104 protein-coding genes, 1 pseudogene, 1 riboswitch and 1 other annotated feature (2 of these 107 cut by a window edge) are annotated in these 115,343 nt (G+C 37.2%); of the genes and pseudogenes, 32 read left to right on the top strand and 73 right to left on the bottom strand.

Translation table 11 applies throughout. The annotated features are described in order from the left end of the window. Positions 1 to 441: the 3' portion of an MFS transporter gene (locus ACIQ2D_RS05785; RefSeq protein WP_402860791.1), read on the top strand. It extends 756 nt beyond the left edge of the window; the window shows 441 of its 1,197 coding nt (coding positions 757-1,197); its start codon lies beyond the left edge, outside the window; it ends in the stop codon at positions 439 to 441. A gap of 63 nt (positions 442 to 504) precedes the next feature. Beyond that, positions 505 to 611, top strand: a riboswitch (TPP riboswitch). A gap of 80 nt (positions 612 to 691) precedes the next feature. Then, on the top strand, positions 692 to 1,192 hold the full coding sequence (thiW, locus tag ACIQ2D_RS05790) for an energy coupling factor transporter S component ThiW (protein WP_402860793.1): 501 nt from the start codon (positions 692 to 694) through the stop codon (positions 1,190 to 1,192). Positions 1,193 to 1,402: 210 nt separating this feature from the next. Here thiW and ACIQ2D_RS05795 read toward each other — a convergent pair whose 3' ends face one another. From ACIQ2D_RS05795 to ACIQ2D_RS05855, 13 genes and pseudogenes are all read right to left on the bottom strand, one after another. Then, positions 1,403 to 2,293, bottom strand: a complete 891-nt coding sequence (locus ACIQ2D_RS05795; protein WP_402860795.1) for a transcriptional regulator CcpC — start codon at positions 2,291 to 2,293, stop codon at positions 1,403 to 1,405. A gap of 309 nt (positions 2,294 to 2,602) precedes the next feature. Next, complete coding sequence (gene cbpB / locus ACIQ2D_RS05800; protein ID WP_402860798.1) at positions 2,603 to 3,046, bottom strand: cyclic-di-AMP-binding protein CbpB; 444 nt, start codon at positions 3,044 to 3,046, stop codon at positions 2,603 to 2,605. 273 nt (positions 3,047 to 3,319) lie between these two features. Next, the gene (locus ACIQ2D_RS05805; protein WP_402861669.1) at positions 3,320 to 3,553 is read right to left on the bottom strand and encodes a short-chain dehydrogenase; all 234 of its coding nucleotides are present in this window, start codon (positions 3,551 to 3,553) and stop codon (positions 3,320 to 3,322) included. Between the two features lie 73 nt (positions 3,554 to 3,626). Then, positions 3,627 to 4,394, bottom strand: a complete 768-nt coding sequence (gene fadH, locus ACIQ2D_RS05810) for a 2,4-dienoyl-CoA reductase (RefSeq protein WP_402860801.1) — start codon at positions 4,392 to 4,394, stop codon at positions 3,627 to 3,629. Continuing rightward, a pseudogene (locus ACIQ2D_RS05815) lies at positions 4,301 to 4,792 on the bottom strand (DUF2812 domain-containing protein); the annotation flags it as partial. The gene fadH and the pseudogene ACIQ2D_RS05815, both read right to left, overlap by 94 nt. 119 nt (positions 4,793 to 4,911) lie before the next feature. After that, on the bottom strand, positions 4,912 to 6,933 hold the full coding sequence (locus ACIQ2D_RS05820; protein WP_402860804.1) for an EAL domain-containing protein: 2,022 nt from the start codon (positions 6,931 to 6,933) through the stop codon (positions 4,912 to 4,914). A 51-nt stretch (positions 6,934 to 6,984) separates the two neighbouring features. Then, positions 6,985 to 9,141 (bottom strand): RNA degradosome polyphosphate kinase, encoded by a 2,157-nt coding sequence (locus ACIQ2D_RS05825; RefSeq protein WP_402860806.1) that lies wholly within the window; start codon positions 9,139 to 9,141, stop codon positions 6,985 to 6,987. Then, positions 9,122 to 10,684: a Ppx/GppA phosphatase family protein gene (locus tag ACIQ2D_RS05830; RefSeq protein WP_402860808.1), complete on the bottom strand. Its 1,563-nt coding sequence runs from the start codon at positions 10,682 to 10,684 to the stop codon at positions 9,122 to 9,124. Before ACIQ2D_RS05830 ends, ACIQ2D_RS05825 begins: the two co-directional genes overlap by 20 nt. 185 nt (positions 10,685 to 10,869) lie before the next feature. Beyond that, positions 10,870 to 11,772, bottom strand: coding sequence for a chemotaxis protein (locus ACIQ2D_RS05835; protein ID WP_402860811.1), 903 nt, complete (start codon positions 11,770 to 11,772; stop codon positions 10,870 to 10,872). A 69-nt stretch (positions 11,773 to 11,841) separates the two neighbouring features. Beyond that, a complete protein-coding gene (locus tag ACIQ2D_RS05840) occupies positions 11,842 to 13,164 on the bottom strand; it encodes an MFS transporter (RefSeq protein ID WP_402860814.1) in 1,323 nt (440 codons plus the stop codon). 501 nt (positions 13,165 to 13,665) lie between these two features. Then, on the bottom strand, positions 13,666 to 14,532 hold the full coding sequence (locus ACIQ2D_RS05845; protein ID WP_402860817.1) for an NAD(P)-dependent oxidoreductase: 867 nt from the start codon (positions 14,530 to 14,532) through the stop codon (positions 13,666 to 13,668). A gap of 194 nt (positions 14,533 to 14,726) precedes the next feature. After that, the gene (locus tag ACIQ2D_RS05850; protein ID WP_402860820.1) at positions 14,727 to 14,957 is read right to left on the bottom strand and encodes a Spo0E family sporulation regulatory protein-aspartic acid phosphatase; all 231 of its coding nucleotides are present in this window, start codon (positions 14,955 to 14,957) and stop codon (positions 14,727 to 14,729) included. 93 nt (positions 14,958 to 15,050) lie between these two features. Continuing rightward, complete coding sequence (locus ACIQ2D_RS05855) at positions 15,051 to 15,239, bottom strand: hypothetical protein (protein WP_402860823.1); 189 nt, start codon at positions 15,237 to 15,239, stop codon at positions 15,051 to 15,053. Between the two features lie 126 nt (positions 15,240 to 15,365). Here ACIQ2D_RS05855 and ACIQ2D_RS05860 point away from each other — a divergent pair, with 126 nt between their 5' ends. The 3 genes from ACIQ2D_RS05860 (at position 15,366) to ACIQ2D_RS05870 (ending at position 17,226) form a co-directional block, all read left to right on the top strand. Then, a complete protein-coding gene (locus tag ACIQ2D_RS05860) occupies positions 15,366 to 15,554 on the top strand; it encodes a YkvS family protein (protein WP_402860826.1) in 189 nt (62 codons plus the stop codon). A gap of 80 nt (positions 15,555 to 15,634) precedes the next feature. Beyond that, on the top strand, positions 15,635 to 16,249 hold the full coding sequence (locus ACIQ2D_RS05865; protein WP_402860829.1) for a CPBP family intramembrane glutamic endopeptidase: 615 nt from the start codon (positions 15,635 to 15,637) through the stop codon (positions 16,247 to 16,249). 299 nt (positions 16,250 to 16,548) lie between these two features. Continuing rightward, on the top strand, positions 16,549 to 17,226 hold the full coding sequence (locus ACIQ2D_RS05870; protein ID WP_402860832.1) for a hypothetical protein: 678 nt from the start codon (positions 16,549 to 16,551) through the stop codon (positions 17,224 to 17,226). 117 nt (positions 17,227 to 17,343) lie between these two features. Here the strand turns inward: ACIQ2D_RS05870 and ACIQ2D_RS05875 are convergent, their stop codons facing one another. Both ACIQ2D_RS05875 and ACIQ2D_RS05880 read right to left on the bottom strand, forming a co-directional pair. Next, a complete protein-coding gene (locus ACIQ2D_RS05875; RefSeq protein ID WP_402860835.1) occupies positions 17,344 to 17,790 on the bottom strand; it encodes a MarR family winged helix-turn-helix transcriptional regulator in 447 nt (148 codons plus the stop codon). A gap of 123 nt (positions 17,791 to 17,913) precedes the next feature. Further along, the gene (locus ACIQ2D_RS05880) at positions 17,914 to 19,323 is read right to left on the bottom strand and encodes an ATP-binding protein (protein ID WP_402860838.1); all 1,410 of its coding nucleotides are present in this window, start codon (positions 19,321 to 19,323) and stop codon (positions 17,914 to 17,916) included. A 272-nt stretch (positions 19,324 to 19,595) separates the two neighbouring features. Here ACIQ2D_RS05880 and ACIQ2D_RS05885 point away from each other — a divergent pair, with 272 nt between their 5' ends. Next, entirely contained in the window at positions 19,596 to 21,335 is a 1,740-nt protein-coding gene (locus ACIQ2D_RS05885; RefSeq protein ID WP_402860841.1) for a B12-binding domain-containing radical SAM protein, read from the top strand. A gap of 515 nt (positions 21,336 to 21,850) precedes the next feature. Here ACIQ2D_RS05885 and pflA read toward each other — a convergent pair. The 6 genes from pflA to ACIQ2D_RS05915 all read right to left on the bottom strand — a co-directional run bounded on the left by pflA (position 21,851) and on the right by ACIQ2D_RS05915 (position 33,260). Next, complete coding sequence (pflA, locus tag ACIQ2D_RS05890; protein ID WP_402860844.1) at positions 21,851 to 22,585, bottom strand: pyruvate formate-lyase-activating protein; 735 nt, start codon at positions 22,583 to 22,585, stop codon at positions 21,851 to 21,853. Between the two features lie 169 nt (positions 22,586 to 22,754). Next, positions 22,755 to 24,980: a formate C-acetyltransferase gene (gene pflB / locus ACIQ2D_RS05895; RefSeq protein ID WP_402860847.1), complete on the bottom strand. Its 2,226-nt coding sequence runs from the start codon at positions 24,978 to 24,980 to the stop codon at positions 22,755 to 22,757. A 706-nt stretch (positions 24,981 to 25,686) separates the two neighbouring features. Then, positions 25,687 to 27,042 carry a TrkH family potassium uptake protein gene (locus ACIQ2D_RS05900; RefSeq protein WP_402860850.1) on the bottom strand — a complete coding sequence of 452 codons (1,356 nt, stop codon included), beginning with the start codon at positions 27,040 to 27,042 and terminating at the stop codon, positions 25,687 to 25,689. Between the two features lie 321 nt (positions 27,043 to 27,363). Then, on the bottom strand, positions 27,364 to 28,449 hold the full coding sequence (locus ACIQ2D_RS05905; RefSeq protein WP_402860853.1) for an SDR family oxidoreductase: 1,086 nt from the start codon (positions 28,447 to 28,449) through the stop codon (positions 27,364 to 27,366). Positions 28,450 to 28,472: 23 nt separating this feature from the next. Further along, on the bottom strand, positions 28,473 to 31,526 hold the full coding sequence (locus ACIQ2D_RS05910; RefSeq protein ID WP_402860856.1) for an efflux RND transporter permease subunit: 3,054 nt from the start codon (positions 31,524 to 31,526) through the stop codon (positions 28,473 to 28,475). Positions 31,527 to 31,682: 156 nt separating this feature from the next. After that, entirely contained in the window at positions 31,683 to 33,260 is a 1,578-nt protein-coding gene (locus ACIQ2D_RS05915; RefSeq protein WP_402860859.1) for a peptide chain release factor 3, read from the bottom strand. A gap of 349 nt (positions 33,261 to 33,609) precedes the next feature. On the opposite strand from ACIQ2D_RS05915, the gene ACIQ2D_RS05920 reads away from it, so the two are divergent. From ACIQ2D_RS05920 to ACIQ2D_RS05930, 3 genes are read left to right on the top strand one after another with little or no spacing between them, the layout of a single operon-like run. Further along, positions 33,610 to 34,842 (top strand): tyrosine-type recombinase/integrase, encoded by a 1,233-nt coding sequence (locus ACIQ2D_RS05920; RefSeq protein WP_402860862.1) that lies wholly within the window; start codon positions 33,610 to 33,612, stop codon positions 34,840 to 34,842. Continuing rightward, positions 34,829 to 36,712: a tyrosine-type recombinase/integrase gene (locus ACIQ2D_RS05925; RefSeq protein WP_402860864.1), complete on the top strand. Its 1,884-nt coding sequence runs from the start codon at positions 34,829 to 34,831 to the stop codon at positions 36,710 to 36,712. The genes ACIQ2D_RS05920 and ACIQ2D_RS05925 overlap by 14 nt, the downstream gene beginning before the upstream one ends. Further along, positions 36,712 to 37,107, top strand: a complete 396-nt coding sequence (locus ACIQ2D_RS05930; RefSeq protein ID WP_402860867.1) for a DUF6262 family protein — start codon at positions 36,712 to 36,714, stop codon at positions 37,105 to 37,107. The genes ACIQ2D_RS05925 and ACIQ2D_RS05930 overlap by 1 nt, the downstream gene beginning before the upstream one ends. Positions 37,108 to 37,569: 462 nt before the next feature. Here the strand turns inward: ACIQ2D_RS05930 and ACIQ2D_RS05935 are convergent, their stop codons facing one another. Together ACIQ2D_RS05935 and ACIQ2D_RS05940 are read right to left on the bottom strand one after the other, a co-directional pair. After that, complete coding sequence (locus ACIQ2D_RS05935) at positions 37,570 to 38,592, bottom strand: NAD(P)H-dependent flavin oxidoreductase (protein WP_402860870.1); 1,023 nt, start codon at positions 38,590 to 38,592, stop codon at positions 37,570 to 37,572. Further along, positions 38,582 to 39,709, bottom strand: a complete 1,128-nt coding sequence (locus ACIQ2D_RS05940; protein ID WP_402860873.1) for a YbfB/YjiJ family MFS transporter — start codon at positions 39,707 to 39,709, stop codon at positions 38,582 to 38,584. Before ACIQ2D_RS05940 ends, ACIQ2D_RS05935 begins: the two co-directional genes overlap by 11 nt. A gap of 99 nt (positions 39,710 to 39,808) precedes the next feature. Between ACIQ2D_RS05940 and ACIQ2D_RS05945 the strand changes: the two genes are divergently transcribed. Beyond that, positions 39,809 to 40,669 (top strand): LysR family transcriptional regulator, encoded by an 861-nt coding sequence (locus tag ACIQ2D_RS05945; protein WP_402860876.1) that lies wholly within the window; start codon positions 39,809 to 39,811, stop codon positions 40,667 to 40,669. Positions 40,670 to 41,241: 572 nt separating this feature from the next. Here the strand turns inward: ACIQ2D_RS05945 and ACIQ2D_RS05950 are convergent. After that, positions 41,242 to 42,708, bottom strand: coding sequence for a UDP-N-acetylmuramoyl-L-alanyl-D-glutamate--2,6-diaminopimelate ligase (locus ACIQ2D_RS05950; protein WP_402860879.1), 1,467 nt, complete (start codon positions 42,706 to 42,708; stop codon positions 41,242 to 41,244). A gap of 290 nt (positions 42,709 to 42,998) precedes the next feature. Here ACIQ2D_RS05950 and ACIQ2D_RS05955 point away from each other — a divergent pair, with 290 nt between their 5' ends. Further along, positions 42,999 to 44,579, top strand: coding sequence for a two-component system sensor histidine kinase NtrB (locus ACIQ2D_RS05955; protein WP_402860881.1), 1,581 nt, complete (start codon positions 42,999 to 43,001; stop codon positions 44,577 to 44,579). A 43-nt stretch (positions 44,580 to 44,622) separates the two neighbouring features. Here the strand turns inward: ACIQ2D_RS05955 and ACIQ2D_RS05960 are convergent, their stop codons facing one another. Then, positions 44,623 to 46,011, bottom strand: coding sequence for an aldehyde dehydrogenase (locus ACIQ2D_RS05960; protein WP_402860884.1), 1,389 nt, complete (start codon positions 46,009 to 46,011; stop codon positions 44,623 to 44,625). A 214-nt stretch (positions 46,012 to 46,225) separates the two neighbouring features. Here ACIQ2D_RS05960 and ACIQ2D_RS05965 point away from each other — a divergent pair, with 214 nt between their 5' ends. After that, entirely contained in the window at positions 46,226 to 46,387 is a 162-nt protein-coding gene (locus ACIQ2D_RS05965; RefSeq protein ID WP_402860887.1) for a hypothetical protein, read from the top strand. A 46-nt stretch (positions 46,388 to 46,433) separates the two neighbouring features. Here the strand turns inward: ACIQ2D_RS05965 and ACIQ2D_RS05970 are convergent, their stop codons facing one another. Continuing rightward, a complete protein-coding gene (locus tag ACIQ2D_RS05970) occupies positions 46,434 to 47,813 on the bottom strand; it encodes a right-handed parallel beta-helix repeat-containing protein (protein ID WP_402860890.1) in 1,380 nt (459 codons plus the stop codon). Between the two features lie 479 nt (positions 47,814 to 48,292). Here ACIQ2D_RS05970 and ACIQ2D_RS05975 point away from each other — a divergent pair, with 479 nt between their 5' ends. Further along, entirely contained in the window at positions 48,293 to 48,700 is a 408-nt protein-coding gene (locus ACIQ2D_RS05975; protein WP_402860893.1) for a DUF5412 domain-containing protein, read from the top strand. 205 nt (positions 48,701 to 48,905) lie between these two features. On the opposite strand, the gene lpdA is transcribed toward ACIQ2D_RS05975, so the two are convergent. The 3 genes from lpdA to ACIQ2D_RS05990 all read right to left on the bottom strand — a co-directional run bounded on the left by lpdA (position 48,906) and on the right by ACIQ2D_RS05990 (position 54,387). Beyond that, positions 48,906 to 50,243: a dihydrolipoyl dehydrogenase gene (gene lpdA / locus ACIQ2D_RS05980; RefSeq protein WP_402860896.1), complete on the bottom strand. Its 1,338-nt coding sequence runs from the start codon at positions 50,241 to 50,243 to the stop codon at positions 48,906 to 48,908. Between the two features lie 703 nt (positions 50,244 to 50,946). Further along, complete coding sequence (locus tag ACIQ2D_RS05985; protein ID WP_402860899.1) at positions 50,947 to 52,143, bottom strand: polysaccharide deacetylase family protein; 1,197 nt, start codon at positions 52,141 to 52,143, stop codon at positions 50,947 to 50,949. Positions 52,144 to 52,305: 162 nt separating this feature from the next. Further along, complete coding sequence (locus tag ACIQ2D_RS05990; protein WP_402860903.1) at positions 52,306 to 54,387, bottom strand: catalase; 2,082 nt, start codon at positions 54,385 to 54,387, stop codon at positions 52,306 to 52,308. 157 nt (positions 54,388 to 54,544) lie between these two features. Between ACIQ2D_RS05990 and ACIQ2D_RS05995 the strand changes: the two genes are divergently transcribed. The 3 genes from ACIQ2D_RS05995 (at position 54,545) to ACIQ2D_RS06005 (ending at position 57,532) form a co-directional block, all read left to right on the top strand. Continuing rightward, positions 54,545 to 55,180: a TetR/AcrR family transcriptional regulator gene (locus tag ACIQ2D_RS05995; RefSeq protein ID WP_402860906.1), complete on the top strand. Its 636-nt coding sequence runs from the start codon at positions 54,545 to 54,547 to the stop codon at positions 55,178 to 55,180. An 80-nt stretch (positions 55,181 to 55,260) separates the two neighbouring features. Continuing rightward, complete coding sequence (locus ACIQ2D_RS06000; protein WP_402860909.1) at positions 55,261 to 56,019, top strand: VOC family protein; 759 nt, start codon at positions 55,261 to 55,263, stop codon at positions 56,017 to 56,019. A gap of 46 nt (positions 56,020 to 56,065) precedes the next feature. Continuing rightward, positions 56,066 to 57,532, top strand: a complete 1,467-nt coding sequence (locus ACIQ2D_RS06005; protein ID WP_402860912.1) for an MDR family MFS transporter — start codon at positions 56,066 to 56,068, stop codon at positions 57,530 to 57,532. 208 nt (positions 57,533 to 57,740) lie between these two features. On the opposite strand, the gene ACIQ2D_RS06010 is transcribed toward ACIQ2D_RS06005, so the two are convergent. The 13 genes from ACIQ2D_RS06010 to ACIQ2D_RS06070 form a co-directional block, all read right to left on the bottom strand. Beyond that, positions 57,741 to 58,316, bottom strand: coding sequence for an RloB family protein (locus ACIQ2D_RS06010; RefSeq protein ID WP_402860915.1), 576 nt, complete (start codon positions 58,314 to 58,316; stop codon positions 57,741 to 57,743). Further along, the gene (locus tag ACIQ2D_RS06015; protein ID WP_402860918.1) at positions 58,316 to 59,599 is read right to left on the bottom strand and encodes an AAA family ATPase; all 1,284 of its coding nucleotides are present in this window, start codon (positions 59,597 to 59,599) and stop codon (positions 58,316 to 58,318) included. The genes ACIQ2D_RS06010 and ACIQ2D_RS06015 overlap by 1 nt, the downstream gene beginning before the upstream one ends. Positions 59,600 to 59,707: 108 nt before the next feature. Then, positions 59,708 to 60,634, bottom strand: a complete 927-nt coding sequence (locus ACIQ2D_RS06020; RefSeq protein ID WP_402860921.1) for an NAD-dependent epimerase/dehydratase family protein — start codon at positions 60,632 to 60,634, stop codon at positions 59,708 to 59,710. A gap of 115 nt (positions 60,635 to 60,749) precedes the next feature. Continuing rightward, the gene (locus ACIQ2D_RS06025) at positions 60,750 to 61,277 is read right to left on the bottom strand and encodes a YceI family protein (RefSeq protein ID WP_402860924.1); all 528 of its coding nucleotides are present in this window, start codon (positions 61,275 to 61,277) and stop codon (positions 60,750 to 60,752) included. 267 nt (positions 61,278 to 61,544) lie between these two features. Then, entirely contained in the window at positions 61,545 to 62,321 is a 777-nt protein-coding gene (srtB, locus tag ACIQ2D_RS06030; protein WP_402860927.1) for a class B sortase, read from the bottom strand. 12 nt (positions 62,322 to 62,333) lie between these two features. Then, positions 62,334 to 63,104 carry an ABC transporter ATP-binding protein gene (locus tag ACIQ2D_RS06035; RefSeq protein ID WP_402860930.1) on the bottom strand — a complete coding sequence of 257 codons (771 nt, stop codon included), beginning with the start codon at positions 63,102 to 63,104 and terminating at the stop codon, positions 62,334 to 62,336. 6 nt (positions 63,105 to 63,110) lie between these two features. Then, complete coding sequence (locus ACIQ2D_RS06040) at positions 63,111 to 64,076, bottom strand: FecCD family ABC transporter permease (protein ID WP_402860933.1); 966 nt, start codon at positions 64,074 to 64,076, stop codon at positions 63,111 to 63,113. 103 nt (positions 64,077 to 64,179) lie between these two features. Continuing rightward, positions 64,180 to 65,085, bottom strand: coding sequence for a heme ABC transporter substrate-binding protein IsdE (gene isdE, locus ACIQ2D_RS06045; RefSeq protein WP_402860936.1), 906 nt, complete (start codon positions 65,083 to 65,085; stop codon positions 64,180 to 64,182). 21 nt (positions 65,086 to 65,106) lie between these two features. Beyond that, positions 65,107 to 66,381 (bottom strand): NEAT domain-containing protein, encoded by a 1,275-nt coding sequence (locus ACIQ2D_RS06050; protein WP_402860939.1) that lies wholly within the window; start codon positions 66,379 to 66,381, stop codon positions 65,107 to 65,109. An 80-nt stretch (positions 66,382 to 66,461) separates the two neighbouring features. Beyond that, a complete protein-coding gene (locus tag ACIQ2D_RS06055; RefSeq protein ID WP_402860942.1) occupies positions 66,462 to 68,018 on the bottom strand; it encodes an NEAT domain-containing protein in 1,557 nt (518 codons plus the stop codon). Further along, complete coding sequence (isdC, locus tag ACIQ2D_RS06060; protein ID WP_402860945.1) at positions 68,018 to 68,614, bottom strand: heme uptake protein IsdC; 597 nt, start codon at positions 68,612 to 68,614, stop codon at positions 68,018 to 68,020. The genes ACIQ2D_RS06055 and isdC overlap by 1 nt, the downstream gene beginning before the upstream one ends. Before the next feature lie 457 nt (positions 68,615 to 69,071). Continuing rightward, on the bottom strand, positions 69,072 to 69,689 hold the full coding sequence (locus ACIQ2D_RS06065) for a thermonuclease family protein (protein WP_402860948.1): 618 nt from the start codon (positions 69,687 to 69,689) through the stop codon (positions 69,072 to 69,074). Positions 69,690 to 69,821: 132 nt separating this feature from the next. Beyond that, positions 69,822 to 70,403, bottom strand: a complete 582-nt coding sequence (locus tag ACIQ2D_RS06070) for a phosphatidylglycerophosphatase A family protein (RefSeq protein WP_402860951.1) — start codon at positions 70,401 to 70,403, stop codon at positions 69,822 to 69,824. 126 nt (positions 70,404 to 70,529) lie between these two features. On the opposite strand from ACIQ2D_RS06070, the gene ACIQ2D_RS06075 reads away from it, so the two are divergent. The 3 genes from ACIQ2D_RS06075 to ACIQ2D_RS06085 all read left to right on the top strand — a co-directional run bounded on the left by ACIQ2D_RS06075 (position 70,530) and on the right by ACIQ2D_RS06085 (position 72,280). Continuing rightward, complete coding sequence (locus ACIQ2D_RS06075) at positions 70,530 to 71,249, top strand: alpha/beta hydrolase (RefSeq protein WP_402860954.1); 720 nt, start codon at positions 70,530 to 70,532, stop codon at positions 71,247 to 71,249. 83 nt (positions 71,250 to 71,332) lie between these two features. Continuing rightward, positions 71,333 to 71,848 (top strand): YjcG family protein, encoded by a 516-nt coding sequence (locus tag ACIQ2D_RS06080; protein WP_402860957.1) that lies wholly within the window; start codon positions 71,333 to 71,335, stop codon positions 71,846 to 71,848. Positions 71,849 to 71,851: 3 nt separating this feature from the next. Continuing rightward, on the top strand, positions 71,852 to 72,280 hold the full coding sequence (locus ACIQ2D_RS06085; protein ID WP_402860960.1) for a GNAT family N-acetyltransferase: 429 nt from the start codon (positions 71,852 to 71,854) through the stop codon (positions 72,278 to 72,280). Between the two features lie 50 nt (positions 72,281 to 72,330). On the opposite strand, the gene ACIQ2D_RS06090 is transcribed toward ACIQ2D_RS06085, so the two are convergent. The 6 genes from ACIQ2D_RS06090 to ACIQ2D_RS06115 form a co-directional block, all read right to left on the bottom strand. After that, positions 72,331 to 72,579, bottom strand: coding sequence for a stage VI sporulation protein F (locus tag ACIQ2D_RS06090; protein ID WP_402754075.1), 249 nt, complete (start codon positions 72,577 to 72,579; stop codon positions 72,331 to 72,333). Between the two features lie 11 nt (positions 72,580 to 72,590). Beyond that, on the bottom strand, positions 72,591 to 72,767 hold the full coding sequence (locus ACIQ2D_RS06095; protein WP_402860963.1) for a YjcZ family sporulation protein: 177 nt from the start codon (positions 72,765 to 72,767) through the stop codon (positions 72,591 to 72,593). Between the two features lie 64 nt (positions 72,768 to 72,831). Then, positions 72,832 to 73,191: a stage V sporulation protein AE gene (gene spoVAE / locus ACIQ2D_RS06100; RefSeq protein WP_402754073.1), complete on the bottom strand. Its 360-nt coding sequence runs from the start codon at positions 73,189 to 73,191 to the stop codon at positions 72,832 to 72,834. A 16-nt stretch (positions 73,192 to 73,207) separates the two neighbouring features. After that, positions 73,208 to 74,203: a stage V sporulation protein AD gene (locus tag ACIQ2D_RS06105; RefSeq protein ID WP_402860966.1), complete on the bottom strand. Its 996-nt coding sequence runs from the start codon at positions 74,201 to 74,203 to the stop codon at positions 73,208 to 73,210. Continuing rightward, the gene (gene spoVAC / locus ACIQ2D_RS06110; RefSeq protein WP_402860969.1) at positions 74,197 to 74,652 is read right to left on the bottom strand and encodes a stage V sporulation protein AC; all 456 of its coding nucleotides are present in this window, start codon (positions 74,650 to 74,652) and stop codon (positions 74,197 to 74,199) included. The genes ACIQ2D_RS06105 and spoVAC overlap by 7 nt, the downstream gene beginning before the upstream one ends. Next, on the bottom strand, positions 74,652 to 75,056 hold the full coding sequence (locus ACIQ2D_RS06115) for a YhcN/YlaJ family sporulation lipoprotein (RefSeq protein WP_402860972.1): 405 nt from the start codon (positions 75,054 to 75,056) through the stop codon (positions 74,652 to 74,654). The genes spoVAC and ACIQ2D_RS06115 overlap by 1 nt, the downstream gene beginning before the upstream one ends. 135 nt (positions 75,057 to 75,191) lie before the next feature. On the opposite strand from ACIQ2D_RS06115, the gene ACIQ2D_RS06120 reads away from it, so the two are divergent. Next, on the top strand, positions 75,192 to 75,758 hold the full coding sequence (locus tag ACIQ2D_RS06120) for a CotY/CotZ family spore coat protein (RefSeq protein ID WP_402860975.1): 567 nt from the start codon (positions 75,192 to 75,194) through the stop codon (positions 75,756 to 75,758). 69 nt (positions 75,759 to 75,827) lie between these two features. Here the strand turns inward: ACIQ2D_RS06120 and ACIQ2D_RS06125 are convergent, their stop codons facing one another. From ACIQ2D_RS06125 to ACIQ2D_RS06150, 6 genes are all read right to left on the bottom strand, one after another. Next, the gene (locus ACIQ2D_RS06125; protein WP_402860978.1) at positions 75,828 to 76,223 is read right to left on the bottom strand and encodes a hypothetical protein; all 396 of its coding nucleotides are present in this window, start codon (positions 76,221 to 76,223) and stop codon (positions 75,828 to 75,830) included. A gap of 52 nt (positions 76,224 to 76,275) precedes the next feature. After that, the gene (gene mgtE / locus ACIQ2D_RS06130) at positions 76,276 to 77,652 is read right to left on the bottom strand and encodes a magnesium transporter (protein WP_402860981.1); all 1,377 of its coding nucleotides are present in this window, start codon (positions 77,650 to 77,652) and stop codon (positions 76,276 to 76,278) included. Positions 77,653 to 77,864: 212 nt separating this feature from the next. Then, positions 77,865 to 78,764 (bottom strand): RluA family pseudouridine synthase, encoded by a 900-nt coding sequence (locus tag ACIQ2D_RS06135; protein WP_402861672.1) that lies wholly within the window; start codon positions 78,762 to 78,764, stop codon positions 77,865 to 77,867. A 1-nt stretch (position 78,765) separates the two neighbouring features. Continuing rightward, positions 78,766 to 79,560, bottom strand: a complete 795-nt coding sequence (locus ACIQ2D_RS06140; RefSeq protein WP_402860984.1) for an NAD kinase — start codon at positions 79,558 to 79,560, stop codon at positions 78,766 to 78,768. Further along, positions 79,560 to 80,228 carry a GTP diphosphokinase gene (yjbM, locus tag ACIQ2D_RS06145; protein ID WP_402860987.1) on the bottom strand — a complete coding sequence of 223 codons (669 nt, stop codon included), beginning with the start codon at positions 80,226 to 80,228 and terminating at the stop codon, positions 79,560 to 79,562. Before yjbM ends, ACIQ2D_RS06140 begins: the two co-directional genes overlap by 1 nt. A gap of 58 nt (positions 80,229 to 80,286) precedes the next feature. After that, complete coding sequence (locus ACIQ2D_RS06150) at positions 80,287 to 80,670, bottom strand: UPF0738 family protein (RefSeq protein WP_402860990.1); 384 nt, start codon at positions 80,668 to 80,670, stop codon at positions 80,287 to 80,289. A gap of 118 nt (positions 80,671 to 80,788) precedes the next feature. Between ACIQ2D_RS06150 and ACIQ2D_RS06155 the strand changes: the two genes are divergently transcribed. The 4 genes from ACIQ2D_RS06155 (at position 80,789) to ACIQ2D_RS06170 (ending at position 83,667) form a co-directional block, all read left to right on the top strand. Then, the gene (locus tag ACIQ2D_RS06155) at positions 80,789 to 81,376 is read left to right on the top strand and encodes a CYTH domain-containing protein (protein ID WP_402860993.1); all 588 of its coding nucleotides are present in this window, start codon (positions 80,789 to 80,791) and stop codon (positions 81,374 to 81,376) included. Positions 81,377 to 81,384: 8 nt separating this feature from the next. After that, complete coding sequence (locus ACIQ2D_RS06160; RefSeq protein WP_402860996.1) at positions 81,385 to 82,197, top strand: lytic transglycosylase domain-containing protein; 813 nt, start codon at positions 81,385 to 81,387, stop codon at positions 82,195 to 82,197. Between the two features lie 260 nt (positions 82,198 to 82,457). Next, positions 82,458 to 82,865 carry a globin domain-containing protein gene (locus ACIQ2D_RS06165; RefSeq protein WP_402860999.1) on the top strand — a complete coding sequence of 136 codons (408 nt, stop codon included), beginning with the start codon at positions 82,458 to 82,460 and terminating at the stop codon, positions 82,863 to 82,865. Then, entirely contained in the window at positions 82,858 to 83,667 is an 810-nt protein-coding gene (locus ACIQ2D_RS06170; protein WP_402861002.1) for a DsbA family protein, read from the top strand. Before ACIQ2D_RS06165 ends, ACIQ2D_RS06170 begins: the two co-directional genes overlap by 8 nt. A 520-nt stretch (positions 83,668 to 84,187) precedes the next feature. Here the strand turns inward: ACIQ2D_RS06170 and pepF are convergent. The 4 genes from pepF to spxA all read right to left on the bottom strand — a co-directional run bounded on the left by pepF (position 84,188) and on the right by spxA (position 88,983). Next, entirely contained in the window at positions 84,188 to 86,005 is a 1,818-nt protein-coding gene (pepF, locus tag ACIQ2D_RS06175) for an oligoendopeptidase F (RefSeq protein WP_402861004.1), read from the bottom strand. A 46-nt stretch (positions 86,006 to 86,051) separates the two neighbouring features. Continuing rightward, the gene (locus ACIQ2D_RS06180) at positions 86,052 to 87,164 is read right to left on the bottom strand and encodes a competence protein CoiA (protein ID WP_402861007.1); all 1,113 of its coding nucleotides are present in this window, start codon (positions 87,162 to 87,164) and stop codon (positions 86,052 to 86,054) included. A gap of 318 nt (positions 87,165 to 87,482) precedes the next feature. Then, positions 87,483 to 88,151 (bottom strand): adaptor protein MecA, encoded by a 669-nt coding sequence (gene mecA, locus ACIQ2D_RS06185; RefSeq protein WP_402861010.1) that lies wholly within the window; start codon positions 88,149 to 88,151, stop codon positions 87,483 to 87,485. A 433-nt stretch (positions 88,152 to 88,584) separates the two neighbouring features. Further along, entirely contained in the window at positions 88,585 to 88,983 is a 399-nt protein-coding gene (spxA, locus tag ACIQ2D_RS06190; RefSeq protein ID WP_053585422.1) for a transcriptional regulator SpxA, read from the bottom strand. Between the two features lie 742 nt (positions 88,984 to 89,725). Next, positions 89,726 to 89,957: a binding site (T-box leader), on the top strand. A 130-nt stretch (positions 89,958 to 90,087) separates the two neighbouring features. Between spxA and trpS the strand changes: the two genes are divergently transcribed. After that, positions 90,088 to 91,077, top strand: a complete 990-nt coding sequence (gene trpS, locus ACIQ2D_RS06195; RefSeq protein ID WP_402861013.1) for a tryptophan--tRNA ligase — start codon at positions 90,088 to 90,090, stop codon at positions 91,075 to 91,077. A gap of 10 nt (positions 91,078 to 91,087) precedes the next feature. Beyond that, a complete protein-coding gene (locus tag ACIQ2D_RS06200) occupies positions 91,088 to 91,408 on the top strand; it encodes a hypothetical protein (protein WP_402861016.1) in 321 nt (106 codons plus the stop codon). On the opposite strand, the gene ACIQ2D_RS22370 is transcribed toward ACIQ2D_RS06200, so the two are convergent. The 3 genes from ACIQ2D_RS22370 to ACIQ2D_RS06210 all read right to left on the bottom strand — a co-directional run bounded on the left by ACIQ2D_RS22370 (position 91,405) and on the right by ACIQ2D_RS06210 (position 93,924). Further along, a complete protein-coding gene (locus tag ACIQ2D_RS22370; RefSeq protein ID WP_483869744.1) occupies positions 91,405 to 91,617 on the bottom strand; it encodes a YuzI family membrane protein in 213 nt (70 codons plus the stop codon). The two genes, ACIQ2D_RS06200 and ACIQ2D_RS22370, sit on opposite strands and share 4 nt — an antisense overlap. A 95-nt stretch (positions 91,618 to 91,712) precedes the next feature. Beyond that, positions 91,713 to 92,954 carry a beta-ketoacyl-ACP synthase II gene (gene fabF / locus ACIQ2D_RS06205; protein ID WP_402861019.1) on the bottom strand — a complete coding sequence of 414 codons (1,242 nt, stop codon included), beginning with the start codon at positions 92,952 to 92,954 and terminating at the stop codon, positions 91,713 to 91,715. A gap of 31 nt (positions 92,955 to 92,985) precedes the next feature. Then, positions 92,986 to 93,924, bottom strand: coding sequence for a beta-ketoacyl-ACP synthase III (locus ACIQ2D_RS06210; protein ID WP_402861022.1), 939 nt, complete (start codon positions 93,922 to 93,924; stop codon positions 92,986 to 92,988). A 209-nt stretch (positions 93,925 to 94,133) separates the two neighbouring features. On the opposite strand from ACIQ2D_RS06210, the gene ACIQ2D_RS06215 reads away from it, so the two are divergent. Beyond that, positions 94,134 to 94,328 (top strand): YjzD family protein, encoded by a 195-nt coding sequence (locus ACIQ2D_RS06215; RefSeq protein WP_402861025.1) that lies wholly within the window; start codon positions 94,134 to 94,136, stop codon positions 94,326 to 94,328. A 69-nt stretch (positions 94,329 to 94,397) separates the two neighbouring features. Here the strand turns inward: ACIQ2D_RS06215 and ACIQ2D_RS06220 are convergent, their stop codons facing one another. Further along, positions 94,398 to 96,524 (bottom strand): ATP-dependent Clp protease ATP-binding subunit, encoded by a 2,127-nt coding sequence (locus tag ACIQ2D_RS06220; protein ID WP_402861028.1) that lies wholly within the window; start codon positions 96,522 to 96,524, stop codon positions 94,398 to 94,400. 231 nt (positions 96,525 to 96,755) lie between these two features. Here ACIQ2D_RS06220 and ACIQ2D_RS06225 point away from each other — a divergent pair, with 231 nt between their 5' ends. Then, positions 96,756 to 97,442 (top strand): Crp/Fnr family transcriptional regulator, encoded by a 687-nt coding sequence (locus tag ACIQ2D_RS06225; protein WP_402861031.1) that lies wholly within the window; start codon positions 96,756 to 96,758, stop codon positions 97,440 to 97,442. 83 nt (positions 97,443 to 97,525) lie between these two features. Here the strand turns inward: ACIQ2D_RS06225 and ACIQ2D_RS06230 are convergent, their stop codons facing one another. Both ACIQ2D_RS06230 and ACIQ2D_RS06235 read right to left on the bottom strand, forming a co-directional pair. Next, a complete protein-coding gene (locus tag ACIQ2D_RS06230) occupies positions 97,526 to 97,834 on the bottom strand; it encodes a metal-sulfur cluster assembly factor (RefSeq protein ID WP_402861034.1) in 309 nt (102 codons plus the stop codon). Positions 97,835 to 98,018: 184 nt separating this feature from the next. Beyond that, positions 98,019 to 98,783: a prolyl oligopeptidase family serine peptidase gene (locus ACIQ2D_RS06235; protein WP_402861037.1), complete on the bottom strand. Its 765-nt coding sequence runs from the start codon at positions 98,781 to 98,783 to the stop codon at positions 98,019 to 98,021. A gap of 124 nt (positions 98,784 to 98,907) precedes the next feature. Between ACIQ2D_RS06235 and ACIQ2D_RS06240 the strand changes: the two genes are divergently transcribed. Together ACIQ2D_RS06240 and ACIQ2D_RS06245 are read left to right on the top strand one after the other, a co-directional pair. Then, positions 98,908 to 99,717: a Cof-type HAD-IIB family hydrolase gene (locus tag ACIQ2D_RS06240; protein ID WP_402861040.1), complete on the top strand. Its 810-nt coding sequence runs from the start codon at positions 98,908 to 98,910 to the stop codon at positions 99,715 to 99,717. A gap of 83 nt (positions 99,718 to 99,800) precedes the next feature. Then, positions 99,801 to 100,658, top strand: coding sequence for a DegV family protein (locus ACIQ2D_RS06245; RefSeq protein WP_402861043.1), 858 nt, complete (start codon positions 99,801 to 99,803; stop codon positions 100,656 to 100,658). A gap of 48 nt (positions 100,659 to 100,706) precedes the next feature. Here the strand turns inward: ACIQ2D_RS06245 and ACIQ2D_RS06250 are convergent, their stop codons facing one another. The 8 genes from ACIQ2D_RS06250 to ACIQ2D_RS06285 all read right to left on the bottom strand — a co-directional run bounded on the left by ACIQ2D_RS06250 (position 100,707) and on the right by ACIQ2D_RS06285 (position 114,025). Beyond that, positions 100,707 to 102,176, bottom strand: a complete 1,470-nt coding sequence (locus ACIQ2D_RS06250) for an alpha-amylase family glycosyl hydrolase (RefSeq protein WP_402861046.1) — start codon at positions 102,174 to 102,176, stop codon at positions 100,707 to 100,709. 192 nt (positions 102,177 to 102,368) lie between these two features. Beyond that, on the bottom strand, positions 102,369 to 102,737 hold the full coding sequence (locus ACIQ2D_RS06255) for a YisL family protein (RefSeq protein ID WP_402861049.1): 369 nt from the start codon (positions 102,735 to 102,737) through the stop codon (positions 102,369 to 102,371). A gap of 78 nt (positions 102,738 to 102,815) precedes the next feature. Beyond that, a complete protein-coding gene (locus ACIQ2D_RS06260) occupies positions 102,816 to 103,718 on the bottom strand; it encodes a fumarylacetoacetate hydrolase family protein (RefSeq protein ID WP_402861052.1) in 903 nt (300 codons plus the stop codon). A gap of 55 nt (positions 103,719 to 103,773) precedes the next feature. Further along, positions 103,774 to 104,943: a DUF418 domain-containing protein gene (locus tag ACIQ2D_RS06265; RefSeq protein ID WP_402861055.1), complete on the bottom strand. Its 1,170-nt coding sequence runs from the start codon at positions 104,941 to 104,943 to the stop codon at positions 103,774 to 103,776. A 312-nt stretch (positions 104,944 to 105,255) separates the two neighbouring features. Next, complete coding sequence (gene addA / locus ACIQ2D_RS06270; RefSeq protein WP_402861058.1) at positions 105,256 to 108,978, bottom strand: helicase-exonuclease AddAB subunit AddA; 3,723 nt, start codon at positions 108,976 to 108,978, stop codon at positions 105,256 to 105,258. A gap of 1 nt (position 108,979) precedes the next feature. Beyond that, positions 108,980 to 112,492 (bottom strand): helicase-exonuclease AddAB subunit AddB, encoded by a 3,513-nt coding sequence (gene addB / locus ACIQ2D_RS06275; RefSeq protein ID WP_402861061.1) that lies wholly within the window; start codon positions 112,490 to 112,492, stop codon positions 108,980 to 108,982. Positions 112,493 to 112,837: 345 nt separating this feature from the next. Next, positions 112,838 to 113,461, bottom strand: a complete 624-nt coding sequence (locus ACIQ2D_RS06280) for a TVP38/TMEM64 family protein (RefSeq protein WP_402861064.1) — start codon at positions 113,459 to 113,461, stop codon at positions 112,838 to 112,840. Between the two features lie 12 nt (positions 113,462 to 113,473). Further along, positions 113,474 to 114,025 carry a helix-turn-helix domain-containing protein gene (locus tag ACIQ2D_RS06285; protein WP_402861067.1) on the bottom strand — a complete coding sequence of 184 codons (552 nt, stop codon included), beginning with the start codon at positions 114,023 to 114,025 and terminating at the stop codon, positions 113,474 to 113,476. Positions 114,026 to 114,150: 125 nt separating this feature from the next. On the opposite strand from ACIQ2D_RS06285, the gene ACIQ2D_RS06290 reads away from it, so the two are divergent. Both ACIQ2D_RS06290 and ACIQ2D_RS06295 read left to right on the top strand, forming a co-directional pair. After that, positions 114,151 to 114,882 carry an AzlC family ABC transporter permease gene (locus ACIQ2D_RS06290; RefSeq protein WP_402861070.1) on the top strand — a complete coding sequence of 244 codons (732 nt, stop codon included), beginning with the start codon at positions 114,151 to 114,153 and terminating at the stop codon, positions 114,880 to 114,882. Then, entirely contained in the window at positions 114,879 to 115,205 is a 327-nt protein-coding gene (locus ACIQ2D_RS06295; protein ID WP_402861073.1) for an AzlD domain-containing protein, read from the top strand. Before ACIQ2D_RS06290 ends, ACIQ2D_RS06295 begins: the two co-directional genes overlap by 4 nt. Before the next feature lie 37 nt (positions 115,206 to 115,242). Here the strand turns inward: ACIQ2D_RS06295 and ACIQ2D_RS06300 are convergent, their stop codons facing one another. Next, positions 115,243 to 115,343 carry the end of a DUF2198 family protein gene (locus ACIQ2D_RS06300; protein WP_402861076.1) on the bottom strand. Its footprint extends 133 nt past the window's final position, so only the last 101 of its 234 coding nucleotides appear in the window; its start codon lies off the right edge, out of view — the gene reads right to left on this strand; the stop codon is at positions 115,243 to 115,245.

A 115,343-nucleotide genomic window follows, 5' to 3' on the forward strand; every position in this document is an offset into this window, starting at 1 on the left:
ACAGTTGGTGGTGCTGTCGGTGTCGTTGTTCAAATGTTTATCATTACACCACTGTTTAAACGTTTTGGTGAAATGAAGGTTGTATTAGTCAATTTACTCGTTGCATCAATATCAATCTTCTTAATTTTATTTGTATCAGGCTTTGCATTAATATTAGTTGTTGCAACAATTTTCTCTACAGCAACAACGCTCATTCGTCCAGCCGTAAATACGCTGATTTCCAAGCTGGCTGGTAGTGAACAAGGCTTTGCCGCCGGACTCAACAATGCCTATATGAGTCTTGGCAATATGATTGGTCCTGCTTTAGCTGGCATATTATTCGACTGGAATATGGACAGCCCTTATATTTTCGGTGCTATCATTTTATTTGCCTGCTTCCTTCTTGCCCTCATTTGGACAATGAAAAAAGCACCTCATTTAATGAAGCCAGATTCTAATTAATCTGAAAGTTAATTGACTATTTTTAGCAGTATGGTACAGTATTAATGAAAAATTAAATCGCTTCATGACCACTAGGGGAGTCTTTTTAAGGCTGAGACGTGTATTGTATACACGGACCCTTTGAACCTGATCTAGTTCACACTAGCGTAGGAAAGTGGCGACACTTGCTTTTATAATGACTAAATGCAAGGCCGCTTCCTACATTTTTGGGAAGCGGCCTTTTTTTACGATTAATGAAGGAGTGAAAGATTTGTCTATTCGAAAATTAACCGTCATGGCATTATTAGTTGCTATTGCAGTAGCAGGCTCAACATTTATCTCTATTCCAACAGGTATTGCACGTGCCTATCCTGTACAACACGCCATTAATGTCATCAGTGCCATCTTACTGGGACCTTTACCTACTGTCATGATTGCCTTTGTAACAGCCATCATCCGTATCTTAACAGGTACAGGCTCACTCTTAGCGATTCCTGGCAGTGTCATCGGTGCACTATTTGCAGCCCTTGCCTACAAATACAGCGAAAAAACGTGGCTAGCTGGTGCCGGTGAAATGTTTGGTACAGGTATACTTGCTTCACTTGTCGCAGTACCCTATTCTCACCTACTAATGGGGACATCTGTGGCGGCCCTCTTTTTCATGCCTGCTTTTTTAACTTCTAGTGTCGTTGGCGCCACCTTGGGAGTAGTTATTGCTAAAAGTCTACAAAAAACTGTTTTTGTTAATGGACTTAACTCAACATTGCGATAAGACATTAAAGTATTTTTCACCGCTCGATTTCTATGACATTCCTCTAATAAAATTTAGGCTATTTTCTAAGGTTAGTTGCTATAATACATTGAGATAGAGTAAATCTACAACATGTTTAGATTTACTCTCTGTTTTTTTGTTTTGGTATCCTGCAAATCGAATAACGAAAAAAGGACTCTTTAGTTTGAATAAACTTTAGAGTCCTTTTTCTTATTTCGTATAATCAAATAAACAACGAGCATGATCCTGTACCACTTCCACAAATGCTTCTACCTGGCGCAGTTCAAATGAAGATTCATAACCAATTAACCAAGTATCCCGCGTTAAGCCAAATTCTTTTTCATTGTTCATTAGCGCTATTTTGTTGACACCATCATCCTCATTTAAAGTAATTGATGGTAAAATTGCATAGCCAATCCCATTCAATGCCATTTGCTTACACGTCTCAATTTGATCTACTAAAATTTGACGACTTGGATTGGATGCAAAGTGTCGCTGCCACCACTGTTGAATTTCCTGATAATAATTCGAATCACTTTTAAACTGAATAAATGGACGGTCTGTCGTAAGGACATCCTCCACTGTTTTCAACTCTTTGTCTACTAAATAAAGCGTATCTCGGAAAAGATGAATTTTCTCACCTTTCCAATCGACCTGTCCTCGTACAATCCCCACATGTGCCTCGCCCTCATACAGTGCTTTGACAATTTCAGAGCTCCAGCCTGTCATTAGTGAAATTTTCGCCTCAGGGTATTTCGTTACAAAATCCTTTAATACTTTTGGTAGCCAGTTTTGTCCAACAATCGAAGCACAAGCAATTTTCAGTGTGCCGTTCACTTTTGTTGTCAGTGCCTGAATCATTTCGAAAATTTCTTCTTTCTTCGCAATCATTTCATTAGCATAGGAAATAACAAGCTCTCCGGCAGGTGTTGCCGTCAATCCTTTTTGCGAGCGAATAAACAGCTGTGTTCCCCATTCTTTTTCTATGGTTTGTAGACGCTGTGAAAGAGCCGGCTGCGATAAGAATAATCGCTCTGCTGCCTTTCGCATATTGCGTTCTTCTGCTAATATTTTTAATATTTCTGCCTCTGTTACCGTCAAAAAAGTAACCTCCTACTCAAATCAATTACTCTTCGGCGTAATTACGCGCAAAAAACATCTGCTGCTGACGCTTCGCTTTCGCTCAAATAACATCTGTGACATCCGCCGGAGGCATCGGGCCAACAGGATGTTGGTCACTCAGGCGTTGCCTCAGGACGCGGCGATCTTAGCCTGGGTTCGACTATTCAGCCGGCTTTTGGGCAATCACTGAAAAAGGCTACAGCCGAATTCATCTCATCACTTATTGAGGTGGGATGAATGCTGAATAAAGATAAAAAGGGCTCAATAATTACTTTGAGCCCTCCTAAACTAGTTTTCTTTTTGATAAATATATTTTTTCAATTGTTTTAAAATAACGCGTCTCGTTAGGATGCCAGCAAATAAGCCTTCTTCATCGACCACACATAAAAAGGCATGGTTAATGACTAAATCTAACGCCCGCTGGAAATTATCTGTTGTTTTTAACACGGCCAAATTTTTATCCATAATCGTATCTACCTTAATGTCGGGTAGTTTTTCGTACTCAATATGTTCGAGCCCTAAAATCGCTTCAGTAATCATCTTCATACTTAGTAAGCCTTGAAGACGGTATTTCATATCTAATACGGGAATGGATGAATATCCTGTACGCGTTAGCACTAGTAATGCATGCTCTGCACTATTTCCACTTTGCACATGTGCAACTTTTTCGGATGAAATAATAAAATCACTAATTGGCATTGCTAATAAATCTTTGCTGTTAGTTGAAATCATGAACCTCTTCTCCTTTTCTGTCCTCAATATGCAGAACAGGATGCTTCCTCTTTATCATATCATAATTTTTCCTAAAATGACCATGACAAGACCGAGAAGAGTTTTTATGATATTCATGAATTATTTCAACCTTTCGAGAAAAAATAAACATGATAGTAACTTTCGCCAAAACCTATTTTATCCCTTACGACCGAAAAACATTCGTGATAATTGGTAGGTGCTTTACAGAATCCAGCAAGTGACTCTACACCTGCCGAATACTGTGAAGTTACTCTAATATCCTGCTTTACTCCAATAATAAAAAATCATGATACCACAAAACAATAAAAATAAAATGTAAACCCAAGGAATTGGATTCAAAATCGTTGCATGTTCTTTAACCGATTCTGAAATCGGTGTATCTTTTTCTGAGTTTCGCTCCGTTGTCATTTTTGCAATACGCATAGTAGAAACGAAGGCAATCACACAAATAATTGTAATCGTAATAAGAGCTGGTATTAACCACATACCCACAGGCAAAACTCCTTCCTTTGCCCATTAGTATGCGTCAAACCAGCTTCTCTTTATGCAAGGTATTTAATTAAAACGGGAACGGATTTAACCATTGCCCACCATCCAACGTGACACATTCTCCGTTCATATATCTTGCTTTATCTGACATCATAAATGTCGCTAAATCTGCAATTTCTTCCGGCGTACCAATACGACTTAACGGCACAGAGTCCAATGTTCTTGCAGCAGCTGCCTCTGATTCAAAAAGCTTTGATGCTCCACCTGTTCGTTCAATTGGTCCTGGAGCAATAGCGTTAACACGAATACCATACTGTTTTCCCCACTCAACAGCTAGTGTTCTTGTCACTGATAAAACGCCTGCTTTTGCTGCCGCCGAATGAATGACTCCTGCACCTGCATTCCAAGCATACGTTGCAACCATATTAATCATAGATCCTTTAATCTTGTGTTCTATCCAGTACTTTCCGACAGCTGACGAACAGTAAAACGTGCCATTCAACACGATATCAATAACCGCTTTCCAACCATTTGGAGACAAATCCTCTGCTCGCACAATAAAATTCCCTGCCGCGTTATTGACAAGTCCATCCACTTGTCCAAATTTCTCTACCGCAAAGGCAACCATCGCTTCTGCTTGCTCTGGTATACGAACATCCATCTGAAATGTTTCAATTGAATTACCCGCTTCAGAAATAAACGTTTTTGCCTCTGCTAATCGATCTTCATTGCGACCTGTAATGACTACGTTGGCTCCTTCAGCAACAAATTGCTTCGCCATATAAAGCCCCATCCCACTTGATCCACCTGTAATAATAATGGTTTTCCCCTGTAACATACCATTTCCCCCTTTGCGAAAGTCAAAAATGAATTACTATTCAGTATTTTACTACAAATCCTCGTTAATGTCTTAATATATCTATAAAAATCGATAATTCCATAGTTTTCTCCAATACCCCGGTAATCTTCAGACATAAAAGTCATCATTAACCAAAATATAATAGCAAGTGCAAATAGTATTGAGGAAATTAGTTTCACTGGTTGATCTAATCGATTTAACTTATCCAACATAGATTCTCTATCACTATAAATGGGTGTCGTATTAGGAAGTGCTTTGAAAATATGCATATCATAAGTAGAACAGGCATGTGTCCCGCCAGCAAAAGAAAATAATTCTAGGTATTCCTCTTTTTCGTCTGGTTTTAATCTGCGATAATCAATCCTATAAATAACGTCATCTGGCTCACCATGCTAAAGCCCGTATCCCAGTTGCTCTAATAATTTCAATTTTGCACTTCCATTATTTTTTGAGAACCAAAAAAGTGTGATGCATTAACAATGCGTCACACTTTCTTTCAACTAACAAAATATTGTTGTATTACTGCTTCTACTGTCAAAGGCTTATTGTATAAATACCCCTGCCCCTTCTGACAGCGATAACGTTTTAAAAAGGCCACCTGGAATTGCTCTTCAATACCTTCCGCCACTACCTCTAACCCTAAATTATGCGACATTGAAATAATCGCTTTAATAATGGCTTCATTTTTTTTATCTTTTGCTATATCTGCAATAAATGATTGATCAATCTTTATTGTATCAATAGGGTACTCCTTCAAATAACTTAAAGAAGAATACCCTGTGCCGAAATCATCGACAGAAACATGCACACCTAAACTTTTTAATTCCGATAAAATCGAATAGGTTTCATTCACATTCGTCATCGAACTTTCTGTAATTTCCACTTCCAATAAAGTAGGCTCTACATCATATTTATTCAGTGTATCATTTATTTTTCGTGCAAAATCTTCTTTTCTGAATTGCTTTGGTGAAATATTGACAGCAATACGAACCGGTCGATAGCCCAGTTCCTTCCACTCTTTTTGGTAACGACATACTTCCTCTATAACCCAATCGCCAATGCTAATAATTAAACCTGATGCCTCTGCTAACGGAATAAATTGTGCAGGAGACACAAATCCAAATTTTCTGTTATTCCAGCGTAGTAATGCCTCAAAACTGTCTATTCGATTCGTTACTAAGTCTATTTGTGGCTGCAAATGGATACTTAACTCATCAAATTCGATCGCACGACGTAAATGTGACTCCAACAATGCTTCATTTGGAAACGCAGTTGTCATGTCCTCCCGAAAATAACGGAAATGAGATCGTCCATGCTCTTTTACCGAAAATAAAGCTTGATCTGCTTTCCGCACGAGTGTTTCCAAATCATTCCCATCTGCTGGACTAAGTGAGATACCAATAGAAACACTGATGAAATATTCCTGTTCTTCAATAGTAAACGGTTGTTTCAAAGCTTCTAAAATATCACTAGCTACTTTTTCAATTTTATCTAATGTTGCTTCCTTTAACAGAAAAATAAATTCATCACTATTATAGCGATATACTGAACACGTTGAATGGCTTAACTCACGCAGTCTATTACTAAACATACGCATTAATTCATCCCCCTGACTTTCGCCGAGTGACTCATTAAACTTTTTGAAACGATCAATGTCGATTAATATAAGCGCTGTCTGTTGCTTATTCGTTTTAGTATCATTCAAATATTGTTGCCAGTGTTCCTTAAACGCTTTTCGATTCCACATACCTGTCAGCTCATCCATTAAAGCTAAATAATAAAAAGTCTCATGATCATCCATAAACGCTTTTGGTTCTTTTATAAATAAATGAACACCTACTATTTCACCATTAAAATATGTTGGATGGGTACGTAAGAAAAAAGGTTCTTCACTTAGTAGTTGATCCATAAATAAACACTTAGGCATACCAAATGCAGAACCTTCTAGTGTTTTTTCGAATAATAACTTAAATTCACTGACATATTTTTTTTCCAATAAAGAAAAAATATCTTGCCCAATAATATTTGCTTGTTGCTGCAACAATAAAGATGCTGCTGCTTCATTTTGATAAATTATATGCCCCTGCAAATCAGTCGTTAATACCGGATTAACATGTTGCTCGACAAATTGTAAATATGGATATCTATTTGATTTCACAGTATTATCTGATATTTCACGAAGGATAATAGCAAATATACTTACATCTAGTTGTTGAACACTGACAATAATTTTTTGCACTTTAAGATCTTTTAAAAGTTCAATCGTTTGAATACTACTCGACTCTTGCTCAAAAGTTTTCAACAATTCTTTCCAGCTTAAGTCTGTGAAAAAATGTTTTGCATCATTAGCGTGTACATCATTTAACTCTACTAAAGAAGCGACGTTTTCGTTATGGTAAACAACCTCATAATCCTTGGTACCTTTTTGTCTTAAAAAGACAATTGCATCAAATGGATTTAGCTTTGCCAGTTGATGATAATATACATCTTGCGCTACATTATCTTTTCTTTTATCCATCTTTTCCCCCATTAAGCAGACCTGTACAATATTCACCAACGTAAAAGACAGCTATTCTTCATCTATTGTTGGCTTTAGCGAATCTTTCAAGAATATTTCTTGACTATTAATCGGATCTTCACTACGATCAAACTCTTTATAATGATATTTTCCGTTCGAATCTTGAATACGTGCTTTAGCTGTATCCTCCAGTTGTTTATTCATAATGTCAATAATACGTTTTTTTGCTTCAATTGCATATACCGGGAATAAAATTTCTACACGTTTTATCATATTACGTGTCATCAAATCTGCAGACGATAAATATACTTTATTCTCACCATTATGATGGAACCAATAAATACGGGAATGCTCAAGGAAACGACCTACAATACTTGTTACCGTAATATTATCACTAATGCCCGGTATTCCTGGACGAATACAGCAAATACCTCGAATAATAAGTTCGACTTTTACCCCCGCAATAGACGCCTCATATAACTTCATCATTAAATCTTTATCTGTTAATGAATTCATTTTCGCGCGAATAAAGCCATTTCCATACTTTTTATGACAAGCAATCTCTTCGTCAATCAGAAGAATAAATTCATCACGAATATCAAACGGAGCAACAACTAAATGATTAAATTTCGGCTTTTCCGTATAGCCACTTAAAAAGTTGAAAAAGTTCGTGGCATCAATCCCAAATTCTTTATCAGACGTAATTATCCCCATATCCGTATATATTTTCGCTGTGGCATCATTATAATTCCCTGTGCCAAGATGTACAAAGCGTTCAATTTTGCCATGCCTGCGACTAACAACGAGTGTGATTTTGGAATGCGTTTTTAAATTATTCATACCATAAATAACAAGACAACCTGCTTGCTCAAGTTGCTTCGCCCAATGCACATTATTTTCCTCATCAAAACGGGCTTTTAGCTCCACTAATACAGTTACTTGCTTGCCATTTTCAGCTGCTAGCTTTAATGCCTGAATAATCGGTGAATTCCCACTAACTCGATATAGTGTTTGCTTGATTGCCAATACATTCGGATTGACTGCTGCCTCAGCGATAAAATCTACAATCGGTACAAATGATTCATAAGGGTGATGAAAGAAAATATCCTGTTGTAACGCTTTTTCAAAAATATTTTCATCAGACTGTAAATCTAAAGGTGGTTGTGGAATGAAGCTTTCATATTCTAAATGCTCACGACCAACTGAAATACCTTTGACAAAAGAAAACATAAAGGTTAAATCGAGTGGACCATCAATGTGGAAAACATCTGATTCCTCGATTTCAAATTCATCGAGTAAATACGCTAATACTTCATCATTCATTTCACCCACACGCACTTCAAGTCTACTGCCTACACCCCACTTGCGTTTCTTCAGCTCTTTTTCAATTTCTACTAGTAAGTCTCGGGCACCTTCTTCATGAATCGTTAAATCTGCATTACGTGTTAAACGGAAGGCTTGAGCCGATTTTACACTGTAACCCAAAAATAGTTTTTCTATATGAGCAACAATCACGTCTTCTAATAAAACGATGACTGTCTCGCCTTGTGCAGAAGGCACTCTAATATAACGATCAAGGACAGACGGCACTTGCACAATCGCTACCCTTTCACGATGTTCTAAATCATCTTCATCTTGTTCTAATAATACTAAGATATTTAATGTTTTCCCAAGGAGTGTTGGGAAGGGGCGATATGCATCAACAGCAACCGGTGTTAATACCGGATAAATAGTTTCTGCAAACATCTCATTGATAAATTCCTTTTGCTTACTGTTCAATTCTCTCATGTCTGCAATATGTACGTTATGTTGTGGCAATAAATCATATATTAAGTGGCGGTATACTTCTGTTTGACGTCGAACTAGGGCTTGCGTACGCTCTGCAATTTTCGCTAATTGTTCTTTTGGCGTTAATCCTGATTTGTTTTCAGCTTTATGGAAACCAGCACGTACTTGGTCTTGTAAACCAGCTACACGTACCATGAAAAATTCATCTAAATTCGAACTGAAAATCGCTAAAAACTTTAAGCGTTCTAGCAATGGATTATTAACATCCTCCGCTTCTTCTAATACGCGCTCATTAAAAGCAAGCCAACTTAGTTCACGGTTATTATAGTATTGTGGTTTCGCAATTTCCTCCAATAAATTTATTTGCTCCGCCGAATACCCTTCCGTATTTATACTATTCTTAGTTACTTCCGTTGTCATTTTGTTTCCACCCTTCTTCTATAAAATTTATTTTGATTGCTGTTTTTAAAGCACGCTCTAGATGCTTTTTATGGCGCTCTGCTTGATACCTTTCAGCAGCACCATTTCTCTTGATGAAAATATCTATCTGCATAAAGCCAGTCTCATTATGCATCTTGATAGCATGAACAATATTACGTTTGGAAACGTTTAAAGCATAAACAAATTTTAAAATAGCACCGAAATCACGAGTTTTACGATACTCCTCTCGACTCATCCACCCAGTAAAAGGAGAGGCAAAACGTTGATAATAATCTTTATTCTTATAAGAGGCCAGAAGAGCTAATTGCACACGTTCCTTATGGCTCAACCCTTCAATCGATTGGTTGGCAATTAAATAGAAAGTATGCTGGCTTGCCGAGCTCAGTTCAATATATTCACCAAGGTTAAACACCTTTGCAGCTTTACGAATAAGCTGTAAATCTCCTTCATTGAAAGTAAAGTAATTCAAACGACAGCATTCTCTATACAGCTGATCTGCCAAATGCATTAAATAATCGACTTCAGACTCTGAACGACCATATTGTCTTGCTATCCTCCTAACGTTTCCCTCAAAAACATTGTATTTATTAAAGGCATGCTCATCACCTTTTAAAATACGCTGTAGTATTATGCCCTCACGTAATCCTTTTTTTGTTAGCTGAAACACTTCACTTTGTACTACCTCCATAAGCACAAGAAAAACCTCTAAAGCGGGTACGATAATATCTGCACGATCCGTTGAGAGCCCGTCCAATTGCTTTAGGCCATCAAAAGACATATTACCTAAGTAGTTGCTAAGTTCTTCTAAGTCGCTCTTTGGAATCTCATATCCATGTATACTGGCAATTGGATACTTACATTGTTGCTGATGAATTTGCGCAACATTTCGCGCACTACCCCCGATCGCTATAATAGGTAATTGCACACCTTGAATCCAAGTGAGTGACAAAAACTGTTCTTTAACAAAGGCTATTAGTTCTTTTTTCTCGCTACTATTAAGGATATCGCCTTTCACAAAGTGCTGCTTTAAAGATACCGTTCCAAAAGGAAAGCTGTGTGTGTTTAGAAGTTGCTTGTCCTTAAATAAGGTGATTTCAGTACTGCCTCCACCAATATCTATCGTAATAGCAGAAGGTGTCCCCATTGAATAAGCTACTGCCATATAACCGAAGTATGCCTCTTCCTCACCTGATAATAACTCGATTTGGATACCTGTACGTTCCTTCATTTGCGCTATAATACTGTCTCGATTAGTCGCCTGACGTATAGCGGCTGTTGCAGCAGCTTTTACATCTACAATTTCAAAATCATCTAGCATTGCTTTAAAATTTAATAATGTATCTGTTAGCACCTGAATCCCTTCTTCAGACATCTCACCTGAAGGCAGGATATACGTTCGTAGTCGTGCCACTGTTTTAATATTTCCTAATTCCCGAAGCCCTTCTTCTTTATCATAATGATAAAGAACCAAGCGAATAGTATTTGAGCCAATATCGATAATGGCCGTTCTCAAATCATCCAAATAGTTCACTTCCTTTTAAGAGAAAATCATAGCAATTATTTTGCTATTAACTCACTTTATCTTTTACCATGTACTCTGGCTTTATACAAAAAAGCCGGAACCTAAAAGGCATCCGGCTTTTGTTCTTATTTACATTCTTTCAGGATACCAATTATTTAAATTAAGGAGTATCTTTTGAAAATTATTTATAAAATGAGTTGATCTGCACGTAAAATAAGTTCTGCGATTTCTGGTTTACTAATTTGATCTTCCGCTCCTACTTGATCACCTTTATGACGTAGGTCATCTGTAATTAAACTCGAGAAAATAATTACTGGTAGTTTTTGTAATAGTGGATGTTCTTTAATCTTACGTGTTAAATGGTGTCCATCCATTTGTGGCATTTCAATATCAGTGATGACCAACTGAACATGCTCACTTACTTCGTTACCATTTTTCACCAAAGATTCTAAGTATTCATAAGCATCTCGACCATTTTCGAAGAATTCTACATTCACATAGCCTGCTTCATTCATCGTATCAAATAATAGTTTACGTAGTAATGGTGAGTCCTCCGCGATTAAGATACGTTTCTCTGAACGGTCACGTTTACCTAATTTTTTCACAGACTCCACACTAATACCAGAATCAGGGTTAATATCTACCATGATTTTCTCGAAGTCTAGTAATAAAATCATTTGCTCATTTTGCTTAATAACACCGATTACTTGAGATGTACCACCTTGATACATATCTGAAGGTTTTTCAATTTGATCCCATGATATGCGATGGATTTGCGTTACATTATCCACATGGAATACAACTCGTTGTTTATTAAATTCCGCTACAATATATTTTTGTTGCGGATTACGTTCTACGTTTTGAATCCCTAATACTCGTAGCATATCAACTACCGGTAATACTTCACCTCGTAATTGAATAATTCCCTCTACATGCGGGTGCGCGTGTGGAATAAATGTCACTGGAATTGGTTGAATAATTTCTTTCACCTTAATTACGTTAATGCCAAATTTATTGTTGGCTACTTCAAATTCAACGATTTCTAGCTCATTTGTACCACTTTCTAATAAGATGCCCTTATGTTCCAAAGCAAGCCCGCTCCTTTCTATTTATCTTCTAATTTATTATTCAATTGTATCATAGCAGATACATTTCTCCTACTTGGTATTTCCATTTTTATCATGTACTTTTAAGTGAACAAACAAGCCAATAACTGTCATCAAAATTAATGTTGATAAAGCAACTCGACTGGCTAATGTACCGTAGTCTTTCATCCATAATGTCACCGTTCCATAAACAGCTGGACCGATTATAGAAGATACCTTTCCGGAAAATGCAAACAATCCAAAAAATTGCCCTCGTTTTTCATCTGGTGACAGTTCAATAATATAAGTTCTAGAAGTTACCCACATCGATCCAAGCGAAATACCAAACATACTACCAGCAATCCAAAACATCCATTGCTCTGTAGCAAAGACTGCAAAAGTTAATGCAATTATCATGATTAGTGCTACCATTGTAATCGCTCGCTTAGCTCCAACTGCTTTCGTGATATAGCCAAAAGCCAGCGATCCAATAATGGTTGATAAAGTTGACACTAAATAGAGAATAATAAATTGTCCTGAAGAAAAGCCTACAATTACCGTTGCATAAACCGCCATCATTGCAATCGTTGTGGCAATTGCATCATTTAAAAAGAAATACGCAATCATAAATGTGAAAATTGTTTTATGCTGCTTCATATCTTTAAAGGTTTTAATAATTTCCTTATAGCCATCAAAAAACTTAGTTGTCTTACGCTGTGCTTTTGGTATAGGTGTATCCTTATTAATGAAAAATAGTGGTAATGAAAATAATAAGTACAAAATCGCTGTTGGAATGAATGCTCGGTGGAAATCCGATTCACCAACATACAAATAAACTAGTAATCCAAAAATAGTCCCCAGATAACCAATTGCTACACCATAGCCAGAAATTAGCGGCATTTCCTCTTTTGTGCCCAAATCTCCCATCATAGAATCATAAAATACGAGACTAGAATTAAAGAAAAATTTTGCGATGACAAAGCTCGCCACTACTAAAAATAAACTGAGGGGCACACCAGAAAAAGTCATCGTTGATTCAATATTTGCTAATATCCCCATCATAAATGTAAAAAATATAGAAATCGATGCAAACCACACAATAAAACGTTTCTTATAACCTGTATTATCAATCCATACACCGAACAGCGGCGAAAAAACAACAAGGAAAAAGCTTGCTATCGCATTTGCATAAGAAATAAATGTACTAGCTACTTGTTGCATCACTTCATTCGCGCCTAAAACCTCATCCATGTAAAATGGAAAGAATACTGTATTAATGTTGGAAGAAAAAATTGTATTGGCAAAATCGTAAAAGGCCCAAGATAAAATCGGTAAAGATAAATACAACGCTAGCTGACTTCGATGTTGCATCTCACCTGCTTGCCTTTGTTTCATTGAATCCCCCCTTTTCTCCGGTTTATCACCATAACTTGGGGTTGATTTCCGTTCCGGCTGGGCGCTTTCCGGGGGGGCGTCTGATGAGCCGCTTCGGGGCAACAGGATGTTGGTTACGAAGGCGTTGTCACAGGACGTGACGCTTTTAGCCTTCGTTCCCCTACAAGCTCGCTCCAGGGTCTCGGGCCAACACGACGTTGGTCACGAAGGCGTTGTCACACGATGTGACGATTTTAGCCTTCGTTCCTTGACGCTTATCCCCCAGGAGTCGCCTAGCCTCCACTTCAATCAACGAGCATTCTAATAGTGTTATGCTCTTTTACCAAATGTCATCTCCAACTTTTGATGATGAACCTTTTCTCTCCTACACTACTAAATTAATTCCAGCTTGACGTAAAAAATACCTTTTGTTTAAAGAAAAACAACAATGTTTTACAGTCTATTTACTAAAAACAACTTGCCTCACAAATAAGATAAGACAAGTTGTTCTTCCGACACTAATTATTTATACGCTTTTATTAGAGCCTGTGTACCTTCTTCACCGTACCCCGCTTCAATGAGCTTGTCATACATTTCATAAGCAAGTGCTAATCCTGGTAAAGAGATGCCCATTTTTTCTGATTCATCTAAAGCAATTTTCAAATCCTTTACGATGTGCTTAATGTAAAAGCCAGGAGCATAATCTTCAGCTACCATACGAGGTGCTAAATTGCTCAATGCCCATGAACCCGCTGCACCTGATGAGATTGATTTTAGAACAGTTGGTAAATCTAACCCTGCTTTTAAACCATATCCTAGCGATTCACAAATACCAATCATGCCGGATGCAATGACAATTTGATTACACATTTTCGCATGCTGTCCTGCACCTGCATCACCTTGATAAACAATATTCTCTCCAAAATGTTGCAATACTGGTGATACTTTATTAAATATTTCTACATCGCCACCAATCATAATTGACAATGTCCCATTCTGTGCCCCAATATCACCACCAGAAACAGGTGCATCCAATGCATTTACGCCTATAGATTTCGCATGCGCATAAATTTTCTTCGCTAAAGAAGGTTCTGAAGTAGTCATATCAATGACAACACTTCCAGCCTTCGATGTTTGAAATAAGCCGTTTTCTCCAAAGTATACTTCTTCTACATCAGTAGGATAACCAACCATCGTAAAAGCAATATCTCTATCTGCAAACGCTTCTGCAGGAGAACTTGCCCAACTAGCGCCTAAAGCTACTAACGGTGCTGCTTTTTCTTTTGTACGTGTGTAGACAGTTACTTCATGTCCATTATTTAATAGATGCTTGACAATACTAGCGCCCATCACGCCAGTCCCTATGAAAGCAATTCGTTCTTTTTTCATATGTAAACAACTCCTTTTTCGATAAGTGTTTTAAGTGTAATTTAATAATTACAAAAATTCAAATCACCTGTGGTATTGTGCTAAAAAGGCTGATATTAGCATATATACCGAGTAAACAAAAAAAGAGAGCAGCAATATGAAATTGCTGCTCTAAAGGGGGAAATGAGAATGTTGCTGTGTTCAAACTAAGTATGTCACCCTTCTTTACTTTTTATACTACTTAAAGTTGTTTTATCATTCAAACTCTTAATGCATTTTAGCGGAACTGACTCTGTCAAAAGTTGTTCTTCATAATAAGTATTCATTAACTGATCTAATTGACGACTCAAACGTATTGTATTTGCATTTTGCAATCCATTTTCTACACCTGAGCGAATCATCATTTCACGGGTTTGCTCCATTTGTTTTAAGAGTAGATTAGCCATTCTACAACCCTCCTGAAGACAAATAACTCATACCATTATTATACATTTTTTCATACTTTTAAACAGCCCTTAACTTCCGACAATGTTCGACATTTAACTTCTAGGTACCTCTAAGTAGGTATAGATTACTCTTCCGTTTTGTTTAGCGTCTCCTCTAAAATGTTTAAATAGTGGATGTCTTACGAGTACCTCACGAAACTCATAAAACTGATCTTTATCAATTTCAATACTTTCAATTTCCCCTTCTTTTAATTGTTGAAGCATTTCTTCGTAGTTTGTCATTTTATTCTTCCTTTCTTTTGCGGACATTTTTGTGTGAAAAATTATGAATTATTCAAAAAAGACTTTACGTTTTCCAAATTTTATTGCAAACTGTATATTATTAGTCGATGAAGGAGCTGACTGTCTGTGAAAATAGCTGAAGTTGGAAATATTATCGAGTTTAAAGATGGTTTACAAGGTATTGTTGAAAAAGTAAATGAAAATTCGGTAATCGTTGATTTAACATACATGGAAAACTTCGATTCCCTGGAAGTTGAAGAAAAAACTGTCGTTAATCATAAACGATACAAAATTTTAAATAGTAGCGAAGCTTAATAGTCTGAATAGTCCCTATTTGTCTTTATAGATGATAAGGGACTTTTTTTTTGATAATATAGAAATTGGAGGTTGTATGAATGATTATAAATTCAAAACAAAATAGTATACTTCTTCTTTCTTTATTATTCACCTATGGCATGTTCGCATTTACTTTTGCTAATAAAGCTGTATTTTGGTATCTGTATACCTTTACGCTTCTAGTATGCATCGCTATCGCTATTCTTGCAGGTAAAATCGAGGATCAATTACCAACATGGAAATTTTTACTTTTCGGCATAGGATACGGTACCATAACTTATGGTTTTATACGTTTTGGCTATTGGCTTGCACCATTTATTGATGATAGCTTAGTGCGGTCTGTCCAGAAATTTTTAACAGCTTATGGCCCGCAAAACATTTGGCATTATGTGTTTCTTGTTTTTATAGTAGCCATTGGTGAAGAACTATTCTGGCGTGGTTACGTTCAACAGCAACTTAAGAATTTTATGCGTCCAACATTTGCCGTTCTTGTAACAGCAATTCTTTGTGCCATTGCCATTGCATTTAGTGGCTTTACACTAGGCATAATTGCAGCATTCGTAACAAGCGTCATTTGGGGCTTCTTATATGAATGGCGCAAAAGTATGCCACTTATTATTGTAGCCCATGTCGTATTTGTTTTATTATTATTTTTAGTATTGCCATTAACATAATAACATTCAAATACGACTTGGTGAATTTGAGACTTTTTTTAGAAAACATTACGCCCATTTTTTTATCCAGTATAGTCCACTAATTCCTCTAATAATTCGTGGCATTTGACGGAAGTTATAACCTGATTTAGTACCCACTAAATTAAATATGATAGCATTCTTCAGCCTATTACTTTAGGAAGTGGGAAATTTAGTGGCTGTGGCTTCGCTTTTGTCACTTAAAACATTACTGAATCGGGTTTATAGCTGGAAACATTTTATCACCTTAAATCGTTCTATATAGAAAAGGAGGGCTTTTCATGCAAAAGAAATTAATGTCTATGCTTGCATTACTACTAACAGCCATTTTAGTTGTAGGTTGTAATACAACCGATGTATCAGAGGATTCTGGCGCCTCAAAAAATGATCCATCAAACTCATCAACTCAACAAACACCAACAGAGAACGAATCTGAAGACGGTAAGCAAGAAACGCCTAACGAAACAGATACATCTACAAACACACCATCTAATCAAGAACAAGAAATAAAATATGTACAAAATGGTGTTGATAAAAAAGTAAACGCGACTGAATCTCAAAGTGTTAAACAAGACTATAAATTACATCAATTACCAGGATTTACACTTTCACAAGAAGAACCTGGCAAGGATATATTTGTATCCAATGAAGATGATAGCGTATTTATGCGTGTCGAAACCTTCTCTACCTCAGAAACTAGCTATGCAAATGTTAAAACTTCACTAGTAGAGTATATGAACGCTGTGGGCGATACGACTCCGTTAACTTCTGAAGAATTAGCTGTTTTCAAAGATGCAAAAAATATTGAAGGCTATGTAGTTAATTTTGATACTGATAAAGTAGTTGGGGTAGTTATTGAAAAAGATGGATTAGTTGTAAAGCTAACGATTAATGATAACAATACACAAGATTTAACAGCAGCGATGTTTGCAATGGCAGCAACAATTACACAAAAATAAGTAAGTATAGCTTAAATCCCCTCCTGGATCTCCTATAGGTAGTTCAACAAGAGGCACTTAAAGAAACTTATACAATATTAAAAACCTTACGATACACCACACATCGTAAGGTTTTTTTTAATAGGATAAATCCTTAATAGACAGCCCCAATTTTTTTAGGAGCTTAATAGCTTCATCTTTTTCTTCATTTGTTAACACACTCAAGAGTTCATGAAGGTGCTGTTCATGCTTTGGAAACACCTCTATCATAAATGCTTCTCCCTCTTCTGTAATTTCTGCATACGTTACACGACGATCTGACGGGCAGGAAACACGAAGTAAATATCCCCTTTTTTCTAATTTATCAATCACATAGGTAATTGAACCACTCGCAAGTAAAATTTTATTGCCAATTTGCTGCAATGGCTGACGTCCCTTATGATAAAGCAACTCCAACACTGCAAATTCTGTTGGATTTAACCCGTTCGTTTGGAAAAATTGATTTGTAGTTTCATTGATTGCTTTATGCGCACGAGAAAGTACGATATATAATTTTAATGATTGTTTAATATTCTCTGAAGTCATGGTCTTGTCCTTTCAATTCCTACGTTATCTTGTCATTATAGCGATTACGGAAAAGAATTGTCAAAAGCATCATACTAAAACATCTTATCTCCAAACAGCGTTCACTGTTTAAATCTGATTTTATTACGTTACTAGATAATTGGAATTCTTCATATCTGAGCTCAGAGAGTCCAGTGGATCGAACGAGTAAATAGGTAAATGCAAGCTAAAGCGCGTACCTTTTTTCAATTCGCTCTCTATAATAATTTCACCATCATGCTCCTCAATCACCTTTTTCACAAAAGGGAGTCCCAACCCTGTACCAGTTGTCTTCGTCGTATAGAAAGGTTGAAATAAATTTTCGATTGTTTCATTAGTCATACCTGAACCTTCATCAGTAATAGATAATTCCAAAAGTGAACCACTCTTAACATTCATTTCAACTTTTACCGTCCCACCGTTATACATAGATTCAATTGCATTTTTAATCAAATTTAGAATTACCTGTTTTAGGCGGTTTTCATTGCCTTCAATCAGAATATTCATAGGTGATGAGATGAATTGAATCATAACGTTTTTCATTAGTGCATCCGGCATCATAAAGTCGATTACATGCTGTACAACCTTATCAAATTCTAATATTTCCAAGTTGATATTTGCTGGCTTTGATAGCATCAATAATTCAGATAAAATCTGATCCATACGTTGGAGCTCACTATCTATCACCGATAAATACATTTGTGCATCTTCTGTAGCATCTATCTTTAATAGATCCGTAAAACCTTTTAATGATGTTAATGGATTACGAATTTCATGAGCAATACTTGCTGCCATTTGGCCTACTACATTTAAAGCCTGTTGGTGCTCTACCTTTTGCTGCAGTTCTATTTTTTCTGTTTCATCAAGTATCGTTGTTACGATTAAATTTTCCTTACAATCAAAAACACTAGAAATTTCATAATACAGTGGCCTATTCGGCTGTGATTGATCTACTACGTGAATAGTTGCAAACTTTTCTTCTGTAAGTTTACTAAAATAGTAAGAGAGTTCACTATTTTTCAATTTAAATGATTCAAAAATGCTTTTATGCGCATTGTCTAATAACTGTGCTTTTTCTGTTTTTAAATACATTGCTGCATGCTTATTTAAATCAAAAATCATATCATTTGCATTCGTTAAAATAATACCGTGAGGAATCTTCTCGTAGGTGCTAAATAAAGGGTATCGATTATCTTCTTGCGTAAAATATAAATCATAGGCTGTATCATCCAGATGATTTAGTATAGTGGCATGAGCAACGATTTCTTCATTTTTAACATTGTAGTGGCATTTAAACTGCACTAGCTTATATTCATTACAAGCCGTCCTAATGTAAAATGTTTCTTCTGCTTCTTTTTTATACTTTAAGTGTTTAACGAAACGTGTCCACTTCATATTAGAGGGCTCGTCCATCGCTAAAAAACGATTATAAGCTAGGTTGAGATTAAACTGCTGAATTGCTGTTTCATTTACTTGTAAAATTTTTCTTGAGCTACTTAGAATAAATATTGGCAATAATGAATTCTTCAATACGTTATCAAAACATTGAGTTAAATTATTCTGTTCCAAATTTTTCACCGAGCCTTTCAAGAGAGTAACTTAGTTATAATTTAAACTATAGCCTTCACTTTACTTTATGACAGCGCGCATCTTTTATTACAATATTTTGTAAATTTAAATAATTTTAATTATTTCACAGAACATTCACAATTAAAATAGGTAAAAGGGATTATATTGTTTATCAGCAATTTGACTGATACAATAAGAGTTGAAAAGGAGATTATTGCATGAACACTATATTAGCTACATTAAACGCAAAATATATCCACACAAATTTAGCATTACGCTATCTAAAGGGTGCTGCCCTTCCTGAGTTTAATCCGACCCTCGCTGAATATACCATTAAAGATCCAGCATTTAATATCGTGTCCGATCTATTCCAAAAAAAACCGGATGTAGTTGGATTCAGCTGTTACATTTGGAATATAGAAGAGACTATAAACGTCATTAAAATGTTAAAAATTGTTTGTCCTAAAGTCAAAATCTTATTAGGCGGACCTGAAGTTTCTTATGATGTCCATCATTGGCTACGTCGTATCGACGAAGTTGACTATATAATGATGGGTGAAGGTGAAGTTTCCTTTAAACAAATACTCCGCTATTTCAACGGTGAAATTCCACTTGAAGAAGTCCCTGGCATTTGTTATTTAGAGGATGGTAAAGTACGTATTCATCCACAAGCACCAAAAGTAGACTTACGTGAACTGCCTAGCCCATTCCGCTTTGAAGAAGATTTACCACATTTGAGTAAACGTATTCAATATATTGAAACAAGCCGTGGTTGTCCATTTAGTTGCCAATTCTGCCTTTCTTCTATTGAAGTAGGCGTGCGCTATTTTAATCGCGAAAAAATTAAAGAAGACATTCGTTATTTAATGGATAACGGTGCTCGCACGATTAAATTTGTCGATCGCACATTTAATATTAGCCGTAGTTATGCAATGGAAATGTTCCAATTCCTTATTGATGAACATAAGCCAGGTGTTGTATTCCAATTCGAAATTACAGCAGACATTATGCGTCCCGAAGTTATTCAATTTTTAAATGACAATGCACCTAAAGGGTTATTCCGCTTTGAAATCGGTGTCCAATCTACCAATGATTTAACCAATACCCTTGTTCAGCGACGTCAAAACTTTGAAAAACTAACACGTACGGTTACGATGGTTAAAGAAGGTGGTAAAATCGATCAGCACTTAGATTTAATCGCTGGCTTACCAGAAGAAGATTACGCAAGCTTCCGTCAAACCTTTAATGATGTTTTTGCAATGCGCCCGGAAGAATTACAACTTGGTTTCTTAAAGTTACTTCGCGGGACTGGCCTACGTTTAGAGGCTGAAAAATTCGGTTACACGTATGTTGACGTATCGCCTTATGAAATTTTCTCAAACAATGTACTGACATTCGATGACATCGTACGCATTAAACACGCAGAAGATGTATTAGAAAAATACTGGAATGATCACCGAATGGACAATACCATTGAATATTTGGTAACGGAAGTATTTGAAACACCTTTCGATTTCTTCCAAAACTTCGGTACGTATTGGGAAACAAAGGGATGGTCACGTATTGGACATCAACTTGAAGATTTATTCCAACGCTTACTTGAATTTTTAGCAACTATCGAAGGCGTCGATTTACAAGTCGTACAAAGCCTAATGCAGCTTGATTACTTAATGGCTCAGCAATTCCAACCACGTAAACTATGGTGGACAGAGCGTCCATCAGAAGAACAACAAAAGGCTATTTACAAAGCCTTACGAGAAAATCCTGCAATTGCTGGTGAGGAATTTGCCAACTTCAACCTTTCTGAAAAAGAATTGTTCAAGCATACACTCGTCATTCCTCATCATGTGGACTATCAAGACTTCACAAAAGGTAAAATCACACCAAAGAGTGGCTATCTATTGACTTATTTCCGTCATGGTCAATCTCCATATTTTGCAACATTTACCTCAATTTAATTTAAGAAACGCTATTCTTCCAAACTGATGGAGAATAGCGTTTTCATTTGATCATCGACTATCTTTTCTTTCTGTACTATGTATATATTCGTATATCTTTTATAATTTCATAAATAAGTGATCGTAAAACAGTTTCTGTTATGAATTTAGCACATGGAGAATTATATGAAGAGTCTTATGATTCCCTTATTCTCTCACCTGTTGCAAGAGCAATCCTTCCTCAGATTGAAAGATTATACTCTATTAATATTCCGCTATGCCAACTACGTGATCGAAGGGCGCATTACCAAAGGATCAATCGATATATGTATCTTGGTAAGTTGGTTTAGAGGTTATTTAGCTTGTGAGCAAAATGGCTTCGATGTGGTAAATGTAAGTAGAGGCTATAAAACATACGCAGCTGTGTATGGAAAATAAATAAAGAAGAAGCAGTGCATAATGATATGCACTGCTTCTTCTTTATTTTGTAATACTTCTCGGACAATATATTAGATTGTTCAGCGAGACTCGACAGTTTATTTCAAATGACGTGTTAGTCTTTCATATGCATTTTCTACACGATCTTCTGTTGGCGGCTCTGTATCTTCTAGAGGATATTTCAAGTTAAGTGCTTCCCATTTATATACGCCTAGTTTATGGTAAGGTAACACTTCGACTTTCTCTACATTGTTTAAAGTGCCGATAAATTCACCTAGTTGATCTAGGTATTCATCAAAATCTGTAATGCCAGGTACAAGTACGTGACGAACCCAAATTGGAATGTTTTTATCTGATAAATACTGTGCAAATTTAAGGATATGATCATTGTATTTTCCAGTTAGTCGTTTATGCTGTTCACGATTGATATGCTTTAAATCAACTAAAATAAGATCTGTATACTGTAGCAATTCATCTATTTGACTTAAATAATCAGGTCGTTCAGAGAAATTCCCACCTGAAGAATCAATTGTTGTATGGATACCTTTCGCTTTACATGCCCTGAACAGCTCTGTTACAAATGGCATTTGTAACAATGGTTCTCCACCACTAACCGTAATACCGCCACCTGATGCTTCCATAAATGGACGATAGCTTTCAAGATCTTGAACGATTTCATCCACAGTCATTATTTTACCTGTGCCAATTTCCCAAGTGTCTGCATTATGACAATATTGGCAGCGAAGCAAGCAGCCTTGTGTAAATACGATATATCTAATTCCTGGTCCATCAACTGTACCGCATGTTTCAATGGAATGAATATATCCTTTCATTTCAAAATTCTCCTCCTAGCTTCTATCCTTACAACTATGAAAAAGCGAACTTTAGTAAAATAAAAGACCAAAATGAATAACAACTATCATGAGCCTGTCATTCGAATTTGGTCTTTGTATAGCTACAGCGCCTAAGCTAGTTTCTCATTTCGAAATGGCGCTTTCTTCATTACATACTTCCGTGGAAAGTACGGTTGATTACATCGATTTGTTGTTCACGCGTTAATTTAATGAAGTTAACTGCGTAACCAGATACACGAATTGTTAATTGTGGATATTCTTCTGGATGCTCCATAGCGTCTAATAAAGTATCACGGTTAAATACGTTGATATTTAAGTGGTGACCTTCTTTAGTTGCGTATCCATCAAGAATTGCAGCTAAGTTTGCTACTTGGCTAGCTTCATCTTTACCTAGTGCTTTTGGTACCATTGAGAATGTGTTAGAGATACCATCTAAAGCATGTGCGTATGGAAGTTTAGCTACAGACGCTAATGAAGCCAATGCACCTTTAGTATCTCTTCCGTGCATTGGGTTAGCACCAGGAGCAAATGGTTCACCAGTACGACGTCCATCAGGAGTGTTACCCGTTTTCTTACCATAAACTACGTTAGAAGTAATTGTTAAGATTGACATAGTTGTTACAGAATCACGGTAAGTTGCATGTTTGCGAAGCTTAGTCATGAATGTTTCAACTAAGTTCACTGCCAATTGGTCTACACGATCATCGTTGTTACCGTATTTAGGGTAATCACCAGTCGTTTCAAAGTCAACAGCTACACCATTTTCGTCACGGATTACTTTAACTTGACCATATTTAATAGCACTTAAAGAGTCAGCTACAACACTTAATCCAGCGATACCAGTTGCCATTGTACGAAGGATTTTTGTATCGTGAAGTGCCATTTCAATTCTTTCATAAGCATACTTATCGTGCATGTAGTGAATCACATTTAATGTGTTGATATATAGTTCAGCAAGCCAATCCATCATTGTATCGAAACGCGCCATTACTTCTTCGTAATCTAAGATATCAGAAGTGATTGGAGCGAAACGTGGTGCAACTTGTATTTTAAGTTTTTCATCCATTCCACCGTTGATTGCATATAATAAAGTTTTGGCTAAGTTAGCACGAGCACCGAAGAATTGCATTTGTTTACCTACACGCATTGCAGATACACAGCAAGCAATTGCATAGTCATCACCGTATTCTAAACGCATAATGTCATCGTTTTCGTACTGAATCGCACTAGTTTGGATAGACATTTTCGCACAGAATTTTTTGAAGCCTTGTGGAAGCTTAGTAGACCAAAGAACTGTTAAGTTTGGCTCTGGAGCTGGTCCAAGGTTTGATAATGTGTGTAAGAAACGGAATGAGTTTTTAGTTACTAAAGGTGTTCCGTCTAATGATACACCGCCGATTGATTCAGTTACCCAAGTTGGATCTCCACTGAACAAATCGTTGTAATCAGGTGTACGAGCGAATTTAACAAGACGTAATTTCATTACGAAGTGGTCAACTAATTCTTGAGCTTCGCTTTCTGTTAATGTACCGTTTTGTAAATCTCTTTCAATGTAGATATCTAAGAAAGTAGATGTACGACCTAAGCTCATTGCAGCACCATTTTGCTCTTTAATAGCTGCAAGGTATCCGAAGTACAACCATTGGAATGCTTCACGAGCGTTAGCAGCTGGAGCTGAGATATCAAATCCGTGAGCAGCAGCCATTTCTTTTAATTCGCCTAAAGAACGAATTTGTTCAGCAAGTTCTTCGCGAAGACGAATTGTGTCTTCTGACATTACTTTACCTGTATTTTTAAGGTCTTTTTTCTTTTCGTTGATCAAGAAGTCTACACCATATAGAGCTACTCGACGATAGTCACCAATAATACGACCTCGACCATAAGCATCTGGAAGACCAGTAATGATACCAGCTTTACGAGCTAACATCATTTCATCAGTGTAAGCATCAAATACACCTTGGTTGTGAGTTTTTCGATATTTAGTGAAGATTTCTTTTACTTCTTCATCAACATGGAAACCATAGGATGCAGCAGCTTGTTCAGCCATACGAATTCCACCGAATGGTTGTAATGATCGCTTGAATGGAGCGTCAGTTTGGAAACCTACAACTGTTTCTAAATCTTTGTTTAAGTATCCTGGACCATGTGACGTAATAGTAGAAACGACTTTAGAATCTAAATCTAAAACGCCACCAGCTTCACGTTCTTGTTTATTTAAATCCATAACTTGAGCCCAGAGTTTTGTCGTTGCTTCTGTTGGCCCTTCTAAGAATGAATCATCTTGATCATAGACTGTAATGTTATTAATAATAAAATCACGTACGTTAATTTCCTTATTCCAATTACCAGATTGAAAGCCCTTCCATTGTTCCATGTTGTCTTCCGCCTCTCGTGTTGTTTGTATATAACAGAAAGTCAATTTCTTATATAACAGATTATACATTCATAACAAAACAGGTTAAAGTCTTCAAAATAAAAAAAATTGAACACTTTATGAAAAGTTGTATAAAAACGCTTGCAATGGTTTTTATAGTGTATAAATTGTGTTAAATTAACTAAAAACAGTATTATAATGAATATTTTGTACTATAACATACGAATTTACCCCATTGTATATCGAGTTTAATTTTTAGATTATTGCTAAAAAAGTAAAGCTGTACTACACAAAACTTAAAACTGTACTATAAAACCTTTTTTATTTTTCGCCCTGTTTTAAAACAGATAATTAGTTGAGTAGTAATTCAAATACTAACTATGACAAAAATTGTTTTTATCTTATTCTAGAAGATTCTAAAACGCTAAACTTTGATATAATCAGTTGCCCCTTGCGCCAAATAGACTTGTTCAATCGTAGCTTCATGGATTATCGTTCATTCAGCGCCTTCATAACTTGTTGGAAAAGAATCGGATCGAATGGAATATTTCTCATTTCCGCATATACCTAAGGAGATTATGGCATGGAACTCATTCTATTGGTAGGTGGGGACAGTTTGACGCTTACATTGATAATCACCTTATCCTTCAGTTCATTTTTCAAACAAAAAGAACTACCCTAAATTCTTTGGGGTAGTCCATTTTGTTTAGCCAATAATGACGCGTTCCTTAGGATAGTGAAAATTCGTTTTCTTGCCTCTCCCACCACCACCAAGGGTATAAAGGAAGGAAATTAAGCCGACACGTCCTATGAACATTAAAATCATAATAATCACTTTTCCAGCAACGGATAAATCTGAAGTGATTCCTAACGACATCCCACATGTTCCGAACGCCGAGGTAATTTCAAAAATAATTTGAGTAAGGGTAGCATCTGGCTCTGTTATAAGTAGAAGCATCGTTGCAATTAATACCATAAAACAAGCTAATAAAATCACAACAAACGAGCGGAACATATCAATTGGATGAATTTCACGTCCAAATATTTGAATATGCTCTTTACCCCGTGCAAATGTAATTAAAAACAAAATGGCAATGGCAAATGTCGTTGTCCGTATTCCCCCACCAACTGAACTTGGTGAAGAGCCAATAAACATTAAAAAACTCATAAAAATACTAGTCGCTTCACTAAACGTCGTTACATCATATGTTGTTAAACCGCCTGATCTTGTCGAGACCGATTGAAACATAGCAGAAAAAAGTGCCTCATGCCATGGCATATACTTAAATGATTGAAACGACTCAAGTAGTAAAATAACAAGTGCGCCAACGACAAATAAAATGGCATACGTTGACGTCGTGATTTTAGTAAATAAACTAAAGCGGAAATTAGTACTTCGATTACGTAGGAATGTTTTTACCTCGATTAATACTGGGAATCCAATGGCACCAAGCACAATTAATATCATCGTAATGAACTGTACAAAATAATCGTTATGGAACGGCAGCAAGCTCATGCCTGTAATATCAAATCCGCCATTCGTCGTAGCTGAGATTGATGCAAACACGCCATGAATAAGTGCTTTATCAAACGAATCAAAGTAGTTCATGAAATGGATTGTAAGAATAAATGCACCTGCTATTTCAATAATGAGCAGTATTTTCACGATTTCTCGAATAAGTTGGACCATGCCGGATAAATTGTATTGATTGTGATCAATCATAATTAGCTCTCGTTCACGCAAACTGATTTTTTTCCCAACAAGTAGCCAAACAAACGTACCAAGTGACATGATTCCTATTGCCCCAAGTTGTAAAATAAGAAGTAACATTATTAACCCAAATGTTGAGTATGTCTCTGAAATAGTAATCGTTGTTAAGCCAGTAACACTAACGGCACTGACCGCCGTAAATAAACTATCTAATAGAGATACCTCTACCCCAGGCTTGTGTACACCAGGGAGACGTAGTAATAGGAAAGAAATTGCGATTGCTATAAAGTAATAGGTGACGAGTAACTGAAACGGTGTTGCTAGTTTACTCGATGGTCTCTTCCATGGCACCTAATCAGCCCCTTCCTTCCTAAGATGTCAGACATGATAACAGTATAGAAAAAATGCGACAAAAAAGAAAGAAGAACAGTAAAAACTGCTCTTCGAATTACTATTTTTTGTTGCGTACACCTACTAGATAACCGACAAATGTAATGGCCAGAAGGACGTACCAGAATACTAATTCCTGAAGTTTGGAGTGTATGTAATAAAGCTTCCATAAAATCTCCTACTTCAAACTCTATATACCCGCGTTCACATCTGACAAAACGTCAATGGAAGCTACCATGTAATGCTATATTACTATTATTTTATGACGAAAATTTCTATGAACTATTTAATTTGAATTTGAAAACTTTCATTTTCTTTATGCGCATTATAAAACTCAACCATCTTTGGCATTGTTTGAATAAAGTCTGGACAAGTAATCCCGCCCTTTTGCAAAAGAGCTACCGCTTCTGTCGTATCAAACTTAGCATTCCACGTTAAATAATCTAGTGTTTCCTGCTCTACTCTTAATTTTTTACGTACAAACGGTACTTGTAAAGATTTTTTAGCAAGCGCTAATGGTAAACGCCCCTTTGGATAATGGTTTGTCAAAAGCTTTACCATCGTTCGATACACTTCTTGCACCGGATGTGGATTCGGATCAGTTAGATGTAATGTTTTCCCTTCTGCCCTTGGTTCATCAGCTAAAAATATCACAGCTTCCATAATATAATCGATAGGTACTACATTAATGGTTGACTTGGACTGTCCAACATACGGAACGAATGGCAAACACTTTAATCTGTCCACCATGTTTAAAAAGAAGTATGGACCATCAAATTTGATTGTTTCACCTGTCTCAGAATGCCCACGTACAATGCCTGGACGAATAATCGTCACAGGTACCTTAGCTTTCAAATCTTCGACACGATACTCAGCCTCGTACTTCGTTTCCTCGTAGTAATTTTTAAATGCACGTGGGCGAATCAGTTCATCCTCACGAAGCACGCCTTCACGTGTGCCTGCCACATAAGCTGTACTAAAATACATATATCGCTTCAAATTGGGCAACGTACAGACAAAGTCATTCACCATCGCTGTACCATGTACATTGACTTTCCACGCTATATCCCGTGGAACAGCTAAATCATAGATAGCAGCTAAATGCCATAAAACCTCAATTTGAGGAATGATTTCTTGTAACACTTGATCATCCAAACCTATATTAGGTAGTGTAATATCCCCTTCTACAATGTGAATCACACTTGCAGAAAACTCCCTTAATATCCTTTGTCTCTCCGCATTTGCTTTCAACAGTTCACCAGGTAAAACAACCACAATCACTTCTTGCGTATTATTCTTCCGAAATAGTTCTCGGATTAATTGACTCGTAATGAAACCCGGAAAACCAGTAAAAAAGTGAACACCCATCCTCATTTCCCCCTTGCATCAAATTACGATAATTTTCTCGATTCCTTATCAATTAAGCTATATACACTAGGCACGATATATAAAGTCAACAATGTTGATACTACTAATCCGCCAATCACGGCAATCCCCATTGGCTGATTCATCTCTGTTCCTTCACCAATGCCCAATGCAAGAGGAAGTAAGCCTAAAATCGTCGTAAATGCCGTCATTAAAATTGGTCGTAGTCGATCTTGCGTAGCCAATAAAATCGCATCATATGTCGTCATACCCGCTACTTTTTGTTGATTAATGTAATCGACAAGCACAATTCCATTATTGACAACAATACCGACGAGCACCAATATACCAATAACAGATGTCACACCTACAAGTGTATTTGTCGCAAATAGCGCAATCGCTACTCCTATTATCATAAGAGGTACTGTAAACATAATAACGAACGGATATTTAAAAGACTCGAATTGTGCAGCCATTACGATATATACAAGCACTACCGCGAGTGCTACAGCAAGCAACATATCATCAATTGCACTATCATATAGCTCCCTATCTCCACTAAAAACGATTTGTGTTTCTGCTGGTAATTCCGCTTTCTCAAGTGCTGCATCCACTAAATCTGAAATACCACCTAGCGATTCTTTTGTTTTATAATCAACAAAAAATGCTACCGCAGAAGCCTGATCTGAACGTCTTATCGATACGGGACCGTCCTGTACAGATACATCTGCAATATCTTTTAGCTTCACAAATAGACCCGCTGGTGAACGTAGTTGCATGTCTTTTAGGGATTCAATGCTTTCGTTAAATGCCTTTCCAAAGCCCGTAAATACTGATAATACAGCACCATCCTCAGCAATCATCTGCGTCGTCAGCTGACCTCTAGTCATTTGATTGACCGTTTGTGCAATTTGTGCAGGCACAAAGCCGTAATCCTTGGCTTTTTCACGATCAACTTCAATCTGAATTTCCTGTACAGTATTATCCAAATCATTCGAAACATCTGTTACCTGATCAATTTTCAGTAGCTCCTGTCGTACATTTTCAACCGATTCATGTAAACGTTGTTCGTTTGAATCAGTTAAACGGAATGTTAGCGTATTTGGTGCTGAACCTGATGACGTCGATACATTGAATGCAATATCAGCTTGTTCTCCAAGCTCTGATTGCAAATCTTGTTCAACTTCTTCTACAAATTCAAAAATCGAACGCTCACGATCCTCTAATGGCACTAATTTCACATACATTTCCGCTTGATTAGGGCTTGTTTGCCCACGCGACTGTGATTGCTGCGTACCACCAATTAAACTAACATAGACATCGACTTCTGCCTCATTTTTCAATCTATCTTCAATTTTTGCAACGACCTTTTCTGTCTCCGTCACAGAAGAGCCATTTTCGAGATTAACACTTACAGATGCAAATCCTTCATCCGTTGCGGGTAAAAATTCTGTTCCGATTTTCATTAGACCGAATAAGGATAACGCAAAGAGTACAGTAGCCGTTGTAAGTACAATGAATCGATGGTGTAGTACCCAAACAATCGACGACTGATAACCCTTATAGAAACGTGATTCTTTACGAATCTCATTAATATTTTCAGGCTTTGTTTTGAGTAATCGGCTTGCCAACATAGGTACAACAGTTAATGCAACCGATAAAGAAGCAAGTAAACTAAAAGAAATTGTTAGGGCAAATTCAGTAAATATTTTTCCTATCAACCCTTCTATAAACATCACTGGAATAAAGACAGCAATTGTCGTCATAGTTGACGCTGTAATCGCCATCGCTACTTCCTTTGTTCCCTGTTTTGCTGCCTCGATTGGATCCTTCCCAAGTCCTAAATGCCGTTCAATATTTTCAATAACAACGATGGCATTATCGACGAGCATACCTATTCCTAGCGCTAATGCACCAAGCGTCATAATGTTGAGTGTAAAATCTGCAAAAAACATCAATACAAACGTCACAATTACTGAGTATGGTATCGCGATACCGATAATAATTGGACTTTTCACGCCTCGTAAAAAGACGAATAAAATAATCATGGCAAACAGACCACCAAGAAGTAGTGAAGAACCAATATTATTGATCGCTAAATTCACATAATCACCTTGGTCTAGTAAAATATCAGCCGCAATTCCACTATATTGCTCCTTCTTCAGAAGCTCGTCTAATGCCTTTTGGAACGCTTCTGACACTTCTGCAGTATTTGCACCAGATTCTTGTAGTACTGACATTAATACAGCAGGATGTTCATTAGCGCGCGTCTCAGTGGTAGATGCTTGTTCTTTACGTTCTACCTCTGCAACATCACCAACGGTTAACACCTTGCCATCCAAAGGATTCACCGACACAATTAAATCTGCAATATCCTCTGGTGAAGTGAACGTGCTTAAAATACGTGTAGTCAGCATTTTCCCTTCTTCAATAGATACTGGATCACCCGGCATTGAAATATTATTAGTTTGAATAATTTGCACGACGTCAGCTTGCGTTAAGCCCTTTTCGATAAGTTTTGCTTCATCAAGTGTCACTTGTACTTCTTCGACAAGCTTACCAGAGACGTTGACACTAGCTACACCCTCTGTACGGCGGAGCTCTTTCTCCAAAGCTTCTGCTAAAACGCGCACATCAACATCATTATTTTCTGCCCGTAGTGAAAGTTGAATGATTGGAAATTGTGCAGGATCAAATTTTAAGAAACTCGGCTTTTCGGCATCACTTGGAAGCGGTGTCATATCTAGTCGCTGTAAAATATCAAGTTGTACATCCTCAATATTGGTCGACCAGTTGAACTCTAGAACGATTAAATTTGCACCTTCCTGTGAGGTCGATTGAACCTTTTTTATGCCTGGCAATGTAGCGAGGCTTGTTTCTAAAGGCTTGGTCACCTTCTCATTGACCTCTGTCGGACTTGCACCAGGGTAGCTAGTTACGACAACGCCAATCGGTGGATTTAACTCTGGAATGAGTGTGACGGGTATTTTCAATAACGAAACGCCACCTAAAATAATGACAAGCAACATCGTCACAATTGTAAATACTGGTCTCTTAATAGAAAAATCACTAATACGCATTTTAAATAAACTCCTTTTTCTTCTCTTCTTTTCATGATTGCCGAAAAGGAGGATTTTCTACAGATTATTTCTTGATACTGTATGTATTCAACATTATTATCACTTTTTCCTTGTAAAAAAACACGAATCGCGTAATTGTCGATTCGTGTTCCTTTTTTATAGTAAGCTATATAATTTAATATTTTCGTTTTTGTCAGCAAACCAGCGCATAGCGAACTCGTTTTCAAATAAGAATACATAATTGTCAAAGCGATCTTTTACAAGCATTGAACGGCTAGAAGACATCGATTCTTTAACATCATCTTCATTTTCAATCCAACGTGCAATTTTCGAACCGATTGGCTCCATTTTTACTTCAACATTGTATTCGTTTTTCATGCGGTGCTCGAATACTTCGAATTGTAATTGCCCAACTGCCCCGAGGATCACTTCTTCAGTGTGCAAAGTTTTATAGTACTGTATCGCACCCTCTTGCACTAACTGTAAAATCCCTTTATGGAATTGCTTCGATTTCATAACGTTTTTCGCTGTAACACGGACAAATAACTCTGGTGTGAACTGTGGTAATTTTTCAAATTGGAAGGTTTTCTTCCCACCTACAACTGTATCGCCAATTTGATATGTTCCTGTATCGTATAAGCCGATAATATCTCCAGCAACTGCTACATCAACAGTTTCACGATCATCTGCAAGGAATTGTGTAGATTGCGTTACTTTGAATGACTTACCTGTACGAGATAATGTCATATTCATCCCACGTTCGAATTTACCCGATACGATACGTACAAAGGCAATACGGTCACGGTGTGCAGGGTTCATATTCGCTTGAATCTTGAATATGAAACCAGAAAACTCATTGTGCTCAACAGGATCGATGTATTGCTCATCTTCTGTAATACGTGGTTGTGGTGTTGGTGCAAACTTCAAGTATGTTTCAAGGAATGTTTGTACTCCGAAGTTTGTTAATGCAGAACCGAAGAATACTGGCGTTAATTGGCCATGACGGATTTTTTCTTCTGAATACGCATTACCAGCTTCGTTCAGTAGCATGATGTCATCCATCGCTTGCGTGTAATAAGATGTTACTTTCATCGGATGATCAACTGCAAGCTCACCGTTTTCATCGATTGGTAAGTATCGTTCGTTTTCTTCGGTACGGAATTGTTCGATACGTTTATTATAACGGTCATAAATACCAAGGAATTCTTTCCCCATACCGATTGGCCAGTTCATTGGATACGCATTAATGCCAAGTACTTCTTCTAGTTCTTCAATTAGCTCAAGTGGCTCTTTCCCTTGACGGTCTAATTTGTTGATGAATGTGAAGATTGGAATACCTCGCATTTTACAAACTTTAAATAGCTTTAACGTTTGAGCCTCGATCCCTTTCGCAGCATCGACAACCATCACTGCACTATCAACCGCCATTAATGTACGGTACGTATCTTCTGAGAAATCTTGGTGCCCAGGTGTATCTAAAATATTCACACGAGAACCGTTATAGTCAAATTGCATAACCGAAGACGTTACTGAAATCCCACGTTGCTTTTCAATTTCCATCCAGTCAGACGTTGCAAATTTGCCTGATTTTTTTCCTTTTACTGTACCCGCGTCACGAATCGCACCGCCGAATAATAAAAGTTTTTCTGTAATCGTCGTTTTACCAGCATCCGGGTGACTGATGATAGCGAACGTACGACGTGATAATATATCTTGTTCTAAATTTGAAGTCATTTTCACATTCTCCTTTTTTCATACCTACTAATAATAAAAGAAGGCTTACCCTCTGCACAACCTTTTTACATAATAATTCAAAAAGAAAACCTTTTAGCCATGCATTAAATATATATAAAGAACAAGAGTAAAGATAGTAAGGGTTGATTATCCCTGCTATCTTTTTTTATCTTTAAGTCTAAATAAAACATATATAGTAATAATAGATAATTTATGGTAATATTAGAACACGAGTTCTATAATGTATATTTTTCCAATATAGGATGATATATCCCTCTGCAGGAGGCGTATCCGCAGAACGATAGTTCGAGGACCTTGACTTTAAGTATTTAAAGGAGTTAGTAGCTAAATGACAATACCTCATAAGGAAAAAGCAATAAAGGATAAGTGGCATGAGGTTGTATCCATTAGAGAAGCAAAAATAGATAATGGGACAATGTACTATCTTATGGATGAAAACTTAGATTTTATTCCATTAGTAAAAGAATATCTCGATATGATACAAGCTAGAGCAGAACGAGAAGTATCCCCTAATACAATAAGAACATACTGCTATAACTTATGGTATTTCATTGTGTATTTGAAGATGAAAGACTTGGATATTTTGGACCTAGATGGTAAACCAGATATTCTAACCAACTTCAAATTATGGCTCAAGAACCCGTATCGTTTTTATGAAAATGTAGAAACGTTAGATTATGAATATGTAGAAGATGACCTAAAGGTTTCTACTGTCAATGCCATCATAGATAGAGTAACCTCTTTATTTCTGTGGCTTAAAGCTAGTGGAAGGGTTAAAGACAATCCTGTTGTTTATCGTAATGTAATGGTTACAAATGCGATGAGAGATAAAGATATGTTATCCCATACTCGAAGAAGCAGGACTGTTCAGAAAAACACTCTAAAATCAAAAGTCCCCCATGTAATTCCTAAGACCATTGAACAAAAGGATTTTAAGACCTATCTAGAGAGGGTCAACCTCTTACGAGATAAAATCATTCTCTTAGTTCTTAAAGAAGGAGGATTGAGGTCTGGTGAGCTTCTTGGAGTAAAGCTTGAGGACATTGATTATGGCGAGCAAGGCATACATATTCGTTTCAGACCAGACAATGAAAATGGGTCAAGGGCAAAGGCGGGGTATGGCAGGGACAGGTTTGTACACCTCCCTCCTGACCTTATGGTTTTGATAGATAGGTATATTAGTAGCGATTGGGTGAATAGTGACCCCGTTACTGATTTCCTGTTCGTTGTGGTTAATAGTAATAACCCTATGGATAATGGAAAACCAATGAAGAAATCAACACTTACTTCTATCCTTAACTTTTACAACAAAAAAACGGGGATTAAGTTAAACACTCACAAATTGAGACATACCCACGTTACTGAACTAGCAAGAGAGTATATCAACAAAGGAGAACCTATCAATTGGAAATACATCCAAGAAAGGATTGGTCACAAAGGCGTAGCAACCACGATGCAGATTTACGCCCATTTAAATGCAGAAGACCATAAAAAAGAATACCAACGAATGAGTAAATATAGAGAAGAGAAACGTAAGGAGCAAGAAAATGGCAAAAAGTGAAGCAGCAAATTCCTCAAAAACAAATAACTCGAAGAGTTTGGGAACAAAGGCAACCATTTCTCCTTTTCCAGTTGCAGCTATTGATACATCTTGGATGACGAAGGCACAGAAGAGATTTTTGGAAGTCATACAGCAACCCGAAAATCGGGACAAAAAGTATGATGAGTTAACTACGTTAGCAGGATTTAAATCCATTAATACTTGGTATTTGGCAATTAAAGATGACAAGTTTGCAGAGCTTTTAAAAAACATGGGTGTTCAGGTAAGACACCAAGCAGATCCCTATCCTGCCCATCATGAAGTCAAATTTATTAAAAATCCTAAAGAACGAGAAGAATATCTGAATCAAGATCTTTGGGATATGAGGACACTGTTAAAAGTATATCCAAAACACAAAACCCCTGGGAGTTATATAGTTCAATTCGATAAAATAGAAAATATGTACTTTCGGGAAATTGTAAGAAGATATTTTAGAAATATGCTTGGGACGTGGAGTGCATATACATTTTATAAATACCTTAATAGTTTTAGCATATTTTTAAACATATTAAACAATCATTTTCCAGAATTACGTTCATTTAACGAATTGGATAGACTTGAACATATCGAAAAGGTCCTTCCACACATTCAATCTTTATCCAATAGAACAGCTATTGAAGCAATAAATGTTACCCGTAGTATGTTCTACTATATGTATGAGAATAAATGGAATGATGGTCCAAGGACACCCGGGTTATTAATTAGTTATGATGTACCTAAAAATGCAAAAGTACTTCCAAGACCAATACCTCCTCACATAAAGATAAAATTAGATGACTATTTAGAAAACACCATTATTCCAATATTGGAAAACGGTGAAGATACACCAATTATAGAATCTACCTACTGGGATTTTATCATTATATTGAGATATACAGGAAGACGTTTTGAGGATATATGTCATTTGATTTCAGACGGTAGTGACACCGACTGTTTGAAGTATGATTTAGATGGAGACCCTCAACTCTATTTAGACCACCGTATCGCTAAAATCCCAAAAGATTTGGTAATACCATTAGCACATCTAAAAGACTCGGATAATAGAAATATTGTAGAACGGGCTATTTTACGTCAGAAACAAAGAGTGAAAGATTTCCCTCCTACATCTGATGATGATAAGCAGAGATATTTATTTAGAGAGATTACTTCTTATAAGGGGAATACAGCCATTATTGGAAACTTGTCATATGATCACATTTATCGAAGTACATTACCTAAAATTTGCAATAAAATTCCACTATGTGAAATTGGTACTGAATCAGGAGATATTTATCATATTACACCACATCAGTTTAGGCACACAGTAGCCACTGAAATGATTGATGCTGGAGTTGATATTTACGCTGTCAAAAACTTTATGGGTCATTCTTCTATTACCATGACAGAACAATATATAGAAGTTTATCAACAAACCTTAAAGAGGGAGTTTAAAGATAAACTACTTAAATCTGATGCCACAGCGATCAAGGATAATCTTCCTGAACAGGAAGAAGTTTTCGGTGATAACAAATGGGTCAAGAACAAGATTATCGCCATCTTTGACCAAGGCGACGGTTGTTGCGAGCATCCCTATAAAATGCCCTCATGTCCCCATCAGGTGGCTTGTAAAACATGTATCAAGAAAAAGATACTCCCAAGGCATAAGAACGCTGTTGTAGATACCATAGACGCTTTCACAACCCACTTAAATCAAGCTAAACAAATCGGGCTTGAGGAAAAGGTTGAGGAATTTGATAAAGTTGTGCAGTTCTATCAAACTGCATTGGAAATCATCGATAAGGGTGAAACGTTCGACGCAGCGAAACATTTTTACACTGGAGGCGTTCATTGATGGCTAATATGAACCCAAATACTTCAAAAATGGTTGAAACAAAGAAAATGGAAAGTGACTTGAAGAAACAGGCTGTTTTAGCTGTTTTAAAGGAACTAACGCTCCTTGATGACCCTGTAAACAATCCCATCTCAAAAGCTGAAATATGCCGTAAGGCAGGCGTAAGTAAAACATTCTTATATTCTTATCGGAAAGAGCTTATAAAGCCAATTGACGAAGCAATAAAGAAACAAAATCAGAAGTTAAAGGTCATCACCAAAAAACAGACGTTCAGCGAAAGTTCAAAGGACAAGTTGATTGAGTCTCTAAAAAGAAGAATAGCCGAATTGGATGAAGAAAACAAAAAATTTAAAAGCGACAATGCCATTTTACTTGGAAAGTTGGCGAATAAATAAAAAGGCTATTTTCTCAAGGATTGTTGTTATTCAACTAATGGTGCAGGTTAGTTCATTAAGGGGTCTTGCCATAAAAATACGTATTTATAACGTTTTGAAATTGTCTGTATAAGCACGATTTTATACAGATAGTTCATATACAGTTTTTTTATGTAAAATCCCACAAAGACTTATATCAACTGCGTCCATACGCCTTTGCATAAAAAACTGTATTGACGCATCGCAAACAAAAATACTCAAAACGCTGTACTGTCAACGTTTTGAGTTTTTGTGTGTCCAAACTTTTCATTTGGAAATGTTATTACGTATGTGTTTGTATAACTTAAAGCCTTACTGCATTATAGTTTACAATTGCAGAAAATCATTCTTACGCTTTATTAAAGTAGAATATCGTCGTTTTATGAGTAATCTTCTTTTAAGATCGCAAAAATCTTAGTGTCATGGAATTCACCTTTTATAATTTCATTCTTTCTCAAAGAAATTCGCTTCTTCTACTAGTTTTTCTAGCAAATCCTTCACGGGTAATGCTTGTATCATCTTAAATCCTGTGCCTGCCCATAAAGACATAGCTTGTGGATTTTCATTTTCTAATGCCTGTTTCCGAATCGGCTGCGTCAGATAATGCAAAGCCGGATACACATTAGGTGCTTGAAGTTCATATTTTTTCATAAATTCATTTGATAAACCTCTTGCTAGCCTACCTGTAAATGTCTTTGTTAATACTGTTTCTTGAAAATGCCCCTCTATTAAAGATCGTTTGTATACTTCATTCGCACCACTTTCATTACAACAAATAAATGCAGTTCCTAATTGAACAGCACTTGCTCCAGCAATTAATAGAATTTTTATCTGTTGCCCTGTCATAATACCTCCAGCAGCAATGATAGGCATATTTACTGCATTTTTAACTTTGATAATTAATTCGTGTAAAGGCTCATAATTTAGTGAATTTGTATTTTGAAATGTTCCACGATGCCCACCTGCATTTATACCTTGTACACAAATGGCATTTGCTGATCTTTCATATGCGATTCTTGCCTCTTCTATATTTGTAACGGTCACAATAATTTTACATCCTATTTTATGTAACATTTCTATAATTTCCTTTTCCGGGCAGCCAAATGTGAAGCTTACAAACGGTACTTTATATTTTTCTACCAAAGCAAGCTTTTCAAACCATTCATCGTCCGACCATTCCTTTACAGGTAATGTCATTGAAAAATCTTTTTCTAATTGTTTTTTATATGATTTTAATGCTGCCTCATCGAGCATTTCATTTGAAGGTACAAAAAGATTAACCCCATATAATACATTTGCCTCTATACAGGCTTTCATCTCACTTTCTAATACATCTGACGTTTTATATCCTGCTGCTAAAAAACCGAGTCCCCCATTTTTAGAAACCTCGATTGCTAATTTAGATGTGGCTACTCCACCTGCCATTGGTGCTTGAATAATCGGATAACGTAATTCGCTAAACATCATATATCATTCTCCCTTCTTTATATAAATAAACCATTACAATGCAACTTGCTAAAACAATGCAACTTGCGGCAAAAATGAATGCTGCACTAAAATGCAGTTGATCTAGAAGCTTTCCGGCAATTATAGGACCAACCATTTGTCCAAGTGCATATACCGCTGTTAGTCGGCTAAGCGATTCCACTGCGTGTTCCCTTCCAATTGTATTTGCTAAGGTTGTAATGCCCATAAAGGTTAATCCAAATAAAATCGCACTTATTAAGAAACCTACTTTTGTAGCTACTACTGCTGGAATGATAATTCCAAAAGCCTGTACGAATAATGCAATAGCTAATATTTGTTTATAGCGATATTTCTCGGCTAAACGAATCCAAAACCAACAGGATGGTATAGCAGCAACCCCAACAATGAGCCAAATAATCGTTGCATCCCAGTGTAATGTCGGTATTTCTTGTGCAATGGCTACTATGAATGTACCTGTGATAATATACCCCAGTCCCTCAAGACCATAGGCACAAATGAGCCAATGAATAGGTCTTTTTAAAGTAGATGATTTCGTCGTTCTAATTTCTTCCTTTGGAATATGTATCATAAGAAGAATGCCAAGAATACTTAGTACAGTACTTACATATCCAAGTGTCTTCCATATACTTCTCCAAATTAAAAAATCCGAGCAGAACATTAAAATAAGACTTGAAATCATGATTCCCAATCCTACGCCACCATATAAAATACCAGACCACCAGCTTTTTTGTAGACGAGTAATATAGTTTAGGATAATTTGCGAACTTAAAATAAAGATGAACGCACTCGACACGCCTGATAAAAATCGAATAACACAGAACAGAACGAGTTCATGACAAAATCCCATCATAAAAGTTGTGAACACATTTAATAAAAGGACTATTATCAATATTTCCTTTTTTCTTCTTATAATTAGAAAACTTAATAATAATGCCCCAACAAAGTAGCCCGCATAATTACTCATCGCAATTAATCCAGCTTCACTACTTGACCAACCTAAAGATTGTTGCATGAATGGTAGCATTGGTGTATATGCAAAACGGCCAATGCCCATAGCGACAGCTAGTAGTAAAATGCCTCCACAAACTACTCTCATATTTCCACCCCCTGTTTCATCGTATCAACTTTTAGATATTAAATATAATTCAGATTTTGTATACTTAATATAAATAATATTGATATCAGAGGTGAGAGGATGGATATTGAGGCACTAAAAGCATTTCGATTCGTAGTAGAATTAGGAAGTATTTCAGTGGCTGCTGAAAGGCTAAATTATTCGCAATCAAACGTTACGATGAAAATCCATAAGTTAGAGGAGCAATTACAAACAAAACTCCTTTATCGTCATAATAGAGGATGCAGTGTCACGCCGAAAGGTGAAGAATTGTATCATTATGCGATACAAATATTCAAAACGATGGAACTAGCAGAAAATGCAATGCAAAATCAAGAAAATCCCACAGGTTCACTTCTAATAGGATCAATGGAAACGACAGCAGCGATACATTTATCTTCTATTCTATCTAATTACTGTACGATGTATCCAAATGTTAAATTGAATTTAAAAACGAATCCAACTGCGATTTTGATTGATAAAGTTTTAAATTATGAGCTTGATGGTGCCTTTATTTCAGGCCCTATTCAGCATAGTTTGTTACAAAGTAAAACAGTATTTGTTGAAGAGATGGTTTTGATTTATCCAGGACATACAAAGGATGTTTCTATAGAAAGTATGAACATTTTAGTTTTTCGAGCTGGATGCTCATATCGTTTTCAGTTAGAAAAATATTTACGGCATCAAAAGATTAAATCCTATCGCATAATGGAACTCGGCTCTTTAGAAGCCATTTTAGGTTGTGTAGCAGCAGGTTTAGGCATCACGCTATTACCCAGATCTGTTTATGAACGCTATGTTCGTTACTATGAGTTACAATTCGTAGCTTTACCAAAAGAATTTTCGTTTATTGAAACACAATTTATTTCGCATTTAGATAACCCTTCTATATCGTTGCTGCATTTTGAAAAAATGATACCAAAATTAAATGCAAACAATTAAAAATGATGGTGTTAGTTGAGGAAGAAAGGCAAAGGTCAATATACTTTCACTACTAGTAAATTACTAATATTCTAAGTAAAGCATTTAAGTTTGTGAATAAATGTACTTAAAAAACGGAGTGCGATTGTTAGCGCCCTCATGTACTTAAACTAACGAGGGCTTTAGTTGAAGAAGAACTTACGAAAGCTCAAACAATCTATACGAAAACAGCCAATAAAAAAGAGCCTGTATCTTCAATTACTTAGTAATTGAAGATACGGGCTTTTAATTTCAATGTTTAGTTGTTGTTATATATATTTAATTAGTTACTAAAAGGTTTTCACATTCTGTTGATAAAGTAATCTTGTCCATAGAAATTGACCGAATAAATCGTTCTTAAAAATGTCCTCTATACCAAAATCCGTACTTAAAAGCTCCTTTATCTACAGTAACGTGGGGTTGATTTCCGTTCCGGCTAGGCGCTTTCCTGGGGGCGTCCGCCTGTAACGGAAATCAACGGGTTCCGTGAATAAGTTCTTCAAAACATTCACGAAGAATTTATTGACGTAATTGTTTTTCAAACATTTTACTTCTTACACAAATTTCAAACGACCTGCCTCCATAGCAATTTCTGCATCGCTATGTGGATATTTCGTATTCTCAATAATTTGATAGTCCTCATGACCTTTACCAGCAAAAATAATCATATCGTCCGGTTCTGCTATCGAAATTGCATGACGGACCGCTTCTGCACGATCACCTATACAAGCATAGTTTTCATGTAGCATACCTTTCGCAAGATCACCTGTAATACTATCATATGGCTCATAGCGTGGGTCGTCTGTCGTTAAAATTACATAATCTGCTGCAGACGCTTTTTCCGCCATGGCCGGACGTTTCGATTTATCTCGATTACCACCCGTGCCCACTAAGAAAATTAGTTTCCCTTTTTTATACGGCTCAGCCGCTGCAATTGCTTTCTCTATAGCATCTGGTGTATGTGCATAATCGACAAAAATTTTCACAGGTAAATCCGTTGGAACTTTTTCCATTCGGCCTTTTACTGGTGGCAATTGCTCAACCTGCTCAATGATTGATTCCATCGAATAGCCACGTCCATAAAATGACACCATTGCCGCTAGAACATTGTATACATTAAACTCACCAAGTAAATGCATTTTCACAGGGAATGTCCCCTCTGCAGTGACAACATCAAAATGCGTCATATAATCATGATACTGGCAATTAATAGCACGGAAATCAGCCGTTTCACTTTGTAAACCATATGTCCACACCGGGAATGGCGTCATCGCAGCATAACGCTCAGACCAAGGATCATCAGCATTTAATACGACAAATTTATTTTTTTCTAAATCCTGTCCAAGTTGAGAAAATAGAAGACCTTTTGCATGTCCATATTCCTCCATCGTACCATGGAAATCAAGGTGGTCATGTGAGAGATTCGTAAAAATCGCTACATCATAATCGACACCAGCTAATCGACCTAATGCTAGACCATGCGAAGAAACTTCCATTGTCATTAAACGACAACCTTCCATTTTCGCACGGAAAATCATTTGTTGTGTTGAAAGTGCATCACTTGTCGTATTTGAAGATTCATATAGAATTCCATTTAAATTAAAACCAATTGTTCCTGTCAATGCAGATTTCTCGCCCATACCTTGCACGATGTTTTGAATAATACCAGTCACGGATGTCTTACCATTAGTCCCTGTAACACCGATCATCGTAATATCCTTCGACGGATAATCAAAGAACTTCGCTGCTAGTAAGCCAACTGCACGCTCCGTATCTTTCACAATAACTTGTGCAATTGAGTCAGGCAAAGGTAGTACTCGCTCCGTAACAACTATCGTTGCGCCACCCTCTACTGCCTTCTGTGCATAATCATGCCCATCTACCGTATAACCCTTTATACAAACAAACATGCTATTTGGTTGTACGCCACGTGAATCCACTACAATATCGCTCACTTGATCTGGTAATTCACCCACAATTTTTTTCAAAGGTAATGCACTCAACAATTCCTCTGCATACATTTCATAGTCCTCCAATCAATCTCTACATTCACTTTATCAAAACTAGTTGTTAAATCACCGATAACGATTTTTCGACAACATTTGACAGAATGAATACCCCCACTATCTATTGAACTTATTTTACTACTTATCGACTCATAAATGAAATGCCTCAATACATGTTTTCACAATGTAAACGCTGCCATTCCTAAAAAGTATATGATTTTGTTTATCATAACAAAATACGTCATTTATCGACACCATTAAATGATGTATCATATTTGTAACTATGGTAATTTGAGGTGTAAAAATTGCTACAAATTGACTTATTACGAATGCGCAATGAAATTATTTTTATTTTTTCAATGACCGCAATACTTATACAATGCTTTCTAGCTATGCTCGGTTTAAATGGTAACTTTTATGTTTTACTAGCGGCACTACTCCTATTATTAATTCCACTTATTATTGGAAAAATACTAAAAGTAAATCCAATTATCATGCAATGGATTATTATGATTTGCGGAAATCTAACCATCTTCTTTATAAATATTTTTTCAGTTTCTGTAATTAATTTATTGTGTTTTATCTTTTATCTATTATTAATTTCTATTTATCGCTCACTGAAAATTAACGCCATCTTTAGTATCGTCACTTTAATTGAAATTATTTTCATCATTAATCATCATCAAGTTCTTTCTGAATCCATGATCGAAAAACAGTTTTTACATGCCTTTATTTTTGTCGTCCTGCTTCTAACGACGATTTGCTGGATTCAAACACACAACATGAAGCGTTTTTGGCACAAACTCGATCAAACGAATTTACAAAAACAACAGGAACTATTATCACAAGAAGCATATCTACACTTGTTTTTTGAACATGCAAACGATAGCATTGCTGTACTTAGTCTGGATAACCGAATTATTGACATAAATCCAGCCTTTGAGGAGGTTTACGGGTGGAAACGATCTGAATGTATCGGTAAAGTAATCCCTGTGGTCCCCCCCGAAAATAGCATTGATGCGGAAAACCGTTATCATGATTTATTAGAAGGTAAGAGCGTTAAGATGCTAGAAACTAAAGATATGCGAAAAGATGGTACCGTATTTGACGCCGCAATTTCTTTATCACCTATTTATGATTTGGATGGAAAGATGATTGCAACATCAGTTATATCCCGTGACATCACACATGAGAAAGAAAATAAACAGCTGATACTGCAATCTGAAAAACTGAAATTAGCTGGGGAAATTGCAGCTGGTGTGGCTCATGAAATTCGTAATCCGCTAACCGTTATTTCTGGTTTCGTACAGATGATGAATAGCGATAAAGAATCTCCGTATCATTCCTATACAGAAATTATTCAATCGGAAATTGAACGCATTAATTTAATTATCAGTGAATTTTTAGTACTTTCGAAACCACAAGCCAATCAGCTAAAAGCAGTCTCCATTGCTGAAACGATAAACAATGTCAGTAATTTCTTTCACTTAGAATTTTTAAATCGAGGCATTACATTCTCGCTAAGTGTGAACAGTGTACAAAATATGGTCCTTGCCAATGAAAATCAACTAAAACAAGTATTTATAAATATTATTAAAAATGCCATTGAAGCAATTGATATGCATGATGTAGAGGGGAAAATCTGTTTTTCAATTAATAATGTCATGCCTAATACCATTCATATTGCTATTTCTGATAATGGTATTGGTATGTCCGAAAATCTTTTAGAACGTATTTTTGAGCCTTTTTATACAACAAAGGCAACAGGTACAGGTCTAGGTATGCTTATTACCAATAAAATTATTCAAGACCATGGAGGCACCATTGAAATCGAAAGTAAATTAGAAAATGGTACAACCATCAATATTAAATTACCTTCTATCTAAAAAGGCTGTCTCCGCCAAGTAATAGCGGAGATAGCCTTTTTCCTTATTTCATAATGGTACGGATTAACTTTACTTTTTGTTTATACGGAGGGAATAATACATTCGTCTCTAATTTCGATGATTTTTTTAGTATTGATTTAGCATGTGTGAAATTTTCAAAGCTTGCCTTGCCATGATAAGCTTTTGTCCCTGATGGCCCTACACCACCAAATGGCAAGTGCATATTCCCTACATGTGTAACTGTATCATTAATGCATCCGCCACCAAACGGTAATTCTTCTAAAAAGTAGTTAATCGCCTTTTCGTGTTCTGAGAAGAAATACGCGGCTAACGGCTTCGGTAATTGACGAATTTGATGGATAGCAATACGCAAATCATCATACATCATAATAGGTAATATTGGACCAAACAGTTCATCCTGCATGGATGGACTTGTCCAATTAGCATGCTCAATCACTGTTGGCTCAATATACAAATCATCGCGATCCGTGCGACCTCCATACGTAATCGAATCACGCTCTTCCACTAAGATTTTCTGTAATCGATCAAATTGTCTTACATTAATAATGCGACCGTAATCAGGACTTTTCAACGCATTTCTTCCGTAAAACGATCGAATTGTATCTTTTAATATTTTCACAAATGGCTCATACACATCTTTATGTACAAGTATATAATCAGGTGCAACACATGTTTGCCCTGTATTTGTGAATTTACCCCAAGACAATCGCTTAGCCGCTACTTCTAGGTTCGCTGTTTGGTCAACGATTGCTGGGCTTTTTCCACCAAGTTCAAGCGCAATCGGCGTTAAACGCTCTGCTGCTGCACGCGCGACCACTTTCCCTACAGCTACACTTCCCGTAAAGAATATATAATCAAACGATGCATGTATAAGTGCTGTAACCTCTTCTTTTTCGCCTTCCACAACACGTACGAAAGAGGCATCAAATGTTTCTTCGATAATTTTCCTCACAATCGCAGCAGTATGAACTGAAATTTCTGATGGCTTTACAATGGCTGTATTGCCACCAACAATTGCTCCAATCAGTGGCTCCATCACAAGTTGGAACGGATAATTAAAAGGACCGATAATCAGTGTTACACCATATGGTTCACGTACAATAAAGCTTTTCCCCATCTGCAAATGAATCGGTGTCTTCACCGCTTCAGGCTTCATCCACTCTTCTACATGCTTCACCATATAAGAAATGCTATCGAGAACGATACCTACCTCTGTCGCATATGCTTCAAATTCACTTTTGCGTAAATCTAAATGCAGAGCATCCAGAACCTCTTTTTCATATTTCAAAATGGTCGTTTTTAATTTTAATAATTGCTCTTTACGAAAATTAACGTCTTTTGTAGCACGCGAAAAATAAAATTGACGTTGTTGTGCAATCATATTTTCTACGTCTTGTGGAGTAAAATTCATAAATAAACACCTCTTTTTTTATAATGTCATACATAAAATTTAACTTTTGAAACAAACTATCTTTGTCTATAAGATTCAACATGACATGCAAAAAACCTCTTTTTGGACATGGTGGTGATAACTAAACACGATTCGTTATTCTCGAAAGGTTTACACGATTTACTTCAAGGGAAATGTGCAACTACATAAATACAATCGAATGGGGGAATTATTTATGATGATGACAGAAACTTGGTGGGAATCCATTTTTTCAGGCGACCTAGCTCACGGAATTAATGAAGATAAGTTGCATCTATTACAGGACGAGGCTTTCTTATATCTGTCAGTAGCACATTCAGAAGATCAAAAAGCGATTGAACCACATGAATTAAATTAAATATAGCGCATCGTAGGAAATGATTCCTATGATGCGCTTTCGTTGTTTATTTATACAATATATTTTTGGGCTCACATGTTTCAAATTTGCCAAAGCTTGTTTCATTTTCAAGTTTGGCACCCCCTAAAACGACAACTGCAGCATTAATAGCCGCTTTACATTTAGTAAATGTATTACCACTACCTTCAAATTTACAGTTTAGTGTATCTACTGCCGCACCTCCTGCTTGGGATGTACATGCTTCGAAACTTGTATCTTTTAACATAATTTCAGCATCATACATGTGTAGTGCGCCACTCATTTGCGAGCGACTCTCTTTAAAACTGCAGCCTTCCATAATTAACTTTACTTTCTTCACCTTACCACCAGAAATAAAGCCAAAGAAATTGCGGGATTTCATATGTGCCGCCTCTGTTCCAGCAATATACATACTACCACCTTTACCAAGTGATGAATTATGTTCAAATATACAATTGCGTAAAATAAAGCTTTCGCTATTGGTAAAATAGACAGCACCACCGCGTTCCTCATCGAAGCATTTTTCAAAAGAACAACTATCCATTTCAACATGTGCATTATTCATCTCCACTGCACGCACAATATTAGCACCAAAGAAATGAGCATTTTCTATTTTCAATTGAGAAATATTACGTAATGATAGCATTGTCTTATTTGCATCCATTGACGCCATAAATCTTGCACCATCTGCTTTTAATGTACCTCCATCGACGATAATCGATGCATTATTTGCAAATGTAACCTCCATACCATTTAAATCAAGTTCTGCTCCCTTACTAACAATAACATCGCCCGTAAAGACTGTCGCATAATTAAGTTTACGTTTTTGCCCCGTTAGCAATGTCATTTGTGCCATACGATCTTGGTATACAAAATTCGGCAGGAAGTAGCTGAGTGATGTTAATGGCACTTCCACATTTTGCTCTAGTGCAGCTTGTACAACTTTTAAACCCACCTCTACATCGTTACGTAGCATGGCTAATCGGAATCCACGAATAAAATGGATTTCTGCATAATTTAATTGCAAAAGCTCTTCAAATAGTACAAGCATCTCCTGCTCTTTTTCCGTAATTTTATGATCCTTTTGTGCTTGGCTATACAAGTCCAGCATAAAGAAATATTTATGAATCGGTTTACTTAAAACCTGCAATAATTTATGTATTGTTTCATCTTCTGCTTGTAGTGCAACTTGAATTGCCTGCTTTTTAAAGTCCATAGGCAAATCTAATAACGCCACTAGCTTTTTAAAATCATCTTTAGCCATCTCACTTGGATAGCCCTTAACACATAACAGTAAAGCATAACCGATTGCATATGTCTGTCGAAACTGCGTATCCTCTTGTGCAAATGGATGTTTTTGATCTAATAACTCTTTTTTCACGCGCTTCAAACTATCTAAAATGGACATATTATCTCCTCCGAACGATCTCGTATCATAATTTATATCGGCTTATTTGCAGAGAATTCCAGACTGTGTATTCAAAAACAACCTTTGTTGTACGGTTGATAGACGTAAGTGAGTTGGGAGGTTTTAGCACACATTGCTTTTTTCAGCGGTCACTGGGGGGATTTCAGCACTCGCTACTTTTTTTCAGCGGTCACCGAGCAGATTTCAGCACTCATTGCTTTTTTTCAGCGGCCATCGAGCAGATTTCAGCACTCATTGCTTTTTTTCAGCGGCCATCGAGCTCTTCAGCTATCTTCATACCTCAATTCTTTTGTTTTATCACTCATAAATTACCTGAAAAATTCTATTCACAACAAACTAGAAACTTTTTCCTTATCGAGAACGTTGCATTACTAGAATTACTATTTTTCATCTTAAAAAACAATTTTTGTAATACCTTGACATAATACTGATACTTTCATCTTATTGGGGGAAATCAAATGGATTTTGGTGCTGATACTAAAAAAGAGACGAGAAAAATTTATAAAAAAGTTCTTTTAATGTTTGTTGTTTGGGGATTATTGTTTATTGGGCTGATTGGCTATGGTGTATATTGGATTTTTTATGATACGAGCAGGTTCAAACAAAATTTAATTGGCGAATCTACTTCTCCAGACGGAACCTATACAATCAATGCATATCTATCTGATAGCGGAGCTACAACTTCCTATACTGTTTTAGGGGAATTAGTTTTTAATAAAGAAAATAAACGGCCTAAAAAAATCTACTGGCAATATAAAGAGAGTACTGCAAGAATAGAATGGATTGACGATGATACCGTTAAAATCAACACTGTCACATTGGAACTCCCACACGAAACCTACGATTATAGAAAAGAAATCAAGTAAGTAAAGATTTCTTAAAACTGCAAGCAACATTATTGTAATTAAGCGTTAATTCAATCGAAAAATACGATTTTATTGCACTTATTTATAGGTAAGTCGGGTAGAAAATTCATCGTTTTTTCAAATATGCCTTGTTAAAATTTCCGAGCAGTCTAGTTTATAGCATAAAAAATCACAGTTCAATTTAACGAACTGTGATTTTTTACATTTATAGATGAATCGCCTTGCCAAATACTGCTTTTGCTGCATCACCAATATGCTCTGATATAGTCGGATGCGGTAAAATCATTTGTGCCAATGTAGCCGCAGTTCCTCCTGCATTTTTCGTAGCCAAGATTGTATTTAATATTTCGGTTGCCCCATCACCAACTACACAAGCACCTAATATACGTCCATCCCCTTTTGTTGCCATTAACTTGACAAAGCCTTCCGTATTTCCTTCCATTAAAGCTTTTGGGTTTGTTCGAATTGGTAATTTCGTCACCGTATAGGCTTCATTGATTTGACTTTCTAACAAGCCAAATGTCGCTATTTCAGGATGCGTGTATACACAGCGAGGAATCGAATTTTGATCGACCGTTGCTGGTGCCTGTCCTAAAATATGCTCAACCACATGAATCCCTTCTGCACTTGCTGCGTGCGCTAGTTGATAGCCACCAATTAGATCACCAATCGCATAAATATGAGGTTGGCTCGTTTCTAAATGCTCATTTACAGCAATTAAACGACCATCAAAATTTAACTCAAGTCTTTCAGCAATTTCGGTATTTGGACGACGACCAGTCGCAAATAATAAGTTTTCGTATGTATAAACACCTTTAGACGTATGTATTTCGGTCCCATTGAAATGCTCAAATTTGAAGTCCGTTATAAGCTCAATACCCAGTTTCGTCATTTTTTCACGAATAATTGGACGAGCATCTGGCTCTTCTGTTTGTAAAATATCTAGACTATGATTAAGCATTGTTACCTTTGTGCCAAGTGGCGCTAAGCTAAATGCCATTTCTACTGCAATTACACCACCACCAATAATCGTTAATTGCTTTGGTAACTCCGTCATATCAAAAAATGTATCGGTTGTGTAATATGTGGACGTTTCTAAACCTTTAAATGGCGGTACAAATGGTTTGCTACCTGTCGCTAAAATGATATCTTTAGCTGTAAAAATTTCTGTTCCTACACTAACGGTTAGATCCTGTGCAACTGACGCTTCCCCGCGATAAAATACAATATGATTGCTGGCAATAAATCCTTCAATGTTTGCTAGTAATTCGGCAATCACAGTGTCTTTTCGCTGCATTAGACGTGGGAAATTAATGTTTACAGTTGGCGTCTCGATGCCCCAGTTATTGCCACGCTCAATTTCTTGCACTAGCTTACTATGCTCCAATAAGATTTTAGACGGGATACAGCCTACATTATAGCAAGCACCTCCCACTTTTCCGCGCTCCACTAACGCTACTTTCATACCACTTTTCGCTGCATGGATGGCTGCTACATATCCTCCTGGACCTGCGCCAATAACTGCTAAATCAAAGTTTTCCAAAAAATTCACCTCACATATCACCTTATCATTTACAAAAATTGAATGCAATGGTAGGAATATTTTCTTAGTTTTATCATCTATCCATTTTCGTTTAGCAGAAATATTTCAGTATATATCACCCAACATTCCCAATTTATCCACCCTATTTTGCAATATATCGATATCCACCTTACTTCCGTAAAAAAGGCACACGCCATGGACTACTCCCTTTTCATTTTGTTGATAAAGGATTTTGTCCATAGAAATTGTGTGAATATATCGTTCTTAACTATGTAGGCTAAAATAAAAATCCACGCTCTTTCCTGCAGAAGTAGCGTGGATTTTTCTAAAAAAGAAGATGCTACTTAAATCTCTGAATAAGATCTGTCACTTATAATTATCTATTCATAAAATTTGATTGGCTCATTTACTATCTCGTAAAGAAAACAATCTAGTTGATTGGAGTGGAAGGCGGCGACTCCTAGGGGAACAGCGAGCAACTTGAGACCCTGCCGGAGCGTAGCGAGACTGTGTTTTGCGACGAAAGCGAAGCGACAGGAGTCAACGAAGCGGCTCAAGGCTCGCCCTCTGTAACGCGTCCGCCTGTAACGGAAATCAACGGGTCCCTTGAACAAACTCTAATAAGGTTCATATATAATTTATTGACGTAATTGTTTTCAACAATGTTGGAAAAGGGACACGCCATCGACGTGTCCCCTCTTACTTATTTGCTAAAATTCAGCCAGAATACCTCTTTACTTCCATCTTGCTTTACGATAATAGTTTTGATTGAGTAACTACCAGCCTCGTAATTTGTTGTATTTTCCTCTGTCTTCATCATGCGCGAACCCGCACTTGCTGTTACAAGATAGCTCCCGAAATTCCGTTGTAGTTGGCGCTTACCATTTACCGTTTTATATAATTCAAAACGTGCTTCTTTTGCTTGCAGCGCTTTAGCATTCAGATCGCTTTTAAGCCATGCACTGATTGAAATATTTGTTGATGAAATATGAGCTTCTACCTGAATATCTCGATTTTTATATTGTTGCTCCGCTTGCTTTTGCTGTTTTTCCAACTTTTTTTTCAATTCTTCAACACTTACTAGATTACTCGAATCGATACGTTTAATATGAACTGTGCCACTTCCAAACAAATTATAACCACTCGTAGTAGAGTAATCGATTAAATAACCTGCTTGTTTAATTGCTCGCTCGGCAAACGTATCATATGCACCGTATGGATATGCGAAGGAGGTTGTTTTCTCACCTATATTTTGTTCAATTAACTTATGAGCTTTTGTAACATCCTCAAAAATTAATTGTTGACGTACTTCATTCGTCAGCGGTTGTCCATCTTTTGTTTGATTGAGAATCATAGCTTCATATTTTGGAGAATCATTATTGCCTCTCCAATGTAAATCATATGTATGGCTTCCTACATTAATCACATTTGAATCAGACATTTCTTTTAGCTGTAGCCAATTCAACATAGGCACACCTTTTCTCGAACCCATTTCCATATCCTTCACAATCACAAACAATGTCGCCTGCATCCCCATCTCTTTTAAAATCGGATATGCAATCGTATAAACACTCTCATATCCATCATCTATTGTCAGAAATACTGATTTTTCAGGGATACGACCATGCCCTTGTAAGTAGGCGATTAGTTGTGGCTCTGAAATCACCGTATAGCCATTGTCCTTTATCATCATTAGCTGCTCACGAAACAGTTTTTTTGTAATATTAATATTGGCAATTTCCTTATAGTCCCCAAATGAATGATAGTTAATGACCGTGATTCCTTTCGCATTACTATATTCATAAAATTTCGTCGGCTCTGCAGCAATCGTTTCATCAGTAACAACTATAATCAAACAGAGTAGCAACATCGAGAATAAAACTTTCTTAAAATAGCACATGTTTATTTTCCCTTTCCAAGAAATATATACCTTTAAGTATATAGGAAAGTAATCGTAACTAATAGACTTATTGGGAAAAACTCCTTATCTTCGTATGCTTGTATAAGAAAAAAACGAAGTAGCTTAAAGTTCCCTCTAAGCCACCTCGTTTAACTTATACTGTTAATAGATATTTCTATCCCAAAAACGTTGCTTTGCAATGGCATCAACAAATTTCTTCCCAAAGTCAGCATTGCCCGTGTCGACTACGATGCCAGGGCCAGTTTTTGCACTGGATGCATTGAAAAATGGCAAACCAGTTGTGGCTACTCCAATCGGCTTATAATGTCGAAATGCTTGATTGATAAAAAGCACCATATCTTGATTGAATTTTGCTTGATTGTCTGCCCTAACACCGACGATGTATAAGGAATCGAACAGCACCGAGTCGGTTGTTAAATAAGTTTCTGTCGCTATTAATTGGAAGCCCTCCTTGCTCTTAATAGCACCCAATTTCTCAGCAATTATATTATATCTAACACCATATTTTGTTAGTGTCTTTAAAACATTATTTACTTCTGCCGCATCGAATCCATCACCGATAAGTACACCAACTTTAAGTGTTTGCGGCAATTTAATGGTATTGGCTTGACTCAGTGCAGGAGAAGAAGACGTAACATTGGATTGCTCACCAATAGGTTGATTGACCCCTACATTACTCGCAATAATGGTAGCCATTTCTTTATCTACACGGACAAACATATTCACAACTTGTTGTCGTACAGATTGACTTTTCACCTTTCCTACCTCGAAACTAAAGGCATTGATAATATGTTGTTTTTCAGGTGGTGACATACTGTTCCAAAAAAGCCTTGCTTGTGAGAAATGATCATCAAAGGATTTGCTTCGTGCTCTCGTAATACGCCCTTCCACTTTTTCCTCATAATGAACAAATCCACCTTCAGCTGCAGTGGATGTCGAAGGTGTATTATTCGCAAGTGAGTTTTTATGATAACTTACTCGCCCTACATTAATCGTTTGCCGGCTAAAGCCATTGCGCTGATTATTATGGATTGGACATACTGGACGGTTAATCGGAATTTCAGCAAAATTCGGACCACCCAAACGAATAAGCTGTGTATCTAAATAAGAAAATAAACGACCTTGTAACAGTGGGTCATTTGTAAAATCAATGCCCGGTACTACATTACCAGGATGGAAAGCCACTTGTTCGGTTTCTGCAAAAACATTATCCACATTACGATTCAATGTCATCTTACCTATAATTTTCACAGGTACGATTTCCTCAGGCCAAATTTTCGTTGCATCCAAAATATCAAAATCAAATCTAAATTCCTCTTCCTGCTCAATCATTTGTATTCCAAGCTCATACTCTGGAAAATCACCAATTTCGATAGATTCCCATAAATCACGTCGTTGAAAATCAGTATCTTTCCCTGCAATAATTTGTGCTTCATCCCAAACGAGTGAATGCACACCTAATACAGGTTTCCAGTGAAACTTTACGAATCTCGATTTACCCTTGTCATTTACGAACCGGAAAGTATGGACACCAAAACCTTCAATCATTCGATAATTTTTTGGAATAGCCCGATCCGACATCAACCACATCACCATATGAGCGCTTTCCTGATTATTCGCAATAAAATCCCAAAATGTATCATGTGCAGTAGCTGCTTGTGGCATCTCATTATTAGGCTCTGGCTTCGCAGCATGGATTAGATCTGGAAACTTGATTGCATCTTGGATGAAAAACACCGGAATATTGTTGCCCACTAAATCATAATTACCTTCCTCCGTATAAAATTTCACAGCAAACCCACGCACATCTCGCGCTGTATCCACCGAACCGAGACTTCCAACGACATTAGAAAACCTTAAAAAGACAGGCGTTTTTGACCCTACTTTTTGTAAAAATCCTGCCCTTGTATATTCTTGCATCGATTCATACAAAACAAATTCCCCATGAGCCGCATATCCCCTTGCATGAACCACCCGTTCTGGAATCCGTTCATGATCAAAATGCGTAATTTTCTCTCTAAAATGAAAATCCTCCATTAGTGTCGGGCCTCTTACTCCAGCCTTTAACGACTCCTCATCATTTGAAATTTTCACATCTTGATTTGTCGTCATCTTTTTCCCATCATTATTTACGCGAAATTGTTCGAGTTGTTGATCCTTTGCATTTCCATCTGAATCTTTCCCTGGGTTAGACCAAGATTTGTCCACGAAATCCCCTTTCATTACTTAGAAATGTTCACTGCTCATATACTCAATACACAATATATGTTCTTAGTATAGAAACATACTTAGAGAATGTTGAAAATAAAAATATTGACCAGGCGAGTCAACGTTTGATAAAATGACCAAGTTGGTCAATCACGATGAAAGGGGGTGCCTTTTGCATCCATCATTTATAAAAGTAAGCGAAGAAAAACAACGTAATATTATTAATGCAGCATTAAATGAATTTTCTAAGCATCCTTACGAAACTGCCTCAACAAACAAAATTGTTAAGGAAGCCGGTATTTCAAAAGGGATCCTATTTCGTTATTTTGGGAACAAAAAAAGTTTATATCTATTTTTATATGAATATGTATTGGATAAGTTATCTGAAGCAATCTTTGCGGATTTAAAATTGGCTGACCCAGATGTTTTTGAACGCTATAAGCAACTAATCTCAATGAAAATGAATCTAGTTCAACAAAATCCAGCATTCTTTCACTTCATGAATAGAGTACTTATCGAAAAAAGCCCCGAAGTAACCACGGAGCTCGAAAAAATACAATCCCTTAAAGAAGAGAATAATTATGACAAATTTTTAACTGATATTGATTATTCATTTTTCAAAGAAGAAATAGACACGAAATACGCACTGGATACTATCAAATGGGTTTTAGATGGAATTTCTAATCGTTATGACCAACAATTAAAAGAATCCATTCATGATATTGATAGCTTTAATACTTTAATTGACCAATGCACAGTAGAGATAGAGGAATACTTTCATTTCTTAAAACCACTATTTTATAAATAAGTCCCGAGTTACTACAGATGTTATTACTTGTTTTTCTGGTATAGGAACAAATACGTCTTTAACTAAAGTGAGGGAATTCCTTGAAAATTGATCATTTAGTTGTAAATGTAGATAATTGCGTTCAGGAAGATCACAACATCATTGAACAAATCCATTCCGCAGGTTTACCTTATAACCCTAAAAAGGGGAAAGGTACAAAAGGATTTAAGGTTTCAAATATATGGATTGGAAATGAATATTTTGAGTTTGTGAGCATTAAAACGAATGACGGTGGCGGTTGGTTAAAAGATTGGACGTTGAAGTATCTTGATGGGCATAGAGGTCTGATTGGTTTTTGTTTAGAAGTGGATGACATAGAAGAATCCTACCAAAAACTACTTCAACAGAATATACATGTAGCTCCCCCAAAACCATTGGAATTCCGTTGGTTTTTCAATCTTCTAAAAAAGAAGATGCCTTGGCGTAATTTATATTTACCTGAATTCCAAGGTGTACCTTTTCAATTCTTCCTTCAACAATTAGATGATGAAAAAACAAAAAAGTATATGAAAAAGTATATGGTACCTAACAGTCTAGATAATGAAATTAGTAGTATCTCTGAAGTAATAATCTATGGAGAACTAACAATAGAAGATAAAAAAATATTGAATGCTTTATTTATGAATTATGAAGAAAAAAATGATATATTATCAATCTACCTAGAGAAACAAACAATACGTTTTATCAAATCCACCCAATATAAAGTGGAGGTTAATTTAGCATGCAACCATAATAATTACGCTAATATGATGATTAACATCAAAAACCTCCAAATAAAAAATTTGGGCGGCTCAATCTAGTAAGTAGAATATTATATGAACAACGATTTAGACAAGGAGAAATAAAATGACTTTGAACGATCCATTTAAACATGTTAAAAAAGGGCCCATGCTGATGGTTATGCTGTTCGGTGCGTTCTTTTCATTATTAAATGAAACGCTACTTGCAACGGCATTACCTGAAATTATGGTTCACTTTTCAATAAATGAAACGCAGGTACAATGGCTGACAACTGCGTTCTTACTAACAAACGGAATAATGATTCCAATTTCAGCCTTTATCATCGGGAAATTTACAACCCGTCAAATTTTCATTGCAGCGATTGCCGTCTTTACATTCGGTACAGCTGTGGCGGCGTTTTCTGACTCTTTCACACTACTTTTAGTTGCTCGTATTGTGCAAGCAATGGGTTCTGGTGTCATGATGCCACTGATGATGACTGTTCTTTTAACCATGTTCCCGATCGATAAGCGCGGGGCAGCAATGGGGATGATGGGACTTGTTATTTCCTTTGCTCCTGCCATTGGGCCAACATTATCAGGTTACTTGGTAGAATATTTTAATTGGCGTATGCTGTTTTATGCTGTACTGCCAATTGCGATTTTAACACTAATTTTATCGATTTTCTTTATTTCTAATGTCACAGAACGCACAAATCCAAAGGTTGATGTTTTATCTATTTTAATGTCTTCATTTGGTTTCGGTGGATTATTATACGGATTTAGCTCTGGTGCATCGCGTGGATGGACAGATACACTCGTGCTAACTTGTATTATTGGTGGCTTTATTATTTTAGCGTTATTTACTTGGAGACAGCTTCGTCTCGAAACACCTTTATTAGAATTCCGCGTATTTAAAAATAAGGACTTCACATTAGGTGTTATTATTAGTGCATTCGTAATCATCGCTATGATCAGTGCTGAAACATTGTTACCGATGTATGTGCAAACTGCTCGTGGTCTATCTGCCATTGATTCTGGTTTAATGCTATTGCCAGGAGCCATTGTAATGGGGATCATGTCGCCTGTATCAGGTATTTTATTTGATAAACTTGGCGCTCGTAAAATGGCTATCCCAGGAATGCTTATCGTTATTTTCACAACATTCTACTTTACGACACTTTCTGCTGATTCATCAATGACTATGCTAACAACAATGTATGCTATTCGTATGTTTGGTCTTTCATTAGGAATGATGCCGATTATGACGCATGCCTTAAATCAGCTACCACAAACATTGAATGCTCACGGTTCTGCAATGGCTAATACGATGCAGCAAGTAAGTGCTTCAATTGGTACGGCTATTTTAATTACGATTATGTCGCAAACTGCCAAAAACTTTACACCAGATATGGGAAATTACAGTGGCTTAGATGCTGCAACAATGCAAAGTACAATTGCCTCTGACGCACTTATCTCAGGCTACGCTGCAACGTTCGTCATCGCGACTGGTATGGCAGTAATTGGTTGGATACTTGTCTTCTTCTTAAATAAGAAAGATCCAAATGCCAAATCACAAATGATGCAACATTAAATAAAAAAGACAAATGCGCTAAAGCGCTCGTTTACATCCGACAGCTGCTTGCGAGCCCGAAGCAACCTCGAGGATGTAGCGCTTTAGCCTAGACAACAACTATGCCCTAGGTTATCCACAATGAAATAATCTATAATTTCCTTAACATTAGAAAAACCTTGATTGGCGATATGCCTTTCAAGGTTTTTTCGTTGTTTTTAGACAACCGTTAAAATATGTATTGAATCATTTCATGCACATTACAATATGGGTTTTCCCGACTATCTGTATTGCGGAGTGCCATCATTTCCTTACAGTTCTTTATGGCTACTTCATGACGTAAAGCAATTGGAGAAATGAGCTCCACGTCTCCCTTATGGCGGAAGTAGCGCGCTACACCAAGGTGCTTTTCCATTTTATTGTTGAGCACCGCACGTGGATATGGCTCAGACACTTCTATTGCTTCAAAATGTAATAAGAGCCATAGCTCAAATGCTTCATTCGTATAGGCAATTTTAATGTCTTTTTCCTCACAAAAAACATTTACTTCCTCTAATTGCTTTTCTGTTAGATCATCCTTATCAAACACAATCCACACTTCATCGAAAGGTTGGTAGCTAGAATCCCGATACGCGTGTTGCGCTAGTTTAATCGCAGAGCGTTTCACGTTTTTGATTTTCACACTGACCATTTTGGAGCGCTTTAATAGTTTCATTTGCTCAAAATAAATGCGCTCCGTTTCACCCTCACAATAAATTAATATCGTTTTACGTAATGGTAAATTTCCTTTTTGACGTACTCTCACTACTCATGTACCTCCGCTTCACCTAAATATTCGCTCGACAAATATTCATTAATGACTGGTGTCGCACCAAATTCGCCCTTCAAATAACGCTTTGCATAGGATATATCCCCACGTTTATTTTGTAATTCAGCAAAATCAAAAAGAGAGTACAATTCAGATTCATTTTTAAAGCTTTTATTCACAAACCAAATTTGATCCGAGCGTAGCGGCTGATCAAGTAAATCAATTTCATGACTTGTTACAATGAATTGATTGCACTCATTTCGTCTACTATTCATAATTGCCATTAAAAATTCACAAATAGAAACGTGGAAAGCTGTATCAAATTCATCAATAAATATCGTCTTCCCCTTATTATATGCATCCACCATGACACACGCTAAATGCAGCATGCGTACTGTACCCTTAGAATCCATCGTCCAGTTAATCGTTTCTGTACCAAGTGGTGTGCCCTCATTATCAAACGATAAATAATGTAAATCGATATCGACCTCTTGAATCACAGTATCTTCTCCGTCAAAGTCATAGCTAACTGTATTTTTCTCCATTCGCTCAACGCGTCTTGCGGTTACATCTTGAATCGAGAAATCTGCAATCTTTAATAGCTTTATGACTTCTTGTTTAAATGGTTCTTCCTCTAACTTACGGATTAGCGGATGGCTGGACAATCGATGTGCCTCGTCTAGGAATAAAATTTTATGTGAAAACCACTCGAAAATCTTCGCTGCATCGGCATCATTGAAAACATTTAAGACCGATAGTAATGCCGTATTATTACGTGTATACTTTGTGAGTTCCTTATGCGTTGATTGTGCTGTTTCGTAGGTATAGTCTTGCACACTTGCATCCCACTCACGCAAAAATAGTTTTTCTTCCTGCATATCATCTATTTTTGTTAAACGCTCATAAAGTACTTGTTCAGCATTATAATGTATTTCGTAGTCATATAACGAACCATCTAACATTAAAGAAATCACAAATTCAGAAGGAGATTCACCATCACCCCCCAGTTTAAAAGGCTGATAAGGTAATCGTAATTTCTTCACACTGTTCAAGTTTTCAAAATTAAACAGCAGTGAACGCAGTACTTTAATCGCCGAAAATAAATTAGATTTCCCACTGCCGTTTGGTCCAAAAACAAATGCGCTCTTAACAAGGCGAAGTGATTCGATTTTTATTGTATGTGTATCTTTAAATTTTCGGATACGACTGCCAGCCACCATCGAAAATAACGTTTCTTCCTTATAGCTTAGACAGTTTTTCACTCTAAAATCTACTAACATGTTATAACCTCCGTTCAACTGCACCTTTACCCTTTATTAGTTATTATACAATACTAAGACCACAAAAAAGACATATTACGCTACTGTAATATGCCTACTTGCTGAATATTAAATCTCTAGTATTTTCTCATTTTGCATGGCCGCAATCGTTCGTTGAATTCCATCAGTAAATGATACTTGGGGCCTCCAGGCAATAGCTTTTGCCAATTTATCATTACATAAAAATGAATGTTCAATATCACCTTCGCGAGCAGGTGCATATTGAATTTCTAACGGATAATTTAAATGTTGTAATAGTAAAATGACTTGCTGAATTGACCACGCCTCATTTGTCGATACATTAAAGACCCCTTGCAGTCCTACTTCAACACCCGCAAAAATTGCATCTGCTACATCATCTACATAAATAAAATCTCTTGTTTGCTGACCATCGCCAAAAATCGTAAAAGGTTGTCCCTCAATGCTACTTTTCAACATAGTTGGAATTACAGCTGCCTCACCTTTCATCGGCTGTCTTGGTCCATACACATTGGCAAATCTATAAATAAGTGTTTGCAGACCATAGTCTTGCCGCCATTTTTCACAATACGTTTCGCCAATACTTTTATTTAAGCCATACATCGAAACAGGCTCACCATAATCCGTTTCCTCAAGCGGTGGATAATGACTATCACCATATACTGCAGCTGATGAGGCAAATATAAAGTGCTTCACCTTATATTTAGACGATAGATAAAGCATCTGACTAAGTCCTACAATATTAGTTAAAATATCCTTCATTGGCTCTTGAATTGATAGCTGTACACTCGTTTGTGCAGCACAATGGATGACCACATCAAAAGCTACTTCCTTAAAGAAATGCTCACAAACTTCATCTTCCACATTCAATAAATAAGATTTATGTGGAAATTCAATATTTCGTAAGTGCCCAGTGCTTAAATTATCAATAATAAAGATGTTTGCGCCTTCATCAAAAAAACGTTGTGCCACCGCACTACCAATAAAACCATACCCACCAGTCACTAGAACATTCATTCTCTCGCCCCCAAAAACTATATGATGTTTTATATGCGGAGGTGGAGAAAGATATGCAAATAGATATCAAAAAGGAGAAGCTAAGTAGCTTCTCCTTTCAACTATCTTTCGTTCATCATGCAGGGTTTACTTCTAATTCAACTATTACTTTAATATCTTTCCCTACAAGCACGCCACCTGTTTCTAATGCTGCATTCCAAGTTAAACCGAATTCATCACGATTAATTGTTGTTTCAGCTTCAAAGCCGTATACTTCTTGGCCCCATGGATTTGTACCTTTTCCATTAAATTCAGTATCAAATGTTACTGATTTTGTTATGCCTTTAATAGTTAGCTCACCAGTAACTGCATACTCATCACTAGATTTTTTCGTAACATTTGTTGATTTAAATGTAATTGTTGGATATGCATCTGCATCAAAGAAATCTCCTGATTTCAAGTGATTATCACGATCATCACTGCGAGTATTAATGCTTGCAGTGTCAATATTGAAGTTAATATTTGCAGTTGATAAATCTGCAAGATCTGTCGCTTCGATGTCTGCTGTGTAAGATTCAAATACACCTTTTACCTTTGAAACCATCATATGTTTTACCTGAAAGTTAATTGCAGAGTGTCCTAAATCGATATTCCATTTTGCCATTGTTAATTCCTCCAATTGAAATGTTTTTATCTCGATTTCGAGATATATGTAAAAATATGAAGCAACTACACTATTTATGTTACCTCTTGAAAAAGAAGCGAAACATTGGCAGTTACTTAAACTGTATTTAAGTTACGAAAAGTAATTACTTACGTTATGTAACTTACTATACATTTATAATTTCGATACGTCAAGTCATTTCGTAAATTTTTTTTTGATGAAATTGACAATAAAAAAAGAAGTATCCCTATCGCAGGATCCTCTTTTTTAGCGCTTCACTAATTTCCCTTGCACAACAAAGCGATTATCGTCATTCATAACCGAGTCCTTGCACGTCGAAAGAGTAACGATTTTATCGTCTAACCCTATCTCAACATCCGTCTGAATGGCGGATCTTTCTTTTACTTCTTCAATAAATTTTAGAAATGACTCATCCGTTTGAAATTCTGTTTCAATATAATAAAAATCAATCGTTGTTTCATAGGCAGCGAATACTTCAATATCATAGCCCTCATACACGGTATCCACAAATATTGTGCTATGTTTATCTGCGTAGTCCTGCTGCAAATAGCTTTTCAGGTCACCAAACATAGTGCCATTTTTCATCGCATGACCATATAAGATGGTGTTTCGGCTCATATCCGTTACATCATTGCGATAATCCATAAAGACACTACCAGCACGGCTATAGTCACCTTTAAAATTATGATCCAAATAAAAATCATTATTATCAGTTTGTAATATTGGATTATTGAGTTTCGTGCCATCCACCGAGACCCAACCAACAATATGTTCATTTACTGCTTGTAAGTCCTCGAATTGTGGACGAATCCTATACTTCGCTAGTAAATCTTCCGTCAAATCCCCCTCTACTTCAGGTTTTTTTTCAAGCGTTTCTAGCGTCGTTTCATAAATTGCCTGTACTTCCTTTAATGATTTTGACGCCTCATAATACGTATATAAATACTTTACAAGTACAAAACCGGAATACAAAAACACAGCTAAATATATTAAGGTTAGTAGCTTAGATGTCCACTTTTTCATCTTTTCACCTTCTTATATACCAAGTGGCACCATATAAAGGCCGAGCCGTTCATCCTCATTGAAAATTGCATCGACACCATACACGTCTTTAATAACTTCCTTCGTAATGACCTCGCGCGGAGCTCCCTCAGCTACAATCTGACCAGTTTTCATCATAATGACTAGATCGCTATATCGAATTGCTTGGTTAATATCATGCAACACCATGATAATTGTTAAACCATGCTCCTCATTTAACGCTTTGACAAGCTCTAGCAGCTCAATTTGATAATAAATATCTAAATACGTCGTTGGTTCATCTAAGCACAGTATTTCTGATTGCTGGGCAAGTGCCATCGCAATCCATACTCGTTGGCGTTCTCCCCCTGATAAAGCCTCTAAGTCATTGTGGCGCTTATCTAGTAAATTTGTACAAGCAAGTGCCCAGTCAATCGCCTTTGCATCTTCATCTTGATTACGTTTTAACATCGTATTATGTGGAAGACGACCAAAGCTGACTAATTTTTCAATTGTTATATCCTTAGGCACATCATTTTGCTGATAAACAATCGCTAATTTCTTTGCAAATTCCTTTGGCTTATATTCTATTAAATCTTTATTTTCTAAGGAAACATTACCCGATTTCGGTATATTATTGCGCGACATGACACTCAGTAATGTTGATTTCCCACAGCCATTCGGTCCAATAATTGTCGTAATCTTCCCCTTTTGAATCGCAGTCGATACACCATCTAAATGATTTCGAGTATTATCATGCGATACGATAATATCATGTATTTCCATAATTCATCACTCTTTTCGTAGTAGGAATATTAAGAAAGGACCACCGATAATCGCCATTATTGTCGAAGCTGGAATTTCTAGTGGTGTGACAATTGTTCTACCGATTGTATCTGCCACTAAAATTAAAAGTGCACCCGCTAATGCTGTAAAAGGAATCAACACTTTATGATCATAGCCAACTAAGCGACGTGCTATATGGGGCACAAGTAGGCCAACGAAGGAAATGACACCGGCTACTACTACTGAAACTGCGGATAGTAATACTGCAACAGCAGCAATGATTAATCTTGCACGTGCCACATTAAAGCCCAAACTTTTTGCCGTTTTATCCTGTAACACAAGCAAATTACACCAACCGTATAACGCAAAGGCAGCGATCAGCCCCACAGAACCATATGTCACAATCGTTGAGACATCACTCCATGTACGCATCGTTAAATTCGAACCGATAACACTTGAAGCAGATGTATTTAGTGAGCCACCTAAACTAATAAATGCCTCCGTTAAACCCGTAAACATCGCATTTATAGCAATCCCCACTAATATTAACTTCAGTGGACTTAACCCTGATTTCCAGGATAGTACAAAAACGAGTGCACAGGCAAAGGCTCCCCCCATAAATGCAAGTACTGGCGTCAAAAAGAATAATGCAGGGAAAAATGAAATAATAAATAACTGAACAAAAGCAGCACCTGATGAAATACCAATGACACCTGCATCAGCAAGTGGATTTCGCATTACAGATTGTAGCAATACCCCGGATACTGATAGTGCAGCTCCAGCAAATAACGCCACAAGTATACGTGGGAAGCGGAGATCTCGTATTGCCTCCATCTGACTATTACCTTCTTCAAATAGTGCACCTATAAATTCAAAAAAGCCCATCGTTATACTGCCTGTCGATGCCGAATAGATCATGGACACAAGCAATAGTACGATTACAGTCGTAAAACTCACAATTTTTTTTGTCATATCTGACTTCCTTTATTGATTTAATTCGCTATATGCTTAAATAGAAGAAAAGCGCTGTATAGTAAGGTTATCCTCACTATACGAGCGTCATTTTTTCTTCCTATTAACGATAGAAGATTTCCATAAGTTGACCTAAAGCTTGTGGTACTTGTAGTGAAGCTGTTGTACCAAATAATTCTTCTTCTAAATCATATACTTTGCCATTTTTCACAGCACTGAAATGTTTCCAAATACCATTTGTTTTAAATTCCTCGTCGAACATTTTTACCACTTCATCTGGCATCCCATGTGATAATCGTAAAATTATATCCGGATTACTATTATGTAGATATTCTGTATTTGAAGATAAATACTCGGCATCCTGCCCTTCCATAACATTGACACCACCGGCACGTTTCACAAGATCACCTGCATAAGAGTTTTCCGTCGCTACTAAGTAGCTACCAGGAATTCCAAGTAAAATTAACACACGTGGTCCCTCTTTATTAGCTGCAACTGTTTGTACAGCATCGATACTTTTTTGTAAGCTTGCGACTAGTTCCTCTGCCTGTGCATTACGGTCATAGCGTTCACCTAATGTTTTAATTTCTTCAAGCATTGCATCAACACTTTGGAAATTTAAAAAGTTCACAGGGATTTTTAATTGTTTGAATTTATCTTGTAAATCATATTCTAGTGTTGACACGGATAAGACATCTGTTGGATTTAATGATTTGACGATTTCCATATCAGGCTCCATTGCATTGCCGATAGATGTAAGGCCATCAAAACGTTCAGGTAATTTTTTTTCCGTTTGTGGTACGGCAATTGCATCTATTTCTAGTTTATCTAAAATTTCAGCAATCACGACTGTACCCGCAACAATTCGGTTTTCACTTTCTTCAGTTGCTTCTTTTTTCACAGATGATGCATCCTTTTTTTCACTATCACCCCCACCGCTACAACCAGCTATTGCAAATATAGCCATAAGCGATATGAATAACATAATTATTTTCCACTTCTTTTGCATGTCGTAATCCCTCACTTATTTCTAATCAATCGTTTTTTGTTTTACATTTTTTATTCTTCGAAGGAGCATAAAACCAGATAATAAACACATCACAATGAGTAAAATAATTTTTAATTTGTCTAATTGAGCAAGCTTTTGCCCCGTTTCGGCAGTAATTCCCTTTTTAACAGTTGTAGCTGCTGTATACTCTTCTTGCTGTGCTTCTTCAGTAACCGCTTCCTTTTCTTCGTCTAACGTACGATCAAACGCTAACATATCTTCTTCAGGTGTAACGTTATAGATATTTGTCGTAGATGTATTGGAAGATAAACTAGCTGGTCTTACCTCAATAGCAGTTAAATCTTTAGCGGGGTTTCTTACAATTACTTGCTCTGGAACACTCGATGTATCCTCTTTTGTTGGCTGTTCAGAATTTGTTGGCACCAACAGGCTTTCTGAAAATTTGGCAACCTGTTCTTTGTCGAATTGCAAATCTACAAAGTATTGGTGGTGGTAAGCAAGTTCAGGTATATCAACTTTTACCCATATACGTTGTAACTTTTCAAAATCATTTACTTCAAATTGAACAACTCTTACATCATCAACTAACGAGACTAACTTAGGTTCCACCTGCTGCCCCTGTTGTTCTACAGTAAAACTTGTGATCCAAGAAGATTTTATAATTGTTAGTTGTGCATAATACTTGCCATCTTGTTCAATGATTTTGGCAGTAGGATTTACATATGTATTCATGATGGACGGTTCCATTTTTCCATCTACTAACAATTGATAGTCCAATGACCACTTTTCTTCAGGCTGCTCTACAGGAGGTTCTTCTTCCGGAATGGATGGTGGTATTTCCTCTAGGAATTTGAGTGAATCTATTTTTATCAACAGTTGCTCCGTAAAATGAATTTCTTCCTCTTCGAATGGAAGTATACCTGTACCATTTATCGTAATTTGCTGCGTTACATCATTCATATCAAACTGAACTAAATTTTCATTCTTATCGAGCATGAAAGGCAAAGGTTTCTCTAGTTGCATGATTTGTAAATCCGTGATGATATCTGGGTAAACCATCGGCAAGGACAATTTATAGAGTCCGTTTTTCACATAGAGTGTTGCCTCTTTACTGAAAAAACTGTCTTGTTGCTCACCTTCAAGTGATGGAAAACTTAGTTCAACTTGATACTTACCATCTTCAATGGCCAATCCTTCTTCTGCATGAGCATTTGTCCATAAAAACCTTGAGGGAAGCGCCATAAAAATAATGCAAACAATCACCCAAAGAAAGGCTTTTCTATTCATGATCATCATGCGATTTCCTCCAAATTCTATAGAAACAACAGTAACTTCCTCTCTCATCTAAATGAGAGAGGAAGTTGCTATTTTAGTATTTATTTTGCGTTTTGTTCTACTGCTTTTTCATCTGCTGCTTCTGCTTTTGTAGTTTCTTCTGCTTCTACTTCTTCATAAAAGAATTCTAAAGAGTTATTTAACAATTTCGCCATTTGTCCACGTGTTAGTGGTTTGTTTGCATTGATATACGTTTTACCATCTTTTGCAACAGCACCAGTCATAATACCTGCCTTGTATAATAATGAGAATGCTTTTTTTGCTTCATCGTTAGCAATTGTTGCTACGTCAGCGTAAGGTAATGAGCTATCAACTTCTAATTCTTCTTCAGTAACAGCGTCGATTGCACGGTAAATCATTAATGCTCCTTGTTGACGTGTTAATGTTGCGTTTGGATTAAATTTATCACGTTTTTCAACGATGCCATATTCAGCAAGTGCATTGATTGCACTAATGCGTTCGGCATCTAAGCCTTTTACGTCCTGGAAACCAGCATCTGTTGTCGATTTTAGCTCTAACGTACGTGCAATCATCAACGCGAATTGTGCACGAGTAAGATTGCTGTTTGGATTGAATTTATCTTGCGCTTTGATAATGTCATAAGCAAGTAAGTTTAAAATTGCTTCTTTGTTTTCATTATTGTCAATATCTTTAAATGGATTTGTAGTGTCTTTTTCTTCTTCTGCTACATCAAAGCCGAATTGTACAGTGTGGTTTGAATCGTATTTAACGCCCGCTTCATCTACGATAATGTGGATTTGTGCAGTTGTTAATGCTGTTAAATCTTCTACTTCAAATGTGTAGATACGTTCGTTTGTTTCTTTATCTTCTTCCGCCAATTCCGCATCCTGACCTGCTACTTTAAATGATTGAATGTACTGACCTTTAGGGAATAGCATTGCTACAACATATGTGCCATCTGCTTCAGCCACAGCGACAGTTGAGTCGATGTAATTTTTCATGATTGACTCTTCTTTAGTGCCATCTTTGTAAACTGTCACGCCTACTTCCATTACTTCTACATCTTCTTCTGATACTTCTGTATTCTCTTCTTTAGCTTCCTCTGATGGTGTTGGAGTTGCTTCGTTTTCTGTCACCGTTTCTTCAGCTACTACAGGTTGGAAATCAAAGTCATACCATTTATCCATCCCAGCCGCAGCCACTACTACGTGTACCTTTGCTGCAGTTTTCACTGTTGGATCTACTGGGAATGAGACAACACTTGTGCCATCTGCTTGTGCTTCGATTGTTGCATCTACATATTTATCTCCTTGCTTCACTTGGAAGCCAGGAATCATTTTGCTAAAAGTAGCTGGTACTGTTAATTTCACAGTGTATGTACCGTCTTTTTCAACCAGTAAACCAGTTCCTGCAAAGTACTTATCCATGTAACCAGCTTCGTCTGTACCTGGTTTGAATGTTTTGAATGTTACTGTTTTACCATCTTGAGCTTCTACAGCACGAGTTGTTGCCTCTGTTCCATTCACGTTAATTGTTCCACCTACATCAGCCGATGCGAATGATGGGATTGATAGAGATGCTGCTAGTAATGACGCAAGTACTATTTTCGTTGCGCGTGATTGACGTTTTTTAGTCATTATTGATCCTCCGTTTTAGTTTGAATTTTATTTCTATAAAGTAAAAATGCTGATCCCGCTAATGCAATGATGAACAAATAAGGCGTCGCATCACTTGTTTGTGGATTAGACACTTGACTTTCTGAATCTGTAGTCGTTTTTGAAGTTACATTTTCGCTAGTTGTAGCTCCGACACTTGTAGATGGTGCTTCAAATATTAATGAAACACTATATTCGTGGTGGTAATTAATATCATTGATATCAATTTTCATTGATGTAACAACTGGTTTTGATAAATCTTTAACTGTGAATTGTACAACACGTGTATCAGCGGTTTTATCTTCGCTGATAATTGTTGCACCGCCTGGTGGCTGGAATTTTGTAATCCATGCGCTATTTTTCAATGTAATTTGTACAGTAGCTACACCATTTTTTACGGTTACTTTTGCAGGTTTTACGAAGTAATCATTCGCTATCGACGCTGAATTACTATCTGGTTTATTCACCTGATACTTAACAGAATGTGTACCATCAGCAAGTTGAGCTGATGCTTGTGGTAATACTACATTTAATGTGATCATACTAACCAATATGAACAACATCACTATTTTCTTCATGTGCCGCACTCTCCATTATTTATTATGAAAATTAAAAATATTTATTGCAAAAAAATATTGTAAGTTAAACATATTACATTCTTGTTGTTTTTCGACAAACGAAATTCGTTACAATCGAAAAACATTCTCAATTAACATGTCCATTTCCAAGAATACCTGCTGGTACCAATGAATGTCAATAACTTAAACTAAATTGTACTCAATTTGTAAATATATTGATTTAACCTCAAAAGTAGGGTTGATATTAACGATTTTAGGAATATTTCACGACAAAATAATTGGTTTTCCCCTGCTCGTGTGGAAGTGATTCATTTCCTTGTGTTTGGTCCGTCCTGCATTGGAATGATCTGTTCGGCAAAGAATTAATCCATTTCCTTGAGATATGATCCGCCACCCAGTGGAATGGCTCGCTTCCATGTAAAAGCGCTGTGGGATATAATCCCACAGCGCTTTTACTTTAATTTAATACTTCAGGATGGAATCCATCTTTTTGGAAGTATTTATCGTTCGACCAAATATTTAATTTTATATCTTGAGCTTTTTGCTGAATTTCACGGAATTCATCTTCAAATGTATTATTTGGTTTATGAATGAAGCGTACAGCTGCTAGTCCTTCATTTAATAAAGATTCTTGTAACAGCACATCGTCTACAAACACATATGCTAACAAACGGTCATATTTATCTGTTTCAGGCCCCACGTCATACACAGCTTCAATTTTTTTTGCATTTTCCATTAGCTTCACTGTGTAATCCATTGCATCTTGTGCATATGGCTGTTTACCATCTTTTTTATGATGCATTTCCGGAGTATCTACCATTAATAAACGAATTTTTTGTTTTTCGCCATCCACTGTCGCTTGAATCGTATCGCCATCATAGGCTTTTATATAGTCTACAGTAAATCGTTCATTTCCTGTCTTCTTTTCTACATCGGTGATAGTAATAATACCTTGTTGATCGGAAGTCGATGTTTCTTTGTCATCCGCTGGTGGTCTACCAAAAATCATGTACAGCGCAACAGCCAAAATTATCGTTCCGCTAGTAATTAGTGTTTTTATATCTTGCATTTTCATATAACTTTTCCCTCTTAACCTTTTAGCATTTACTATAATAATAGTACCATAATATATCTTCTTTATTAAAAAGAAAACTGTCTGCTAAGTTTTCTAACGTACTTAGCAGACAGCATTTCACTTTATATAATCTTAAATTTCACTATGGGGTTTGGGCTTTGGTCCAAGTTCTTCAGGATCAATATCAGCAAATGTTTCGCCTTCTTCTTCTAAATCACGCATACGGTGTGCGATTCGTGAAGCAGCAGAGGCAGCGATACTAGCAACTAAATCATCTAAAAATGTATTTACATGAAGACCAGGCTCTGTATCAAGTTTTTTAATAATGCCTATTTTTTGTTTGTCTAAGTGACCAAAAGTTGTTACTGCGATGCTACCGTATGTAAAAACAGATCCTAGTGCAATCGTTTCATCAACACCAAATAGCCCTTCGTCAGATTCAATAATTTGTTGAAGTGGGGCAGATAATAATTTTTTCTCTGCTAGTTCATCTAATTCAATACCAACTAGAACCGCATGTTGTACTTCACGCTTACGCAGTACACGCTCAACAGAATGAACACAATGTTCTAATGTTAATCCATCATTATAAGGATTTTGCATTTCATAAACAATTTCAGCAATGGCTTCTAGCGATACACCGCGACGAAATAATGCAGCTTTGGTAGCTTTAGCAACTTCATCAGAATGTACACGAATACTTTTATCATGCATAACTAAACCTCATTTCAAATTTTATTGCTAGTGAATTTCTAGCTGTCAAACATCACAACTTATTATACCCTTACTTTTGTAATATGATACAATTTTGTTACATATCATTATGAAGGAGTGTCATCGTTGGACAAGGGTACTGTACAAGATTTAAAGTTTTATAGTGAAGCATTACAGGAAACATTAGATTTATATATTTACATACCAGCAAACTATTCTCCACTATATAAATATAATATTTTAATCGCATCAGATGGCAAAGATTACTTTCAATTAGGTGGCATTACAAGACTTGCAGATGAACTTATTGATGACTATGAAATTGAAAATTTAATTATCGCATTTGTGCCATATAAAGATATTAAAGATCGCCGTCATAAATATATTCCAAGCGGTGAACAGCATGAAGCTTATTTACGCTTTTTAGCACATGAACTTGTTCCGTATTTAGACCGTGAATTTGCAACATATCAGATGGGCATGGGCCGTGGAGTCATTGGTGATTCACTGGCTGCAACCGCTTCCTTAATGGCTGCGTTAAAGTATCCGAATATTTTCGGAAAGGTTATTTTACAATCACCATATGTGGATGAAGACGTCTTGAAAGCGGTTGAGCAATTTAAAAACCCTACTGATATTTCAATCTATCACATCATAGGTAAAGATGAGAACAAAGTCGTTACAATGGATAAAACGATCAAAGACTTTTTAACACCTAATCGACAGCTACACAATTTAATGCTTAGTAAAGGATTTTCTACATTTTATGATGAGTTTGATGGTAATCACACATGGAAATATTGGAAACCTGATTTAAGACGAGCATTAATTGAAAATTTCAATTAATTCTAGGCGATTCAAATTACGTGTAATACAATTTCTGATATACTTAGATAGATAAATCGTTTATTTTCGGGAGGTAATGGACTATGAAGTACGGTATTGTTGCGTTTCCATCAAAAAAACTACAAGATTTGGCAAATACGTATCGCAAGCGTTATGATCCGCATTTTGCACTGATTACACCGCATATGACGTTAAAGGACAGTTTTGACGCAAGTGACGAAGAAATTAAGTCTATCGTTCAACAGTTAAATGAGCTCGCTTCAAAACATGCACCACTGACAATTCATGCGTCACGCATTAGTTCGTTTTTCCCAGCAACGAATGCAATTTATTTCCGCATTGAACCAACAGAACAATTGGTTGTATTCCATAAAAAACTGCAAGAAAAAGTTCCTTTTGGGAATGAAAAACACACTTTTGTTCCACATATTACAATTGCACAAAAAATGACAGCCTCTGAACACGATGACATCTTTGGGCAGTTACGTATGATAGGCGTGGACGAGAAGGACATCATTGATCGTATTCATCTGGTGTACCAATTGGAAGATGGTTCGTGGACAACTTACGAAACTTTCCGATTGACTGGAGCTGAATGACCTTTGTATTTAGTAAAAATTGTTGAAACAAAAAAAGAATATGATGATGCTTTCGCTGTTCGCACAAAAGTTTTTGTAGAAGAACAAGGCATCCCTCTTCATCTAGAATATGATGAATACGATGCTACGGCTACGCATTTTGTTATGTATGAAAATGATGAAGCCGTTGGTGCGGCACGCCTACGAATTGTAGAAAATGACATCGCAAAAATTGAACGTGTAAGTATTTTACAATCACAACGCGGCAAAAAACTTGGTGCTTTAATCATGAAAGAAATAGAAAAACATGCCATTACTATCCATATAAAAAAATTAAAATTGCATGCACAAAGCTACGCAGTTCCTTTTTATGAAAAACTCGGCTTTACGGCGACGTCCCCAGAATTTATGGATGCTGATATTCCACATCGCGCAATGGAAAAATCAATTTAACCTAAAAGGTGTTACGAAGATGCTTCTGCATCTTCGTAACACCTTTTTAATTATTTCATCATTTTTGTGATTTTATCTAAATCTAATGAATCGCCATCTTGTAAAATAGAATTTACTATTTTATCTTCAAGCTCTTGGCTTATTTGTCTATTCGACACTTTGCCAACACGACGTACGATTTTTCTTACATGTTTTTCATTTTTAAAATCTGCATGTTGTACAGCGTTCGCTAGTGCGAAAATTTCTTCCATCGATACGCCAGTTTTTTTCTCTATTGAATTAAAAAATGAGCGTTGCATATCCACCCTCCTTAATATACGAAAGTAGCGCCGACAATAATAAGTAAAATAAATAACACTACTATTAAAACAAATGTTGAACCGTAGCCAGTATTGTTATTGCCTCCGCAATAGTTATTATTCCAGCAATTAGCTCCACCAACATTTCCACCGTACGGTTGAGAACACCAACCTTGATAGCCTCCCATAAAAGTACCCCTCCCTTCTATACCCTATAATATGTAAGGGCACAGAAATGAGAGGGGTATTCGTCTAATCGATATTTCCTTTTGGTTTAAAAATTAATGCACCTATAAAGCCAAAGACAATAGCGGCACTAATTCCTGAGCTTGTTACTTCAAACATTCCACTCATCACGCCAACTAATCCATGTTTTTCTGCCTCAGCCATTGCTCCATGTGTTAAGGCATTCCCAAATGAAGTAATTGGAACTGTTGCACCAGCCCCAGCAAAATTTATAAGTGGTTCATACAAACCCATACCGTCTAAAATAGCTCCTGCAACAACTAAAGTACTTAATGTATGCGCTGGAGTTAAATTTCCTACATCCATTAATAGTTGGCCAATTACACAAATAAGGCCCCCAACGATGAAAGCAAATACAAATGACATAATCATAACTCTTGCCTCATTTCATTGTGATTTCAATTGCATGTGCTGTACATGGAATTGTTTCTCCTTGTTGATAAGAAAGAGGTGATAGCAACGCGCCTGTAGCAACCAGTAACACCCTTTTATATCTCCCTGCTCGCATTTGCTGCACTATATAACTATAAAAGACAGAAGCCGAACATCCGGCGCCACTTGCCCCAGATTGAAAGACCTCATCTTGCCCATAGAATTCCGCACCTGCATCGCGAATAAGTGTCAGCTCCTCTGGTTTCACACCACTCTCTGCAAACATTCCTTTTAACAGCTTTAAACCAAGCTGTCCTAAATCACCAGTTAATATTAAATCGTAATTGTAAAACTTCTGTTTTCTTTGTTCTAAATGCGATTGGATTGTTTGAAAAGCAGCTGGAGCCATCGCTGCTCCCATATGAAAAGGATCATCCATACCAAAATCAATTACTTTTCCTATTGTAGCCGCTTCAATACTCGGTAGATTATCTTGATGTTTGCCAATTACTGCAAAACCAGCAGCTGTTACTGTCCACTGTGCTGTAGCTGGCTTTTGTGCCCCGTAATTAACCGGATACCGAAATTGCCGTTCAACCGCATTATGTTGACTTGATGCACCTGCTATTGACAAATTCGACGCGCCAACCTCTGTTAATAAGCTTGCAATAATTACTGAAGAGACTGAAGTAGCACATGCTGAGAATAGACCGAGAAAAGGAATTGCTAACTCTCGTGCTGCAAAGTTTGTTGGGGTCATTTGATTGATCAAGTCGCCACCTAAAAAGAAATCGACTTCTAAATTTTTCACACCTGCTTTTTTCATTGCGAATTCACAGGCTTCTTGAATCATTTTTCGGTTTCCCTGCTCATTCGTTTTCATTTGCCAGCGCTCATCATCGTATATCTGATCAAAATATTGACTAAACGTACTTCTTTTTTCGAGTGGTCCTGCTACAACACCTCCCGCTACTATAGAAGGCTTTGTTTGAAAAACAATTACCATGAGACCACCCCTAACGTCACAAGGATATATTTTATAAGCGCAACGAAAAATGCCGACACGACACCGAATAACACAACCGATCCCGCTAATTTAAATAAATTACCGCCGACTCCGAGAACATAACCTTCTGATTTATGTTCAATGGCAGCGGAAATCACTGCATTACCAAAGCCCGTAACCGGAACAGCTGACCCAGCACCACCAAATTGGCCAATTTTTTTATACAAGCCTAAGCCGGTTAAGATCATCGCGAAAAAAACCATTGTCGCTACTGTGGGATTACCCGCAGTTTCTTCCGTAAAATTAAAGAAGATCATGTAAAAAAGAGAGACAGCTTGACCGATGGTGCAAATAATACCACCGACAAAAAAAGCCTTTACTATATTTATTAAGTAGGTAGGTTTCGGTGTCACGCTTTGTTCTAATTTTTGATATTGCTCTTTTTCCATTATGCTTTCTCCTTTGCGAGCTTCTTTAATTCTTTTATTTTGTCGCTAATTTTTTTATCTTCGAGCTTATCCTTTTTCGCTTTATTCGCCTCGTAATAAATCTTGTAGTCGGCTGAGACAAAAACTTCTTTATGTGGATAAAGTTCATCAAATTTCTTTTGTAGCTTCTTCTCTAATTTAGCCTTTTTCCACTTATCCCATGGTTTAATTTGCACAGCAACAAGCATTTTATCATCATGCTGAATAACCGTTGATTTTTCGACATAGTCTTCTTCTTTTAATACGGATTCTAATTCTTCCTCATTATGCGGCGAACCATATACAATGAATTTTTCTTTTTCCGTACAACCACTAAGAATAAAAATACTGAGTAGCAAAAGTAATACTGTTTGTAATTGCCTCACACGTTAATCCTCCTTTTCTTTACAGTGTCACCACACATAAAAAAAACTATTCATTCGTCCATATCCGCAAAAGCCCGATTCCCGATTTGAAAAGCACATATTGTAGAAGTAGGAACAAGGAGAGGTGGTGAAATTATGGGTTGTGGTAAACCAACAAACCCTGGGTCAAGAAATGCTGGCTGCGTTTGCGACGTAGTTCGTGCCATTTTAGACATTCAAAATCAAGCGGTACAGGATGAGTGTTCTCCGTGTACGTCAAACTGTTTCTTAGAGCCACTTGGTGGTATCGTGAGTCCAGTTCGATCTCATGCAGATACACGTGTGTTTATGTTACTTACAAAAGACGGCACTCCATTCAAAGCATTCTTCAACATGAAAAATTCACATAAATCAAATCATGATAGAAATTCTAATGATAAAAGTTCTAACAATAAAAATTCTAAATCTGACCATTGCACATCGGTATTCTTCCGAGTAGAAGACATGTTTGATGATTGCTGTGCTACACTACGTGTTTTAGAACCAATCGATTACGATAACGGAACTGCAGAATTATTAGGTGATGATGGGTGTTGTATCGATATGAGTAAGCTATGTGATGTGACAGATTGGGAATCAACAGAAAGCTGTATTACTGTGGATTTATCTTGCTTCTGCGCTGTGCAATGTATCGCTGACGTTGACTTAGGTATTTGTGATTAATCTCTTTCTCCTTTGACACACTACAAAAACAAGAAAAACGTACAGCATCCTCTGCTGTACGTTTTTTTATCATATTGGCAATTTCTTTCCTCGCCATAATATTTGTTGAACATCTCCAATGTGGATAATTTCCTGCATTTGTAATTCTACAGAAGTAAGCATCAAAGAATCAGACTGTATATCTGATGCAGATCCCGCCAATTTCCTTCCATCTTTTAAACATATTTGTAAGGGTTGATACACTCTTTGTCGAAATGGTTTCTCTAAAAATTGTAATTGTTTAAGCAAGTACTCATTAATGGGTTCCTCATTTTGTTCATGGGTTTGGACACTTCTCGATTCATTTATATAACCATCTTTCACAAAAACAGATGTACTTTCCTCCATAGTGTTCTCCTGTTGAGACTGAGGAATACTTAAATAATAAGTTGGCGAATTAATAAATAATAGTGGCTCACGCTCCACAATTTTCACATCCTTTTTTCCCTACGATATGCAAAAGGAAGAATTATGGTGCTCAACCAATTTGACTTAAAAATAATGTCGCTAAACCTAAATAAATTAAAATACTCGTAATATCGTTTAATGTCGTAATAAATGGGCCAGATGCTACAGCTGGATCAATCTTCAAACGATGCATAAGTAATGGAATAAACGAACCTGCAAGTGTTGCCACTAAAATCGAACCACAAATAGCAGCACCGACAAGCATACCTAGTACAAGCTCATGTTTCCAAACATAAACGATGCCGATCACAATGATGCCACATACAAGACCTGTCATTAAGCCTGTACCCGCCTCACGTATAAGTAACTTTATCTTGCTATGCTCTTCGATGTCTCCCGTTGCAAGCCCACGAATCGCTACGGCCAATGCCTGTGTGCCGCTATTTCCTGAAGTACCTGAAATCAGTGGAATAAACACTGCAAGTAATGCCACTTTATCTAGTGTATCTTCAAATTGCCCCATTAAATTTGCTGTCAGCATCCCTAAAAATAATAAAATTACGAGCCACGGCAGACGTTTTTTAGCCGCTTGCCATGGGCTTGTATCGAATTTATCCATGTCGGAAATACCGGCTAATTTTGAGTAATCCTCTGATGCCTCGTCATCAATTACGTCGATAATATCATCGACTGTAATAATCCCTAGTAATTCACCTTTGTCGTCAATTACTGGTGTTGCTAAGAAGTTGTAGTCTTTCATAATTTGTGCGACTTCTTCTTGATCGTCACCAGCATGTACCATTACAACACGTTCATTCATAATTGAACGAATGAGCGTATCCTCATCCGCAATTATTAAATCACGCAGTGAAATAACTCCAGTTAGACGATGCTTTTCATCGACTACGAAAATATAATAAATCGTTTCAGCATTCGGTGCCTCTTTACGTAAAATGGCCATTGCTGAGCGTACTGTAGAATTTTCTGGAATAGCAACGTATTCGGTCGTCATAATCGAACCAGCTGTGTACTCATCATAGCTCAGCAGTTCATTAATTTCGTCTGCTGTCGCGTCATCCATCATTTCTAAATAGCTCTCGCGTTGCTCTGTATCTAATTCATTTAAAACATCGGCAGCATCATCGGCATACATTTGCGATAACATTTCTGCACCATATGCTGTATCCATTTCCTTTAAAAATTCTTCATATTCATCATCATCTAATTCAATTGCCTCGAAAATGTCAGCCATTTCAGTTGGAGACAAGAACGTATAGATGATTTTCCTTATATCAGGCTCCACCTTTTCATAAAACGTTGCCTGATCATATGGATGAAGCTCTAAAAATTCATTTCGAAATGCTCCAATATCGTTTCGTGCTAGCATTTCTCGTAAATGTGCCTCGTCGAATTGTACTTCATCTTTTTCATTTCTTTCCTCTATCATGCTTGTCCCCTCCTTCCGAGCATCAAATTAACTTTTACATACTATCACATAAATCTACCTTTTATATAATAGTGCGCACCACACTGGTTCTGCAAACTCTTTTTTCTGGATACACACCATTTCTTTTACTATACCCTACGTCCATCTAATTTTCTGCTAAAACACTATTAAAAACGATAAGGAGATGCTCTGCTTACGCGAACATCTCCCCTTCATCTATTTAATAAATATTTCATATCGGCCATTAACGGACTTGAAAATTTCAAGGATTCACTAGTCAACGGATGAAGCATCTGCAAAGATACACAGTGTAGTGCTTGGCGATTAATATACGTTCTTTTACCGCCATACAATTCATCACCAACTAACGGATGCCCTAAATATGCCATATGCACACGTATTTGATGAGTACGCCCTGTATGTAGCTTCAAACGAATATGTGTCATTGGCTCACCATGAATGTCAAAGCGACTAAGCACTGTGACATCAGTATGTGCAAATTGACCATCTTCGCGCACCTCACGCTCAATAATACTCGTATCCTTTCGACCAATAGGCGCAACGATTGATTGCTTATCCACTACTACATGTCCATGGACAATTGCTTCATATTCTCGCGAAATCTCTCCGCCCCGCTGTGCGAGTCCCGTTAAATGATGGATATGTGCATGTTTGGCAATACAAAGTAAGCCCGATGTATCACGATCTAGTCTCGTCACCACATGAACAGTCGAAGCCAAGCCTTTCTGCTCAAAATAGCCACACACATCATTGGCAATACTTTTTGTTGGGTGCTCACGCGAAGGTATCGTACTTTGATGAGCTGGTTTATCAAGCACTAAAATCGCTTCATCTTCATATACAATACGAAGTGAGCCATATTCCACAACAAGCCCCTCGCTTTTCTCTTCGGGTGGAAATTTAACTTCGACTAAATCACCGATTTGCAATGGATGCCTTACATTCCGCTCCACGCCATTAACAGTCAGCAAGCCACCTTCAAATTTAATGGCGGTTAAGGCACGCTTGGATATTCGCCATTCACCTAATGCTTCACGTAGCAATTGTCTATCTTTCGTTGCTGTAAACCGTAGTGTAAACCGTTTATCTATTTTACTCATTTGCTACAAATGATTCATGCACGCGTTCCCAGAACGGGAATGGTCGGAAACGGGCAAAACGTACTCTTTCGTTTGCTACATTAAAGGAAATAGATTTCACATTTTCTTGCGTTACTTGGAGATGATCGACTGTCATATTAAAGTTTTGATCGTTAACTGGTCGTAATACACAGTGATGATGCGCTGGCAAAATTAGTGGAGAGCCAACAGTACGGAATACACGATTATTAATTGAGGCAATTTCCGTAATTTGCAATGCAGCTAATGTGGGGTGAATAATGGCGCCACCTAATGCTTTGTTATATGCCGTACTACCAGATGGTGTTGATACACAAAGACCATCACCACGGAAACGTTCGAACTGATTGCCGTTTAATTCAACATCCATTACAAGTGTTACATCTGGCGACTTAACTGTTGCTTCGTTTAACGCTAAATACGTATTAGACTCAGTATTATGATGCTCTACCTTTACTTCTAATAGTGGGTATTCCACGACATTAAATTCTTTTTTTGCAATCGACAAAACCAATTTTTCTAATTCAGAAGGCTTCCAGTCCGCATAAAATCCTAAATGACCCGTATGAATACCGACAAAAGCTACTTGATCAAGCAGATGTAAATAGCGGTGGAAGGCATGAAGTAATGTGCCATCTCCCCCTATCGACACGACAATTTCAGGACATTCTTCATCATAGGTTAACCCAAAATCTTGTAAATATGTTTTTGCTAGCTCCATTAACTCGTTCGATTGTGCATCTCTACGTGATTGAATGGAAAATTTCATTATGCGTCACGCTCCTTCTCTGATAGTAAATTAGGATTCGAAGCTTCTTTAAATTCATTGAAATATGCTTGCGCTTCTTGGATCTCACTACGAATTGAAGACATTTCTTCATCCAAACGAAAGGCTGCTTCTGCCGCACTTTGTAGACGATTTTTTATCTCTTCAGGGAACATCCCTTTATATTTATAATTTAATGAGTGCTCAATAGACGCCCAGAAATTCATGGCCAATGTGCGTATTTGAATTTCTGCTAATACTACTTTTTCACCTTGAATCGTTTCAACAGGATATTCCACAATCATGTGATGTGAACGATAACCACTCGGCTTGCTATGTGTAATATAGTCACGTTCTTCAACTACACGCATATCTTTCCTTTGCCTGATTAACTCAGTCACTGTAGCAATATCATCTACAAATTGGCACATAATACGCACGCCAGCAATATCTCCAAGTTCGTCACCTAACTGCTTCGAAGGCTCAAAAGCTAAACCCTTTTCTAATGTTTTATCGTAAATGCTTGCAAGTGGCTTTACTCGACCCGTTACAAACTCGATTGGTGAGTTTGCATTAACTATGCCAAATTGCGAACGCATTCCTTTTAATTTTATTTTTAATTCATCCACTGCTTGCTTATATGGACTTAAAAATATCTCCCATTGTCCCATCGTTAAAACCTCCCGACATCGGCGTACAGTAAAACGGTTAGTTTCCGTTATGTACTATTTAGTCAGCTAGAACTGCCCTAAAGTGGGTTTCCACTGCTTGGACAAATTCCGACCCATAGTTGTAATTCCCTTCAATATTATACACGAGCATTTCTAATTCCTCGTAGAAGTTTGTTAGCTCCAGTACCTCTGTACCTACTTGTAACATTGGATTTTGCTTTGTTTGTATAATATAGACAAGTTCACGCCAAATGGTTGGTTGGAAACGTAAATAATGATAATCTTCCCCAGCATCTAGCAAGTATATAAATGCAAAATCATCTGAATCTGCAATTAACTGTGCAGCAGGTTTTAACTGTAAATTCAGCTCATTGTCGTTTAAACTAAAATGAAGTTGCTGATTTTCAAAACTGAATGATTCTATTGTATAAATTTTTCGCAATGCGAGTCCCCTTTTCGTTCATACTCTTCCTCTTATTTTAGCATATGGGGGTAGTTAGTTGCAGTCAGTAAATATTAAAAGAAAAACTTGTCTAAAAAATGTATAAAGGGTGAAAAACATGGCACAACAGCTTGAAATCGAATTTAAAAATCTTTTAACAAAACAACAATATGAACAGTTATTGGAAAAATTCCAAATTCCAAAAGACGCTATTCATCGTCAAACAAATCATTATTTCGACACACCAGAAAATTCGCTAAGAAACCTAAAAAGCGGATTACGTATTCGACAAATTGCTAATTATTTCGAATGTACATTAAAAGAAAAATCTGCTGAGCATTCACATTTAGAAACAACGGATGAAATTACAGAGGAACAAGCAAAAAATATGTTACAGGGGAAAGGCTTCTTTGCAACTGAAGTGGCGAAGAGACTAGATTTACATAATATCCCTATAGATAAACTAACGGTGTTTGGTTCACTGACTACTGACCGTGTCGAAATTCCCTATAAAGAGGGACTTCTTGTATTTGACCATTCTTACTATTTGCAGTGCGACGATTATGAGGTAGAATATGAATCAAATGATGTAAAAAAAGGAAATATCATATTCGACGAGTTTCTACATCAATATGGTATCGAAAAACAAAAGACTGATAAAAAAATCGCTCGCTTCATGAAAGCGCTACAAGCAAAGAAAGGGTGACTAATCACTTGGATATCCAATCACTCAAAACTTTATTAGAAATACAAGCACTTCAAACTCTCGGTTCATCGGGCAATACATCGTCGAACTCTCTAACAGGGAACAGTAACTCAATTTTTTCTGATATGATTGGCGAATTGCTCAGTGATGCAACAACATCTAGCAACGCTAAAATGTCTAGCTTACTGGGACTTTCATCGTCATCAGACCTATCTAGCTATTTTGCGGGTCTCACAAATACTACAAATAATTTAAATCAGCTTGGTGACGCTAATAACAATTCTTTGCAAGCATTACTATACAACGGCTCTAATGCTGTATATGTACCGTCATCTGTTTATGACACACTACCACAATTTAATACTTCTTCAGGTACAAAGTTAGATTCATATGTTTCAGACGATGTAATCGGTACTGTTGCCTATGAAAAATCACTTGCTGGTGCTAACAAATATGCCGCAATTATCAAACAAGCGTCGATTACTCATAACGTACCTGAAAAGTTAATTGCTTCAGTTATGAAACAAGAGTCTAATTTCAATCCAAGTGTTGTTAGTCATGCCGGTGCACAGGGATTAATGCAATTAATGCCCAAAACTGCTCAATATTTAGGGGTATCCAATGCTTTTGACCCTGAGCAAAATGTTATGGCCGGTGCGAAGTATTTACGACAAATGCTCGATAAATTCGATAATGACCCAGCACTTGCGCTCGCTGCCTATAATGCTGGACCATCTCGTGTGACAAAATATGGTGGAATCCCGCCATTTAAAGAAACACAAAATTACGTAAAAAAAGTGATGAATTATTTTACTGCTTAATTCGCTCTTCCCTTTATTCACGGACTTTCTCATCAAATTTCACCATCATTGGTGAAATTTGTTTTTTAACAATGGAAAACTTATCGAGAGCTCTTTGTTTGTGTAAACGAAAATACGTTGATAGAATGAAGATAGTCACAAGAAATACACATTCTATTTTTAAAATTATTACAATGTACACATACAAGCCACTTAGAATTTATACCTTGCTGTAAGGCTTACACTATACTTGCTATAAGAATTAAAGGAGCATCCTAATTATGAGTCGAAACTATACTGTTCCATATGATGAGCTTGGAGCTGAAAAGCTTTCTGAACTCATACATGCATTTTATAAAAGAGTAGCTCATCACCCAGATCTTATTCCAATCTTCCCAAAAGATTTAACTGAGACAGCTAGGAAACAAATCCAATTTCAAACACAATATTTAGGTGGACCAAATCTTTTTACTGAAGAACATGGGCATCCCATGATGCGTGCGCGTCATATGAATTTCGCCATTACTCCTGATCGCGCTCAAGCATGGCTTGAATGTATGTCAGAAGCCATGGATGAAATTGGATTAGACGGTAAGTTCCGAGAAATTTATTACCAACGATTGGTATTAACAGCTCATCACATGATTAATAGTCCTAATGACGATGAGGGGGAGTTATTGCGTGAATAATATTCAAATGTTGCAACAGCCCATGTCAGCTATTTCAACTGCCATTAAGCCGATTGAATTGTATATTTTCATAGATCCACTTTGTCCGGAAGCTTTTAGTATGCAGGCTGTAATCCGTAAACTGCAACTTGAATACAATCACTACTTCACATGGAGGTTCGTACTTAGCACAGAACTTACTTCTTTAAACTCTATAAGTAAGCGTACAAAGGGCTGCGTATCAGGTGTTGAGCTTGATATCAAACACCCAGTGTTACCTTCCATCGCCATTAAAGCGGCAGAACTACAAGGCAAACGTGCAGGTGCTCGTTATTTAAATAAACTGCAAGAATATGTTCTATTAAATTATCAAGATGTTAATTCATATGCTACCCTATTAAAAATTGCAGAAGATGTACAGTTAGATATGGCTGAATTCACAATAGATTTCGGCTCAAAGGAAGCTGCTCGCGCCTTTCAATGTGATTTATACATCAAACGTGAAATGGAAGTAGATGAAGTACCAAGCATCGTATTTTTTAATGAATGTATAGAAGATGAAGGATTAAAAGTTGGTGGGAATTATGCTTACGAAGTGTATGAACAAATATTACAAGAAATGATAGATATACAGCTTGTAAGCCAACCATTGCCATCCATCGAAGAATTATTTGAGAAGTATCATACTCTATCTACTAATGAAGTAGCATTTATTTACTCTATGACAGAGCAATCTGCTGAACGTGAGTTAAAGAAACGCATGTTGCTACAAAAAATTGAACGTATACAGACAAACCACGCCACACTATGGCGCGCTAAATAATGCCATTATTCTTTCATACACATAAAGCGGAAATGACTCCTTTAGAAAAGTGAGCATTCCCGTTTTTTTTTTTTGCGTTTTCATGTATGAGGCTGTCTGTCTTCCATCACTGATTGCTTATGTTTCGGAGACAATAGATCGATGCAAATGTGCTAAGACTCGAAGATGTAAAATTTTCTATAAACAAAAGAGACGCCACTATCCTCGACAGATAGAGACGCCTCTTTTTCACAAAGGGGATGGGAGAAATGTTCACGTTCAAACAAAGGGGTGTATGTTTGTTTTGTGATTTATTTCACAGGATTTACTTTATCATGGAATAATAAATATAGCAACGGAACAGGGTGTAGATTCACAAATTTGTCATATAGAAAGCGATTACAGCAAGGTATTCTTAAATCAAATCCTATTTAAAGATTACTAAAATCGCAAAAAAATATTATTCTATGTATTATTTTAAAGCCATGTTTTCTACATTTTAAAGAGAAAAGCTGTAGTGTATGCACTACAGCCATCCCTATTAATTATTTAACAATAATTTTTCTAACTCATTTAATCGTTCTTCAAATACTTTACATGCTTCATCAATTGGTTTTGCATCATTCATATCTACGCCTGCAGCTTTTAACACTTCAATAGGGAAGTCTGAGCATCCTGCTTTTAAGAAGTTATTAATATAACGTTCTACAGCTGGTGCACCTTCTTCTAAGATTTGTTTACTTAAAGCCGTTGCTGCAGATTTACCTGTTGCGTATTGATATACATAATAATTGTAGTAGAAGTGTGGGATACGTGCCCATTCTAAACCGATTTCTTCATCGACAACAATGTCTTCTCCGAAATATTGTTTATTTAAGTCATAGTAGACTTCTGTTAAGCGTTCTGCCGTTAGCGACTCGCCGTTTTGATCCATCTCATGAATCATATGCTCAAATTCAGCAAACATTGTTTGACGGAATACCGTGCTACGGAATCCATCCAGCCAATGATTTAATAAATAAATTTTTTGCTGAGGATCTTTAATTGTTTTTAATAAGTAGTCGTTTAGTAATTCCTCGTTACATGTTGAAGCTACTTCTGCTACGAAAATTGAATAGTCTCCATAAACAAATGGTTGATTATTACGTGTGTAGTAGCTGTGAACACTGTGACCAAATTCATGCGCTAGTGTGAATAAGTTATCGACATTATCCTGCCAATTCATCAGTATATATGGATTTGTGCCATATGTGCCTGAAGAATATGCACCGCTTCGTTTTCCCTTGTTTTCTTTCACGTCAACCCAGCGATTGTCAAATCCGCTTTGTACGATACCTTGATATTCTTCCCCCAGTGGCGCTAATGCCTTCACTAAAATATCTTTAGCTTCATCATATGGCATCTTCATTTCCACTTCTTTAACAAGTGGTGTGAATAAGTCCCACATATGCAACTTGTCCACACCTAGCACTTTTTTACGTAGTGCAATATAACGATGTACCACTGGCAAATGTTTGTGGATCGTTTCTATTAATTGATCATACACATTTTCAGGTATGAAATTATTCGACATTGCCGCTTCGCGAGCAGAACTATAGTTACGAATACGTGCACTAACATTATGTTTTTTCACATTACCTGTTAATGTTGAAGCAAACGTATTTTTAAAGCTCCCATATGTTGCGTACATCGCTTTAAATGCAGCTTCGCGTACATTTCTGTCTTTACTTTCTAAAAACTTAATGTAGTTACCATGCGTTAGTTGAATTTCTTCACCGTTCTCATCTTTCACTTTCGGGAACACCAAATCCGCATTGTTTAACATACCAAATGTATTAGAAGCTGTACCAGTTACCTCTGACATTTGCGCAAGAAGTGCCTCTTGTTCAGCAGGTAAAACATGTGGACGTGCCATCGTAATTTCTTTCAATGATTGTGTATATAATTGTAAGTCTTTATTTTCTACTAAATAACTCTCAATTGTCTCTTCGCTTAAAGCTAAAATTTCTGGAGTTATAAATGATAATGCCGTTGAAATATTTGTTGCTAACGTCTGGATACGACTATTCATATCCTGATAAAAGTTATTCGTTGTATCCTGATCGTAACGCATATGTGCATAAGTGTATAACTTCATCGCTCGGCTATAAATTTCATCGTAATACTTTAAAACATCTAATAAAGCATCTGCACCGTTTCCTAAGGTACCTGCATAGCTAGACGCTTTTTTTGCAAATGCTGCGACTTCTTTGAATTCTTCTTCCCAAAGTGCGTCTGTTGCAAAAATGTCCTCTAAACGCCAAGTTAAATCCTCTGGTACTTCGTTTCTCATTAAAACCTGATTGCTGTTACTAGCCATGTGCCAGCCCCCTCTTATCTGAGTTTTCCTCTACTCTCATATTTTCTCAATAACTTGTTTCAATTGCAAATATATGTCCATAAACGTCTGCTAAATAATCTTTATTGCCTTGGACTTTCTCATGAATCATACTGTAATTTTTCACAGCTTGTATAGCGACTTCCGTTGGTTCAATGTCCAACTGATGAAGGAATAATTGAATATCTCCTTTGCATAATTGTTTAGGCTGCAATTGCCTTTGCCGACAAAAATAATGCAACATCGTCTGCCATTCAATCGAAAAATAAGGGATAGCTTCTGCGTTGTTCACAGGGAAGCCTACATATATAGGCATTGATTGGAGTGAAAATTTCAATTCATAACAGCTTCGCAAAAATGGGTCTTGTACACCTTTTTTACTTCGAAGTAACCGTTGATACATGTACTGCTCACCCGTTTTTTTATACAATTGCCAGTAACGTTTAAAATCATCTCTAGATAGGGGTTTCGGTTCGTAAAAAGGATAATGTTGCATTTCGATAGGCAAGCATTGTACTTTCGCTATAAAAGTATGCCCTTGAAGGTGAAGAAGATTCGACCAGTAAATAAATTGTGAGGTATTTGCATTGTAAGTGATTAAATACGGTAAACCTTGCGATGGATGGATAATCACTTGCTGCATGATTGGTGCAATAGATATTTTTTGGATACCTGGTGAAACAATTTTTTTTAGCGGTGTTTGAAAGAGCCACAGCACCTCTAACCTTTCCTTTTCGTAGCCATCTGTACGTGCTCGCCACTTCTCATAGGAAATGGCACTACATTGATATTCAAGCGCAGTTAGCTTATACTGCCTTGTTAAAAGTATATCCGGTCTTTGCGCAAGCTTTGATAAATAAGGCTCCAGCTCTACTATATGTCCTAGCTTTTTGAGCCATTCAAATAACTGTATCTTGCCTTTCAAATGAAGAGCCGATTCTCCTTCTGCAAATAATTGATCACACGCTTGAGTAGTAACATGTGCAAAATGCGGAGTATTAATAATACCTATTTTCAATCGAACAGGTTGATGACATTGTGGGCAATAAAATTTTTCCTGTTGCCGGTATTGTTGCAATGTATCTCTTGTATGTTCATAAGAAAGAAAACGCTCGCTTTTTTCTGTCAGGGCAATAAGCATAGAACTGTCCCCTTTTTAGCCCATTGTAAAAACAATCATCATGTAGCTCAATAAAAAAGCGGCTTTTTCCTCAAAATTGATTTTTGCATAGTATTTTATAGTAATGCTATTTACAATATAACTTTGTTTAAAGTCTAAGTCTTAGTAAAGCGGATTACTTCTCTAGCAAACGGATCATACCCCATTCCCTTAATTCAAAACTATGATCATAACTGCATTTATTCTAAGAAATAGTTGTATCTGAAAAATCCACAACAAAATCTATATATCCCTCAACATAATAAAAAATGCCCCCGAAATCTCGGGGGCTATCATTATCTATGCAAAATATTTTCGAATTGTTTCAAAACAGTCATATTCCATAATTTTTTCGCCGTATTCTTCTAAACGGTGAATTGTGAAATTTGATGGTCTTAAAAATTCTTTGATAACGGCATTTTTATCATGTCGATTTAAATCTTCATCAACATTTGCATAATCTACTACTAAATAATAATTGTCTTCATATTTAAATAATGAGGAATCCAGTGCTTCTATTGTCATACGTTTCGCCACAGGGATTAGCTCATCAATATCTTTAAATTTATATACGTAAATATCTGTATCCATGAACAATTCTGATTCATCCAAATCACCAAATTGGCTTAACTGACTGAGCAGCTCCTCGCCAACCTCATCAAAAGGACCAAACATCTCCTTATGTTCATCATAATTTGAATGACCATCTAATGTTTCACCGTCTTTTAATATATGAGCACGTGTGACAATGATCTCTAAGCCTACTTCAGACGCATTGATATGAATCCAAATCGGACCTTCTACATCAAAATAGTCATCCGTGTTTACTTCATCAATCATATCCCAAAAAAGTTGTTCACCCTTTGCTCGATTGTACCAAATTTCTTCACGACTATAGCCGCGGTCCTCTATATCATTGTACGTAATAAAGAGCTTGAGCGTGTTTTCATTTACACGTTCGATGTCCATTAGACCTCATCTCCCTTCACTGTCATTTGTCGAAAAACAGTTTTCTTTCATTAGTATGCTATGAATCATTGTTTTTAATCTTTAATTTACTTTGTTTTTCAACCTTTGACCACACTACAACAAAATTGTTGAGCAACTGAAATCCTTGATATTACTGGTTACAGTTGTCTCTAATTCTATTGTATGCTGTTCTTTCATAAAATGAAAAGGATATACACCTTTTCACAAAAGATATTTGAATATTGAAATTGTAGTAAACTATTTTGTTTAAATCAAGTTTAACATACTTTCACGGAAATATATGACTTTCCCCCATCAATTATTATCTCAATCATATATACTTTTCACCTTTTAAAGGCATAAAAAAAGAGATGTCACAGTATGCATTTTGCATTTGTGTAACATCTTCGTCGTTATAATTATACACTTGTGCTTAGTTCACCATACGTTGAGCTTCTTGTAACTGATAGGCACGCACTTTACGAGGTAAGAAACGTCGAATCTCATCTTCGTTATAGCCAACTTGTAAACGTTTTTCATCCAAAATAATCGGACGACGTAATAAGCCTGGATATTCTTGAATTAATTCATATAAACGTTGTAATGGTAAGCTTTCAACATCAACATTCAATTTTTGAAAAATTTTAGATCGAGTTGAGATAATTTCGTCCGTACCATCCTCTGTCATGCGTAAAATTTCTTTAATTTCACTAATGCTTAAAGGCTCAGAAAAAATATTACGCTCTGTATATGGAATTTCGTGTTCCTCCAACCATGCTTTAGCTTTTCTACAAGAAGTGCAGCTCGGTGATGTAAATAAAGTTACTAACATATTTTACACATCCTTCCCATTTAGATTTCGGCATCTATAAATTAGAGTATTAATTTAGAATTAGTTTAATTTAAAACTACTTCTTCATTATACAACAATCTGGTGATTTTGAATATAGTCCCAATGAAAAAAGAAAGGCAATATTGCGAATTATTATGTCGATATATGCGCATTCAGAGCAACTTTTTTCTCATTATGAAAATTGAACTAGTAATAATATTCCCAATTATAAGCAATATTAAACATAATCTTTTTCTTGTTTGTTTGTTCTCATTTATTTTTTTTAAACGAGAATAATGTCATTTAGGTGTGTACAAATTAAACGAATATTTAGTAATTAAGGTTCCACTTCTAACAAAAAAATAGCTAACTATAGCATAATTTTTTAGTGTAGACAAAACCACCGCCAAAAGTCTGACTTTTATCTTTATTCAGCAGATGTATTTTGTAGCGAAAGCGTAGCGGCAGGTACAGAAAAAACTACCTATATCGCTAGTGTGATGAATGTGAGTTTAGCTATTTTGTCAGTAGGCATCTAAATGCTGACTGAATAGTAGAACCCAAGCTAAGATCGCCGCGTCATGCGACAACGCCTGAGTGGCCAGCATCCTGTTGGCCTAAAGCCTCTGGCGAATGTCACAGATATTTTTTACGCGAAAGCGTAGCGGCAGATATGATTACGACGAGGTGCAATTGACATACTTGCTTTTAGATGAATCTTTATAATATAATTTCAGCAATACTAAAAACGCTGACGAAGAATAGTACAAATACAATGTGCCTGTATAGAGAGTCTGTGGTCGCTGTAAACAGATCATGCACGTATTTGGAATGGACTTCCGAGTTAGCTTTGTGAACGTTCATGTATCCTCATGAAGCCCATTAGCAAAGCTCGTCCCTTCACGTTACGAAGAAGAGTGGCCTTTTAGGCAAGCTGGGTGGTACCGCGGATACAAACATCATTCGTCCCTTCATTAGAAATACTAATGAGGACGCATGATGTTTTTTTATTTATTCGTTTAGTGCTCTAACATTAATTGAGTAAATCAAAGCTCTCGGACGTAATGACACCGAGGCATAATTGATTTATTAGGAGGAAAACAAATGAAAACAATTTTTTCAGGTGTACAACCAACAGGTATTGTGACTCTAGGGAACTACCTTGGCGCATTCAAACAATTCCCTGCACTACAAGAAGAAGGTAACGCGGTTTACTGTATCGTTGACCAACACGCCATTACAGTCGCACAGGATCCTAAAGAGCTACGTCAAAACATTCGTAACTTAGCTGCGACATATATCGCTACAGGTGTTGATCCGAAGAAATCGACGTTATTTATCCAATCAGAAGTTCCCGCCCATGCACAGGCAGGTTGGATTTTACAATGTGTCGCTTCTATCGGTGAATTAGAGCGTATGACTCAATTCAAAGATAAATCGAATGGTAAGGAAACAGTATCTGCTGCACTATTAACATACCCGCCATTAATGGCAGCTGATATTCTTTTATACAATACCAACATCGTGCCGGTTGGTGATGATCAAAAACAACACATCGAGTTAACACGTGACCTTGCAGAGCGCTTCAACAAACGCTACGGAGACGTATTAACCATTCCAGAAATCCAACTGCCAAAAGCAGGAGCGCGTATTAAATCATTACAAGAACCAACAAGAAAAATGAGTAAATCAGACCCAAACACAAAAGCGACGATTAAACTTTTAGATACTGCCAAAGATATCGAGAAAAAAATCAAATCAGCTGTTACTGACTCTGATGGTATTGTGGCATTTGATGTTGAAAATAAACCTGGTGTTTCCAATTTATTATCAATTGAATCAGCTATTTCTGGTGTTTCTATTGACGATCTAGTGAAAAAATATGACGGTATCGGATATGGCGGTTTTAAACAAGGTGTAGCAACGGCTGTCATCGATCACCTAGCACCAATTCAAGAAAGATTTTATAACCTTGTAGAATCATCTGAACTAGATGTAATTTTAGATGAAGGTGCTGAAAAAGCACATGCGATTGCAAGTGCTACACTAAAACGTATGGAAGCAGCTATGGGCTTAGGCCGCACACGTCGCTAAGGGGAAATATATGCACTGTGAACATTGTAAAAAACAAATCATTACACTAATTATCGAAGGCGATTTTGGTGCTGACCCGCTTTGGTGTGGTCAATGCCTCGCCAATTTAGAGTTAGAAGAGCTTCCACTAAGTGAAGCAATAATCACTGAATTGACGACATGGATGTGTGACTTTGGTGAGTGGATTGATATCGAAAATGATTCTTTCATTGAAGGGACCGAACACCTAGCAGAAGCACACGACAAACAAGGAGCACTGCTTGCCCAAAAAGTTTCAGCTGAATTAGGCACAGGTGTTACGGTAAAATTCAATCGTTATCTCACAACTTAGGATGTGCGGTCAAAGCCAAAATCAAGCACCACACTACACAAGATGATGCATGCGCCAATCGCTAAGTAAAATTCGGTTGTGTGTAGCATGAATTTGAATACAACTGCCCAAGAATAACCTAGTGTTCGATAATTTAAATATAATATCAGATTGCCTATCGATAGAATTAACAAACCATAACTAAGTAAAAACATAAATACACGGAACAAGTATGCGCATCCTTTCTATTTCTTCTTACTTATCATCTATTCGAATGGACAATAAAAAATACGTCAGCCATGAAAATTCTGGCTGACGTTTTCTATTAATCTACGTATTTTTTAAATAATAAACTTGCATTGTGTCCACCAAAGCCTAGCGAATTACTCATTGCATATTCAATGTTTGCTTCACGTGCTTGATTCGGCACGTAATCTAAATCACATTCAGGATCTGGTTCTGTTAGGTTCATTGTTGGTGGTAAAATCCCCTCTTTTAAAGCTAATGCTGTAAAGATTGCTTCCACACCACCCGCTGCGCCTAGTAAGTGACCTGTCATAGATTTAGTCGAGCTCATCGCTAATTTATATGCATGTTCACCAAAAGTTGTTTTAACTGCTTGTGTTTCAAATAAATCATTATACGGTGTACTTGTACCGTGTGCGTTAATATAGCCAACTTGTGATGGTTCTACACCACCATCTGCTAATGCTTGCTTCATCGCACGAGCAGCACCTTCGCCTTCAGGTGCTGGCGCTGTAATATGATGGGCATCACCTGTCGAGCCGTATCCAAGGACCTCTGCATAAATTTTTGCACCGCGTGCTTTTGCATGTTCGTATTCTTCTAAAATCACAATACCTGCACCTTCGCCGATGATAAAACCATCACGGTTTTTATCAAAGGGACGAGAAGCAGTTGTCGGATCTGTATTTAAAGATAATGCCGTATTTGCACAGAAACCAGCCACCGCCATTGTTATAATTGGAGACTCTGCACCGCCGCTAATCATTACATCCGCGTCGCCGCGTTCAATCACTTTAAACGCATCGCCAATAGAATTCGTGCCAGATGCACATGCCGTTACAGAACAAGAATTAATGCCCTTTGCTCCAAAATGGATTGATACTTGGCCTGATGCCATATCTGGAATCATCATCGGAATAAAGAATGGGCTAACACGTCTTGCACCACGCTCTTGGAACGTTAAAAATTGTTGCTCGTACGTTTCCATACCACCAATCCCTGAACCAATCCATACGCCTGCTCGCGGTGCCAATTCCTCATCGATTGTAAGCTTGGCATCTTCCATCGCCATAATCGACGCGGCAAGTGCATAATGCGTGAAGCGGTCCATCTTACGCGCTTCTTTACGTTCAATATATTTTTCAATATCAAAGTCTTTTACTTCTGCTGCAATTTTCGCAGCAAATTGTTCTTTATTTAAGCGCGTTAGCTCCCCTACACCTGACTTGCCTGCTTTTACGTTTTCCCATGTTTCCTCAATGCTATTCCCAAGTGGTGTTACTGCGCCAATTCCTGTTATCACTACACGTCGTTTACTCATTGTCTTACTCCCTTCAAGCAATTTATCTTTTTTATTTTCCCCATCTCATTGTAAGAGCGCCCCATGTTAAGCCGCCACCAAATCCTATAAGGACTAATAGATCATCATCTTTTACTTTGCCTGCTTCTATCTCTTCTACTAAGGAAATACCAATTGATGCAGCCGATGTATTGCCATATTTATGAATCGTTTTTGACATTTTTTCTGGCGGTAACTCTAAACGTTCGCGTGCTGATTCCATAATCCGAATATTCGCTTGATGAGGTACTAAAAGGTTTACATCTTCTTTTGATAAACCAGCCTTGTCTAGTACATTTACTGCCGACTCGCCCATTTGGCGAACAGCAAACTTAAACACTTCACGACCATTCATCGCAATCGTCTGTTGCTGGGTTAAATAGAGGTGTTTTCCACCTGAACCATCTGAGCCAAGTTCGAACGATAAAATCCCTCTACCTTCTGATACTTTCCCCATGACTGCAGCACTTGCTCCGTCACCAAATAAAACGGCCGTATTACGATCTTCCCAATCGATAACTTTCGACAGTTTTTCAACACCTACTACTAAGACATATTTATAAGCGTTAGATTCTACAAATTGTTTGGCTGTCACCAAGCCATATATAAATCCTGCACACGCTGCACCAACATCCATCGCTGCTGCATTTACTGCACCAATTTGGTCTTGGACCATACATGCTACACTCGGAAACGCTTGGTCTTGTGTCACTGTTGCAACTAGCACCAAACCAATTTCCTCGGGAGCAATCCCTGCTTTATTTAATGCATCTTTTGCAGCGGCTACTGCTAGATCTGATGTCTCTTGTGTGTCTGCAGCAAATCTACGTTCTTCAATACCTGTACGAGTACGAATCCACTCATCTGACGTATCCATCATTTTTTCTAAATCAAAATTCGTCATTACTTTTTCCGGAACGTATCTTCCTAACCCTATAATACCTGCGTTCATACAGCACCCCTCTGCTTTCTTAACATCAATTATTAGTAACTGGTCATAATTATAACTCATAATTTTTCTGAAAACAATAGGTGAAATCGTGTGACAATTTCGCCATGTTTATTAAAAAGATTCTTTTTTTTTCGATATATGTTATGATATGATAATGTATATGTAATAAAACTTTATGATTTTCAAAAAGTTCGGTAGAGGTGAATTTTATGCAATATATCGCAACATTCGTATGGTCATTCCTACTTGTTTCAATGTTAAACTATGTAGTAAGTTCTGTACTTGGCGCACCATTTGACTTCCAAGTTGGCGCAATTATCTCAGTTGTGTTCTCAGTACTAATTTTTGTAATTGGCGCTATCATTCCAAACGAACCAACTCCAGAAGCAGCAGACCATCATTAATAACAAAAAAGGACATCTCAATTTTGAGATGTCCTTTTTTTGTGGCATCATCCACAGTTATTATTCATTTTACTTTTCTACAACGCACTGTCCATCACGCATCGTGATGTGAAGTACCTCACCTGGTAAAGCTTCCCCACGTAATAATTCCTTCGCAACTGCTGTCTCAATATAACGTTGAACGAAACGTTTTAATGGACGTGCACCAAATTGTGGATCAGCCCCTTGCTCAACTACCCAATGGATCACTGCTTCGTCTACTTGCAATGTAATTTCCTGCTCCGCTACACGCTTCATCAGTTGCCCTACATATTTCCAAGCAATCGCTGTAAAGTGTTCATCAGACAATGCGTGGAACAGTATAATATCATCCATACGGTTTAACAGTTCTGGTTTAAAGTGTTGTCGCAATGCTGCCATCACAAGATCTTCTACAACGTCATCATCATTTTTCGCTTCCATCAAATAACTAGAACCAATATTAGACGTTAATATTACAACTGTATTTGTGAAATTCACCATACGGCCTTGGCTATCTGTAATTCGACCATCATCTAAAATTTGCAGTAAAATATTCGCGACATCTGGATGCGCTTTTTCGATTTCATCGAGTAATACAACAGAATATGGATTACGTCGAACTGCTTCCGTTAATTGACCGCCTTCTTCGTAACCCACGTATCCTGGAGGTGCACCGACCAATCTAGAAACACTATGTTTTTCCATGTACTCACTCATATCAATACGAATAAAGTGATCTTCTGAATCGAATAATTGAGCAGCTAGTGCCTTGGCCAGCTCTGTCTTGCCGACACCCGTTGGTCCTAAGAACAAGAAACTGCCGATCGGACGATGTGGATCTTTAATGCCTGCACGAGTACGCCAAACCGCTTCCGTTACCAACTGAACTGCATTATCTTGCCCAACAACACGCTCATGTAGCGTCTCTTTTAAACGTAATAATTTTTCACGTTCACCTTCCACTAGCTTTGTTACTGGTATACCTGTCCAGCGGGAAACAATAGATGCTATTTCGTCAGCTGTTACTTCTTCACGTAAAATACGTGCTTCTGTACCATTTTCTAATTGCTGTTCCATTCCTTGAATTTCTTTTTCAAGTGTTGGGATTTTACCATGACGTAATTCTGCAGCTTTGTTTAGATCATACTTACTTTCTGCTTCATCTAGGTCACGACGATATTTATCAAGCGTTTCACGTTTTTTCTGTATACCGTGAAGGGCTTCTTTTTCAGCTTCCCATTGTTTACGCATTCCTTCCGATGATTCCTTCAACTTAGTAAGTTCTTCACGAAGCTGCTCTAATCTTTTTTTACTAGCATCATCTTTTTCTTTGCGTAGCGCTTGTTCTTCGATTTCTAGTTGCATAATACGTCGTGTCACCGCATCTAACTCTTGAGGCATTGAGTCGATTTCTGTACGAATCATTGCACATGCCTCGTCAATTAAATCAATTGCTTTGTCTGGTAAGAAGCGCTCTGTAATATATCGATTTGAAAGTTCTGCAGCTGCCACAATGGCACGGTCATGAATGCGTACAGCATGATGTAATTCAAATCGTTCTTTTAAGCCACGTAAAATCGACACTGTATCTTCAATAGAAGGCTCACGTACTAGGACTTGTTGGAAACGACGTTCTAATGCAGGGTCTTTTTCAATATACATACGATATTCATCTAACGTTGTTGCACCAATACAATGCAGTTCACCACGGGCAAGCATCGGTTTTAACATATTCCCAGCATCCATTGCCCCATCTGTTTTCCCTGCGCCTACAATTGTATGAATTTCATCAATGAATAAAATGATACGCCCTTCTGCTTCTTTCACTTCTTTAAGAACACCTTTTAAACGTTCTTCGAATTGACCTCGATAGCTTGCACCAGCAATTAATGCGCTCATATCTAGTTCATACAAAATGCTATCTTTTAATCCTTCTGGAACATCACCTTTGACAATACGTTGTGCTAAGCCTTCTACGATTGCCGTTTTACCAACACCAGGTTCCCCTATTAAAACCGGATTGTTTTTAGTTTTACGCGTTAAAATTCGAATAACATTTCGAATTTCTTCATCACGACCAATAACCGGATCCATTTTACCATTTTTGACTTCTTCAATTAAATTACGACCAAATTGCTCTAATGGTTTTTTATCATCAGTTTGTTGAAATTGCATAGTCAGCATCTCCTTTTAAAATGTTTGACCTTTTTTGACTAACTTTATTTTACAACATCCGACAGGCTCGTGCAAAAAATAAGCTCTAAAAATCACACTCGAAATTGGAATATTATGTTATGATATTGTTGTATTTCGTTCGTTTAGTATATGGAAAAGGTTAATCATCATCCTTTTGTAATATAATTACTAGTTACAAAAAGAAAGAGATGTGATTGTTATATGGTCATAATGGATAATATGCAAGACAATATTCATGCTCTTTTTAAAAATCATGGTATTTTTATTAAAGTGGATAAGGGTAGTAAAATTTTTTTAGAAGGTGAGCGTGCCGAAGAAATTTTTTTTATTGAATCTGGCGCTATTCAAATTAATCAAGAGACCGAAAGTGGTAAAGAATTAACGATGCGTATTTGTGGACCTAATAGTATTATTGGTGAAAGCTCACTGTTTTGTCACCTTATCTATAATTCCATGACCGCTAAAGTGTTAGAGCCTTCTACCTTATATGTGCTTAGTCGAAAATCAATGGAGCATCTATTAACAGAACAACCGATGTCCATGGTGGAGTATTTGAAGTGGCTCCAAATTGAGAATTTCAAGCACCAAAGCCGATTACGTGATTTGGTATTGAACGGTAAAAAAGGCGCTTTATTTTCCACACTAATTCGCCTAACAAACACATATGGAAAACCTTTAGATAATGGTTCGATTGTTATTGATTTTCCATTAACTAATTTTGAAGTTGCCAACCTATGTGGAACAAGTCGAGAAATGATTAATCGCATGCTGAATGATTTAAAAAAGCATGATATCTTAACATTTGAAAAAGGATACATTACTATCCATAATATAAAATTTTTAAAAGATGAAATCGCCTGCGAAAATTGCCCTTTACAGATTTGCCGAATAGATTAATCCGCTATACGAAAAACCCCTGTCTGCAAATTACTGCAAACAGGGATTTTTTATGTCTCTAAATACTTTTTTCACTTTTACTATTAACGTACACCTAAAGCGATTTTTGCATAGCGTGACATTTTGTCTTTTGACCATGGTGGATTCCACACGATATTAACGTTTGTGCTCTTCACTTCTGGTAACTCGCTAAGTGCTGTATTAACTTGGTCTACGATAACCGGTCCCATTGGACAGCCCATTGATGTTAACGTCATATCGACAGTTGCTACGCCCTCATCATCTAAATCTACTTCATATACTAAACCTAAGTTGACAATATCAATGCCAAGCTCAGGGTCAATTACATTTTCTAATGCACCTAACATACTATCTTTCATATCTTGATCCATTTCATTTCTCCTCTCTACACAATAATCAAATTCGCCTTGGCGTATTTGCGTCCAGATTTTGAATTGTGCTTGCACAATTAACTCCTTTCAAAATCTGTGACATCCGCCGGAGCTTTAATTATATTCACCGGACGTTTAAACGCCCGGTGAATACAATTAACCTCATCATAGCAGATGATACTTATTATGCCAAATGCTGTGCAAGCCAATCCGTTGCTGCTAGCAAACCATCACGTGTAATAGCATGTCCTGCTTGATTGTCTACCACAAAATTTAAATTTTCTGGGTTTGCATCATAATATGCACGTAATTTTAAATAAAATGTATAAGTATCTTTAAAAGGCACTGTTGAATCTTTTTTTCCATGCCAGAAAAACACTGGGCGCCTTGCAAACTTTTCAGGCGTTAATGTGACATCATAACTTGCCAATAAGTCATTGCTTTTAGCAATTTCCGCATCTGTCATTGGCCAACTAAGTCCTTTAACAGCCAATTGCTCTAATTGGTATTTTCCTAGTTCTACAAAACCGGGTGCACCCATGCATAAAGCTGCAGTAGTTATCCAATCATAACGCTTTAAGCAACCTGATGTTGTAATAGCTCCCATTGAAGAACCTGCAACGCCAATTTTATTACTTTCTAATAAACGATTAACCTTTAAATAATTAAATAATTGTTCTACTTCATGAATAGAATTTAAGACAATCTCCCAAAATCGTAAATTCAACTGCATTTCAGTTAATCCTTCACTACGGTCCCCATGCAATTTTGCATCTGGTAGTAGGACTCGCACACCTTTGTTTACTAACTGATAAGCATAATGTAGATTATGTTCTTTCGCACTCATAAAACCATGTAGGAAGATTACTACTGGTGTTTTTTCATTCATTTCGACCGTATGTATGTGTAATAAAGGAATATCTTCCCACGTCTCTTTCGTTACAATCATTTACATCACTCCCAACTTTTCTTACCCTATTATGTTAGCAAACTTTTTTCTACGTGACAAAGTTTTGACGAATTGGGGGACTAAGGGATACTATTCATACATAGAGGAAAGGGGCAACAAGATTATGAAACCACATTTAATTGTCTTAGATTTAGATGGTACACTACTTACGGACCAACAACAAATTTCTGCAAAAACAAAACGTGCATTATTACAAGCAAAAGCCCAAGGACATCAGGTAATGATCGCCACTGGGCGTCCGTATCGTGCAAGTGATATTTACTATCACGAACTGGGCCTGACAACACCTATTGTGAATTTTAACGGGGCATACATTCATCATCCCAAAAATGCATCATGGCAAACTATGCATACACCAATTGATTTGAGCGTTGTTCATAACGTCGTAGAGTCTGTGAATGCCTATGAATATGAAAATATTATTGCAGAAGTAAAAGATGATATATATGTTCATACGGAAGATGATCGTATTTTAAATATTTTCAATATGGGGAATCCCAAAATTACATTAGGCGATTTATCTATGAATCTACAAGTAAATCCAACAAGCTTACTTATTCAAGCTAATGAAGAAAACTCGATGATTATTCGTGATCATTTACATGATGTACATGCTGAAGTGATTGAGCACCGTCGTTGGGGAGCACCATTGCATATTATTGAAATTGTACGTCGTGGCTTAAATAAAGCTGTCGGTATTTCCCATGTCGCAAAAGATTTAGGCATTCCACGTGAACGAATTATTGCCTTTGGCGACGAAGACAATGACCTTGAAATGATAGATTATGCCGGTATCGGCGTTGCAATGGGTAACGGTATTTCATCGTTAAAAAACATTGCCAATGAAATTACAGCGACAAATAATGAGGACGGCATTGCTAAAATCCTCATTGAACGCTTGAAATTAGCATAAGTAATAATAAGGGTAATTGACATTCCTTTGTAATTCCGTTTAAATTCTGAATATAGAAGCATTATATGTAGGAGGATGAGTACATGAGAATTTTTACCGATAGCGGATGTGATTTACCAAAAGCTTACTACGAAGATCATGATGTAGTGCTATTACCATTACGTGTTCAATTAAACGGTAACGAATACGATGATGTCATCTCAATTGACTCAAAAGAAATTTATGAAGCCATTCGAAAAGGTGCACATCCTAAAACATCTCAAGTGTCACCAGAACTTTTTCTATCTCATTTTGAACAATTAGCGAAAAGTGGTGAAGAAGGCATTTATATCGCCTTTTCATCGGAACTATCAGGTACATATGGCACTGCAATCATGATTCGCAACCAAGTACTAGAACAATATCCATCACTTAAACTAGCGATTATTGATTCAAAATGTGCATCACTAGGGCATGGCTTCCTCATTGAAGAAGCTGTTCAACTACGTGATGCAGGTTCTTCTGTTGATGAAATCGAGGCAAAAATCAAAGCTCTAGCGCCACAAATTGAGCACTTATTTACAGTAGAAGACTTAGATTACTTAGCTAAAGGTGGTCGCGTATCCAAAGCTAGTGCCTTTTTAGGTGGCCTCTTAAGCATTAAACCTATTTTAAATGTAGAAGATGGGAAACTTGTCCCTATAGAAAAATTACGTGGTCGTAAAAAGGCGATTGCGCGTCTGCTTGACTTGATGCAGGAGCGCGGCGGGAATTTTTCCGATAAAATTGTCGGTATTAGCCATAGTGATGACCCTACTTTCGCCAATGAAGTAAAGGCATCTATTCAAGAAAAGCTAGCACCAAAAGCCATACAAACAACGATGATTGGCTCTGTGATTGGCTCCCATGTTGGGCCTGGCACCATTGCCATTTTCTTCACCAACAAAAGTTATCAAGCATAAAAAACCCCCTACAAATTCGCCTAATTGCGTGTCTGTAGGGGGATTTCATTATTTCTGCATATCTTGTTCTTGTCGGCGTTTTTTACCACGTTTAATAATGACAACGACAAAGCCAATAAATAATACATAAACTAGTCCAAGTGCCACCATATATGGAATATTTAATCCTTCATCGTCTTTTACTTGATAAATTTCAACCATTTCACGGTCTAAAATAACAGGATAGACGTTTTTCTCATTCAAGCGTACCTTTTCCTCATTTAAAAGACCATTCAACGCTTTATCGTCACCCAATTGCTCTGGTGTTAAATTGACGCGCTGTGTTTCACTTGTATTATTAACCATGATGACCCATTTCTCTTCATCCGATGTACGGGTAAATACAAGTAAGCCGTTTTCATTTGTGATGACTTCAAAATCACCGTTGCGAAGTGTTGCAGATTGATTGCGTAATGTCTGCACATTTTTAATATAGTCGATTAATTCTTCATCTGTTTTAAAGTTATAAAATTGATGTGTATCAGGTGCTTTTTCACCATTCATCGCAATTTCTGTACCGTACTGCACAACAGGTACCCCCGGTAACATAAATAATGCACCCATCGCCATTTTCAATCGCGTTGGTGGGAACATGTTTTCATTTGCAGAGTCAAATGTAAAACGATGTGTATCGAGTGTATCTATCATAATTTGCGTTGGTTGATCACCAGCAACTGGATCCATTAACTTCGTTGAATCCATATCAACTGTTTTGAAAATATTGCGGTAAACATCAGCAGTTGCTGTTGAAAAAGCAGCGTCAAAGTTTGCATCACTTTCTTCATTAGCAATCACATATAATGATTCTTTTGTATCTTTTACAGCCTCAATCATGGCATTCACAAACTCTGTATCAGCATCCGCTAGATTTGTTAAGCGAATACCACCAATATCGTATGTAGAAACAAATTCAGTTGCCGCTTCTATAAGTGCCGCTTGTACATCCTCATTTGCTAAGTCCCACTGCACTTGCCCGTTATTTGTAGAGGCAATCCAGCTTTGTTTCGCTGAATCCTTTGCCCACTCATGATTCGGACTCACATTACTTAATGGAAAATCTATCATAATGGCCATATTTTTTGCTTTATACGCTTTAATAACACTTTCAAATTCTTCAGCTGTTCCAAAATGCTCTTCTAACGTTGTATAACTCGTTGGCATCGAGCCATCGTATTTCTCCGTATCAAAAATAGTACCAATAGATACGATGCTAAAGCCCATTTTTTCGATAAATGCTAATTTATCTTGTAAACCTCTAAAGTCGCCTCCTGCAAATTCAGAAGGATCTTTCGTATTTGTATCATAATCGTTTTCACCCGAACCATTAAAGAAACGGTCAACGAGTAAATCATAGATGCTCTCCTCAGCAATAGTTCTTTTTTGTATTTCATCTGCTTGCGCTAAAGGTGCAACCCCAAATAATGAAGTAGCGATTAATAGCGCTGCTGCTGTCCCACTTACCCACTTCTTAAATTTCAATTATATTCCCTCTCTTTCAAACCAATCCTTCGTCATTTTACCAAATAAAGCATGTAAACCGCTATCATTTCAAAACATTTTCCTAAAATGAAAAAACAATTGCGACAAAAAGGTGTCATTATAAATTTATACAAACAATTTTGAGCAAACAAAAAGTCGTGAAGCGAACACTTCACGACTTTTATACGATAATTACGCTAAGAAATTAATATTCATTGGTAGTTTGAACCCTAAGAACAATGTGATGAATAAGAACACCGCAAATAATGCCCAGAACATACCTGTTGGTTTGTTTTTCTTTTGACGAACTAATACCATTTCCATCATACCGATTACTAAAATACCACCGATGAATTTAAAGCCGTAAAGCATACCTTGACCATAACTCATCGCCTCGATGAATAGTGCACCACCAGTAATAATGATTAAAATGTAAAATAGACGCAACGCCATATGTAAGCCTTTTGATTGCTTGCCGCTAAGTGCTGCGATTAAAAAGAGTACGATACCGACTACCCAAGTAGTAATATGCAAATGCGTTTGGCTAGTTAAAAAATCCATTTATTTCCCCACCTCATAATTTTTCTATCAAACTCTATCCTATCATGACGTGGAAATGGTTTCAAATATTACAGATTTTCATTCGAAATGGTTGACTAATGTGCCGATCCCTTGAATTGAAACCTTAACAGTATCACCTGACTTCAAGAACTGCGGTGGCGTCATACCTTTACCAACACCTGCTGGCGTGCCTGTTAAAATAACATCCCCTGGCTCTAATGTTACATGTTTTGATAGAGTTGCTACTAGTTCTTCTACTGAAAACATCATATCTTTTGTCGTACCGTTTTGACGTACTTCATCATTTACTTTTGTCACAACTGTTAAATCTTGTGGATTTGGAATTTCATCTTTTGTCACAAGATAAGGACCAAGTGGACAAGTACCATCTAGACTTTTACCTAAGAAGAATTGTTTATGCTTATCTTGCAGGTCACGTGCCGTAATATCGTTACCAATCGTATAACCAAATACATAATCAAATGCTAAATTTTTAGGAATATTTTTACCACGCTTGCCAATCACGACAGCCAGCTCACCTTCATAATCCATTTTAGAAGAAAGATCTGCGTGAATAGATAATGTTTGACCATCCGCTGCGATAGCAGTTGGTGATTTTGTGAATACCATTAAATCTGTCGGTGCTGCTGTTGCACCCATTTCTTTTGCATGCTCATCATAATTTTTACCAATACATAGAATGTTTTTTGGTGTGCGTGGAATTGGAGATAACCATTCGATCACTGAGAATTCACGCTTGAAGCTTTCTGCACGGTCTGAATTTTTAGCCGCTTCTACTAATTTACGAATCTGTTCAACAAAATCGAAGCCTAATGCAATACCATCAACAATTGAATTTGAAAAAGAAGGGAGAACTTGAAGTTCATTTTGAATAGCCAGTACATCCCATACCGCTTCTTCTTTTTTTACTTTTGGTCCGAAACTTACATGTCCACCTAATTTAAATGATAAAATTTTCATGATTTAAAAGCTCCTTCTTTTTTCTACATGATACAACAATACGCAACAAATTGCCTTACTTTTCCGACAACATTTTTTTATAGGTAAATTTACGCCAAATCATCTCTAATGGTCCTTGCTTAAATTTCGACAACCAAATTTCAGCGATGACCATTTGCACCACAATAATCCCCACTGCAATCAATACACTTGTTGCAACACTCACTTTACCATACCAACCTAGCCCGAATTGATAAAATAAGCATGTCCCGATAATGGACTGCATGATATACATAGTCATTGACATACGACCGATTTTTGCAAATGGGCTTAACAATTTCGGCACAACTGGCAATAAACAAAGTAAAACAATGAGACCAATATAACCAACCGATAAAATTGGTCCACCGACATACACTTTTATATAGTCGAGCAAATATGTCCTAGTTTGCATAATCGGCAAACTTTTCACAAAAATACCCATACCTAATCCAAACACTGTTAGCGTAACCCAAAGCCACTTTAGTTCTCTTGCTCGTTCTACTAACTTCCATTTCGATGCCGCTGCACCAACTAACATATACGGCAGAATCGTAAACAGTGACATAATCCACATACCTACACTTGCCTGTAGGGACAAATCAGCTAGCCGCTGCACAAAAGCATCTACCCAATTACCAGAACCATATGCAGTAATGGCTTTTTCCACTGCGGTAATATTTAAATAAGTATCTACAACAGCTGTATTAAAACTAACAAACCCCATCACAATGAGCATAAAAACTTGCATGATTCCATTGATGACAATACCAATTAGCAGTAGCCAAATCGGTTTCAGACGCAAAAGTAGCAGCAAAAATACGCCACAAAATGCATACATCATTAAAATATCGCCCCACCAAATCAGCACCGCATGCACTAGTCCAAAGACAAACAAAACACCTAATCGACGAAACCCAGTTCCATAAAAATTCACTTCACGACTTTGTGCCTTTTGCCACTGCATTGCCAAACCATAGCCAAACAGCATGGCAAACAGCGGATAAAAACTACTTTGCACATAAATGTCTAAGTTTTGCTGCCATACGATATCTGACGGTGTTGTAAACCATGTCGCCAAATCGATATAAGGCATGGGCAAATAAAATGCATACATATTGACTAGTAAAATACCAAATAAACTAAAGCCTCGTAAAATATCTAATGTTGCAATACGTTCTTGCAACATCGTCGGTTTTAAATCCACAAAACATCCTCCTCTTACCAATACTCCCCTTTATATTACTCTAAAGAGGAAAATAACCCCATTCATTTTTAGTAATGGCTCATCCGTTTGACTTAGGGTTGATTTCCGTTCCGGCTGAGCGCTTTCCGGGGGGCGTCAGATGAGCCGCTTCACTCGGCAAGCCTCGCTCCAGGGTCTCATCTAGGACGCTAATCCCCCAGGAGTCACCCAACCTCCACTCCAATCAACAAGCCTTCTTAATTAAATTCGCTCTGTAATCAAATGTCATACCTTACTTTTGATAATGAGCCTTAAAAATTCATTAAAGGCTTCCTATTCCGCATGAATCTCTTTTCCGACATCAAATAAGTACAATACTTTTTCACTTACTTTAATATGCAATATCGATTCAATAGCTTCACTATATACGCGTAACTGTACAGCATAGCGTCCAAGTAATTCCTTTGATAATGCAGGTTCTTCTGCAAAATGTGCTTGAATATGGTCTGTTTTATAATCCAATAACACCCAGTTACCATTTGAATCTTCAAATAAACAGTCCACAATACCTTGCACGATTTGTGCATCTCCATCTTCATCTACACGGCTAATCGTAAATGGCATTTCTTTACGAATTTGCTTTGCCTCTTTAAAACGCTGACCGATATCAGTTGTAAAGAAATGCACAATCTTTTCACACGGTACAACTTTTGCTTCAGCCTCAGTTAATAATTGCTTTGCCACTAAATCCTCAACGAATGTTTCAACTTCTTGCACAGTTGAGAATCCCCACTGTGGCACATGTTGCATGACAGCATGGACGACTGTTCCGATTTCAGCACCTGTCATACGTTTTTCCTGTAAAAATGCTGGTCTAGGTGCAATCGTAGTCGTTTGTTTTTGAGGCGCAGAAAAGAAATATTCTGGCTCTTCCTGACGCTGTAAATTTTCTAGACGCTTAATCTCACTAACGGATGTTTTTGAGCGTTTTAACGTTGATTGTTGGAATTTGTACTGCGCTTGGAAACGGTTCTTAATTTCATTGAACAATGCTTGATCTTCTATTGTGGCTAACTCTTGCTGTAGTTCTTCATGATCTAGTGGCATTTCATAATCGAATGCTAACGTCGACATTGCTTGTACAAACCACCTTGATGGATTGTCTCTCGTTTTGTATGGTCCATCTGCTAACGGTGCAAAGTCTATATGTCTTGCAACAGCTGGCCCTACCCAGTCAAAATAGCTATTGGCACGCGCACGCAAATACTCCTGTAACGGTGCATCTAGCGGTAAGCTTTGCGCATCCTGCCACTTTTCTCGTGTCTTCTCCCAATTTCTCACCGAACCAACTAAAATAAGTCGTTCCTTTGCACGTGTCATCGCTACATAAAGCACGCGCATTTCTTCAGCGCGCATTTCTAATTCCTTTTTCTCCTTCATCGCTAAAAATGGCAATGAAGTATACGTAATACGATCTTCAGGATCAATTGCCTTCACGGCTAAACCGTAATCTTGGTCAAATAAATAGGGATTATGAAAATCCATTTTGTTGAACGGTCGTCCCATACCTGCTACAAAGACAACTGGGAATTCCAATCCTTTCGAAGAGTGAATAGTCACAAGACGTACGACATCATCTTTTTCACCAATGGATTTTGCCGTTCCTAAATCATCTCCTCGCGTGCGCATGCGATCGATAAAACGTAGAAATCTAAACAAACCACGGAATGCAGTTTTCTCATACATTAATGCGCGGTCATGCAAGACACGCAAATTAGCCTGACGTTGTCGTCCATTCGGCATCGCACCAACCATTTCGTAATAATGCGTATCTAAATAAATTTTCCAGATTAAATCCGACAGTGAGCCACGTCGAGCTAAATCACGCCAATTTTCAAACTGCAGCATAAAACGTTGGAGTTTCTCAAAGGTTACCGATTGTACGCCGCGTCCCTCACTACGTACAAACTGCTTTAAGGCATCGTAAAATGGCGCTTTTGGCTCTGCTAAACGAATTTTTGCCAGCTCATTTTCTGTTAAACCAACAAACGGAGCACGCAATACAGAGGCTAATGGAATATCTTGATAAGGGTTATCGATGACCTTTAATGTATTTAGCATAATCATCACTTCAAGTGCGTCAAAATAACCTTTTGATGACTCCGCATACAGTGGAATACCAGCAAGCTTAAATTCCTCGACTAAATCTGCAGACCAAGTCATTGAGCGCATTAAGATCACAATATCACTGTACTTTAATGGACGCTCGGCACCCGATTTCGTATCGAAAACTGTCGTTCCTTCTGCCATTAACTGCTGAATCCGTTCAATAATAAAACGTGCTTCATATTGTGATTTTTTTAATTCTTCTAACTCTGAAGCTTCACTAATTACTGGTTCAGCTTGATCATCTTCATCAGTAACTTCTTCTTGCGGTGGATGTAAAATCGTTAATTCTACTGGCACTTCCTTATCATCATAAGGCGCAGCAGGTTTTAATGATGCCTTTTCATCGTAGTCAATTTCCCCAACTCGCTCGCCCATAATTTGCGCAAACACGTAGTTGGTGCCATCTAAAACTTCCTTACGACTTCGGAAATTGGCATTTAAATCTATACGCATCCCAGTATTCTCTGGTTCTTCCACGAAGTCACCGTATTTTCGCATAAAGAGCTTCGGTTCAGCTAAACGGAAGCGGTAAATGCTCTGCTTGACGTCCCCCACCATAAAGAGATTGCCGTTTTGCTCATCTCCATTTTTCACAAGTTGCAAAATCGTTTCCTGAAGCATATTCGTATCTTGGTATTCATCAACAAGTACTTCTTTAAAACGCTTTTTAAAATCTAAAGCAATGGGCGATGGCTTTAGATTTCCATCTTCTTCAATCGTTAAAATTTGCAAGGCGAAATGCTCTAAATCAGAAAAATCAATAATGCCGCGCTCTAATTTAGCCATACTGAACTGCTCGCTAAATTGTTCTGTCAGCTCGACTAATGTTTCAATTGTCGGTGCCATTAAGCGAATTTCTTCTAGTAAACGTGCTGGTGTTCGCACAAAATATGTCTCTTTCATTTTGTTGACTATTTTCTTTGCCGCTTCACGCTTTTTCTTCGCTAAATCTTGCAAATCAGGATTCGCTAAGGCATCCTTCTTCACACTTTTTAACTTTGTCCACTTCACTGTCCCAAAATAATCAAATAACTCCTGCCAAGTCCCTTCACGGCTAATACGAATGCCCTCTTGAATCATAGCAAAGTCTATTTCTGCTGTTTCTGCATAAGGAGCAGGTCCATCTGGCTTTAATGTAATCTCTCGCATTTCAGATATAAGGACAAATGCTTCTTCTAAGCTATGCTTGACCGTCAACTTTACATATTGGGACAATTCTAAATCATCAATCGTCACATCTTCAGCTAGCTTGTACTCCTCAGGTAAACTTTTCAGCCATTTGAACGGCTCTGCATGAACTCGCGATGTATCGTAAAGCTTACTCATCAATATTTCAATGGCTTGGTCATCACGATCCGATGTAAAACTATCAATCAATCGATATAATGCGTGTGCCTTTGCTTCATCAAGGGTGTCATACGCCGCTTCTAAAACATCTGCAAGTACATCATCTCTTAATAATGCTACTTCCGCTTCGTTTGCAATTCGGAACCCTGGGTCGATTTCTAACATATATGCATACTGCTTAACGATTGCTAAACAGAATGAATGCAGAGTTGAAATTTGTGCCTTATTAATGAGACTTAATTGACGTCGCAAGTGAGAAGATGATGGATTTTCTATAATAGCTTTTTCAAGTGCTTGCGCCATTCGATGACGCATTTCAGCAGCTGAAGCGTTCGTGAAAGTCACCACTAAAAGTTCATCAACATTAATAGGGTTTTCTTTGGCAACCACTTTTTCAATCATCCGATTAATAAGCACCGCTGTTTTTCCGGAACCGGCTGCTGCTGAAACAAGTGTATCCTGACCACTTGCGTATATCGCCTTCCACTGGTCATCCGTCCATGTGACATTAGCTGGCTTCACAGGTATTGTTTGCACCATGTTACTTCATCTCCTTACGAATTTTCTCAACAACTTCCACAGGCTTTGCTTGGGATAATTGGCGATAGTTTTGTTTGCCATCAGAAGGATCAAATTGACAAACGGCGGTAAATTGACAATAATCACATGCTGTTTTCGATTTTAATTTATATGGGCTGATTGCTGTATCTCCTGCTAAAATTCCGTTCCCAGCTTCTTTATGCTTTTGACGCACGAAATGTTGAATGTTTTTCATATCGTTGACAGGTACAATGCGAGACTGTGACTCAGATGGTGTACCATCTTTTTTCATGTACACCGGCACAATTTGTGAGTAGCCTCCACCTTCCTCAAGCTGCTCATCCATCGACAAAATCACCTCTGGATTTTCTGTCAATAGCCCCTTCATTTTATACTGTTTGAGTCGGTCTGCTTCAATCTCACTTTCCGCCATATCCTTATCGAGTTTCAACATCGGGTTATGCACATGTACATATAAAACTCCAGCCGGCTCCGCATCTCCTGGTAACCAATAAGAAGAATTTTCCATAGCAACATCTAAGTATGTCATCACCTGTAATGACAACCCATGATAAACCTCATTTAAATCTAAATCTCTGCTCGATGATTTATAATCGACCACTCGCAAATATGAACGGTCATCAATGGTCGCACTATCCACACGGTCAATTCGCCCACGCATCAACATTTTCTTACCACCTGTTAAATCAATTTCAAGTGGTGGCAACTGCTCATCACGTCCTGGACCGAATGATGCCTCAATAGCTATCGGTTTAAAATGTGATACGTTGGCATGCTGCGACAATGCTGTCATCGTACGTTCGACAATGCGAATAAGCTTGCGCTGTATATAACGATAGCGAGCACTCGATAATAATATCTGATGTGAAAAGACTGGCACAATTTGCTCTACAGCCTGACGTGACAATTGCTGAATTTGTTGCTTTGTCAAACGAATCCACGAAATTTGCTGACGCTGCGTTTCCTCTGTAATCCATTTCAAAGCCTCATGAAACAAATCACCCATCGCAAATGATTCCAGACGATACTCAGCACGCTCCTCTAAGCGCAAGCCATAAGTCGTAAAATGTGAAAACGGACAGCGGAAGTACTTCTCCACACGTGATACACTCGACGTTAATTTTGAACCATATAATTCTTGCGTAATATACGGCTCTAAAGGCTCAGCTTCATTTTTGTGTGCCACAGGATGCATCACACGCTGTAGAATGAGCGCCCAGTAAGGATCTTGTTCATAGAACTTCTTCAAAGCCAACCACTCTGGTGCAAGTTCTCGACTATGCTCTGCTTGACGTAATTGCACCATTAAATAAGACAGTGCAGTTCTAGGATGACGTAAATAGGAAAGTGCCGTATTTTCTGCCAGTTCCTCAATTGGATCAATCACAACACGCTGTATCGATACACCACTAAGCAATCCAGCTGTTTTGTCATCACCGATTACTTTTTTCATATAAAAAGATGAAAGTAACGCCTTGCCTTCTTCATCCGCAGTTGGATAAGTCATATATAACTTTTCAGAAGGCGTCGTCAATGCACGATATATTAAAAAGTTTTCCTGTAATAGCCTATTTTTCGAGGTTGGTGCAAGCTCGTAGCCAATTTGCGTAAACCATTCACGCTCAGTATCCGATAGTAGCCCTTCATAATCCAAACGTGTTGGATAGACACCATCATTCATCCCTAATACAAAGGCTACCTTAATGTCTGACAAACGTGCTAACTCCACAGTCGCTACAGTGACTTCATCGAGTGTAGGAGGAATACGCGAGAACTCTAACGTATCAAAACCTTCATCTAATATTTTCGCCGCTTCCTCAGCTGTCATCTCTTGGTCCCCAAACATATAAACAAATTGGTCGAGCACCGCAATCCATTGATTCCAAGCTTGGTCATGCTCACTAGCAGCAAGCATATCCCCTTTATCAATTTCTCGATCCTTCATCGTTTGAAGCTTTTCAAATACATGAACCTCTTCCACTAATTCAAACAGAGCAATTGCGACATCGCGGCCACTTTTCGCCATCTCTAGCTTGTCTTGCATTTTTTTTAGAGGATCCCGAATGACATCTCGAATAGCTTCGATTTCTGCTTGCATTGCCCGTTCTTCATCTGTTTGTATTCGAGAATGGAACTCTAGCCCACGATATTTTTTATAAAACCAGCGCGGTTCTTCAAACCAACGTTCACCGTAAATACCTTGTGCCAAGCAGTAATTTTCTAGTCGATCCGCACGCTCACGCCAAACACTTAATTCAGATTGTAACGGGAAAAACAAGTCTGTTTTTACACTACGGAAAACTGGTTCATACTTCCAGTTAGAAATCACTACTTCTAATGCTGAACGGCTAAATTCGATCAGTGGATGATGCAACATTGGCTTTTTTGAATTTAAAAACACTGGAATATCATATTGTGGGAAGATTGTTGCAATAAGTGGGTCATAAACGTCCGCTTGACGGTACAGCAACACGATATCTTTAAAACGATACTTGTCATGTCTTGTAAGTTTGGTTATTTCCCGGGCAATCGCATGTATTTCTGAACGACGATTAGATGCCTCCAATACTGCTAAATCTCCGGTTGATGCTTGCGATGTTGGCAAGATTTCAGAAAACCCGGCCTCAATATGGCGTAAATCCCCTGTTTGAAAACGATGTGTCGTCACAAAATGAAGCGGTGGATCGACATCCACACCTTCTTCCACTGCAATATCATGTAAACGTTGATTTGTTGTCGCTGCTTCATTGAAAAGCGCTTGTTCATCATTTGCTTCGTCTGCACGGTCAAATGGTAGTACCACCGTTACTTGCTTTGTCACTTTTAATAACTCTTTTACAAGTTCTAATTCTCTCACTGTAAAAGCCGTAAACCCATCAATATAAATCGTCGCATTCTTCATCGTTTCCGAATTTTTCAATTGCTCGGTTAAAATCGGATAATAACCCTCGCTATCCACATAGGTAGTCCCAAGTCGTTCCTCTAACGCTTTTAAAACAACTTGTAAGTCATTCGTTTTTGCCTGCAGTGTATTCGGCGCATCGATTGCTTTTAATGACTCCGATACTTCCGCTAATACGGTACTATTCACACTGTAACGACTGAATTCACGTAATAATGTTTCAATTTCTTCTGTAAAGCCACGTTTACCCGCAGCCTGACGGAATAACGAGAAATCACTTTTTTGTTCCTCTAGTAGTTTTCGAATAAGCATCCGATAGCCGTAGCCATTCACTTCTTCACGGGCAATCCCCCCCGTTTCCTGTAACACTAGCCATGCCAAACGTTTAAACGTCATAACTTGTGCTCGAATTAACCCATTCAAGCCATGTCTATTCGTAAGTTCATACTCCGTCGTATAAGACATTTGGTCTGGCACAATAATGAAAATCGGATCACCTAATGGATCACTTTTTAACTGCTCCACAATTTCTTTATGGATAAATGCTGATTTTCCCGTTCCTGCACGACCTGATATTACTCGTAGTGACATTCACTTCGCCCCCTCTTTACTAAATCTTGTCATCATTAATGATTTATCTACAAGTCACATAATCAAAAATATCCTTTCTACCATTTTACATGATAAAAAGGACATTACGAATACTTGATTCATCACCATAACTTAGGATTGATTTCCGTTCCGGCTGGGCGCTTTCCGGGGGCGTCCGATGAGCCGCTTCACTCGCAAGCTCGCTCCAGGGTCTCATCTAGGACGCTAATCCCCCAGGAGTCGCCCAGCCTCCACTCCAATCAAAGAGCATTCTATTATTGTTATGTTCTTTATTCAAATATCATCCCCATCTTTGGGTGATGAACCATATACTTCTAAAACTAATCATCTTTTATCCAATTTTCGTGCTTGCTTCAAGTCACTTTCTACCTTAGCATTTAACCGCTTCTCCATCAATTTACCAATCCACCATAAAATTAAGATAGCTACAGCGGCAATCACTAATCGTACTGGGCTCGTCAGTAAAGCTTTTAAATCATAACCAAGTACGCTCATTCCAAAAATCATTACAAATTTACCCGCTAACAATACTATCAAATAAAACTCTTTTCGAATATGCGAAAGCCCAGCCACAATATTCACAAGTACAGATGGCGTAAATGGAAAACATAGTAGCACAAATAATGGACTAATCCCATTCATGTCTACCCATTTGATAAGCCTTTGCACCTTCTTACCACCTGTTAAAAATCGTAGTTTTGGATGCTTACCAAAATGACGGACGATTAAAAACACCGCATAAGACCCCGCAACAGAACCAAGCCACGATAGTAAAAATCCAAGCCATAAACCAAACGCACTTGCATTTGCCACGACGAACACGACCAATGGTAAGAACGGTAGAAATGCCTCCAAAAACGGCAATAGCAAACCGATAAGTGGTCCACCTAATGTTCGATATTGTGACGCAAGATTTTCTATATTTTCGACAGTAAACCATTCACTCAAGCATCGACACCTCTATTTATATTGCAAAATCACATGTAAAACCGTTAACGATTCCGATGTATTTTTATATTCATGGTCTTGATGACCCGAGAATACTAGTGTATCCCCTTCGACCAATTGTTCATGCATATCTCCTGCAGAAATGACGGCTTGTCCTTGGATAACCGTTACGGTTTCTTCTACCCCTTCCGTATGAGCCTCACTTCTACTCCACGACCCAGGCTCCATTTCAACTTTATAAAATTCCCAGCCACGCTCTGGATCATATGGAATAATAGAATACACACGATATCGCCCCTCATCCTCATCAACATGTGGCGCATCCTTACTACTAAACTTCTTAAAATGTGCTGTCGGTGGCTGTAGCAGTGAAGAAAAAGAAATGCGTAAACCCGCAGCTATTTTCCATATTGTCGAGACAGTCGGGTTTGACTCACCTTTTTCAATTTGTGCAAGCTGTGCCTTACTAACACTTGTTAGCCTCGCCACTTCATCTAAACTTAAACTTCGTTGTTGTCTAATTTTTTTTAATTGAAAGGCTAAATTTCGACTCATTTGCTCCATTTTTATTCACCAATTTCTATTGTTTATTTTATAAGACATATGTATACTTTAATAAACATATCTGAACTATCAAACTATTCCATCATTAGTATACATGGAATGCTTTTCGAAAGGATGACCTATTTATGACAAGTATGACAGATCTCCGTAAAGAAGCAGCTATCCCTTCCGACGATAGCTTTCTACAAGGAGTCAAAGATTGTATACCTACTTTACTCGGTTATATTAGTATAGGACTTGCATTTGGGGTGGTTGGTTCCGCTTCTGGATTATCGGTTCTTGAAATCGCTCTTTTAACTATACTGGTGTATGCAGGCTCTGCACAATTTATTTTTTGTGCACTACTTTTAACAAGTAGCCCTGCCTCTGCTATTATTGTAACCATTTTTGTCGTAAATCTCCGCCATTTATTAATGAGTTTAACATTAGCGCCACATTTTACTCGTTATTCGATGATACGAAATATCGGTTTTGGTACACTTTTAACAGATGAAACATTTGGTGTTGCTGTAACAAAACAAATGCAAAATGGCAGGCTTTATGGTAAATGGATGGATGGGCTCAATATTACAGCTTATTCATTTTGGATTTTATCTTGTGTGGCAGGGGCCTTCTTAGGGAAATGGGTAGCCAATCCTGAAAAATGGGGCTTAGATTTTGCACTCGTTGCTATGTTTGTCGCACTACTTGTTTTACAACTCGGAAGTGTCGGAAAAAGCAAGGTCATGCATTATGTAAAGTTAATCAGTTATATGATTGTGATTATGTACGTCTTATCCTATGTTGTACCTTCACATGTAGCAGTACTTGTTGCGACCGTCATTGTTGCTACTATTGGGGTGGTGACAGATAAATGACCACAACAGCATCTATGGTTTGGCTTATTATCGGTTGTGCGTTAGTGACATGGTTGCCACGCATAATTCCATTTATGTTCGTACGGAGTGTTAAGCTACCCGATGTCGTTTTGAAATGGCTAAGTTTCATTCCTGTTTGTATTCTAAGTGCACTTGTCATTGAAAATTTATTGGATACAGAAAGTAAAAGCTACGTCACACTCGATTGGCCAATGTTTATTACGTTTGTGCCAACACTATTGATTGCACTTGTAACAAAAAGTTTGTCTATTACAGTTGTTGCAGGTGTCGTTATCATGGCAGGCGTACGTTTCTTCATGTAAAAAGGTGCTTTGCAGCCATTTCACTGCAAAGCACCTTTTAGTTTTCTTTTTTATTCATCATTTGGCTCGCAAACCAAAAACCAACTGTTAATGATAGGGCATCGACAACAAAAATAATAGGTGGAGATGTATATCCCG

Origin of the sequence: Lysinibacillus sp. NPDC097287 (assembly GCF_044761695.1) — a bacterium.
Classification (GTDB): domain Bacteria; phylum Bacillota; class Bacilli; order Bacillales_A; family Planococcaceae; genus Lysinibacillus.

Coding starts and splice junctions, on each gene's coding strand:
- ACIQ2D_RS05985 (WP_402860899.1), bottom strand. CDS start 52,143: ATGTGCTATTTTAAGAAAGTTTTATTCTCGATGTTGCTACTCTGTTTG.
- spoVAC (WP_402860969.1), bottom strand. CDS start 74,652: ATGGAAAAAGAGCAATATCAAAAATTAGAACAAAGCGTGACACCGAAA.
- ACIQ2D_RS05990 (WP_402860903.1), bottom strand. CDS start 54,387: ATGAAAGGGGATTTCGTGGACAAATCTTGGTCTAACCCAGGGAAAGAT.
- ACIQ2D_RS05925 (WP_402860864.1), top strand. CDS start 34,829: ATGGCAAAAAGTGAAGCAGCAAATTCCTCAAAAACAAATAACTCGAAG.
- ACIQ2D_RS05820 (WP_402860804.1), bottom strand. CDS start 6,933: ATGGATAAAAGAAAAGATAATGTAGCGCAAGATGTATATTATCATCAA.
- ACIQ2D_RS06225 (WP_402861031.1), top strand. CDS start 96,756: ATGGATAATATGCAAGACAATATTCATGCTCTTTTTAAAAATCATGGT.
- spxA (WP_053585422.1), bottom strand. CDS start 88,983: ATGTTAGTAACTTTATTTACATCACCGAGCTGCACTTCTTGTAGAAAA.
- srtB (WP_402860927.1), bottom strand. CDS start 62,321: ATGAAAAAGTGGACATCTAAGCTACTAACCTTAATATATTTAGCTGTG.
- spoVAE (WP_402754073.1), bottom strand. CDS start 73,191: ATGTCATTTGTATTTGCTTTCATCGTTGGGGGCCTTATTTGTGTAATT.
- ACIQ2D_RS06220 (WP_402861028.1), bottom strand. CDS start 96,524: ATGCAATTTCAACAAACTGATGATAAAAAACCATTAGAGCAATTTGGT.
- fabF (WP_402861019.1), bottom strand. CDS start 92,954: ATGAGTAAACGACGTGTAGTGATAACAGGAATTGGCGCAGTAACACCA.
- ACIQ2D_RS06120 (WP_402860975.1), top strand. CDS start 75,192: ATGGGTTGTGGTAAACCAACAAACCCTGGGTCAAGAAATGCTGGCTGC.
- ACIQ2D_RS05865 (WP_402860829.1), top strand. CDS start 15,635: ATGATTATAAATTCAAAACAAAATAGTATACTTCTTCTTTCTTTATTA.
- ACIQ2D_RS06245 (WP_402861043.1), top strand. CDS start 99,801: ATGAGAATTTTTACCGATAGCGGATGTGATTTACCAAAAGCTTACTAC.
- ACIQ2D_RS05920 (WP_402860862.1), top strand. CDS start 33,610: ATGACAATACCTCATAAGGAAAAAGCAATAAAGGATAAGTGGCATGAG.
- ACIQ2D_RS05855 (WP_402860823.1), bottom strand. CDS start 15,239: ATGACAAACTACGAAGAAATGCTTCAACAATTAAAAGAAGGGGAAATT.
- ACIQ2D_RS06080 (WP_402860957.1), top strand. CDS start 71,333: ATGAAGTACGGTATTGTTGCGTTTCCATCAAAAAAACTACAAGATTTG.
- ACIQ2D_RS06210 (WP_402861022.1), bottom strand. CDS start 93,924: ATGAACGCAGGTATTATAGGGTTAGGAAGATACGTTCCGGAAAAAGTA.
- ACIQ2D_RS06035 (WP_402860930.1), bottom strand. CDS start 63,104: ATGGAAATACATGATATTATCGTATCGCATGATAATACTCGAAATCAT.
- mgtE (WP_402860981.1), bottom strand. CDS start 77,652: ATGATAGAGGAAAGAAATGAAAAAGATGAAGTACAATTCGACGAGGCA.
- ACIQ2D_RS05945 (WP_402860876.1), top strand. CDS start 39,809: ATGGATATTGAGGCACTAAAAGCATTTCGATTCGTAGTAGAATTAGGA.
- ACIQ2D_RS06285 (WP_402861067.1), bottom strand. CDS start 114,025: ATGGAGCAAATGAGTCGAAATTTAGCCTTTCAATTAAAAAAAATTAGA.
- addA (WP_402861058.1), bottom strand. CDS start 108,978: ATGGTGCAAACAATACCTGTGAAGCCAGCTAATGTCACATGGACGGAT.
- ACIQ2D_RS05935 (WP_402860870.1), bottom strand. CDS start 38,592: ATGATGTTTAGCGAATTACGTTATCCGATTATTCAAGCACCAATGGCA.
- ACIQ2D_RS06235 (WP_402861037.1), bottom strand. CDS start 98,783: ATGATTGTAACGAAAGAGACGTGGGAAGATATTCCTTTATTACACATA.
- mecA (WP_402861010.1), bottom strand. CDS start 88,151: ATGGACATCGAACGTGTAAATGAAAACACGCTCAAGCTCTTTATTACG.
- ACIQ2D_RS05970 (WP_402860890.1), bottom strand. CDS start 47,813: ATGTCCATTTTAGATAGTTTGAAGCGCGTGAAAAAAGAGTTATTAGAT.
- isdE (WP_402860936.1), bottom strand. CDS start 65,085: ATGCAAAAGAAGTGGAAAATAATTATGTTATTCATATCGCTTATGGCT.
- ACIQ2D_RS06050 (WP_402860939.1), bottom strand. CDS start 66,381: ATGATGATCATGAATAGAAAAGCCTTTCTTTGGGTGATTGTTTGCATT.
- ACIQ2D_RS06215 (WP_402861025.1), top strand. CDS start 94,134: ATGCAATATATCGCAACATTCGTATGGTCATTCCTACTTGTTTCAATG.
- pflA (WP_402860844.1), bottom strand. CDS start 22,585: ATGAAAGGATATATTCATTCCATTGAAACATGCGGTACAGTTGATGGA.
- ACIQ2D_RS06025 (WP_402860924.1), bottom strand. CDS start 61,277: ATGGCAAAATGGAATATCGATTTAGGACACTCTGCAATTAACTTTCAG.
- ACIQ2D_RS06255 (WP_402861049.1), bottom strand. CDS start 102,737: ATGGATTTTTTAACTAGCCAAACGCATTTGCATATTACTACTTGGGTA.
- ACIQ2D_RS06260 (WP_402861052.1), bottom strand. CDS start 103,718: ATGAAAATTTTATCATTTAAATTAGGTGGACATGTAAGTTTCGGACCA.
- ACIQ2D_RS05840 (WP_402860814.1), bottom strand. CDS start 13,164: ATGAAACAAAGGCAAGCAGGTGAGATGCAACATCGAAGTCAGCTAGCG.
- ACIQ2D_RS05905 (WP_402860853.1), bottom strand. CDS start 28,449: ATGGGTGTTCACTTTTTTACTGGTTTTCCGGGTTTCATTACGAGTCAA.
- ACIQ2D_RS06295 (WP_402861073.1), top strand. CDS start 114,879: ATGACCACAACAGCATCTATGGTTTGGCTTATTATCGGTTGTGCGTTA.
- ACIQ2D_RS05850 (WP_402860820.1), bottom strand. CDS start 14,957: ATGGCTAATCTACTCTTAAAACAAATGGAGCAAACCCGTGAAATGATG.
- ACIQ2D_RS06180 (WP_402861007.1), bottom strand. CDS start 87,164: ATGCTTATTGCCCTGACAGAAAAAAGCGAGCGTTTTCTTTCTTATGAA.
- ACIQ2D_RS06200 (WP_402861016.1), top strand. CDS start 91,088: ATGCACTGTGAACATTGTAAAAAACAAATCATTACACTAATTATCGAA.
- ACIQ2D_RS06015 (WP_402860918.1), bottom strand. CDS start 59,599: ATGTTAGTAGATTTTAGAGTGAAAAACTGTCTAAGCTATAAGGAAGAA.
- ACIQ2D_RS05845 (WP_402860817.1), bottom strand. CDS start 14,532: ATGAAAAAAGAACGAATTGCTTTCATAGGGACTGGCGTGATGGGCGCT.
- ACIQ2D_RS05875 (WP_402860835.1), bottom strand. CDS start 17,790: ATGACTTCAGAGAATATTAAACAATCATTAAAATTATATATCGTACTT.
- ACIQ2D_RS05915 (WP_402860859.1), bottom strand. CDS start 33,260: ATGACTTCAAATTTAGAACAAGATATATTATCACGTCGTACGTTCGCT.
- ACIQ2D_RS05965 (WP_402860887.1), top strand. CDS start 46,226: ATGATGATGACAGAAACTTGGTGGGAATCCATTTTTTCAGGCGACCTA.
- ACIQ2D_RS05930 (WP_402860867.1), top strand. CDS start 36,712: ATGGCTAATATGAACCCAAATACTTCAAAAATGGTTGAAACAAAGAAA.
- isdC (WP_402860945.1), bottom strand. CDS start 68,614: ATGAAGAAAATAGTGATGTTGTTCATATTGGTTAGTATGATCACATTA.
- ACIQ2D_RS05870 (WP_402860832.1), top strand. CDS start 16,549: ATGCAAAAGAAATTAATGTCTATGCTTGCATTACTACTAACAGCCATT.
- ACIQ2D_RS06065 (WP_402860948.1), bottom strand. CDS start 69,689: ATGAAAATGCAAGATATAAAAACACTAATTACTAGCGGAACGATAATT.
- addB (WP_402861061.1), bottom strand. CDS start 112,492: ATGTCACTACGAGTAATATCAGGTCGTGCAGGAACGGGAAAATCAGCA.
- ACIQ2D_RS06040 (WP_402860933.1), bottom strand. CDS start 64,076: ATGACAAAAAAAATTGTGAGTTTTACGACTGTAATCGTACTATTGCTT.
- ACIQ2D_RS05805 (WP_402861669.1), bottom strand. CDS start 3,553: ATGTGGTTAATACCAGCTCTTATTACGATTACAATTATTTGTGTGATT.
- ACIQ2D_RS06020 (WP_402860921.1), bottom strand. CDS start 60,634: ATGAATGTTCTAGTGACTGGTGGGTATGGTTTTATTGGTAGTGCGGTG.
- cbpB (WP_402860798.1), bottom strand. CDS start 3,046: ATGATTTCAACTAACAGCAAAGATTTATTAGCAATGCCAATTAGTGAT.
- ACIQ2D_RS06090 (WP_402754075.1), bottom strand. CDS start 72,579: ATGCAACGCTCATTTTTTAATTCAATAGAGAAAAAAACTGGCGTATCG.
- trpS (WP_402861013.1), top strand. CDS start 90,088: ATGAAAACAATTTTTTCAGGTGTACAACCAACAGGTATTGTGACTCTA.
- ACIQ2D_RS05885 (WP_402860841.1), top strand. CDS start 19,596: ATGAACACTATATTAGCTACATTAAACGCAAAATATATCCACACAAAT.
- ACIQ2D_RS06055 (WP_402860942.1), bottom strand. CDS start 68,018: ATGACTAAAAAACGTCAATCACGCGCAACGAAAATAGTACTTGCGTCA.
- ACIQ2D_RS05975 (WP_402860893.1), top strand. CDS start 48,293: ATGGATTTTGGTGCTGATACTAAAAAAGAGACGAGAAAAATTTATAAA.
- ACIQ2D_RS06140 (WP_402860984.1), bottom strand. CDS start 79,560: ATGAAATTTTCCATTCAATCACGTAGAGATGCACAATCGAACGAGTTA.
- ACIQ2D_RS06105 (WP_402860966.1), bottom strand. CDS start 74,203: ATGGTAATTGTTTTTCAAACAAAGCCTTCTATAGTAGCGGGAGGTGTT.
- ACIQ2D_RS06005 (WP_402860912.1), top strand. CDS start 56,066: ATGACTTTGAACGATCCATTTAAACATGTTAAAAAAGGGCCCATGCTG.
- pepF (WP_402861004.1), bottom strand. CDS start 86,005: ATGGCTAGTAACAGCAATCAGGTTTTAATGAGAAACGAAGTACCAGAG.
- pflB (WP_402860847.1), bottom strand. CDS start 24,980: ATGGAACAATGGAAGGGCTTTCAATCTGGTAATTGGAATAAGGAAATT.
- ACIQ2D_RS05950 (WP_402860879.1), bottom strand. CDS start 42,708: ATGTATGCAGAGGAATTGTTGAGTGCATTACCTTTGAAAAAAATTGTG.
- ACIQ2D_RS06095 (WP_402860963.1), bottom strand. CDS start 72,767: ATGGGAGGCTATCAAGGTTGGTGTTCTCAACCGTACGGTGGAAATGTT.
- ACIQ2D_RS06290 (WP_402861070.1), top strand. CDS start 114,151: ATGACAAGTATGACAGATCTCCGTAAAGAAGCAGCTATCCCTTCCGAC.
- ACIQ2D_RS05940 (WP_402860873.1), bottom strand. CDS start 39,709: ATGAGAGTAGTTTGTGGAGGCATTTTACTACTAGCTGTCGCTATGGGC.
- ACIQ2D_RS06155 (WP_402860993.1), top strand. CDS start 80,789: ATGGCACAACAGCTTGAAATCGAATTTAAAAATCTTTTAACAAAACAA.
- ACIQ2D_RS06070 (WP_402860951.1), bottom strand. CDS start 70,403: ATGCATGATAAAAGTATTCGTGTACATTCTGATGAAGTTGCTAAAGCT.
- yjbM (WP_402860987.1), bottom strand. CDS start 80,228: ATGGGACAATGGGAGATATTTTTAAGTCCATATAAGCAAGCAGTGGAT.
- ACIQ2D_RS06230 (WP_402861034.1), bottom strand. CDS start 97,834: ATGGATCAAGATATGAAAGATAGTATGTTAGGTGCATTAGAAAATGTA.
- ACIQ2D_RS05825 (WP_402860806.1), bottom strand. CDS start 9,141: ATGACAACGGAAGTAACTAAGAATAGTATAAATACGGAAGGGTATTCG.
- ACIQ2D_RS06240 (WP_402861040.1), top strand. CDS start 98,908: ATGAAACCACATTTAATTGTCTTAGATTTAGATGGTACACTACTTACG.
- fadH (WP_402860801.1), bottom strand. CDS start 4,394: ATGTTACAGGGGAAAACCATTATTATTACAGGTGGATCAAGTGGGATG.
- ACIQ2D_RS05960 (WP_402860884.1), bottom strand. CDS start 46,011: ATGAATTTTACTCCACAAGACGTAGAAAATATGATTGCACAACAACGT.
- ACIQ2D_RS06165 (WP_402860999.1), top strand. CDS start 82,458: ATGAGTCGAAACTATACTGTTCCATATGATGAGCTTGGAGCTGAAAAG.
- ACIQ2D_RS05910 (WP_402860856.1), bottom strand. CDS start 31,526: ATGCGTATTAGTGATTTTTCTATTAAGAGACCAGTATTTACAATTGTG.